The sequence below is a fragment of the Burkholderia cepacia GG4 genome, assembly GCF_000292915.1.
In the GTDB taxonomy this organism is placed as follows: Bacteria; Pseudomonadota; Gammaproteobacteria; order Burkholderiales; family Burkholderiaceae; genus Burkholderia; species Burkholderia cepacia_D.
Genome location: NC_018514.1, coordinates 1,774,525 through 1,889,867, shown reverse-complemented (window position 1 = coordinate 1,889,867; position 115,343 = coordinate 1,774,525). Strand labels below are relative to the sequence as shown.

At 66.6% G+C, this 115,343-nt stretch carries 94 protein-coding genes, 1 tRNA gene and 1 pseudogene (1 of these 96 running past the window's edge); 66 read left to right on the top strand and 30 right to left on the bottom strand.

Annotation, left to right across the window (positions count from 1 at the left end; all coding sequences use genetic code 11):
- Positions 1-68: 68 nt before the first annotated feature.
- From GEM_RS24080 to GEM_RS24045, 7 genes are all read left to right on the top strand, one after another.
- Positions 69-1,289 (top strand): NAD(P)/FAD-dependent oxidoreductase, encoded by a 1,221-nt coding sequence (locus tag GEM_RS24080; protein WP_014900013.1) that lies wholly within the window; start codon positions 69-71, stop codon positions 1,287-1,289.
- Positions 1,290-1,402: 113 nt separating this feature from the next.
- Positions 1,403-1,615, top strand: coding sequence for a 30S ribosomal protein S21 (rpsU, locus tag GEM_RS24075; protein ID WP_006751743.1), 213 nt, complete (start codon positions 1,403-1,405; stop codon positions 1,613-1,615).
- Between the two features lie 185 nt (positions 1,616-1,800).
- Complete coding sequence (locus GEM_RS24070) at positions 1,801-2,247, top strand: GatB/YqeY domain-containing protein (protein ID WP_014900012.1); 447 nt, start codon at positions 1,801-1,803, stop codon at positions 2,245-2,247.
- A gap of 72 nt (positions 2,248-2,319) precedes the next feature.
- Positions 2,320-4,194, top strand: a complete 1,875-nt coding sequence (gene dnaG, locus GEM_RS24065; protein WP_014900011.1) for a DNA primase — start codon at positions 2,320-2,322, stop codon at positions 4,192-4,194.
- A gap of 88 nt (positions 4,195-4,282) precedes the next feature.
- Positions 4,283-6,700, top strand: a complete 2,418-nt coding sequence (rpoD, locus tag GEM_RS24055) for an RNA polymerase sigma factor RpoD (protein WP_080599471.1) — start codon at positions 4,283-4,285, stop codon at positions 6,698-6,700.
- A 138-nt stretch (positions 6,701-6,838) separates the two neighbouring features.
- A tRNA-Ile gene (locus GEM_RS24050) sits at positions 6,839-6,917 on the top strand.
- A gap of 310 nt (positions 6,918-7,227) precedes the next feature.
- Entirely contained in the window at positions 7,228-8,778 is a 1,551-nt protein-coding gene (locus tag GEM_RS24045; protein WP_014900009.1) for a phospholipase D family protein, read from the top strand.
- 138 nt (positions 8,779-8,916) lie between these two features.
- On the opposite strand, the gene GEM_RS24040 is transcribed toward GEM_RS24045, so the two are convergent.
- The 10 genes from GEM_RS24040 to GEM_RS23995 all read right to left on the bottom strand — a co-directional run bounded on the left by GEM_RS24040 (position 8,917) and on the right by GEM_RS23995 (position 24,288).
- The gene (locus GEM_RS24040; protein WP_014900008.1) at positions 8,917-10,752 is read right to left on the bottom strand and encodes a S53 family peptidase; all 1,836 of its coding nucleotides are present in this window, start codon (positions 10,750-10,752) and stop codon (positions 8,917-8,919) included.
- A gap of 688 nt (positions 10,753-11,440) precedes the next feature.
- On the bottom strand, positions 11,441-12,694 hold the full coding sequence (locus GEM_RS24035) for a lipoprotein-releasing ABC transporter permease subunit (RefSeq protein WP_014900007.1): 1,254 nt from the start codon (positions 12,692-12,694) through the stop codon (positions 11,441-11,443).
- Positions 12,691-13,314, bottom strand: coding sequence for a hypothetical protein (locus GEM_RS24030; protein WP_014900006.1), 624 nt, complete (start codon positions 13,312-13,314; stop codon positions 12,691-12,693). The genes GEM_RS24035 and GEM_RS24030 overlap by 4 nt, the downstream gene beginning before the upstream one ends.
- The gene (locus GEM_RS24025; RefSeq protein WP_014900005.1) at positions 13,311-14,000 is read right to left on the bottom strand and encodes a response regulator; all 690 of its coding nucleotides are present in this window, start codon (positions 13,998-14,000) and stop codon (positions 13,311-13,313) included. Before GEM_RS24025 ends, GEM_RS24030 begins: the two co-directional genes overlap by 4 nt.
- Positions 13,997-15,442, bottom strand: a complete 1,446-nt coding sequence (locus GEM_RS24020) for an efflux transporter outer membrane subunit (RefSeq protein WP_014900004.1) — start codon at positions 15,440-15,442, stop codon at positions 13,997-13,999. The genes GEM_RS24025 and GEM_RS24020 overlap by 4 nt, the downstream gene beginning before the upstream one ends.
- 4 nt (positions 15,443-15,446) lie before the next feature.
- On the bottom strand, positions 15,447-18,590 hold the full coding sequence (locus GEM_RS24015; RefSeq protein ID WP_014900003.1) for a multidrug efflux RND transporter permease subunit: 3,144 nt from the start codon (positions 18,588-18,590) through the stop codon (positions 15,447-15,449).
- 18 nt (positions 18,591-18,608) lie between these two features.
- Positions 18,609-19,769 (bottom strand): efflux RND transporter periplasmic adaptor subunit, encoded by a 1,161-nt coding sequence (locus GEM_RS24010; protein ID WP_014900002.1) that lies wholly within the window; start codon positions 19,767-19,769, stop codon positions 18,609-18,611.
- A gap of 320 nt (positions 19,770-20,089) precedes the next feature.
- Positions 20,090-21,577, bottom strand: coding sequence for an efflux transporter outer membrane subunit (locus tag GEM_RS24005; protein ID WP_014900001.1), 1,488 nt, complete (start codon positions 21,575-21,577; stop codon positions 20,090-20,092).
- Between the two features lie 13 nt (positions 21,578-21,590).
- Positions 21,591-23,177, bottom strand: a complete 1,587-nt coding sequence (locus GEM_RS24000) for a DHA2 family efflux MFS transporter permease subunit (RefSeq protein WP_014900000.1) — start codon at positions 23,175-23,177, stop codon at positions 21,591-21,593.
- Positions 23,170-24,288 carry an HlyD family secretion protein gene (locus GEM_RS23995; RefSeq protein ID WP_014899999.1) on the bottom strand — a complete coding sequence of 373 codons (1,119 nt, stop codon included), beginning with the start codon at positions 24,286-24,288 and terminating at the stop codon, positions 23,170-23,172. Before GEM_RS23995 ends, GEM_RS24000 begins: the two co-directional genes overlap by 8 nt.
- A 92-nt stretch (positions 24,289-24,380) precedes the next feature.
- Here GEM_RS23995 and GEM_RS23990 point away from each other — a divergent pair, with 92 nt between their 5' ends.
- Positions 24,381-25,163, top strand: coding sequence for a CerR family C-terminal domain-containing protein (locus GEM_RS23990; protein WP_014899998.1), 783 nt, complete (start codon positions 24,381-24,383; stop codon positions 25,161-25,163).
- Positions 25,164-25,235: 72 nt separating this feature from the next.
- On the opposite strand, the gene GEM_RS23985 is transcribed toward GEM_RS23990, so the two are convergent.
- Both GEM_RS23985 and GEM_RS23980 read right to left on the bottom strand, forming a co-directional pair.
- The gene (locus GEM_RS23985; RefSeq protein WP_014899997.1) at positions 25,236-27,668 is read right to left on the bottom strand and encodes a mechanosensitive ion channel family protein; all 2,433 of its coding nucleotides are present in this window, start codon (positions 27,666-27,668) and stop codon (positions 25,236-25,238) included.
- Between the two features lie 350 nt (positions 27,669-28,018).
- Entirely contained in the window at positions 28,019-28,978 is a 960-nt protein-coding gene (locus GEM_RS23980) for an LLM class oxidoreductase (protein WP_014899996.1), read from the bottom strand.
- 1,147 nt (positions 28,979-30,125) lie between these two features.
- On the opposite strand from GEM_RS23980, the gene GEM_RS23975 reads away from it, so the two are divergent.
- The 4 genes from GEM_RS23975 (at position 30,126) to GEM_RS23960 (ending at position 33,720) form a co-directional block, all read left to right on the top strand.
- Positions 30,126-31,022, top strand: coding sequence for an NAD-dependent protein deacetylase (locus GEM_RS23975; protein WP_041490998.1), 897 nt, complete (start codon positions 30,126-30,128; stop codon positions 31,020-31,022).
- A complete protein-coding gene (locus GEM_RS23970) occupies positions 31,019-31,666 on the top strand; it encodes a DUF938 domain-containing protein (protein WP_014899994.1) in 648 nt (215 codons plus the stop codon). Before GEM_RS23975 ends, GEM_RS23970 begins: the two co-directional genes overlap by 4 nt.
- A gap of 97 nt (positions 31,667-31,763) precedes the next feature.
- Complete coding sequence (gene gndA / locus GEM_RS23965) at positions 31,764-33,176, top strand: NADP-dependent phosphogluconate dehydrogenase (protein ID WP_014899993.1); 1,413 nt, start codon at positions 31,764-31,766, stop codon at positions 33,174-33,176.
- 199 nt (positions 33,177-33,375) lie between these two features.
- Complete coding sequence (locus GEM_RS23960; protein ID WP_014899992.1) at positions 33,376-33,720, top strand: DUF4148 domain-containing protein; 345 nt, start codon at positions 33,376-33,378, stop codon at positions 33,718-33,720.
- Between the two features lie 115 nt (positions 33,721-33,835).
- Here GEM_RS23960 and GEM_RS23955 read toward each other — a convergent pair whose 3' ends face one another.
- Positions 33,836-34,156 carry a hypothetical protein gene (locus GEM_RS23955; RefSeq protein ID WP_014899991.1) on the bottom strand — a complete coding sequence of 107 codons (321 nt, stop codon included), beginning with the start codon at positions 34,154-34,156 and terminating at the stop codon, positions 33,836-33,838.
- A gap of 424 nt (positions 34,157-34,580) precedes the next feature.
- Between GEM_RS23955 and GEM_RS23950 the strand changes: the two genes are divergently transcribed.
- Positions 34,581-35,315, top strand: coding sequence for a peptidoglycan DD-metalloendopeptidase family protein (locus GEM_RS23950; RefSeq protein ID WP_014899990.1), 735 nt, complete (start codon positions 34,581-34,583; stop codon positions 35,313-35,315).
- Positions 35,316-35,375: 60 nt separating this feature from the next.
- Here the strand turns inward: GEM_RS23950 and GEM_RS23945 are convergent, their stop codons facing one another.
- Positions 35,376-36,014, bottom strand: a complete 639-nt coding sequence (locus GEM_RS23945; RefSeq protein ID WP_041490813.1) for a Pr6Pr family membrane protein — start codon at positions 36,012-36,014, stop codon at positions 35,376-35,378.
- A gap of 233 nt (positions 36,015-36,247) precedes the next feature.
- Here GEM_RS23945 and GEM_RS23940 point away from each other — a divergent pair, with 233 nt between their 5' ends.
- The 5 genes from GEM_RS23940 (at position 36,248) to GEM_RS23920 (ending at position 41,878) form a co-directional block, all read left to right on the top strand.
- Complete coding sequence (locus tag GEM_RS23940; protein WP_014899988.1) at positions 36,248-36,784, top strand: cytochrome b; 537 nt, start codon at positions 36,248-36,250, stop codon at positions 36,782-36,784.
- A gap of 158 nt (positions 36,785-36,942) precedes the next feature.
- Positions 36,943-37,311: a DUF2946 domain-containing protein gene (locus tag GEM_RS23935; RefSeq protein ID WP_014899987.1), complete on the top strand. Its 369-nt coding sequence runs from the start codon at positions 36,943-36,945 to the stop codon at positions 37,309-37,311.
- Positions 37,312-37,393: 82 nt separating this feature from the next.
- Positions 37,394-39,526 (top strand): TonB-dependent copper receptor, encoded by a 2,133-nt coding sequence (locus tag GEM_RS23930; RefSeq protein ID WP_041490812.1) that lies wholly within the window; start codon positions 37,394-37,396, stop codon positions 39,524-39,526.
- A gap of 219 nt (positions 39,527-39,745) precedes the next feature.
- A complete protein-coding gene (locus tag GEM_RS23925) occupies positions 39,746-40,840 on the top strand; it encodes a triacylglycerol lipase (RefSeq protein WP_014899985.1) in 1,095 nt (364 codons plus the stop codon).
- A gap of 3 nt (positions 40,841-40,843) precedes the next feature.
- On the top strand, positions 40,844-41,878 hold the full coding sequence (locus GEM_RS23920) for a lipase secretion chaperone (RefSeq protein WP_014899984.1): 1,035 nt from the start codon (positions 40,844-40,846) through the stop codon (positions 41,876-41,878).
- Positions 41,879-41,915: 37 nt separating this feature from the next.
- Here GEM_RS23920 and GEM_RS23915 read toward each other — a convergent pair whose 3' ends face one another.
- On the bottom strand, positions 41,916-43,442 hold the full coding sequence (locus GEM_RS23915) for a PLP-dependent aminotransferase family protein (RefSeq protein ID WP_014899983.1): 1,527 nt from the start codon (positions 43,440-43,442) through the stop codon (positions 41,916-41,918).
- A 187-nt stretch (positions 43,443-43,629) separates the two neighbouring features.
- Between GEM_RS23915 and GEM_RS23910 the strand changes: the two genes are divergently transcribed.
- The 5 genes from GEM_RS23910 (at position 43,630) to GEM_RS23890 (ending at position 49,752) form a co-directional block, all read left to right on the top strand.
- Complete coding sequence (locus GEM_RS23910; RefSeq protein WP_014899982.1) at positions 43,630-44,721, top strand: ABC transporter ATP-binding protein; 1,092 nt, start codon at positions 43,630-43,632, stop codon at positions 44,719-44,721.
- An 82-nt stretch (positions 44,722-44,803) separates the two neighbouring features.
- On the top strand, positions 44,804-45,850 hold the full coding sequence (locus tag GEM_RS23905; RefSeq protein ID WP_014899981.1) for an ABC transporter substrate-binding protein: 1,047 nt from the start codon (positions 44,804-44,806) through the stop codon (positions 45,848-45,850).
- Positions 45,851-45,952: 102 nt separating this feature from the next.
- A complete protein-coding gene (locus GEM_RS23900; RefSeq protein WP_039319379.1) occupies positions 45,953-47,209 on the top strand; it encodes an ABC transporter permease in 1,257 nt (418 codons plus the stop codon).
- A 37-nt stretch (positions 47,210-47,246) separates the two neighbouring features.
- Positions 47,247-48,083 carry an ABC transporter permease gene (locus GEM_RS23895; RefSeq protein ID WP_041490811.1) on the top strand — a complete coding sequence of 279 codons (837 nt, stop codon included), beginning with the start codon at positions 47,247-47,249 and terminating at the stop codon, positions 48,081-48,083.
- A 250-nt stretch (positions 48,084-48,333) separates the two neighbouring features.
- The gene (locus tag GEM_RS23890; protein ID WP_014899978.1) at positions 48,334-49,752 is read left to right on the top strand and encodes an MFS transporter; all 1,419 of its coding nucleotides are present in this window, start codon (positions 48,334-48,336) and stop codon (positions 49,750-49,752) included.
- An 83-nt stretch (positions 49,753-49,835) separates the two neighbouring features.
- Here GEM_RS23890 and GEM_RS23885 read toward each other — a convergent pair whose 3' ends face one another.
- Positions 49,836-51,581: a S53 family peptidase gene (locus GEM_RS23885; RefSeq protein WP_014899977.1), complete on the bottom strand. Its 1,746-nt coding sequence runs from the start codon at positions 51,579-51,581 to the stop codon at positions 49,836-49,838.
- 704 nt (positions 51,582-52,285) lie between these two features.
- On the opposite strand from GEM_RS23885, the gene GEM_RS23880 reads away from it, so the two are divergent.
- Genes GEM_RS23880 through GEM_RS23870 form a run of 3 tightly spaced genes read left to right on the top strand, consistent with a single transcriptional unit; the run spans position 52,286 to position 53,477 of the window.
- Positions 52,286-52,609 carry an ArsR/SmtB family transcription factor gene (locus tag GEM_RS23880; RefSeq protein ID WP_014899976.1) on the top strand — a complete coding sequence of 108 codons (324 nt, stop codon included), beginning with the start codon at positions 52,286-52,288 and terminating at the stop codon, positions 52,607-52,609.
- Positions 52,609-53,040: an SRPBCC family protein gene (locus GEM_RS23875; protein ID WP_014899975.1), complete on the top strand. Its 432-nt coding sequence runs from the start codon at positions 52,609-52,611 to the stop codon at positions 53,038-53,040. The genes GEM_RS23880 and GEM_RS23875 overlap by 1 nt, the downstream gene beginning before the upstream one ends.
- On the top strand, positions 53,037-53,477 hold the full coding sequence (locus tag GEM_RS23870) for a DUF1801 domain-containing protein (protein ID WP_014899974.1): 441 nt from the start codon (positions 53,037-53,039) through the stop codon (positions 53,475-53,477). The genes GEM_RS23875 and GEM_RS23870 overlap by 4 nt, the downstream gene beginning before the upstream one ends.
- A gap of 168 nt (positions 53,478-53,645) precedes the next feature.
- Here GEM_RS23870 and acnA read toward each other — a convergent pair whose 3' ends face one another.
- The 5 genes from acnA to GEM_RS23845 all read right to left on the bottom strand — a co-directional run bounded on the left by acnA (position 53,646) and on the right by GEM_RS23845 (position 60,808).
- Positions 53,646-56,366 (bottom strand): aconitate hydratase AcnA, encoded by a 2,721-nt coding sequence (acnA, locus tag GEM_RS23865; RefSeq protein ID WP_014899973.1) that lies wholly within the window; start codon positions 56,364-56,366, stop codon positions 53,646-53,648.
- A 52-nt stretch (positions 56,367-56,418) separates the two neighbouring features.
- Positions 56,419-57,870 carry a bifunctional 2-methylcitrate dehydratase/aconitate hydratase gene (locus tag GEM_RS23860; RefSeq protein ID WP_014899972.1) on the bottom strand — a complete coding sequence of 484 codons (1,452 nt, stop codon included), beginning with the start codon at positions 57,868-57,870 and terminating at the stop codon, positions 56,419-56,421.
- A 22-nt stretch (positions 57,871-57,892) separates the two neighbouring features.
- Positions 57,893-58,402, bottom strand: a complete 510-nt coding sequence (locus tag GEM_RS23855) for a hypothetical protein (protein WP_014899971.1) — start codon at positions 58,400-58,402, stop codon at positions 57,893-57,895.
- A 223-nt stretch (positions 58,403-58,625) separates the two neighbouring features.
- Positions 58,626-59,630 carry an HpcH/HpaI aldolase/citrate lyase family protein gene (locus GEM_RS23850; protein ID WP_041490809.1) on the bottom strand — a complete coding sequence of 335 codons (1,005 nt, stop codon included), beginning with the start codon at positions 59,628-59,630 and terminating at the stop codon, positions 58,626-58,628.
- Between the two features lie 191 nt (positions 59,631-59,821).
- Positions 59,822-60,808 carry a malate dehydrogenase gene (locus GEM_RS23845; protein ID WP_014899969.1) on the bottom strand — a complete coding sequence of 329 codons (987 nt, stop codon included), beginning with the start codon at positions 60,806-60,808 and terminating at the stop codon, positions 59,822-59,824.
- Between the two features lie 289 nt (positions 60,809-61,097).
- On the opposite strand from GEM_RS23845, the gene GEM_RS23840 reads away from it, so the two are divergent.
- The 10 genes from GEM_RS23840 to GEM_RS23795 all read left to right on the top strand — a co-directional run bounded on the left by GEM_RS23840 (position 61,098) and on the right by GEM_RS23795 (position 70,309).
- Positions 61,098-61,922, top strand: a complete 825-nt coding sequence (locus GEM_RS23840) for a GntR family transcriptional regulator (protein WP_080599470.1) — start codon at positions 61,098-61,100, stop codon at positions 61,920-61,922.
- 170 nt (positions 61,923-62,092) lie between these two features.
- On the top strand, positions 62,093-62,509 hold the full coding sequence (gene sdhC / locus GEM_RS23835; protein WP_014899967.1) for a succinate dehydrogenase, cytochrome b556 subunit: 417 nt from the start codon (positions 62,093-62,095) through the stop codon (positions 62,507-62,509).
- A gap of 4 nt (positions 62,510-62,513) precedes the next feature.
- Complete coding sequence (sdhD, locus tag GEM_RS23830; RefSeq protein WP_006399546.1) at positions 62,514-62,882, top strand: succinate dehydrogenase, hydrophobic membrane anchor protein; 369 nt, start codon at positions 62,514-62,516, stop codon at positions 62,880-62,882.
- Between the two features lie 3 nt (positions 62,883-62,885).
- On the top strand, positions 62,886-64,661 hold the full coding sequence (gene sdhA, locus GEM_RS23825; protein WP_014899966.1) for a succinate dehydrogenase flavoprotein subunit: 1,776 nt from the start codon (positions 62,886-62,888) through the stop codon (positions 64,659-64,661).
- 21 nt (positions 64,662-64,682) lie between these two features.
- Positions 64,683-65,384, top strand: a complete 702-nt coding sequence (locus tag GEM_RS23820; RefSeq protein WP_006399548.1) for a succinate dehydrogenase iron-sulfur subunit — start codon at positions 64,683-64,685, stop codon at positions 65,382-65,384.
- 6 nt (positions 65,385-65,390) lie between these two features.
- Positions 65,391-65,663 carry a succinate dehydrogenase assembly factor 2 gene (locus tag GEM_RS23815; RefSeq protein ID WP_014899965.1) on the top strand — a complete coding sequence of 91 codons (273 nt, stop codon included), beginning with the start codon at positions 65,391-65,393 and terminating at the stop codon, positions 65,661-65,663.
- 53 nt (positions 65,664-65,716) lie between these two features.
- Positions 65,717-67,018, top strand: coding sequence for a citrate synthase (gene gltA / locus GEM_RS23810; RefSeq protein ID WP_014899964.1), 1,302 nt, complete (start codon positions 65,717-65,719; stop codon positions 67,016-67,018).
- Between the two features lie 296 nt (positions 67,019-67,314).
- The gene (locus GEM_RS23805; protein ID WP_014899963.1) at positions 67,315-68,073 is read left to right on the top strand and encodes a dimethylarginine dimethylaminohydrolase family protein; all 759 of its coding nucleotides are present in this window, start codon (positions 67,315-67,317) and stop codon (positions 68,071-68,073) included.
- 100 nt (positions 68,074-68,173) lie between these two features.
- A complete protein-coding gene (locus tag GEM_RS23800) occupies positions 68,174-68,638 on the top strand; it encodes an Lrp/AsnC family transcriptional regulator (protein WP_014899962.1) in 465 nt (154 codons plus the stop codon).
- A 138-nt stretch (positions 68,639-68,776) separates the two neighbouring features.
- Complete coding sequence (locus GEM_RS23795) at positions 68,777-70,309, top strand: amino acid permease (protein WP_014899961.1); 1,533 nt, start codon at positions 68,777-68,779, stop codon at positions 70,307-70,309.
- A gap of 110 nt (positions 70,310-70,419) precedes the next feature.
- Here GEM_RS23795 and GEM_RS23790 read toward each other — a convergent pair whose 3' ends face one another.
- Complete coding sequence (locus GEM_RS23790) at positions 70,420-71,145, bottom strand: glutathione S-transferase family protein (RefSeq protein ID WP_014899960.1); 726 nt, start codon at positions 71,143-71,145, stop codon at positions 70,420-70,422.
- 434 nt (positions 71,146-71,579) lie between these two features.
- Between GEM_RS23790 and leuC the strand changes: the two genes are divergently transcribed.
- The 18 genes from leuC to GEM_RS23700 all read left to right on the top strand — a co-directional run bounded on the left by leuC (position 71,580) and on the right by GEM_RS23700 (position 90,313).
- Positions 71,580-72,989 carry a 3-isopropylmalate dehydratase large subunit gene (gene leuC / locus GEM_RS23785; RefSeq protein ID WP_014899959.1) on the top strand — a complete coding sequence of 470 codons (1,410 nt, stop codon included), beginning with the start codon at positions 71,580-71,582 and terminating at the stop codon, positions 72,987-72,989.
- 3 nt (positions 72,990-72,992) lie between these two features.
- Positions 72,993-73,139, top strand: a complete 147-nt coding sequence (locus GEM_RS23780) for an entericidin A/B family lipoprotein (protein ID WP_039319030.1) — start codon at positions 72,993-72,995, stop codon at positions 73,137-73,139.
- 65 nt (positions 73,140-73,204) lie between these two features.
- Positions 73,205-73,855: a 3-isopropylmalate dehydratase small subunit gene (leuD, locus tag GEM_RS23775; protein WP_014899958.1), complete on the top strand. Its 651-nt coding sequence runs from the start codon at positions 73,205-73,207 to the stop codon at positions 73,853-73,855.
- A gap of 75 nt (positions 73,856-73,930) precedes the next feature.
- Positions 73,931-74,998: a 3-isopropylmalate dehydrogenase gene (gene leuB / locus GEM_RS23770; RefSeq protein ID WP_014899957.1), complete on the top strand. Its 1,068-nt coding sequence runs from the start codon at positions 73,931-73,933 to the stop codon at positions 74,996-74,998.
- A gap of 120 nt (positions 74,999-75,118) precedes the next feature.
- Positions 75,119-75,238, top strand: coding sequence for a hypothetical protein (locus tag GEM_RS32340; protein ID WP_039319027.1), 120 nt, complete (start codon positions 75,119-75,121; stop codon positions 75,236-75,238).
- 82 nt (positions 75,239-75,320) lie between these two features.
- Entirely contained in the window at positions 75,321-76,442 is a 1,122-nt protein-coding gene (gene asd / locus GEM_RS23760) for an aspartate-semialdehyde dehydrogenase (RefSeq protein ID WP_014899956.1), read from the top strand.
- A gap of 586 nt (positions 76,443-77,028) precedes the next feature.
- Positions 77,029-79,074 (top strand): FimV/HubP family polar landmark protein, encoded by a 2,046-nt coding sequence (locus GEM_RS23755; RefSeq protein WP_014899955.1) that lies wholly within the window; start codon positions 77,029-77,031, stop codon positions 79,072-79,074.
- Positions 79,074-79,886 carry a tRNA pseudouridine(38-40) synthase TruA gene (gene truA, locus GEM_RS23750; protein WP_014899954.1) on the top strand — a complete coding sequence of 271 codons (813 nt, stop codon included), beginning with the start codon at positions 79,074-79,076 and terminating at the stop codon, positions 79,884-79,886. Before GEM_RS23755 ends, truA begins: the two co-directional genes overlap by 1 nt.
- Positions 79,883-80,584 (top strand): phosphoribosylanthranilate isomerase, encoded by a 702-nt coding sequence (locus GEM_RS23745; protein ID WP_014899953.1) that lies wholly within the window; start codon positions 79,883-79,885, stop codon positions 80,582-80,584. The genes truA and GEM_RS23745 overlap by 4 nt, the downstream gene beginning before the upstream one ends.
- Before the next feature lie 55 nt (positions 80,585-80,639).
- Positions 80,640-81,833: a tryptophan synthase subunit beta gene (trpB, locus tag GEM_RS23740; protein WP_014899952.1), complete on the top strand. Its 1,194-nt coding sequence runs from the start codon at positions 80,640-80,642 to the stop codon at positions 81,831-81,833.
- 9 nt (positions 81,834-81,842) lie between these two features.
- Complete coding sequence (locus tag GEM_RS23735) at positions 81,843-82,694, top strand: DNA-methyltransferase (protein WP_014899951.1); 852 nt, start codon at positions 81,843-81,845, stop codon at positions 82,692-82,694.
- Between the two features lie 41 nt (positions 82,695-82,735).
- Positions 82,736-83,554: a tryptophan synthase subunit alpha gene (gene trpA, locus GEM_RS23730; RefSeq protein WP_014899950.1), complete on the top strand. Its 819-nt coding sequence runs from the start codon at positions 82,736-82,738 to the stop codon at positions 83,552-83,554.
- 64 nt (positions 83,555-83,618) lie between these two features.
- Complete coding sequence (gene accD, locus GEM_RS23725) at positions 83,619-84,491, top strand: acetyl-CoA carboxylase, carboxyltransferase subunit beta (protein WP_014899949.1); 873 nt, start codon at positions 83,619-83,621, stop codon at positions 84,489-84,491.
- A 100-nt stretch (positions 84,492-84,591) separates the two neighbouring features.
- Positions 84,592-85,902: a bifunctional tetrahydrofolate synthase/dihydrofolate synthase gene (gene folC, locus GEM_RS23720; RefSeq protein WP_014899948.1), complete on the top strand. Its 1,311-nt coding sequence runs from the start codon at positions 84,592-84,594 to the stop codon at positions 85,900-85,902.
- A 29-nt stretch (positions 85,903-85,931) separates the two neighbouring features.
- Positions 85,932-86,783, top strand: coding sequence for an SPOR domain-containing protein (locus GEM_RS23715; RefSeq protein WP_014899947.1), 852 nt, complete (start codon positions 85,932-85,934; stop codon positions 86,781-86,783).
- A 6-nt stretch (positions 86,784-86,789) separates the two neighbouring features.
- Positions 86,790-87,284, top strand: a complete 495-nt coding sequence (locus tag GEM_RS23710) for a CvpA family protein (protein ID WP_014899946.1) — start codon at positions 86,790-86,792, stop codon at positions 87,282-87,284.
- A 52-nt stretch (positions 87,285-87,336) separates the two neighbouring features.
- On the top strand, positions 87,337-88,869 hold the full coding sequence (purF, locus tag GEM_RS23705) for an amidophosphoribosyltransferase (RefSeq protein WP_014899945.1): 1,533 nt from the start codon (positions 87,337-87,339) through the stop codon (positions 88,867-88,869).
- Positions 88,870-89,122: 253 nt separating this feature from the next.
- Positions 89,123-90,313, top strand: coding sequence for an O-succinylhomoserine sulfhydrylase (locus tag GEM_RS23700; protein WP_014899944.1), 1,191 nt, complete (start codon positions 89,123-89,125; stop codon positions 90,311-90,313).
- Positions 90,314-90,421: 108 nt separating this feature from the next.
- Here GEM_RS23700 and GEM_RS23695 read toward each other — a convergent pair whose 3' ends face one another.
- From GEM_RS23695 to GEM_RS23685, 3 genes are read right to left on the bottom strand one after another with little or no spacing between them, the layout of a single operon-like run.
- Entirely contained in the window at positions 90,422-91,393 is a 972-nt protein-coding gene (locus GEM_RS23695; protein ID WP_014899943.1) for an NAD-dependent epimerase/dehydratase family protein, read from the bottom strand.
- A complete protein-coding gene (gene gmd, locus GEM_RS23690; RefSeq protein WP_014899942.1) occupies positions 91,380-92,426 on the bottom strand; it encodes a GDP-mannose 4,6-dehydratase in 1,047 nt (348 codons plus the stop codon). Before gmd ends, GEM_RS23695 begins: the two co-directional genes overlap by 14 nt.
- Before the next feature lie 35 nt (positions 92,427-92,461).
- Positions 92,462-93,526, bottom strand: a complete 1,065-nt coding sequence (locus GEM_RS23685) for an acyltransferase family protein (RefSeq protein WP_014899941.1) — start codon at positions 93,524-93,526, stop codon at positions 92,462-92,464.
- Between the two features lie 185 nt (positions 93,527-93,711).
- Here GEM_RS23685 and GEM_RS31530 point away from each other — a divergent pair, with 185 nt between their 5' ends.
- From GEM_RS31530 to GEM_RS23670, 4 genes are all read left to right on the top strand, one after another.
- The gene (locus GEM_RS31530; RefSeq protein ID WP_148283887.1) at positions 93,712-93,915 is read left to right on the top strand and encodes a hypothetical protein; all 204 of its coding nucleotides are present in this window, start codon (positions 93,712-93,714) and stop codon (positions 93,913-93,915) included.
- A 105-nt stretch (positions 93,916-94,020) separates the two neighbouring features.
- Entirely contained in the window at positions 94,021-96,213 is a 2,193-nt protein-coding gene (locus GEM_RS23680; protein WP_041490808.1) for a hypothetical protein, read from the top strand.
- Between the two features lie 19 nt (positions 96,214-96,232).
- Entirely contained in the window at positions 96,233-97,699 is a 1,467-nt protein-coding gene (locus tag GEM_RS23675; RefSeq protein WP_014899939.1) for a flippase, read from the top strand.
- Entirely contained in the window at positions 97,696-100,161 is a 2,466-nt protein-coding gene (locus GEM_RS23670; RefSeq protein WP_014899938.1) for a glycosyltransferase family 4 protein, read from the top strand. The genes GEM_RS23675 and GEM_RS23670 overlap by 4 nt, the downstream gene beginning before the upstream one ends.
- A gap of 427 nt (positions 100,162-100,588) precedes the next feature.
- Here GEM_RS23670 and GEM_RS23665 read toward each other — a convergent pair whose 3' ends face one another.
- A complete protein-coding gene (locus GEM_RS23665; RefSeq protein WP_014899937.1) occupies positions 100,589-101,764 on the bottom strand; it encodes an acyltransferase family protein in 1,176 nt (391 codons plus the stop codon).
- 214 nt (positions 101,765-101,978) lie between these two features.
- Here GEM_RS23665 and GEM_RS31960 point away from each other — a divergent pair, with 214 nt between their 5' ends.
- Together GEM_RS31960 and galU are read left to right on the top strand one after the other, a co-directional pair.
- Positions 101,979-102,122, top strand: coding sequence for a hypothetical protein (locus tag GEM_RS31960; protein ID WP_006479318.1), 144 nt, complete (start codon positions 101,979-101,981; stop codon positions 102,120-102,122).
- A 228-nt stretch (positions 102,123-102,350) separates the two neighbouring features.
- Positions 102,351-103,238, top strand: a complete 888-nt coding sequence (gene galU / locus GEM_RS23660) for a UTP--glucose-1-phosphate uridylyltransferase GalU (protein WP_014899936.1) — start codon at positions 102,351-102,353, stop codon at positions 103,236-103,238.
- 527 nt (positions 103,239-103,765) lie between these two features.
- On the opposite strand, the gene GEM_RS23655 is transcribed toward galU, so the two are convergent.
- The gene (locus GEM_RS23655) at positions 103,766-104,884 is read right to left on the bottom strand and encodes an acyltransferase family protein (RefSeq protein WP_014899935.1); all 1,119 of its coding nucleotides are present in this window, start codon (positions 104,882-104,884) and stop codon (positions 103,766-103,768) included.
- 258 nt (positions 104,885-105,142) lie between these two features.
- Here GEM_RS23655 and GEM_RS23650 point away from each other — a divergent pair, with 258 nt between their 5' ends.
- Together GEM_RS23650 and GEM_RS23645 are read left to right on the top strand one after the other, a co-directional pair.
- Positions 105,143-105,592, top strand: coding sequence for an HU family DNA-binding protein (locus tag GEM_RS23650; RefSeq protein WP_011548077.1), 450 nt, complete (start codon positions 105,143-105,145; stop codon positions 105,590-105,592).
- Between the two features lie 255 nt (positions 105,593-105,847).
- Positions 105,848-106,650: pseudogene (locus GEM_RS23645) on the top strand (aminoglycoside adenylyltransferase family protein).
- A gap of 145 nt (positions 106,651-106,795) precedes the next feature.
- Here the strand turns inward: GEM_RS23645 and GEM_RS23640 are convergent.
- From GEM_RS23640 to GEM_RS23630, 3 genes are all read right to left on the bottom strand, one after another.
- Positions 106,796-107,269: a VOC family protein gene (locus tag GEM_RS23640; protein WP_014899933.1), complete on the bottom strand. Its 474-nt coding sequence runs from the start codon at positions 107,267-107,269 to the stop codon at positions 106,796-106,798.
- 492 nt (positions 107,270-107,761) lie between these two features.
- A complete protein-coding gene (locus tag GEM_RS23635; RefSeq protein WP_014899932.1) occupies positions 107,762-108,922 on the bottom strand; it encodes a porin in 1,161 nt (386 codons plus the stop codon).
- Between the two features lie 429 nt (positions 108,923-109,351).
- Complete coding sequence (locus GEM_RS23630; RefSeq protein WP_014899931.1) at positions 109,352-110,284, bottom strand: YihY/virulence factor BrkB family protein; 933 nt, start codon at positions 110,282-110,284, stop codon at positions 109,352-109,354.
- 140 nt (positions 110,285-110,424) lie between these two features.
- On the opposite strand from GEM_RS23630, the gene fdnG reads away from it, so the two are divergent.
- The 4 genes from fdnG to fdhE form a co-directional block, all read left to right on the top strand.
- Complete coding sequence (gene fdnG, locus GEM_RS23620) at positions 110,425-113,496, top strand: formate dehydrogenase-N subunit alpha (RefSeq protein ID WP_080599468.1); 3,072 nt, start codon at positions 110,425-110,427, stop codon at positions 113,494-113,496.
- A gap of 10 nt (positions 113,497-113,506) precedes the next feature.
- Entirely contained in the window at positions 113,507-114,421 is a 915-nt protein-coding gene (gene fdxH / locus GEM_RS23615) for a formate dehydrogenase subunit beta (protein ID WP_014899928.1), read from the top strand.
- Positions 114,418-115,044: a formate dehydrogenase subunit gamma gene (locus tag GEM_RS23610; protein WP_014899927.1), complete on the top strand. Its 627-nt coding sequence runs from the start codon at positions 114,418-114,420 to the stop codon at positions 115,042-115,044. The genes fdxH and GEM_RS23610 overlap by 4 nt, the downstream gene beginning before the upstream one ends.
- 107 nt (positions 115,045-115,151) lie before the next feature.
- Positions 115,152-115,343: the start of a formate dehydrogenase accessory protein FdhE gene (gene fdhE, locus GEM_RS23605; protein WP_014899926.1), read on the top strand. The gene runs 750 nt beyond the window's last position; the window shows 192 of its 942 coding nt (coding positions 1-192); it begins with the start codon at positions 115,152-115,154; its stop codon lies beyond the right edge, outside the window.

Below are 115,343 nucleotides of genomic sequence, written 5' to 3'. Positions count from 1 at the left end.
TAGCAGGCGAGGGCAGGCCGCCGCTGCGGGTGGCCCGGGCCCGGAGCCGGACAGGTACAATCCGCGCCATGGAAACTTACGACATCGCCGTGATCGGCGCGGGCGCCGCCGGGATGATGAGCGCCGCGGTCGCCGGGCAACTCGGCCGCCGCGTGGTGCTGATCGATCACGCGCCGCGGCTCGCCGAGAAAATCCGCATCTCGGGCGGCGGCCGCTGCAACTTCACGAATCTCTACGCCGGGCCGGACAACTACCTGTCGTCGAATCCCCATTTCGCGCGCTCGGCGCTCGCGCGCTATACGCCGCGCGACTTCCTCGGGCTGCTCAAGCGCCATCACGTGACCTGGCACGAAAAGCACAAGGGCCAGCTCTTTTGCGACCACGGCAGCGACGCGATCATCGACATGCTGAAGGGCGAATGCGACACCGGCGGCATCGCATGGCGCCGGCCGGTGGTCGTCGACGCGGTGCGCCACGCGCCGGCCGACGGCTTCACGCTCGACACGCAGCAGGCGGGGCCGATCCGCGCGCGCGCACTGATCGTCGCGACGGGCGGCCTGTCGATCCCGAAGATCGGTGCCACCGACTTCGGCTACCGGCTCGCGAAGCAGTTCGGCCACAAGCTCGTCGATACGCGCCCCGCGCTCGTGCCGCTCACGTTCGCGCGGCAGGACTGGGCGCCGTTCGCGGCGCTGTCCGGCGTGTCGCTCGAAGTGCGCGTGTCGACCGGCGACAAGAAGCGCGGTGGCGAATTCGTCGAGGATCTGCTGCTGACCCATCGCGGCTTGTCGGGGCCCGGGATCCTGCAGATCTCCAGCTACTGGCAGTCCGGCGACCCGATCCGCATCGACCTGCTGCCGCAGCGCGATGTGGTGGCCGAGCTGCTCGACGCGAAGCGCACGTCGAAGCGCCAGGTCGGCTCGTTGCTTGCGGACTGGGTACCGTCGCGCCTCGCGCACGCATGGCTCGACACGCACCGCGTCGCGGCCGATGCGCGGCTCGCGGACCTGCCCGACAAGACGCTGCGCCAGATTGGCGATGCACTGTCCGGTTGGACGCTGACGCCGAACGGCACCGAAGGCTACAAGAAGGCCGAGGTCACGAAGGGGGGCGTCGACACGCGTGAGCTGTCGTCGGCGACGATGATGAGCGCGCGGGTGCCGGGGCTGTTCTTCGTCGGCGAGGCGGTGGACGTGACCGGCTGGCTCGGCGGCTACAACTTCCAGTGGGCGTGGGCGTCCGGCACGGCGGCCGGCCAGGCGGCGGCGGAGTTCTCGCGCGGCCCGTGACACGTGAGAGGCCGGCGCAGGCCCGTCGTTGACGGGAACCGGCCCTTATGTCTTCGTGCGGCGCTCTGCTATACTCGTTAATCTTCCCTGCAAACCTTTATTCGTGTCGGATCATGACGATCATTCGCGTTAAAGAAAACGAGCCGTTCGAAGTCGCCATGCGTCGCTTCAAGCGCACGATCGAGAAGAACGGTCTGCTGACCGAGCTTCGTGCGCGGGAGTTTTTCGAGAAGCCGACCGCCGAGCGCAAGCGCAAGAAGGCCGCTGCAGTGAAGCGTCACTACAAGCGGATTCGCAGCCAGACGCTGCCGAAGAAGCTGTACTGAAAGATTGAGCGCCGCGCGGTTCAGTGAGCGGCGCACCGGCGACCTCCGCACGATCGGTTGCGAACAGGGTCCGCGAGTCGCCGATGCCGGATTCGAGCAACCCGCTTGAGACATAGTCCCAAGCGGGTTTTTGTGTTGACGTCCGTTCGCGGGCGTCGAAGTCACGTTTCCATCCCGGGTGCAAGATGAGTTTGAAAGAGCAGATCAGCGAAGACATGAAGGCCGCGATGCGCGCGAAGGACAGCGAGCGTCTGGCGACGATTCGCCTGCTGATGGCAGCGATCAAGCAGCGCGAAGTCGATGATCGGGTGACCCTCGACGACGCGGGCATCACGGCCGTGATCGACAAGATGATCAAGCAGCGCAAGGACTCGATCAGCCAGTTCCAGGCCGCCGGCCGCGACGATCTCGTCGCGAAGGAACAAGCCGAACTGAACGTGCTGGGCGGCTACATGCCCGCGCAGCTGTCGGACGCCGAAGTGGCCGCCGAAGTCCAGGCCGCGATCGCGGCAACGGGTGCAGCCGGCCCGCAGGACATGGGCAAGGTGATGGGCGTGCTGAAGGGCAAGCTCGCCGGCCGTGCCGACATGACGGCCGTTTCCGCGCAGGTCAAGACCGCGCTTTCGAAGTAACTCCCGCCTCCCGGCGCGTCGCATGCGCGTGCGCCGGGGTGTCGTATTGTCTTTTTTTCGTTCGATCCCACGGTGATTCCGCATTCGTTCCTGCAGGATTTGCTGAACCGCGTCGATATCGTCGACGTGGTGGGCCGGTACGTGCAGCTCAAGAAGGGCGGCGCCAACTTCATGGGGTTGTGCCCGTTCCATAACGAGAAGAGCCCGTCGTTTACCGTCAGCCCGACCAAGCAGTTCTATCACTGCTTCGGCTGTGGCGCGCACGGCACGGCGATCGGCTTCCTGATGGAACACGCGGGGCTCACGTTCCCGGAAGCGGTGCAGGAGCTCGCGCAATCGGTCGGGCTGACCGTGCCGCACGAACCGTCGATGCGCGGCGGGGGTGGAGGCGGCGGGGGCGGGGATTATCCGGCGCCCGTGTCGAAATCGGTCGCGACCGCGCTGTCCGACGTGATGTCCGCGGCGTGCGACTACTACCGCAAGCAATTGCGCGGTGCGACCGTCGCGATCCAGTACCTGAAAAACCGGGGCCTGACCGGCGAGATCGCCGCACGCTTCGGGCTCGGCTATGCGCCGGACGGCTGGCAGAACCTCGAAACCGCGTTCCCCGACTACCGCGACGAGTCGCTGGTCGAGTCGGGGCTCGTGATCGTCAGCGAGAAGACCGACGCGCAAGGCGTCGCGCGACGCTACGACCGGTTCCGCGAACGGATCATGTTCCCGATCCGCAACGTGAAGGGGCAGGTGATCGGGTTCGGGGGGCGCGTGCTCGGCAGCGGCGAGCCGAAGTACCTGAATTCGCCCGAAACGCCGCTGTTCAACAAGGGCAGCGAACTGTACGGGCTGTTCGAGGCACGCCTCGCGATTCGCGAGCGCAAGTACGTGCTGGTCGTCGAGGGCTACATGGACGTCGTCGCGCTCGCGCAGCTCGGGTTCCCGAACGCGGTCGCGACGCTCGGCACGGCGTGCACGCCGATCCACGTGCAGAAGCTGCTGCGCCAGACCGACACGGTCATTTTCAGCTTCGACGGCGACTCGGCCGGCCGGCGCGCGGCACGCCGCGCGCTCGAGGCGTGCCTGCCGCATGCGGCGGACAACCGGACGATCCGATTCCTGTTCCTGCCGTCCGAGCACGATCCGGACAGCTTCGTGCGCGAATTCGGCGCGGACGCATTCTCCGAGCAGGTCGAGCGTGCGATGCCGCTGTCGCAATTTCTGTTGAACGAAGCAATTGCCGGCAAGGCGCTCGACCAGCCGGAAGGCCGCGCGAAAGCGCTGTTCGACGCGAAGCCGCTGTTGCAGGCACTGCCGGCGAATGCGTTGCGCGCGCAGATCATGCACATGTTTGCCGACCGACTCGATATCCCGTTCGAGGAAGTCGCGGGGCTGTCCGACGTCGATACGCGGATCGCGGCGCCGCCTCGCCAGGCGCCCGCGCGCAGCGAGCGGCGGCGCGTGACGGACAGCGAAAAGCGTGCGTTGCGCACGCTGGTGATGCATCCGCGGATCGCGTCGCAGCTCGACGACGAGCAGCTTGCGACCCTGCGCGCGCTGCCGCGCATCGGCGAGCTGTTCGCCGAAGTCGTCGACCATGCGCGTGCGCTGGGCGATGGCGCGGAGTTCCGGCTGCTGTCGGATGTCCTGCGGACGTCCTCGAATGGAGCGACTTACGAGGAAATCTTCCGCGAAATTCTGGACTATGATGAAAACGTCCGCGACTTGCTGTTACAGAATCCGGAAGACGAGACGGTGCCCGAGCGGCAGCGTGAGCAGGAACGGATTGCGGGAGAGGAACTGCAGGCGGCGGTGCTCAAGATGCGCTATGACGCTTGCTGCGACCGGCTCGACAGGCTGGCGCGGCAATCCACCTTCACACCCGAGGAATTAGCCGAATTGACGGAATTGAACCAGCAGCGAACCGACATGAAGCGTCGGCTCGGGCTGTAGGCGGCCGGGGCGCCAAGAGAGGGCTCCCCAGCGTGCTATAATATAAGGTTTCCAGCGGTTTGTTTTCTAAGCAGAGGCGAGAATCGCGATGGCAAAGACGACAGGCGGAAAGAAAGCAACAGGCAAGGGCTCGACGGAGCCGACCACGAAGGTCACAGCGGCCAAGTCTGCTTCTTCCACCAGGACAACGTCTTCAGTCACGTCAGCCCCTGCAGGAAAGAAAACCGCGGCCGGCACCGCTCAGGCTGCGCCGGCGCCGGCAGCCAGAACACGGGCTGCCGCCAGACCCGACTCCGGGCCGGCCAAGCCGGTGGAGAAGCGGGGAAGTGCGAAAAGCGCAAGGGACACGACTGCCGCCGCGGACGAAACGGCAGTACGTACTACTCATGCACCCACGGTTCAACCGGCTGTCGTCCAGCAGCCGCGAGTCGATATAGCCGGTACGGCGAACTCCATGACCAAAAAGCTGAACGAAGTATCCGTCGATGACGACGCAAATCAGAGCGACGAGCAGCCTGCAGCCGCGGCTGCTCCGGGCAAATCCAAGGTGCGCGATCGTCGCGCCAAGGAAAAGGCGCTGCTGAAGGAAGCGTTCGCGACGAGCACGCCGGGCACGGCCGAGGAGCTCGAAGAGCGCCGCGTGAAACTGCGCGCGCTGATCAAGCTCGGCAAGGAGCGCGGCTTCCTCACGTATGCCGAAATCAACGACCACCTGCCGGACAACTTCACCGAGACCGAAGCCCTCGAAGGCATCATCGGCACGTTCAACGACATGGGCGTGGCGGTTTACGAGCAGGCGCCGGACGCGGAAACGCTGCTCTTGAACGACAACGCGCCGGCCGCGTCGTCGGACGATGAAGTCGAGGAAGAAGCGGAAGTCGCGCTGTCGACCGTCGATTCGGAATTCGGCCGCACGACCGATCCGGTCCGGATGTACATGCGCGAGATGGGCACGGTCGAGCTGCTCACGCGCGAAGGCGAAATCGAGATCGCGAAGCGGATCGAGGACGGCCTGCGCCACATGGTGATGGCGATTTCCGCATGCCCGACGACGATCGCGGACATCCTCGCGATGGCCGAACGCGTCGCGAACGAAGAGATCCGCGTCGACGAACTCGTCGACGGCCTGCTCGATCCGAATGCTTCGGACTCCGCCGACACCGACGGCTTCTCCGCGAAGGAAGCGGAAGCCATCGAGAACGAGGACGAGGAAGCCGAAGAGGAAGAGGAAGAAGAGGAAGAGGAGGAGGACGACGGTGCCGCGCAGGCGTCGGCCAACGCCGCCCAGCTCGAAGCCCTCAAGCGTGCGTCGCTCGACAAGTTCTCGCAGATCAGCGAGTGGTTCGACAAGATGCGCCGCGCGTTCGAGAAGGAAGGCTACAAGTCGAAGTCCTACCTGAAGGCGCAGGAAACGATCCAGACCGAGCTGATGACGATCCGCTTCACCGCGCGTACCGTCGAGCGTCTGTGCGACACGTTGCGTGCGCAAGTGGACGAAGTGCGTCAGGTCGAGCGTCAGATCCTGCACATCGTCGTCGACAAGTGCGGCATGCCGCGTTCGGAATTCATCGCGCGCTTCCCGGGCAGCGAGACGGATCTCGACTGGGCCGAGAAGGTCACGGCCGAAGGCCATGCGTACAGCGCGGTCCTGACGCGTAACGTTCCGGCGATCCGCGAACAGCAGCAGCGTCTGATCGACCTGCAGGCGCGCGTCGTGCTGCCGCTGAAGGACCTGAAGGAAACCAACCGCCAGATGGCGGCCGGCGAACTGAAGGCGCGCCAGGCGAAGCGTGAAATGACCGAGGCGAACCTGCGTCTCGTGATCTCGATCGCGAAGAAGTACACGAACCGCGGCCTGCAGTTCCTCGACCTGATCCAGGAAGGCAACATCGGCCTGATGAAGGCGGTGGACAAGTTCGAATACCGTCGCGGCTACAAGTTCTCGACCTATGCGACGTGGTGGATTCGCCAGGCCATCACGCGTTCGATCGCGGACCAGGCGCGTACGATCCGTATTCCGGTTCACATGATCGAAACGATCAACAAGATGAACCGCATCTCGCGGCAGATCCTGCAGGAAACCGGTCTCGAGCCGGATCCGGCAACGCTCGCCGAGAAGATGGAGATGCCGGAAGACAAGATCCGCAAGATCATGAAGATCGCGAAGGAGCCGATCTCGATGGAAACGCCGATCGGTGACGACGACGATTCCCATCTCGGCGACTTCATCGAGGACAACAACACGGTCGCGCCGGCGGATGCCGCGCTGCATGCAAGCATGCGCGACGTCGTGAAGGACGTGCTCGATTCGCTGACGCCGCGCGAGGCGAAGGTGCTGCGGATGCGCTTCGGCATCGAGATGAGCACCGATCACACGCTCGAGGAAGTCGGCAAGCAGTTCGACGTCACGCGTGAGCGGATCCGTCAGATCGAGGCCAAGGCGCTGCGCAAGCTGCGTCACCCGAGCCGTTCCGACAAGCTGAAGTCGTTCCTCGAAGGGAACTGATTTCCAGCGTCTCACTTGCGAACGCCGCCGGTATCCGCGTGATGCCGGTGGCGTTTGTCCTCTTTAGCGTCTTTGTTGTTACAATGCCGGCCCGGCTTCGTTGCCGGGGCGGCGTGTAGCACGTCTTGCTTCTCATCTGGGCCCCTAGCTCATGCTTGGTTAGAGCAGCGAACTCATAATTCGTTGGTGCCGGGTTCGACTCCCGGGGGGCCCACCAGATTCGCTTCCAGGGTTATTCGGGGAAGACGCGAAACCCGCGATGCCGCAAGGCTTCGCGGGTTTTTCTTTTGCGCGCCGCCTGAATGTGTCGATCGTGTTGAATGCGTTCACGTCGGCGTCGCGTGTCGTATCGCCGCCACCGGGGAAATACGGAAAGCGTGCCGTCCCGATCTCAATCGAAGTATGCTGTAGCGCGACCGACGCGCCCGCTATCCATCGAGTGCGCGAACCGCAGCCAAGCGCCGCGCACTATCCGGCAGCCAGAACAAACACAAACCGACTTCGCCCGACAGTGGGGGGCGGCCATCATGATCATGCTGCGTTCGTGGGGTGCGATTCTGTCGTTGCTGATGCTTGCCGCGTGCGCCAGCCTGCCGCCGCAGGCCGGCCGCACGCCGACGCACGCATTCACCGATACCGACAACACGCGCCTCGGCATCGCGTTCCGCCAGCAGGCCGCCGCCCATCCGGGGCAGGACGCGTTTCATCTGCTGCGCGATCCGGTCGACGCACTCGATGCGCGCGTGCTGCTCGCCGATCGCGCGGACCGCTCGCTGGACCTGCAGTACTACATCTGGCACGACGACCTGACCGGACACGAGCTCGCGGATGCGATCATCCGTGCGGCCGATCGCGGGGTCCGCGTGCGCGCGCTGCTCGACGATCTCGGCACGAACGCGGACGACCGCAAGCTGCTCGAGATCAGTTCGCATCCGAACATCGAGATCCGGCTGTTCAATCCGGTCGCGACGCGCCACTTCAAGAAGATCGGCACCGTGCTCGAGTTCTCGCGCGTCAACCGGCGCATGCACAACAAGGCGATGATCGCGGACAACCAGGCGGCGATCGTCGGCGGCCGCAATATCGGCGACGAGTACTTCGGCGCGTCGTCGATGCTGGAGTTCGGCGATCTCGACGTGGTCGTGCACGGCCCCGTCGTGAACGACATCTCGACCGAATTCGATACGTTCTGGAATTCGCCGTATGCGTATCCGGTCGATGCGCTGGTCGGGCACGACGCGGCGCCGGGCGGCCTCGACCGGGAGCGCGAACGGCTGCGCGACTACCTGCGGGCCATGGAGGACAATCCTTACGTGCTCGAGGCGCGGCAAAGGCTCGACCAGATCGTGCACGGGCAGGGCACCGAGCTGTCGTGGGGGCAGGCGACGGTCCTGTACGACGATCCGGCGAAGATCTCGCGCTCGCCGAAGGACCCCGACGGGCACCTGATGCCGCAGTTGCGCGCACTCGCGCTGCGGCCCGAGCAGGAACTGCTGATCGTGTCGCCGTACTTCGTGCCGGGCAAGGACATGGTCGAACGGCTGCGTGCGCTCACGGCGCGCGGCGTGCGCGTGACGATCCTGACCAACTCGCTCGCATCGACCGACGTGGCGGCCGTGCATGCCGGCTACCGGCACTATCGGCGCGATCTGGTGGAAGCCGGCGTGCGGCTTTACGAGCGGCGGCCGTCCGGCGACAAGAGCATCTCGAAACAGATCATCATCGGTTCGTCGCGTGCGTCGCTGCACGCGAAGACGTATGTGTTCGATCGCAAGAGCATCTTCATCGGCTCGATGAACCTCGATCCGCGCTCGCTGAGGCTCAACACCGAGATCGGCGTCTACTGCGAGAGTCCGGCGATTGCGTCCGAAGTCGCGACGGATCTGGCGTCACGGCTCGATCGAATCGCGTGGCGTGTCGAATCGAGAACCGATCCCGCCGGCAAAGGGCAATTGAAATGGCTTCAGACCGATGCGGACGGGAAGGTGACCGAGCTCGATCACGAACCGGAAGTGTCGGCGGCACGGCGGATGGAAGTCTGGTTTCTCGGGCTGTTTCCGATCGAGTCGCAGCTGTGATCTCGCTCGCCCGCGACAACCGCGGGCGGCGGGTGCGGACGCGCAGCATCGATCCGGGCGCGACGTGCGCACGGCCGCGTACACGGTTCCGGGCGTGCACCACGCGCCGCGCCCGGAACCGCACTGCTCATCGCGCGATCAGCGCGCGAAATCCGACGTGCTCTGGATGAACGTGTTCAGCTTCGAGATGTTCACGCTGCCGAAGCCCGTGGTCGCGTCCCAGCCGGCCTTCGCCTTGTAGCCGTAAGTGCCGCTGCCGTTGTTGCCGGACGTGACATCGTGCAGCAGCGCCGCGTTGGCCGGGAAGTACTTGTAGATGCTCGATGCCGGGAAGCCCAACGCGTTGTTGTTGGCCGATTGCAGCCGTGCCCAGATGCCGGTGAAGATCGGCGCGGCGAGGCTCGTGCCGCCTTCGTTGTTCAGGTAGCCCGAACCCCACAGCGTGTCGGACGTCTGGCCGTTCACCACGAGGATCGCGCCGGTGCGCAGGTCGGCGTCGAAGCCGACGTCCGGCAGCGCGCGCTTGGTCGACCCGGTGAGGCTCGACGATTGCCACGACGGCGCGGCTTCGTACTTGCTGTAGCCGCCGCCAGTCGACCATACGGTGCCGGGCTGCCAGCCCGGATCGTTCCAGACGATTTCGCTGTTGTACGCGTTGGTCGACGTATTGGTGAACAGCGTCGTGCCGCCCACCGCGATCACGTACGGCGACGTCGCGGGCTCGCTCACCGTGTAGGTCGAGCGCGACGGCGTGCCGCTCGCGCATTCGTACGCGCCATGGTCGCCGGCCGACACGGAGAAGGTCTGCCCTTGCGCGACGGCCTGCTTGAAGATGGTGTCGTCGGTCGCCTGCGAGCCGGTGCTGTACGCGGACGATTCGCATACGCCGAGCGACACGTTGATGACCTTCGCGACGTTGTCGCTGACTGCCTTGTTGTACGCGGCGGTGATCGCCGTGAGCGTCATCGACGGCGCCACGTAGAACACGACCTGCTTCACGCGGCCGCCGGCAGCGCCGACGATCGACTGGCTGTCGAGGTTCCATTCGACGGTGCCGGATGTGTCGGTGTACGAACTGCCTGACGGACCCGTCTGCACGACGCTGCTGCTGATCGCGCCGAGGCCGTTGCTCGCGGCGAACGTGTTCAGGTCGCTGACCGTTTGCGACAGGTCGCCTTCGGAGATGATACCGACCGTGGTCTGCGAGGCCGTCGGCGTACCGTCGCCGCCATAGAGCGACGAGAATTCCGTCGGGTTGTGCGGCACCGCTGACGCACCCGCGGGAATCGTCAGGTTGCTGGTGTTGCCTTGCGGCTTGCTGCCTGCGCCGGTATGCATGAGCTCGACGTTCTGCAGACCCAGCACCGCGCCGACGATGCCGCTGATCGCGTTCGGCACCTGCGCGGCATCGGTGTTCGCATAGACGCTGCGGCCGTTGCGCGTGAAGCGTTTGAGCGTCGTGCGGAACGCCGACTTGATCGTTGCCGCGGTGCCGGAGGCGGACACCAGCAGGCGGTTCGGCGCGACCACGATGTTGACGAAGCCGGCCTTGCTCAGGTGCGCGACGACGGACGCGACCTGCTGGTCGGTCGGCGCGTACTGCGCGGCGAACTGCGCCGGCGTCAGGAACTGCTTGTAGTGCGGCGAGCCGGGCGTATGCAGATCATGCAGGTACTGGTCGAGTTGCGCTTCACTGCGCAGGTTCAGCCCGAGCACGATGTCGACCGATTCGCCGGGCGCCATCTCGGTTGCAGCCGCGGCAGCGGCGGCCGTGCTTGCCGCCGGCGCGCCGGCGGTGCTGCTGCTTTCGCCCTGCTGGACGAGCGGCAGGAATCCCTTGGTGCGCGTTTCGGTCCAGCCGGCGGCCGGTGCGGCATGGACGGCCGTCATGCCGAACGAAGCGGCTGCCGCGGCGGCGAAGGCGAGCTTGACGATGCGAATGTGCTTTTGTTTCTTGTCTGCAACCTGATTCATTTGAATTACCCCTCCGGTTGAACATCGAACGGCACGAACAACAACGGTCGACAGCGGCGCGGATCGTGCGCCGCTGAAATCCGCTGCGCTCGCGCGGATGGCGTGGGCGCAGCGGGGCCTTTCGCCCGATCCGGAAAGATGGTGTTGCTCCGGGGGCGAAATGCTGGAATGCTCGGTAACGGGGGCGCTGCGCCGCGATGCAGCGGCGCCAGCAGGCCTGACGCAGGCGGGATGGCTAGAGCAATAGTTTCGGTATCCTGCTCATTCGGTTCGGTCCTTCGGCCCGCTGCCGGACGGCAGCTGCCCAATGAAATGCATCGGGATGTTGCATGCGCCAACGGAAGAAGATGCGGTCAGCGGCGAGAACTTCGGTGCGGCGGAAGCGAACTGCGTCGAGCAGAATCGATTGCGTGGTTTGCAATTCGTCAGATTACTTGCATCGGACGGTATCAAGAACGAAAGTTCGATGTCAAACTTTTTCTGATTATATGAAACAAAATTAAATCGAATGGGCTGAAATGATTTTGAAAAAAATGGCGGTATTTTGTAATTTTCAAGGCCGTCACTGGATGCAATGGCGGCTCGGCACGTCGGATAATTGACGATTTCGTTCGCAATGAGCGAATGGTCGTGGAGGAAACATTCGAGTCGCAGGCACCAACCGCACCAACCGCACCGGTCGCTGCGGTCACGCGTCGCGCAGCGCGGCCGCAGGTTGGATGCGCGCGCCTCGCCAGCTCGGATACAGCGTCGCCAGCGACGACATGACGAACGAAACGAGCGCCACCTCGATCACGTCGGCCGCGACGAGCTTCGACGGAAGTTCGTTCAGGAAGTAGACGGACGGCGTCAGGAACCGGATGCCGAGCGCGTGTTCGATCAGCGGCAGCAGCCACGGGATGCTCGATGCGATCGCGCCGCCGAGTGCCACGCCCGTCATCGTCCCGACCAGCCCGATCGTCATGCCCTGGATCATGAAGATTTTCATGATCGCGCCCGGCGGCGCGCCGAGCGTGCGCAGGATTGCGATATCGCCGTGCTTCTGCGTGACGGTCATCACGAGCGACGACACGAGGTTGAATGCCGCGACCGCGATGATGAGCATCAGGATCAGGAACAGCATGCGCTTCTGCAACTGCTCGGCGATGAACCAGGCTCGGTTGTGTTGCGTCCAGTCGCGGATGTACAGGTTGCCCGACAGCGCGCGCGACAGCTGCAACGCGACCGCCGGCGCCTGCTCCATGTGTTCGATGCGCAGTCGCACGCCGGTCGGCGCGCGGAGATGGAACAGCGACTGCGCGTCGCTGATGTGAATGAAGGCAAGCGCGCTGTCGTACTGGAAGTGTCCTGATTCGAACGTGCCGACGACGCGGAACTGCCGGAACTGCGGTATCGGGTCATGCGTCGAGCTCGACCCTGACGGCGCGAAAAACGTCAGCCGGTCGCCGGTCTGCACGTTCAGGCTCGCGGTGAGGGCAGTGCCGAGCACGATGCCGAGTTCGCCGGGAACCAGCGCATCGAGGCGGAGGCTTCCGAGGTTCGTCGCGATGCTCGACACCTGCGGCTCGAGGCGCGGATCGATGCCGCGCAGCGCGACGCCCGTGACCTTGCCGCCGTGCGTGAGCAGCGCCTGCGCATCGACATAAGGGGCGGCACCCGTCACCGACGGATCGCGCCGCGCTTCGGTCGCGGTCTGCCGCCAGTCCGGCATGCTGCCGGTCGGCGAATAGATCTCGATGTGCGACAGGACCGACAGCATCCGGTCCCGCACTTCGCTGCGGAACCCGTTCATGACCGACAGCACGATGATCAGCGCGGCGACACCGAGCGCGATGCCGGCCATCGACGCGGCGGCGACGAACGAAACGAAGCCGCTGCCGGTCGCGCGTTTGCCGGCAGACGCATAGCGCAGTCCGATCTGCCATTCGTACGGAAATTTCAACGGCGCTCCTGTGGCCGACGCTCGAGCTTCAGTGTGTCGTGCCGTTCGACGGCCTGCAGGTTGTCGACGAACCGGAAGAGGTCGTCGACACGGTGCAGCAGACGTTCGTCCGATGCGTCGCCGGCTGCGGATGCGAGGCGCTTGATTTCGTCCAGCCGGGCTTCGAGGTCCGCGAGCGGGACGTGTGCAATGTGCTCCGCGTCGGTGGGCGAGGGTATGGTATTAACGGCGGTCGTATGTCGCAGCCGGATGGTCATGGCATTGAAGTCCTCGATGAATTGCGACATCGCTCTCGGGCAACCGTCGCGGGAAACCCCGCTCACCGCAACATCGCCGGCGACGATCCGCCCGGCGGTGTACGCGGCCGAGTCGAGCGCGTCGAGCGTTCGGCGAATCAGCCGGCACAGATCGACGGCCGCCGCCAGGAGTCCGAACAATAGCAGCGTTGCAAGCACCGGGTAGGTGAATGCGTCGTGGTGCATTCCGTCGCGCGGCAGTTCTGCCGGATGGCGCAACGCGTCGACGATCGACATGCCGAGGCCGGCAGCCAGCACGACGACGAGCGCGAGCAGCGCGATCGCCAGCCCGATTGGCCGGCTCGGCGTCGGCGGCCCGTTCACTGCGTCCCCCGCAACCGGTAGCCGACCCCGCGCATCACTTCGGGCATGCCGGGCGCGCCGGCCTGTTCGAGTTTCTTGCGCAGCCGGCTGATGTGGCTGTCGACCGTGCGTTCGAGTGCGCTTACGTCGGCCATGCAGGCGTCGAGCAGTTCGCCGCGCGTGAATACACGGCTCGGCGAGCGCGCCATGTGCGCGAGCAGCCGGAATTCCGTGAGCGTCAGCGCGATCTGTACGTCGGCGGATGCCGTGCGCACGCGGGCGAGATAGCTGTCGGTGTCGATCTCCAGTTTGCCGACCTGCAGCATGCGTGCGGCCGATGGCGTGCGTGCGCGTCGCAGGATCGCGCGCAGGCGTGCGACCACCCCGGCCGGGTCGAACGGCTTCACGATGAAGTCGTCCGCGCCGGCGCCCAGCGCCTGCAGCCTGTCGATGTCCCGGTCGAACGCGGTGACGACGACGACCGGCGTATTGCAGCGCCGCCGCAGTTCGGCGAGCACGTCCCAGCCGCTCCTGCCCGGCAGCTTGACGTCGAGCAGGATCAGGTCGGGCTCCAGGTGCGGCTGCACGTCGAGCACGGCCTGCCCGTTGCCGACGCGGTAGGTGCGAAAGCCGTCGTGCTTCAGGTACGCGTCGAGGATGTCCGAGATGTCGGGCTCGTCCTCGGCAATCAGGATCAGCGCGCTCATCGTTGCAGCGCCACGTTGGTCGACGGTGGGACGTCGGTGTCCGTCAGCCCGCCGCCGAGTGCCTTGTAGAGCGCGACGGCATTGGCCAGTTCGCTGCGGCGCAGGTCGAGCAAAGCCTGCCGCGCCGAATACAGCTGGCGCTGCGAATCCAGCAATTCCAGCCGCCCCTCGACGCCCGCGCGGTAGCGCAGGTTCGACAGATCGGTGCGGCGCTCGGCCGATGCGACCACGCGCGTCTGCGCTTCGATCTGCCGGCCGAAGGTTTCGCGTCCGGCGATGCCGTCGGCGACTTCGCGGAACGCGGTCTGGATCGAGCGCTCGTACTCGGCGACGGCACTCGACTTGCGCACTTCCGCGAGACGCAGCTCCGAACGGAGCCGCCCGCCCTGGAAGATCGGGACGGTGACCTGCGGCGCGAAGCTCCATACGTTCTGACCGCCGGCGAACAGGCTGCCCATCGCTGGGCTGAGGAAACCGATCGACGACGTCAGCGACAGCCGCGGAAAGAACGCCGCGCGTGCCGCGCCGATGTCGGCATTGGCCGCGACCAGGTTCTGCTCGGCCTGCTGGAGGTCCGGCCGGCGGAACAGCAACTCCGACGGCAGGCCGGCCGGCAGTTGCGTCATCACCGGCTGCTGCTCGAGCGGCAGCGGGTCCGGCAGATCCTTCGGCGGCTCGCTGCCGAGCAGCAGGCGCAGCGCATTGCGTGCCTGCTCGACGGCGCGCGTGCGCGCTTCGAGATCGGCGGTCGCGCTCGCGACCTGGCCTTCGGCCTGCGCGATGTCGACGCCGCTCGCCTGATGCGCTTCCTTCAGGCGGCGAGCGAGATCGAGCGACTGCTGCCAGTCGCCGAGCGTGCGCTCGGCAAGCTGGCGCTGTTCCTGCGCGAGACGCTCCGCGAAGTACGCGTCCGCGACCGCGCCGACGAGCGAGATCTGCACCGCGCGGCGGCCGTGATCGGTCGCGAGGTAGCGGGCGAACGCCGCATCCGACAGCGACTTCACGCGGCCGAACAGATCGATCTCGAACGCGCTGATGCCGACGTTCACGCCGTACTGGTTCTGCGTCGATTCGAGCAGCGGCGGATTCGACTGCGGGTCGGCAGCGGTGCGCTGGCGAGTGAAGCTGGCGCCTGCGTCGATCGACGGCAGGCGCGCCGAGCGCTGGATGCCGTACTGCGCTTCGGCGGCCTCGACGTTCAGCGAGGCCAGCCGCAGGTCGCGGTTGTTCTGCAGCGCGACCTCGATCAGGCGCTGCAGGCGGCGGTCGCCGAACATCGTGCGCCAGCCGAGATCGGCCGCGTTCGCGTGCAGGTCGGCGGCAGCGGCGGCCGTATAGGCGGTCGGCACCGGCATCGCGGGTTTTACCAGCGCCGGCGTCAGCGAACAGGCCGACAACGCGAGGGCGGCGGAAACCGCAGCGGAAAGAATCAGCAATCGCATGGCATCAACCTTGTTGTTCGTTATGCAGAGCGTTGGGCTTCCGGCGAGTTGCACGCCATGCCCCGATGCGTTCCTGGATGCTCATCACGAACACGAAGAACACCGGGACGAAGAAAATGGCCAGCACCGTGGCGGTCACCATGCCGCCGAACACGCCGGTGCCGATCGCGTGCTGCGTTTCGGCGCTCGCGCCGGTCGCGATCATCAGCGGCACCACGCCGAGGCCGAACGCGAGCGACGTCATCAGGATCGGGCGCAGGCGCAGCTTCGACGCTTCCACGGCCGCCTCGATCAATCCCTTGCCTTCCTCGCGCAACTGCTTCGCGAATTCGACGATCAGGATCGCGTTCTTCGCGGACAGGCCGATCACGGTGATCATCCCGACCTTGAAGAACACGTCGTTCGGCAAGCCGCGCAGCAGCACCGCGCCGATCGCGCCGAGCAGGCCGAGCGGCACCACCAGCATCACCGACAGCGGAATCGACCAGCTTTCGTACAGCGCGGCCAGCACCAGGAACACGACGATCATCGACAGCACCATCAGCATCGGCGCCTGCGACGCCGACTGGCGTTCCTGCAGCGACTGGCCGGTCCACTCGACCGCGAAGCCGGGCGGCAGCTGCGCGGCGAGACGTTCCATCTCGGCCATCGCCGCGCCGCTCGACTGGCCGGGCGCCGCGTTGCCGGAGATGCGCGCGGACGGGTAGCCCTTGAAGCGCACCATTTGCAGCGGCGTGTCGGTCCACACGGGGCGCACGACTTCGGAAAGCGGCACCATGCCGCCGGCCGCGTTGCGCACGTACAGCTTCATCACGTTGTCGATCTGCATGCGCGCCGGCGCATCGGCCTGGATGATCACCTGCTGCATGCGGCCCGCGTTCGGGAAGTCGTTCACGTAGGTCGAACCCATCGCGGTCGACAGCGTGTCGCTGAGCGTCGTGAACGAGACGCCGAGCGCCTGCGCCTTCGCGCGGTCGATCTCGAGTCGAATGCTCGCGCCGGCCGGCAGGCTGTCCGGGTACACGCCGGTCACGATCCTGCTTTGCGCGGCGAGTTCGAGCAGCTTCGCTTCAGCCGCTTTGAGTGCCGCATTGCCTTGATTCGCGCGATCTTCCAGACGCATCGAGAAGCCCGAGCTGTTGCCTAGTTCGTCGATCGCCGGCGGCAGCAAGCTCATCACCATGCCTTCGGTCACACCGGCCATCGCCTGCTGGGCCAGCATGCCTTCCTCGATGGTCGACGAGCCGCCGCGGTTCTTCCAGTCCTTCATCACGGACCAGTTGATCGCCGCGTTCGAACCTTGCCCGGAGAAGCCGTAGCCGATCACGGAAATACTCGACTGGATTGCCGGACGCGAAGCAAGATGCTTCTCCAGCGTTTTGACCACGTCATGCGTACGCTCGGCGGTAGCGTCTGCGGGCAGCAGAAAGCTGGTGATGAAGTAGCCTTGGTCCTCGTCCGGCAGGAACGACGACGGCAGGCTGCGGAAGCCGAACACGAGCGCGCCCGAGATCGCGACGAACACCAGCATCACGCGGCCCGTGCGGCCGACCAGGCGGCCGACGCGCGTTTCGTACCACGCCGTCAGGCGCTCGAAGCGGCGGTTGAACCAGCCGAAGAAGCCGCGCTTCTCGTGATGGCCCGGCTCGACCGGCTTGAGCATCGTCGCGCACAGGGCGGGCGTGAGCGTCAGCGCGAGCAATGCGGAGAACAGGATCGACACGGCCATCGACAGCGTGAACTGCTTGTAGATCACGCCGACCGAGCCGCTTGCCATCGCCATCGGGAGGAACACCGCGGTGAGCACCAGCGTGATGCCGATGATCGCGCCGGTGATTTCCTTCATCGCCTTCGACGTCGCGTCCTTCGGCGACAGGCCTTCCTCGGCCATCAGGCGTTCGACGTTCTCGACGACGACGATCGCATCGTCGACGATGATGCCGATCGCGAGCACCATGCCGAACATCGTCAGCACGTTGATCGAGAAGCCGGTGAGCAGCATCACCGAGAACGTGCCGAGCATCGCGACCGGCGCGACGATGGCCGGGATCAGCGTGTAGCGCACGTTCTGCAGGAACAGGTACATCACGAGGAACACGAGCACCATCGCCTCGAACAGCGTGGCGATCACCTTCTCGATCGAGATCTTCACGAACGGCGACGTGTCGAGCGGAATCGAGTAGGTCATGCCAGACGGCATCGACTTGCTCAGTTCGGCCATGCGCGCACGGATCGCGTCCGCGGTCTTCACCGCGTTGGCGCCCGGCGCGAGCTGCACGCCGGCGAGGGTGGCCGGCTTGTTGTTCTCGCGGCTCACGAACATGTAGTTCTGCGAGCCGAGCTCGACGCGCGCGACGTCGCCGAGTACGACCTTCGAGCCGTCTGCGTTCGCGCGCAGTACGACCTTCGCGAACGCTTCCGGCGTCGTGAGCTGGCCCTGCGCGGTAAGCGGCACGGTCACGCGCTGGCCCGGCAGCGCGGGCAGCGCACCGAGGCTGCCCGGCGCGATCTGCACGTTCTGCTGGCCGATCGCGGTCGTCAGGTCGCTCATCGACAGGCCGAAATTGATCAGCTTCTGCGGATCGACCCAAATGCGCATCGCGCGTTCGGAGCCGAACTGCAGCACGCGCCCGACGCCATCGATTCGCCGCAGCTCCTCGGAAACGCTGCGCGCCATGTAGTCGGCGAGTGCACCTTCGTCGAAGCGGCCGTTGTCGGAGCGCAGGCCGATCAGCATCAGGAAGCCGGATGACGCGGATTCGACGATCAGCCCGTTCTGGCGCACGGCCGCGGGCAGGCGCGGCTCGACGGACTTGATCTTGTTCTGCACGTCGACCTGCGCCATCTCCGGATTGGTGCCGGGCTTGAACGTCACGGTGATCTGCGCGGAGCCGGACGTATCGGCCGACGATTCGAAGTACAGCAGGTTCTTGACGCCAGACAGTTCGCGCTCGACGAGGCTCAGCACGCCGTCGTTCATCGTCTGCGGCGTGGCGCCCGGGTAGTTCGCGGTGATCGTGACGGACGGCGGCGCGACCGACGGGTAGCGCGCGACCGGCAGTTGCGGGATCGCGAGCAGCCCCATCAGGATGATGAAGAGGGCGATCACCCACGCAAAGACCGGGCGGCGGATAAAGAATTCAGCCATGACTGGAGGCTCCGTGACTCAGTGCGCCGACGCGGTCGTGGCCGCGTCGGGCGACGTCCAGTCGGTCGCGGTCGCGGCCGCGCCGTCGGTCAGGCGTTCCATCCCTTCGACGACGATCTTCTGGCCGGCCTGCAGGCCCGACTTGATGCGATAGCTGCGGTTCGTCAGCTCGCCGATCTCGACGGCCCTCAGGTGCGCGGTGCCCTTCGCGTCGAGCACCCACACCTGCGGCTTGCCGCCGGCGTGCACGACGGCTTGCTGCGGCACCGTCACGGCGTTCGCGTAGTGCGCACGCGGAATGCGGGCACGCACGTACATGCCCGGCAGCAGTTGGCGCTTCGGGTTGTCGACCAGCACGCGCAGCAGCACGTCGCCGGTGCCCGGATCGACGTTGACGCCCGAGAACAGCATGCGGCCCTTCACGTCGTAGCGTGTGTCGTCGTCGCGCAGCAGGTCGACCGGCAGGCCGTTGCTGTCCGACGCTTGCGGCTGCGCCGCGAGCGCACCGCGCAACGCGTCGAGCGACGCGGCCGGCTGGCGCACGTCCACGTAGACCTGGTCGATCTGCTGGATGCGCGCCATCGGCTGGCTGTCGCTGCTCGACACCAGTGCGCCTTCGGTCACGAGCGCCTGGTCGATGCGGCCGGCGATCGGCGCTTCCACGGTCGCGAATTTCAGGTCGAGCTGGCGGCGCGCGAGCGTCGCGCGGGCCTGCGCGACGTCGGCGGCGGCCTGGTCGCGTTGCGAAACGGCGTCGTCGTACACCTGGCGGCTGATCGCGTCGGCTTCGACGAGCGGCTTGAAGCGTGCCGTCTGCACCTTTGCGCGTTCGAGCGCGGCCTGTGCGCGCTGCAGCGATGCGGCGGCCGTGTCCATGTCGGCCTTGAACGGCGCCGGATTGATCTGGAACAACGGCTGGCCGGTGCGCACCTCGGTGCCTTGCTCGAACAGCCGGCGTTGCACGATGCCGCTGACCTGCGGCCGGATTTCAGCGATCCGCACGGCCGCGACGCGGCCCGGCAGATCCTCGGTCACGTCGAGGCGGGCGGCGCCCAGCGTCAGCGCTGCGACCGGGGTAGCCGGGGTGGCGGCCTGCTGCTGGGCAGGCCCGCAGCCCGACAGCAGCGCCGCCATCAGCGTACAGGCGGCGCCGTAACGCCATCGTTGTTGATTCTTCATTGCGACTCCAGGAAGCGCAGGCAGCCCACTGCCTGCTTTGACGGACTGGAGTGTGAGGCGCGTAGTTGGCGTCTTTTGTGCGGAAGGATGGAGATTCGATGGAGACGACGAAAGGGCCTGAAAGTCAGGTGGAATCGCCGGGGGGCGGGGCAGGACGGCGCGGGATGGTTTTGTCTGACGAACCGATGCGGATGGCGTCGCGATCGGCCCGTCGTTCGACAGCGTGCGCGGCGGCACGCGCGGCGGTGTCGGGGCGGGGTATCAGCCCTTTTTCTGAATGACGGAGGGGCGCGAGCGCGCCGTGGACGGTCGGCCGCGCGTCAACCCGGGTTCGTCTGCCACCCGAGCCCGAGGCTCTTCTGCAGCGACACGTAATCCTTGATCAGCTCGGCCTGCCCGGCGATCACGTTTTGCTGCGCGGCCAGCGCTTCGCGCTGCGTATCGAGCAGATCGATCATCGACGCGACGCCCGCGCGATAGCGCTGATCCATCAGCGTGGCCGAATGCGTGGCCGACGTCTGCACCTTGGCGAGCGCGACAACGTGTTCGCGCTGGTGCCCGTAGCGCTGCAACGCCGTGTTCGCGTCCTGCAACGCGCCGAGCACGGCCTTCTGGTAGTTCGCTTCCGCTTCGTCGCGCGCCGCTTCAGCGGCACGCACTGCGCCGCGCGTGCGGCCGAAATCGAGAATGTTCCATTGCAGGTACGGTGCGCCGACCCACGTGAAGTTCTGCTTGCGGAACAGGTGGCCCGGATTCGTCGCGCTGAACCCGAGATCGCCGAGCAGCGTCACCTTCGGGAAATAATCGGCGACATGCTCGCCGATCTGCGCGTTGCTGGACGCGAGCCGGCGCTCGGCCGCGCGGATGTCGGGGCGCTGCTTCAGCAGCGCGCCCGGATCGCCGATCTGCACGCTGCCGGGTAGCGTCGGCAGCGGCGTGCCCGGTGCCGACAGCGCGGCGTCGAGCGCACCCGGAGCGCGCCCGGTCAGGATGGCCAGCCGGTCGAGCGATTCCGTCACCTGCGCATCGAGCGGGATCAGCGACGCGCGCGTGTTCTCGACCTGCGTCGTCAGGCGCTCGATGTCCGCATCGGCCGCGGCGCCGCGCGCGCGGCGCTGTTGCGCGAGGTCGAGCATCTGCTGTTGCAGGTCGGCCGTGCGTTGCGACAGCGCGAGCCGCTGCTGCTGGTCGCGCAGGTCGACGTATGCGGTTGCGACTTCGGCCGCGATCGATACCTGTGTGTCGGCGAGATCGGCGTCGACCGCCTCCGCCTGCGCGGACGCGGCTTCGACCGCACGGCGCGTGCCGCCGAACAGGTCGATTTCCCAGGTGGCGTCGAAGCCGGCCGAATAGAGCTGCAGCGGCCCCGAGCCGCCCAGCGACGGCGACGATCCACCCGGCTGGTTCGAGCTGCTCGACGGCAGCAGCGAGCCGAGCGCACTGACGTCCGGTTCGCGCATGCGGATCGCGGCGACGGTGGCCGACGATTTCGGCAGCTGCGCCGCACGCTGTTGCGAGAGCTGTGCGCGCGAGGCGCGCAACCGTGCCTGCGCGGCGTGCAGATCGGGGTTGTGCGCGAGCGCGGCGGCGATCAGATCGTCGAGCTGGCGATCGTTCAGTGCCTGCCACCACGCGCTCGGCGCGGGGGCGGCGGTGTCGACGCCGGATGCCGGTGCACGCACGAAGGTCGGCGCGCCGGGCGCAGCGGGCGCGCCGCGGTAGTCGGGGCCGACGGTGCAGCCGGCGAGCAGGCAGGCGGCTGCGCACAGTGTGAGCGCAGGGCGGTGGGGCAGGGAAAAGGGCTTCATCGCGTAAGACGGTTCAATGGCCGGATGACATCGGCTGCGGGCCGCGCGGCGTCTTCAGCAGCAGCGCGAGCGGCACGCACGCAAGCAGCGCGAGGCCCAGCAGGTAGAAGGTTTCGGAATAGGTCATCACGATGGCCTGGACCTGGATCTGCTGCGCGAGCTGGCCGAGCGCGCGCAGATTCGAATACGCGAGGTCGCCCGTATGGGCGAACCAGTTCGCCGCATAGGCCGACAGCCGTTCCTGCCCGATCAGCGAATTGGCGGTCACCGATTCGCGCAGCGCGGCCGCATGGAAGGTCGTGCGCCGGTCGATCACGGTGCCGATGATCGCGAGCCCGATCGAGCCGCCGAGGTTGCGCGCCATGTTGTAGAGCCCGGCCGCGTCGCCCGAGTCTTCGCGCGCGACGGCCGCCATCGACGCCTGGTTAAGCGGCATCATCGCGAGCATCTGCGCGACGCCGCGGATCAGTTGCGACCACACGAAATCGTGGCCGACGCTCTGAGCGGTCAGGCTGATGTCGAGCATGCAGCTCAGGCAGAACAGCAGCAGCCCGGAGATGACGAGGATGCGGAAGTCGACCTTGCCGAGCAGGCGCGGCAGGATCGGCATCACGAGAAACGCGGGCAGGCCCGACAGCAGCATGATCGCGCCGGCCTGTTCCGCGTTGTAGCCCGCGACGATCGCGAGGAACTGCGGCAGCAGGTACGACACGCCGTACAGCCCGGCGCCCACCGCGGACACGATCACGATCACGCTCGCGTAGCGCGGATTGCGCATCAGCGACAGGCGCATGATCGGCCGCTTCGCGAAGCGCTGCGACAGCGCGATCAGGATCATCCCGGCGAGCGACACGCAGCTCAGCGTGACGATCAGCTGCGACTCGAACCAGCGTTCGCGCTGCCCTTCCTCGAGCACGACGGTCAGCGAGCTCAGCCCGATCGCGAGGCCCGCGATCCCGAGCCAGTCCGCGTTGAAGAAGGTGTTCCATTGCGGCCGGTCCGACGGCAGCCCGAACACCAGCAGCGCCATCAGCAGCAGGCACACCGGCAGGTTCAGGAAGAAGCACCAGCTCCAGCTCACGTTCTCCGCGAGCCAGCCGCCCAGCACCGGGCCGAACAGCGGGCCGAGCAGTACGATCAGTCCGAACAGCGTCATCCCGACCGGCAGCTGCGACAGCGGCAGCCGCGTGCGGATGATGGTTTGCGCGGTCGGGATCAGCGCGCCGCCCGTGAAGCCCTGTCCGATGCGCCCGGCGATCATCATCGCGAGCGAATTCGACCAGCCGCACATCATCGAGAACGCGATGAACAGCGCGGCGTTCGTCAGCAGGAAATTGCGCAGCCCGAACACGCGCGTGAGCCACGCGGCGAGCGGGATCATCACGATTTCCGACATCAGGTAGCCGGTCGAGATCCAGGTGCCCTCGGTGCCGGTCGCGCCGATTTCGCCCTGGATCTGCGGTAGCGCGGAGTTCGTGATCGAGATGTCGAGCGTCGCCATCAGCGCACCGAGTGCGCCGGCGGCGACCGCGATCCAGTCGGTCACGCTCGCGCGGCCTTCGTGCGGCGGCGCGGGCGGGGTGGCGGCGGTATCAGCCATGGCGCTTCTCGTTACCGGCCGAACGCGTGTCGACGTCGACGGTCACGGACAGCCCCGGCAACAGCATGCGTTGCGCGCGCACATTCGCGGCGAGGCGGATGCGCACCGGCACGCGCTGCACGATCTTCGTGAAGTTGCCGGTCGCGTTCTCGGGCGGCAGCAGCGCGAATTGCGCGCCGGTGCCGGGCGCGAAGCTGTCGACCGTGCCGGTGAGCCTGTCGTCCGGCAGCGCGTCGACGTGCAGCTCGACGGGCTGGCCGATGCGCATCCGGCCGATCTGCGTTTCCTTGAAGTTCGCGACGAGGTAGATCGCGTCCACCGGCACGACGGTCAGCAGGCGCGTGCCGGGCTGCACGTACTGGCCGACGCGCACCGTGCGGTCGCCGACCCGGCCGTCGAGCGTGCTGCGCACGATCGTGTTGTCGAGGTCGAGTTGCGCCTGCGCAGCGCTGGCCTGCGCGGCTTCGAGCTGCGCGCGTGCCTGTTGAAGCTGCGCGGTGAACGACGCGATCTGGGTGCGGGCGGCAGTGATCGACGCATTGTTCGCGGCGAGCGTGCCGGCTGCCTGGTCGCGCGTGCTCTTCAGGTCGGCGACGCGCTCGTGCGTCTCGGCGCCGGTCGCCGCGAGCGGTGCGTAGCGCGCATATTCGTCGTTCGCGTGCCGTGCGTTGATCTGCGACACCTTCGCCTGCGCTTCGGCCTGCTCGAGGTTCGCGCGCTGCTGGCTGATGTCGGCTTGCGCGCGGGCGATGTCGGCGCGGCGCGCGTCGACGGTGGCATTCGATTGCGCGAACGCCACCTGGTACTGGCGGACGTCGAGCCGCACGAGCGGATCGCCGGCCTTGACGGCCTGGTTGTCGCGCACGTACACGTCGGTCACGTAGCCTGCGACCTTCGGCGCGGCGCTCATGTTGTCGGCCTGCAGGTACGCGTCGTTGGTGCTTTCGATGAAGCGCTCGACTGTCCACCAGCGGCCGAGCCATGCGGCGGCGCCGATCGCCGCGACCACGACAACGGCGATCGCGATGCGCCGCTTCGCGCTGCTGTTGCGGGGCGATATTGCGGTTTCCTGACGATTTGCTTTCGAAGGCGGGTCTTGCAGCGTCGACATGCGGGTATCCGATTTATTCCGAACGGAATAATTATTCCAGTTGCTAAAATTGTGTCAAGTAGAATGTCGATCGATCGAATAACGAGGAACGCATGAACGAAGCGAAGAAGCTGCGTCGCACATCGACGGGCGGCTACGCGCGCGGCGACGAGACGCGCCAGCGGATCATCGAGGCGGCGATCGAGCTGTTCGGCGAACGCGGGTTCGCGGGCGCATCGACGCGCGACATTGCCGCGAAGGCCGGGGTGAACGCGCCGGCGCTGCAGTACTACTTCGAGAACAAGGAAGGCGTTTACCGCGCGAGCGTGGAGACGATCGCGGAACTGGGCTGGGAAGTGTTCCGCCCGGCGGTCGAGCATGCGCGGGCGATGCTCGCCGCGGATGCGGACGTCGACGTGCTGATCGATGCGTTCATCGGCATCATGCGTGCGCTCGCCGACCGGATGTTCACGGTGCCGAAGACGATGAACCAGCGGATGTTCTTCGCACGCGAGCAGGGCGGGCAGGAACCCGAGAGCGCGAGCGAAATCCTCATGACGCGCATGCGCAAGCCGCTCAACGATGTGAACGCCGAACTGATCGGACGGATCTCCGGCCGGCCGGCCGACGATCCCGTCACGCGGCTGCGCGCGCTGAGCCTGTTCGGGCAGTTGACGGTGTTCCACATCGCGCAGCGCTCGGCGCTGCAGTTGCTCGAATGGGACGAATTCGACGATGAAGGCGCCGCGCTGGTGATCGCGACGGTTGCCGAGCAGACGCGGGTGCTGCTCGAGCAATGGCATGCGGAGCGCGGCACGGACGCCGGCGCCAGGGCTGCCGTGCCGAAGACCGCATCGAAGCGTGTTCAGCACGCGAAGAAGCCCGCGGCGCGTTGAACGCGCGTATCAGCCGGCCGGTGGTTCGGGCGTGGCGTGAGCGCGGCTGCCGGCCGACCGGCGCACGCTCCGTCAGTCCGGCGTGCGTGCCGGTGCAGCGGAAGGCGGCGGCTCGGCGGCCGTGCCGGCGGCATTGCCGTCGTCATCGGGAGCGACGGGGTGTGCACCTTTGTCATACGCGACGAGGCTGCGCTGCGGATTCGCGATCCGGATCCCGCGCTCGCGGAACATTACCGCGATCCGCCGGTTGAATTCGCGCTGCACGCCCCAGCGCGACGAGTCCTTGCATTGCATCTGTCCGGCCAGCGCGACCGCCGCGCCGTCGACCTGGTCGATCCCCCAGTAGCTGAAGTCCGACAGGATGCCATCCTTATAGTTCGGGTCGTCGCGCAATGCGGCGCCGATTTCCTTCAACGTCGCGATCGCGAGATCGATGTCCTGGCCGTACGCGATGCTGACCTTGACGGCCGCATTGCCGAGCCCGCGGTTCGTGTTGTTGACGGTCGTCACCGAGCTGAACGGGATCGTGTACAGCGACCCGTCACCCGCGCGCAGGCGCACCGTGCGGATCGACAGGTATTCGACGGTGCCGGATACGCCGGCGAGCGTGACCCAGTCGCCCACCTGCATCGCGTTTTCCATCAGCAGGAAGATTCCGGTGATGAAGTCCTGCACGAGCTTCTGCGAGCCGAAGCCGAGCGCGACGCCGAAGATGCTGGCGCCGGCGAGCAGCGGGCCGACGTTTACGCCGATTTCGCTGAGACCCGTCAGCACGACGACGAGCGCGATCATGATGAACAGCAGCGAGCGCAGCATCGGCAGCAGCGTGCGCAGCCGCGCCGCGCGCGCCAGGTTGCCTTCGCGGGTCCACTGCTGCAGGCGTCGCTCGATCGCGATGTTCGCGGCTTCCCACACGATCAGCGCGACCACCGCCGCGATCGCGATCGTGATCAGCGCGGACGCGAGCCGATGACCGATCGTGCCGGTCCCGAATGCGTGGAAGATCGGCACGCCCCAGATCTGCAGCAGCAGTGCGACGGTCACGACGGCGATCACCGCGGACACGATCTGGCGCAGCAGCGGATAGTAGCGGTAGGCGTGGAGATGGACGAGCGTGTGATCGTCGTCGCGGCGCTGGAACAGCCGCGCGAGCGCGCCGAACACGACGATCGACACCATCCGCATGCCGATCATCACGGCGAGCGACCGGCCGCCTAGCGTGATCAGCACGCGATAGCCGTTGTGGACGTCGAGCGCCCACACGAACCACAACGCCATCACGACGAACACCGCCACGGGCGCCCATGCGTCGGCGAGGGCATTGCCGATCATCGCGAAGGTCGGCCGGTCGGCGCCGGCCGCACGGATGCGCGCGGCGACCGGTTCGCGGCAGCGCAGGATCAGCGCCGAGATCATCAAGTGCCCGACGAGCGCGACGGCCTTCAGCAGCGCGACGTGGCCGGCGTCGCTGAGGCCCAGGCTAGCGGCGATCTCGACCGCGGCCGTGCAGGCGCCGACGACGATCACGATCCGCGAAATCGAGCGCTGCGCGAACGCGGCCCACGCGTCGCCGATGTGCAGCAACCGCAATTGCCGCGCATCGGGCTGGAAGAACAGCCGGCTGACGATCGTCACGAGGCGGCTGATCACGTAGATGTCGATCAGCGATTCGAGCGCGGCTTCGATCGGCGTATCGGCTTCGGCGAGGACCGACATCGTCAGGCTCGCGACGCCGACGAACACGAGCAGCGGCACCGACCGCAGCGTCAGGTCGACCAGCGCGCGCGGCATCCGGCGCAGCAGTGTGGTGTGGCGCCGCGCGTGGCCGCGGCCTTGCGACGACGGCTGGCGAGTGTCGGGCGCGTCGGCCGGGCCGTCGGGTTCCGGCGCCGGCGCGGTGTCGTCGTCGGGCGCCGGCGGCTCGTCGTCCGCCTGACGCGACGATTCGGTCCGGCGGGCGGTCAGGGCGGTCAGCGCGCGCCGCAGCAGGCGCCGCGCGAACCATTCGACGACGAGCGCGGGTACGAGCACGGCGACGATGACCCAGATCGAGTGCGCGAGGTCCGCGCGCTCGTCGGCGCGCACCATTCGGTCGTGCCACCAGCTACCGACCGAGCCGACATCGAGCAGCGAGCGCAGCGATTCGTTCAGTGCGCCGCCGATCTGGCCTGCCCAGCGCGACCCTTGCCGCACGAGCATCGACGCGAGTCCGTTCGATGTGAGCGCGGCCGGGGCAGCAGCCGACGCGGCACTGGCCGGGGCCGCTGCGCTGGCGGGGAGTGCGGGCGTGGTCAGCACGCCGACTGCCGCGATCGCACGCAAGGTCGTCTCCACCTGTTCGCGCTCGCGCGGATTCTGCAGCACCGAAAGGGCTTGCTGCGCCTGTTGCGGCGTCAGCGCGGGCACGGCGCCGGATGCGGCCGATGCGGCGGCAGGGGCAGGGGCGGCCGCGTGGGCGGTCGATACGACGGCGGCGAACAGCCAGCCGAGCAGGAAATGTCGCATGGGGAGGCGTGCGGGCGCGCGTCGAAGCGTGGCCCGCCGGTCTGGACGATGGACGGAAGTTAACATGATCGCGACCGGAGCCGAATAGTTCCGTCGACGAATATTCGAATCGTGCATGCGGCCGGTGGTGCGGGCGTTTGCGGCTGCCGGGCGGTGCGCATGACAGGGCGAGCGTCGGGGCGGGTGGTCGGCAGCCTGCGATTGGCCCGGTCGTACCGGCACGCTACGTCACGTAGCGACGCGTCGAGGCTTGGCGGCAGCGCGGCCGGGAATGGAACGTGCTCGGCGCCGGCCATTGCGATGGAAGCCTCAGGTGGCGTCGCATACTACGAATTCGGATTCCTGAGGAATCATGCCTGCTCGTCGTGAAAGACCGGCAGCACGTGTTCCGCGATTTCCTCGATGATCTCGCGCACCGCCCGGTCGGAGCCGGGATTCAGCGTCACGTGATGCGTGCCGGCCGCCTGCATGTCGTGCAGGATGTCGATCAGCGCGCGCCGTCCGGTGGCGTAGCCGAGCGACAGCGCAGTGGCCGGCGCATCGCGATTCGCGTCGAGATCGAGTCGCATCGACACGCCGAACGCGCGAAATGCCGGTTGCGGGAGTCGCTCGACGGCCGCCCGCCACATCGAATGACGGGCGCGCTGCGTGTCCGGATCGCGGTGGTATGTCATCCAGCCGATCGCGTTCCGTGCGATCCAGTCGACGCTCTGTCCGCCGGAGCCGACCGCGAGCATCGGCACGGCGGCGGTGTCGCGCGGCAGCAGCGTGAAGTCGGGCGCGTCGGGCGGCGTCTCGTCGGGCAGCACGCGCGACGGCACGCCGAGCGCGGCCGCGACGACCTCCCAGTGCTGGCGATAGCGGTCGCGCCGCGTTTCCGCGTCGACGCCGAACGCGGCATATTCGGGCGGCCGGTCGCCCGAGCCGAGCCCGAGGACGAAGCGGCCGCCGGACAGCGTCGCGACCGACAGCGCGCCTTTCGCGATATGCAGCGGATGACGCAGCGGCAGCACGATCGCGCCGCTGGCAAGCACGATCCGGCGGGTGCGCGACGCGAGCGCGCCGAGCAGGACCCACGGATCGAGATGGCCGACCGGGTCGGGATAGTCGGCGCTGTTCAGCGGCACGTCGCGAATCCACAGTGCACGAAACCCGAGCGCATCGGCGAGCGCCGCGAGTTCGAGCTGCTCGTTGAAATCGGCGACGGTATTGCCGCTGCGAAGCAGCGGCAACGTCAGGCCGATCGACAGCCGGCCGGCCGAGAAGACGCGAGGCGCGACATCGGGGCGGTCGGAGGCGGGCAGGGTCATGTCGATTCCTCGAAGACGGGGCGAAGCGGATACGCGCCGGTTCGTGCAAGTGCCGGCGACGGGCCGGTGCGCTTGCCACGCACGGAATACCGTGCCCGAATGCTAACGTGTTTGCGCGAAGCTTGCGGCGCGCGGGCTGCTGATCGGGCAGGGCCGCGCGCATGGTCGCGATGCGTGTTCGATCACACATACGTAGTTCTGGTTTGGTATTTGCAAGCAAGTCGTCGGTCGTCTGAAGGCGAAAACGCAGCGCTGCGACACACGTACCATTCCTGCAACATCGCCGACCGGCCGGTCGTCGTCGATCGGGTACGCCGTTTCCCGTCGTTTCACTTTCGAAACATTCACGCCTTTCCTTCACCGCGCGATTCGGGTCAGGGCCATTTCACCGCCCCGCGGGGCCTTGCGCCGCGACGCATGGTGCGCTCCTTGCATATCTGTACGGGCCGTGAGCGCGATCGCGGGCGCAGTAGGGCCCGGCGCTCGCTTCAGTGGGTCGGACGCATCGAAGACGGGGACAAGAGAATGAAAACAGACCGAATCGCAACATGTCATGTTGCAAACCTGAATCGCCGACCTGCCCGGATATTCGCTTCGCCGTTGATTGCGGCGACCTGACCGCGCGGCTTTCCGTTCCATCCGAACAAATCGGGTTCGTTCCGGGCGACGTGCACGCGCGACGCACGAGGCCGACAGGTGCCGTTTGGCCGTCGAGGATGAACCGCAGGTGTACGCAGATGGACGAGCATGACTTCCGGATCTTGATGCCGCCGCGCGAAACGCAAGCGCCGTACGCGACGCCTGCGTCTGCGCGCCGCATAGGCAGGCCCGGGCAGGAGCGGACGGGCATGCCGGCAGTGCGGCAATGCGCGCGTCATCAGGGAACCGATCACGTAGTTCAGGAGATAGCTCCGCCGGCTGCATTGCGGCGGATGCGACGACATTGTGCTGTCAGTTGATCCACTACCCCGATGGATCAATTGTTGAAGCGCCCATCGCCACTTGGTCGATGGGCGTCTTTTTTTGTGCGCCGGTCTTGATGCGCGCGGCGTCGGCCGGATCGCGCGGCGTTCGGTATCATGTGCTGGCGCGCTGGCCAGCCCGTGCGGGCGCACGGCCTGCCGGCACGCCCGATCACGCCGCCAACATGAACGATACCGCCTTGCACGACCCCTCATCCGCCGACATCGATCCGGCCGCGCTCGACGCGCTGCACACGTTCGTCGAGCGCCATCCGCGGCTGCTCGTGCTGACCGGCGCGGGCATCAGCACCGATTCCGGCATTCCCGGCTATCGCGACCGCAACGGTCAGTGGATGCGGTCGCCGCCGATCCAGCTCCACGAATTCCTCGGTTCCGACGCGGCGCGCCGGCGCTACTGGGCGCGCAGCATGATCGGCTGGCCCGTCGTCGGCCGCGCGCAGCCGAACCGCTCGCACGTCGCGCTCGCGCGGCTCGGCGGCACCGGCCGGATCGAGCGCCTCGTCACGCAGAACGTCGACGGGCTGCACCAGCGCGCGGGCAGCGACGACGTAATCGAGCTGCACGGCGGCATTAGCGGCGTCACGTGCCTCGACTGCGGCGCGCACCATGCGCGCGCGACGATCCAGACCGTGCTCGAAGCGGACAACCCCGAACTGCTCGGCGCGCAGGCGGAGCCGGCCGCCGACGGCGACGCGCATCTCGAATGGGGCGCGCTCGACACATTCCGCATTCCGGCCTGCCCGGCATGCGGCGGGCTGCTGAAGCCGGCCGTCGTGTTCTTCGGCGAGAACGTGCCGCGCGAACGCGTGGCGCTGGCGTCGCAGGCGCTCGACGCGGCCGATGCGCTGCTCGTCGTCGGCTCGTCGCTGATGGTGTATTCCGGCTACCGCTTCTGCGTCTGGGCGCAGGCGCAGCACAAGCCGGTCGCCGCGCTGAACCTCGGCCACACGCGCGCCGATCCGATGCTGACGCTGAAGGTCGAGGCGCGTTGCGCGCCCGCGCTCGATGCGCTGAATGCGCGGCTGGGCGTCGCCGGCAGCGCAACGGAGCAGGCATCGTGACCGGGCCGACGTCGTCATCCGATCCGTCGGCGCGGCTGTCGGCGCCGGCGGCCGAGCGCAATCGCGAGCCGATCCTCGACGTGCTGCGTCGCGTGCTGCCCGCGAGCGGCAGCGTGCTCGAGATCGCGAGCGGCACGGGGCAGCATGCGGTCCATTTCGCGCAGGCGCTGCCGGGGCTGCGCTGGCAGCCGAGCGACCCCGACGCGCAGGCGCGTCGTTCGATCGCCGCTTGGGTTGCGCATGCTGGCCTCGCGAACCTGGACGAGCCGCTGGCGTTCGACGTGCGCGATGCCGCGTGGCCATGGCCGGCCTCCGCACTCGACGCGATCGTCTGCATCAACATGATTCACATCTCGCCGTGGGCCTGCACCGACGCGCTGTTCGCCGGCGCGTCGCGCGTGCTGCGCCCGGGCGGCATCCTGTTCCTGTACGGTCCGTATCGCCGCGCAGGCCGGCATACGGCGCCGTCGAACGAAGCGTTCGACCAGCAGTTGCGCAGCCGCGATCCGTCGTGGGGCGTGCGCGACCTCGAGGCCGTCGTCGCGCTGGGCCTCGACCGCGGGCTCGACTGCATCGAGGTCGTCGAGATGCCGGCCAACAACCTGAGCGTCGTGTTCCGGCGCCTGCCGCACGCGGAGCAATGACACGCAAGCGCGCATCGCGGCCGGGTTTCCACTATCCTTTCGCCTGTGCGCGCGGCCCGGCTCGGGTCGCGCCCCGTTTTTTCCGGAGAATTGAATAATGGGCAAACAAGCAATCGGTGTGATCGGGCTCGCGGTGATGGGCCGCAATCTCGCACTCAATATCGAGAGCCGCGGTTACGCGGTGTCGGTGTACAACCGCAGCCGCGAGAAAACCGACGAACTGATCGCCGAATTCCCCGGCCGCAATCTGGTGCCGACCCATACGCTCGAGGAATTCGTCGCGTCGCTCGAAACGCCGCGCCGGATCCTGATGATGGTGAAGGCCGGCGAAGCGACCGATGCGACGATCGCATCGCTCAAGCCGCTGCTCGAGAAGGGCGACGTGCTGATCGACGGCGGCAATACGCACTTCACCGACACGATCCGCCGCAACCAGGAGCTCGCGCAATCGGGCCTGCACTTCATCGGCACCGGCGTGTCGGGCGGCGAGGAGGGTGCGCTGCGCGGTCCGTCGATCATGCCCGGCGGCCAGCGCGACGCGTACGACCTGGTCGAGCCGATCCTCAAGCAGATCGCCGCGAAGGCGCCGTCGGACGACGAGCCGTGCGTCGCGTACATGGGGCCGGACGGTGCGGGCCACTACGTGAAGATGGTCCACAACGGGATCGAATACGGCGACATGCAACTGATCGCCGAGAGCTACGCGGTGCTGAAGGACGTCGCGGGCCTGAGCAACGACGAACTCGGCGCGGTGTACACCGAGTGGAACCAGGGCGAACTCGACAGCTACCTGATGGAGATCACGTCGAAGATCTTCGGCAAGAAGGATGACGAGACCGGCAAGCACCTCGTCGACGTGATCCTCGATCGCGCCGCGCAGAAGGGCACCGGCAAGTGGACGAGCCAGAACGCGCTGGATCTGGGCGTGCCGCTGCCGCTCATCACCGAGTCGGTGTTCGCGCGCGTGCTGTCGTCGCTGAAGACCGAGCGCGTCGCGGCCAGCAAGATCCTGTCGGGTCCGGCAGCCGCACCGTTCGACGGCGACCGCGCCGCCTTCATCGAAGCTGTGCGCCGCGCGCTGTACCTGAGCAAGGTGATCTCGTACGCACAGGGCTTCGCACAGTTGCGCACGGCATCCGAAGAGTACGGCTGGAATCTCGATCTCGGGACGATCGCGAAGATCTTCCGCGCGGGTTGCATCATCCGCGCGCGCTTCCTGCAGAAGATCACGGACGCGTACGCGAAGGATGCAGCGCTCGCGAACCTGCTGCTGGATCCGTACTTCAAGGACATCGCCGCGAATTATCAGGCATCGCTGCGCGACGTCGTGGTGGCCGCGGTGAAGGCAGGCGTGCCGGTGCCGGCGTTCGCGTCGGCGGTCGCGTACTTCGACAGCTACCGTTCCGAGCGGCTGCCGGCGAACCTGGTGCAGGCGCAGCGAGACTTCTTCGGCGCGCACACGTTCGAACGTACCGACAAGCCGGGTAGCTTCCACGCGAACTGGTCGTAACCGGCCCGAGGGCGGCATTGTTGCGAAATTCTATTCTTTGAGTAGGGTTTTAGGTTCCCGGATCCCGGAATTGTTGGCTCCGAGGAAACAGTGTTTTCGTTCTTTCATGGTTTTCCCTAAGTGCTCTCGGGACTAAACTTTGTTCAATCGCTGCAGACATGGTGTGTGCGGCGGAGCAAAAAAATCCCGGAGGTAAATCATGAAATCGCTGATCGCAACGTTCGCTGCAGCTGCCGTCCTCGCCGTTCCCGCCGTGTCGTTCGCCCAACAGAACGCGCCCGTTACCCGCGCGCAGGTGAAGGCCGAACTGGCCGCGCTGCAACAGGCCGGCTATAAGCTGGGCAGCGACCGTACGGACTATCCGGCGGGCATCCAGGCAGCCGAAGCCCGTGTGAACCCGCAACAGAACGTCGCCACTGCCGATACGACCGGCTACGGCGCACAACCGGCCGCTCAGCAAGAGTCGGGCGCGCCGGCAGCCGCCAAGACCGGCTGGCAGGTCAAGCGCGTGTCGGATGGCGCACCGATCTACAAGGGTCGTTAATCGTCGTCGATCGACGGGCCGCATGAGCGGCCTGATCCGACCCCGCGCAGCACACGCAGCCCGTCGTTCCGCATCACGGAACGACGGGCTGTTTTCATTGGTGGCTCCGCTTGCGTCAGTGCAGCGGCCGGTGGCCGCGGCCGATGTCCCTGAACAGCGCTTCGCGCGGCTCCAGCGCCTGCAGCCACGTTTCGTCGTAGCCGCTCAGCGTGTCGAGCGCGTCGCGCAGCCGCTCGATCGCGAGCACCGGCAGCTCGACGCTGTGGCGGGTCGCGCCGCTCAGGTGCGCGATGCTCGCGAGCTGGACGAGCGCGTCGGCGGCTTCGGCGACGTCCGTCGCGAACAGCAGGTGCCGGTTGAGCAATTCGACGAGGCCGCTGGAACCGGCGAAATCCTCGGCGTTGATTTGCACGGACAGAAACGTCGCGTTGTTCATGATCATCTCCTCGTTGTCGCCGGATCTTGTGGGGCATCTCCGAGTATAGGAGGCGACCGGGCGGGGCGGCGGTCGCCGGCGCGAGATGGATGGCGTGGCGAAGGCCGGGGCGGCACGGCCCCTCGGCAGGCCGCCGAACGGCCCGCGCGGCGCGGCTTGCAAGCGGTCGCCACGCGCGCGGCAGGCCGCAAGATTGTCACCGGGTCGGGCGCCTGTCGCGGTCCTGACCGCGACAAATGGTATCTTTGACGATCGGGACGATGTGAAAAAAGGGCCGGAGAGCCCGTTCGCGTCGACGTTCCGCTGTGGAAACTGACGGCCGCGAGAGCGGTCGGATACTGGTTGGTCCGGCCGTTCGGCCGGACATCGTGCGTCGCACGCCGGAGGGCGGCGGGCGGCGCAACGACGCAAATCCGGAGGACCCTTGAGAAAAAATATCCCGATCCACGCTTCCCTGGCGCGCTGGATGCCGCAGGCGGCGTTCGCCGTCGCGGCCGCCGCGCTGGCGGGCTGTACGATGACGCCGTGGACCGACAGCTGGCAACCGGTGCGTCAGTCGACGCCGGCGTCGGTCGCCACGCCGGGCGTGATCGCCGGCTACTACCGCGTGAATCCCGGCGACACGCTCGCGGGTGTCGCCGCCGCCTACGGGCAGCGCGTGCAGGACGTGGCCAGCTGGAACCACATGTCGCCCAACGACGGCCTGTCGCCCGGCCAGGTGCTGCGCGTCGCGCCGCCGCCGGCCGCGACGTCGCTCGGGCAGCCGCCCGCCGCGGTCGCGCAACCCGGCTCGCTCGCATGGCCGGCCACGGGCATCGTCGCGGCGCCGTTTGCAACCGGCAAGACGCGCGGCATCGTGATCGCTGCCTCGGGGCCCGACCATTCGGTGCGGGCCGCGGCCAACGGGCGGGTGGTCTACGCCGGGTCGGGCGTCAAGGCGTACGGTCCGCTCGTGATCCTGAAGCACGACAACGGGCTGATCACGGCCTACGGACACAACGGCAAGCTGCTCGTCAACGAAGGCGACGCGGTGCGCGCAGGCCAGCCGGTCGCCGAGATGGGCACCGACGCGAGCGGTCGTGCGACGTTCGAGTTCGAAGTCCGGCAGAACGGCAAGGTCGTCGATCCGATGAACTTCCTGCCGCGCAACGGCGGCTGACGGGCCGCGTCACGACGTGTGCGCCGCGCGGCGCACACGCTCCCGCTCCCGCTCCCGCCTTCATCCTTCCCTGACCTCCGCGCTGGCAGACTGCCGCGCATGATTGCCGAGCCAGCGAACACCGAGTGCGAGCCCTGCCGCGCCGAGCGCGATCAGCGAGCACTGGATGGCGACCGGCAGGTAGCCGTGCGGCCGCGGATCGACGAACGGATACGGATACCAGTTCTCCAGTGCGCCGCGCACGAGCGTATAGCCGAGATAGACGAACGGAAAGCCGAGCCACGCGAACACGCTGCGCCGCGGGATCGGCGAGCGCGGCTCCACATACAGCCAGTCGCACAGCATCACGAGCGGCACGATCCGGTGCAGTACCCAGTTGTTGAATGCCGGCGTGACGTGGCGCAGCGCATCGAGCCGGGCGAGTAGCAGCTCGTAGACGATCGCGGTGATCAGCACGTACAGCACGGCGGCACCGCGCATCGATTCGTAACGGGCCGAGCCGGTGCGCGTGACGCGCCACAGCCCCGCGGCGAGCATGGCCGCCGCGTAGAGGCTGCTCAGTTGAGTGAAGTAGCTGAGGTAGTTGCCGAGGTGAAAGCTGGGCAGATGCCAGTAGCCGGCGACGCTGTGCAACGTGGTGGACACGGCGAGCAACGCGGCGATCAGCCGGTAGGCCGCAACGAAGAACGCTTTGCTCATGATGCCCGCGCGACGTCGCATCAAAGCTCCATCGTGCCACAGCGGTCCATGTGTGCGATGCGGATTTTCCATATGACGGCATCGCGGGCGCGGGTGGCGTCGATTCTTCGGATATTTGATGCCGTCGGGCAACAGCGGTCGCGCGTGCGGCTACAATCGGGGCAGCCGCCGGGGACAGGCCAGCCGCGGCGTGCGCCTGCCCCGCATACAACACGAGAAACACGAGACGAAGCATGAGAAACATCCTTGCGAAACAGACGCGCTACAGCTCGCCGGCGATCTTCTTCCACTGGGCCATCTTCCTGCTGGTGGCGCTGGCCTACCTGGCCATCGAGATTCGCGGGCCGAAAGGCAGCGATAGTCGCGTGTTCTGGATGAACGTGCACCTGCTGGCGGGCACGTTCGTGCTGGTGCTGTCGGTGTTGCGCGTGTTGTGGCGGATGCTCGGTCGCGTGCCGGCACCCATTCCGCAGGCGACGCTGCTGAAGTGGCTGTCGAAGCTCGCGCATTTCGCGCTGTACGTATTCATCCTCGCGCAGCCGCTGCTCGGCATCATGATGGTCAACATGGGCGGCAAGCCCGTGTCGCTCGACTGGATCGGCGTGTCGTTCACGCTGTTCGGCCCCGACAAGGCGCTGCGGCCGACGATCAAGGAAGCGCACGAGCTGATCGGCAACGCGTTCTACTTCGTGATCGGCCTGCATGCGCTGGCCGCGCTCTACCACCATTTCATCCGCCGCGACGACGTGCTGCGGCGCATGGCGCCGTGATCGCCGAGCGCTGAAGCCGCGCAGCAGCCCCGGGGGCGCATGGTTGTGTTGACAACCATGCGCCCCCGGGCAGTTTACCGCCGTGCGCAGCTGGTCATCGCAGCGAAGATTCGGTAATATCCCGGCTGCTTTTACATTCTGCTTACGCATCGCCGCGCATGCTGCACCGACATCGTCACCTGACCGCCTGGCTGGGCGTGCTCGCGATCTGGTTCGCGATCGCGGCGCCGCTGGTGTCGCAGTGGCGTATCGCGCAGGCGGCTGTCCCCGACTCAATCGTCTGCAGTGCAGATCATGGCGCGCACCGAGCGTCCGATGCGGGCCGCGCGCACGATCACGCGCTGCATCTCGATGCCTGCGGCTATTGCGGCTTCTTCGCGCACAATCCTGCGATCGGTGCCCCGGCCGCCGCGTCGTTCGCCCTCATCACCGTCGTTGCCGTTTCCGCGACCGCGCCGCATGCCGTCGCGGTGCACGCCGACCGCTATCCGCGCGCGTACCCGCGCGAACCGCCCGAGCACGCCTGACGCGCTGCTTCCGTTCTTTCCATCGCCGATATCCGTGTGGCCTGTCGAGGCCACGTGGAGGGCGTCACTCGGGCTTTCGATCATGACCATTTTCTCCTTGCGCGCGCCGAGGGCGGCGCGACATTCCCGTGCGCGGCGCGTGCCGCGGATGCTGACACTCACCGTTCCCGCGCTGGCCGTCAGTGCAATGACCGCGGCGGCGGCCGCGGCCGAAACCGCGCGTGCGGCAGGCGCCCCGGCCGACGACGTGGCCGCGCTGCTGCCGCCCGTCGAGGTCGTCGCGTCGCCGCTGTCGACACCGCTCGTCGTCGTCACGGATCCGAAGGCACCGCGCCAGCCGCTGCCCGCCAGCGACGGCGCGGATTACCTGAAGACGATCCCCGGCTTCACGTCGATCCGCAGCGGCGGCACGAACGGCGACCCCGTGCTGCGCGGGATGTTCGGTTCGCGCTTGAACATCCTGGCGAACGGAATGCCGACGCTCGGCGCATGCCCGAACCGGATGGATGCGCCGACGTCGTACATCGCGCCGGAAAGCTATGACAAGGTCACGGTCGTGAAGGGCCCGCAGACCGTGCTGTACGGACCCGGCGCATCGGCCGGCACCGTATTGTTCGAGCGCGTGACGCCGCGCTTCGAGCGTCCGGGCATGCGTTTCGACGGCAGCCTGGTCGGTGGATCGTTCGGCCGCAATGACCAGAACATCGACCTGACGGCCGGCACGCCCGACGTCTACGGCCGCGTGACCGCGAACCACGCGCATTCGCAGGACTACAAGGACGGCAACGGCAACACGGTGCCGTCGCAGTGGGACAAGTGGAACGCCGACGCGGCGCTCGGCTGGACCCCCGACGACCACACGCGCGTCGAGCTGACTGCTGGCACTGGCGACGGTTATGCGCGCTACGCGGGCCGCGGGATGGACGGTGCGCACTTCCGCCGCGAGACAGTCGGGCTGTCGTTCGACAAGCGGCACCTCGGCGATGTGCTGGACCGGATCGAGGCACGTGTGTACTACAACGAAGCCGATCACGTGATGGACAACTACACGTTGCGGCAGCCCGACCCGACCAGCAGCATGCCGATGCGGATGGCGGCCGACGTGCGGCGCCGCACCGCCGGTGCGCGCGCGGCCGCGACGTTCCGTTTCGGCGACGACTTCAAGCTCGTGACCGGTGTCGACGCGCAATCGAACCGGCTCGATTCGCGCTCGTCGATGGGGCAGCAGAACTACCGCGACCAGCCGTGGGACGCGCAGGCGACGATGTGGAACTCGGGCGTGTTCGGCGAGCTGACGTGGTATGCGAGCGACGTGTCACGCGTGATCGGCGGCGCGCGCGTCGACTATGCGAGCGCGCGCGACAAGCGCGCGATGAAGAGCGGGATGATGATGAGCAAGCCGAACCCGACCTTCGACGACGATCGCTCGCGCGTGTTGCCGAGCGGCTTCGTGCGCTACGAGCGCGATCTCGCGTCGCTGCCGGTCACGTGGTACGCGGGGATCGGTCATGCGGAACGTTATCCCGACTACTGGGAACTGTTCTCCGCGACGCGTGGGCCGGCCGGTTCGGTCAACGCGTTCTCGGCGGTGCAGCCGGAGAAGACCACGCAGATCGATATCGGCGCGCAGTACAAGAGCGACCGGTTCGATGCATGGGTGTCGGCGTACGCGGGGTATGTGCAGGACTTCATCCTGTTCAATTACGCGGCCGGCATGATGGGCCCGACCACGCAGGCGACCAACGTCAACGCGCAGATCATGGGCGGCGAAGGGGGCGTGTCGTGGCGGCCGGTTGCGCCGCTGCGCGTCGAGACGTCGCTCGCGTATGCGTGGGGGCGCAACGTGGCAAGTGGCGATCCGCTGCCGCAGATGCCGCCGCTCGAGGCACGCATCGGGCTCGAATACACGCGCGGCGCATGGTCGGCCGGCGGCCTGTGGCGGATCGTTGCGCCGCAGCATCGTTATGCAGTGAACGAGGGCAACGTGGTCGGCAAGGACTTCGGCCCGAGCGCCGGATTCGGCGTGCTGTCGCTGCATACGCAATACAACGTCGGCAAGACCGTGCAGATCTCGATCGGCGTCGACAACGTGCTGAACAAGGCCTACACCGAGCACCTGAACCTCGCCGGCAACGCGGGCTTCGGTTATCCGGCGAACGCACCGGTGATGGAACCGGGCCGGACCGCATGGGTGCGCGTGAGCGCGAAGCTGTAGCGCACGGTGCGTGTGCATTGCAGCATGCGCGCGTGTGAAGGCGGCCCCGCCCGAACGGGCGGGGCGCGTCAACCGATTAGAGAACCGTATCTAGTCAGGGCGCACACGTTCGCAACTCGTGATTCACTCCCGCATTCGACGCACACGGTGCGCGCGATGCAGCGTGCGTGTCGATCCGGTGTCATTCGCACCGGCAGCACAATAATCAGGAGAACATGCATGGCCAGATCGATGCGTTCCAGGGTAATGGCGGGGGCAGTGGCATGTGCGATGAGCGTCGCACCGTTCGCGGGGACGACCGCGCTGATGACGCTCGCGACGACACACTCGGCGATGGCGGCGACCGCGCCCGCCGACAACTACGCGGCGACGCGTTATCCGATCATCCTCGTGCACGGGCTCACGGGCACCGACAAGTACGCCGGCGTGCTCGAGTACTGGTACGGAATCCAGGAGGATCTGCAGCAGCATGGCGCGACCGTCTACGTCGCGAACCTGTCGGGCTTCCAGAGCGACGACGGCCCGAACGGGCGCGGCGAACAGCTGCTCGCCTACGTGAAGACGGTACTCGCCGCGACGGGGGCGACCAAGGTCAATCTCGTCGGCCACAGCCAGGGCGGGCTGACGTCGCGTTATGTCGCGGCCGTCGCGCCCGATCTCGTCGCGTCGGTGACGACGATCGGCACGCCGCATCGCGGCTCCGAGTTCGCGGACTTCGTGCAGAGCGTGCTCGCGTACGATCCGACCGGACTGTCGTCGACGGTGATCGCGGCGTTCGTCAATGTGTTCGGAATCCTGACGAGCAGCAGTCACAACACGAACCAGGACGCGCTCGCATCGCTGAAGACGCTGACGACCGCGCAGGCGGCGACCTACAACCAGAACTATCCGAGCGCGGGCCTGGGTGCACCGGGAAGCTGCCAGACCGGCGCACCGACGGAAACGGTCGGCGGCAACACGCATCTGCTGTATTCGTGGGCCGGCACGGCGATCCAGCCGACGCTTTCGCTGTTCGGCGTGACGGGTGCGCAGGACACGAGCACCATTCCGCTCGTCGATCCCGCAAACGCCCTCGATCCGTCGACGCTCGCGCTGTTCGGCACCGGCACGGTGATGATCAACCGCGGGTCGGGCCAGAACGACGGGCTCGTGTCGAAGTGCAGCGCGCTGTACGGCAAGGTGCTGAGCACGAGCTACAAGTGGAACCACATCGACGAGATCAACCAGCTGCTCGGCGTGCGCGGCGCGTATGCGGAAGATCCGGTCGCGGTGATCCGCACGCATGCGAACCGGCTGCAGCTCGCGGGCGTGTAATCGATGACGGCTCGTGAAGGGCGCGCGCCGCTGGCGCGGCGCGCAGCGGTCTACGGTGTCGTGGGGCTGGCGGCGATCGCCGGCGTCGCGATGTGGAGCGGGGCGGGATGGCATCGCGGGTCGGGTGCCGCCGGTGACGCAACGGACGTGGCAGCGGCGGGCGGCGTGCCGGCCGCGGCACCGCAGGCCGCCGTGCCGGCGAGTGCGGGCCTGCCGCCGTCGCTGGCCGGTTCCAGCGCGCCGCGGCTGCCGCTCGATGCCGGTGGCCATCTCGCGAAGTCGCGCGCGGTACGCGATTTCTTCGACTATTGCCTGACCGCTCAGAGCGACCTGAGCGCGGCCGCGCTCGATGCGTTCGTCGTGCGCGAGATCGCCGCGCAGCTCGACGGTACGGCTGCGCAGGCCGAGGCGCTCGACGTGTGGCACCGCTATCGCGCGTATCTCGACGCACTCGCGAAACTGCGCGATGCCGGCGCGGTCGACAAGTCCGACCTGGGCGCGTTGCAGCTCGCACTCGATCAGCGCGCGTCCATCGCGTACCGCACGCTCGGCGACTGGAGCCAGCCGTTCTTCGGTGCGGAGCAGTGGCGGCAGCGCTACGACCTCGCACGGCTGAAGATCACTCAGGATCGCTCATTGACCGATGCACAGAAGGCCGAGCGGCTCGCGGCGCTGGAGCAGCAGATGCCGGCCGACGAACGGGCGGCGCAGCAGCGGATCGACCGGCAGCGTGCCGCGATCGACCAGATCGCGCAATTGCAGAAGAGCGGGGCGACACCCGATGCGATGCGCGCGCAGCTGACGCAGACGCTCGGCCCCGACGCTGCGGCGCGCGTCGCGCAGATGCAGCAGGATGACGCATCGTGGCAGAGCCGCTATGCGGACTACGCGGCACAGCGTGCGCAGATCGAATCGGCCGGGTTGTCGCCGCAGGACCGCGATACGCAGATCGCCGCACTGCGGCAACGCGTGTTCACGAAGCCCGGCGAAGCCGTGCGCGCGGCATCGCTCGATCGCGCGGCCGGCAGCGCGCAATGACGCGGGCGTCGCCGCGTGCGGGCGGTCTCGTGCGGCCCTATGCGGCGCGTGTGATGTCGTGCGGCAGATGCTGCTCGATGGTATCGGCAAGCGTGTCGAACGCGGGGCCGATGCCTTCGTGCGCGACGCATGCATAGCCGAGCAGCAGGCCCTGCCGCGCGGTGTCGAGGCTGCTGTAGTAGCTGGTAAGCGGACGGACGATCACGCCCGCATCGAACGCGCTCTGCGTGACCGCGCGATCGTCGCACGTGTCGGGCAGCCCGAGCACCAGATGCAGGCCGGCCTCGTCACCCATCACGGGCAGCGCATCGCCGAAGCGCGCACGGATCGCATCGATCAGCAATTGCCGGCGCTCGCCGTACAGCGTGCGCATCCGCCTGACGTGCGAAGTCAGGTGTCCGTCCATGATGAATTCGGCGAGTACGGCCTGCTGCATCAGCTGGCCCTCGCGGTACAGCTCCGACAACCCGGTGCGGAACGTGTCGACCAGATGCTCGGGCACGACCATGTAGCCCATCCGCAGGCCCGGGAACAGCATCTTGCCGAGGCTGCCGACGTAGATCACGCGGCCGCCGTCGTCGAGCCCCTGCAGCGACGCGAGCGGGCGGCTGCCGTAGCGGAACTCGCTGTCGTAGTCGTCCTCGATGATCCAGCAGCGGTGCTGACGCGCGTACTCGAGCAGCATCCGGCGGCGCGCGAGGCTCATCACCATCCCGAGCGGATACTGATGCGATGGCGTGACGAGCACGAGCCGCGGCGGATGCTGCATGTCGCTCGCGCGCGGATCGAGCCCTTCCTGGTCGACCGGCACCGGCGCGAGCGTGAGGCCGGTTGCCTGCAGCACGCTGCGCACGCCCCAGTAGCACGGCTCCTCGACCCACGCGCGATCGCCGATGTCGGACAGCAGCCGCACCGCGAGGTCGATCGACTGGTGGATACCGGTCGTGATGATCACCTGGTCCGGCGTGCATTTGACCGAGCGCGCGACGCGCAGGTAGTCGGCGAGCGCACGGCGCAGCGGCCGGTAGCCGCCGCCCGGCGCGTAGGTCAGCAGTTCGGGATTCGCTTCCTTCCACAAGCGCGCCTGCAGGCGGCTCCATGTGCGGCTCGGGAATTCCGACACGTCCGGCACGCCCGGCATGAACGCACCCCACTGGCGTCGCGACACGCCCGCGTGCTCGATCAACTGCCGGCCGCGCATCGACAGGCCGCCTTGCGCGTCCGGCAGCGGCGTCGCACCGGCGCCGGACGACGGCACCGCCGCCGCGCCCGGCGCGTGGATCGCGGCGGCGTCCGGTCGCGTATCGGCCACGTAGGTGCCGCTGCCGGTCGTCGTCAGCACGTAGCCTTCGGCCGTCAGCTGGTCGTACACGTGCAGCACGGTATTGCGTGCAATCGACAGGTCGGCCGCGAGCGTGCGCGAACTCGGCAGTTTTGTGCCTGGCCCCAATTCCCCGGTGAGGATGGCTTGCTGCATCTGTTGCAGCAGTTGCCGGTACATCGGCTCGGACGAGCTGCGGTCGAGACGGGCGGAGAGCCAGTCGGCGAGGATCACGGTATCCAAAGTGGTCCTACTAGGAATATTGAAATGGTTCCCTAGTATAGAACCGTGCGCACCGTATAGTGGGTCCATCTCACAAGAAAGCGCCGGGCCGCCCCACGTTTTCTTGACCCCCTCGGGGGGCCTGGCGCGCAGCGACAGGTTTGGGGGCATTCATAAACGTTTGTCGCGCAGCAAGGGGACAGCCACGATGAAGTCCGATGATGTGATCGTCAGCTTTCGCGGCGTGCGGAAGACCTACGACGGCGAGACGCTGGTCGTCAAATCGCTCGACCTCGACATCCACCGAGGGGAATTCCTGACGCTGCTCGGGCCGTCGGGCTCGGGCAAGACCACCTGCCTGATGATGCTGGCGGGTTTCGAATTCCCGACGGGCGGCGAGATCCGCCTCGACGGCGAGTTGCTGAACACCGTGCCGCCGCACAAGCGCAACATCGGCATGGTGTTCCAGAACTACGCGCTGTTTCCGCACCTGACGGTCGAGCAGAACGTCGCGTATCCGCTGACGGTGCGCAAGCTGTCGGTGGCCGAGCGCACGGAGCGCGTCGCGCACGCGCTGAAGATGGTGCAGATGGAACGCTTCGCGAAGCGCTATCCGGCGCAGTTGTCGGGCGGCCAGCAGCAGCGCATCGCGCTCGCGCGCGCACTCGTGTTCGAGCCGAAGCTGGTGCTGATGGACGAGCCGCTCGGCGCGCTCGACAAGCAGTTGCGCGAGCACATGCAGTACGAACTGAAGGCGCTGCACGAGAAGCTCGGCGTGACCTTCGTCTATGTGACGCACGACCAGGGCGAGGCGTTGACGATGTCCGATCGCGTCGCCGTGTTCGACAAGGGCATCGTGCAGCAGCTCGATACCGTCGACCGCCTGTACGAATCGCCGTGCAACGAATTCGTCGCGAACTTCATTGGCGACAGCAACCGGCTGCGCGGCACCATCGCGCGCGTCGACGGCGAATTCTGCGAATTCCGGCTCGACGACGGCACGCAGCTCGTCGGCCGCCGCATCGGCGACGCGGCCGAAGGCGCGCCAGCCGTCGCCTGCATCCGCCCCGAACGCATGAGCCTCGCGAACGGGCATGCAAACGGCACCGCGAACCGCGTGACCGGCGAGGCGCGCAGCCTCATCTATTTCGGCGATCACGTGCGCATGCGCTGCGCGCTGCCGGGCCAGGATGAATGCTTCGTGAAGGTGCCGCTCGGCACGGGCGCGCTCGACGCGTTCTCGCCCGGCGCGCCGGTATCGCTCGCATTCGCGCCCGAGCACCTGCGCGTGTTCACCTGATTGATCCGGGGTTTTCCCGATTTTCCGCAGCACGTCGTCAACAACAACTGACTACTTCCACCACGAGAGCAGAGGAACCACCATGAACGGAGCAAGCTCTACCGCGCGTCGCACCGCGCTCGCACTGGCGCTCGCCGTCGTCGGCGCATCGGCCACGGCGGCCGAACTCACGGTCGTCAACTTCGGCGGCGCGAACGGCGACGCGCAGAAGGCCGCATTCAACCAGCCGTTCGAGAAGGCGACCGGCAACAAGGTCACGGCCGTCGAGTACAACGGCGAGCAGGCGAAAGTGAAGGCGATGGTCGAGGCGAAGCACGTCAACTGGGACGTGGTGGAAGTCGAATCGGGCGACCTGAACCGCGGTTGCGACGAAGGGCTGTACGAGAAGCTCGACTGGTCGAAGATCGCGAAGAAGTCCGACCTGATTCCGGAATCGCCGCAGGTGTGCGGCGTCGGCTTCTTCGTGTGGTCGACCGCGCTGTCGTACAACGCGGACAAGCTGAAGACCGCGCCGACCGGCTGGGCCGATTTCTGGGACGTGAAGAAATTCCCCGGCAAGCGCGGGATGCGCAAGGGCGCGCGCTACAACCTCGAGTTCGCGCTGATGGCCGACGGCGTCGCGACCAAGGACGTGTACAAGGTGCTCGGCACGAAGGCCGGCCAGGACCGCGCGTTCAAGAAGCTCGACGAGCTGAAGCCGTACATCCAGTGGTGGGAAGCGGGCGCGCAGCCGCCGCAGTTCCTGGTGGCCGGCGACGTCGTGATGTCGACCGCGTACAACGGCCGCATCGACGCCGCGCAGAAGGAAGGCAAGAACCTGAAGGTCGTGTGGAACGGCAGCATCTACGACCTCGACTACTGGGCGATTCCGAAGGGCTCGCCGAACAAGGCGCTCGCCGAGCAGTACATCGCGTACACGCTGACGCCGAAGCCGCAGCAGGGCTATGCGCAGCACATCGCGTACGGTCCCGCGAACGTCGCGGCGATCAAGTCGCTCGACGCGAAGACGCTCGCGAACCTGCCGAACTCGCCGGCCAACGGCAAGAACGCGGTACTGGAGGACATCGGCTTCTGGACCGACCACAGCGACGAGCTCGAGCAGCGCTTCGCCGCGTGGGCGACGAAGTAACAGCCGTTCAGGTGTCCTGATGCAACCGGCCGCGCGGCGCGCTTGACGCGTCGCGCGGCATTCCGCCGGATCGAGCCCGGCCGGAGAGAACCGTTGAACACGATGACGATCGCTCCTTCCTCGCCGTCGACAGCCGCGCTCAAGCGCGAGCTGAAGGCCGCCGAGGCCCGCAAGCGCACGATGGCGCTGCTGTTGATCGCGCCGCTCGCGATCTTCCTGCTGCTCATCTTCGTCGTGCCGATCGGCACGCTGCTCACGCGCGCGGTGCAGAACCCCGAGATCGCGACCGCGTTGCCGAACACGATCGCCGCGCTGTCGGGCTGGGACCGCAAGGCACCGCCAGCCGATGCCGCCTATGTCGCGCTCGCGGCCGACATGACGAAGGTGGCCGACAGCGAGGCGATGGGTGCGCTGGCACGGCGCCTGAACACCGAGATTCCCGGCTATCGCTCGCTCGTCGCGAAGACGGCGCGCGCGATGCCGCTGAAGGGCGACAACGACGCGGTGCTGACGCCCGCGCAGACGCGCGAGAAAATCATCGACCTCGATTCGCGTTGGGGCGACGCCGCGTACTGGCAGGCGATCGCGAAGAACGGCAGCCAGCTGTCGCCGTTCTACCTGCTCGCTGCGCTCGACCACAAGCAGGACGGTTTTGGCCAGATCGTGCAGGCCGATCCCGACCAGTCGATCTATCTAGCGATCTTCGGCCGCACGTTCGTGATCGGCGTCGCGGTCACGCTGTTCGCGCTGCTGCTCGGCTATCCGCTCGCGTACTGGATTTCGACGCTGTCGGAGCGCCGCGCGAACCTCGTGATGATCCTCGTGCTGATTCCGTTCTGGACCTCGGTACTGGTGCGCGTCGCCGCGTGGATCGTGCTGCTGCAGAGCGAAGGGCTCATCAACACGGCGCTGATCGGCAGCGGGCTGATCTCGCATCCGCTGACGCTGCTGTTCAACCGCGTCGGCGTGTACATCTCGATGACGCACATCCTGCTGCCGTTCATGATCCTGCCGCTCTACAGCGTGATGAAGTCGATCCCGCCGACCTACCAGCGCGCGGCCGTGTCGCTCGGCAGCCATCCGTTCGCCGCGTTCTGGCGCGTGTACGTGCCGCAGACCTATCCGGGCGTCGGTGCGGGGGCGCTGCTCGTGTTCATCCTCGCGATCGGCTACTACATCACGCCTGCGCTGCTCGGCGGCCCGAACGACCAGATGGTCAGCTACTACGTCGCGTACTTCACGAACGTGACGATCAACTGGGGCATGGCGTGCGCGCTCGGCGGGCTGCTGCTCGCGGCGACGCTGGTGCTGTATGCGGTGTACGGGCGCTTCACGCGCACGAACGTGAGCCTCGGCTGAGCGCCGGGCACAGGAAAACAGGAAGGGGATGCCGACCATGAAACTCGCCAGGCCGCTGTTCGCGCCGCACATGTCGTTCGTCGAGCGCGCGTGGTATGTCGCGCTGCGCGTGCTCGTCGTGCTGACGCTGCTGTACCTGATCCTGCCGGTGCTCGCGATCGTGCCGCTGTCGTTTTCGTCGAGCACGTTCCTCGTCTATCCGATCCCGGGTTTCTCGACGCGCTGGTACGAGAACCTGATCGCGTCGGACGAGTGGCGGATGGCCGCGAAGAACAGCTTCATCGTCGCGCCGTCGGCGACCATCGTCGCGACCGTGCTCGGCACGCTCGCCGCGATCGGCCTCACGAAGGCGGACTTTCGCGGCAAGGGGCTCCTGATGGCGGTGCTGTTGTCGCCGATGATCGTGCCGGTCGTCGTGGTCGGCGTCGGCATGTACCTGTTCTTCGCGCCGCTCGGGCTCGCGAATACCTACACGGGGCTGATCGCCGCGCACGCGGCGCTCGGCGTGCCGTTCGTCGTGACGACGGTGGCCGCGACGCTGCAGGGCTTCAACCAGAACCTGGTGCGCGCGAGCCTGTCGCTCGGCGCGAATCCCGTCACGACGTTCTTCCGCGTGACGCTGCCGGTGATCGCGCCGGGCGTGATGTCGGGCGCGCTGTTCGCGTTCGCGACGTCGTTCGACGAGGTCGTCGTCACGCTGTTCCTCGCGGGCGCCGACCAGACGACGCTGCCGCGCCAGATGTTCACGGGTATCCGCGAGAACATCAGCCCGACGATCGCCGCGCTCGCGACGATCCTGATCATTTTCTCGACGAGCCTGCTGCTCGCGCTCGAATGGCTGCGCGGCCGCAACGCGCGGCGCGCAGTGTCGTGACGGCGGGGCGGGCGCCGTTCGGCCCGCTGCCCGACCATTGATCGTTGCGTATTCAACGATGGCGCGCACTCGACGCGGCGCGCCAAAGCTTTCGTTTTGCTGACTGACGACGCGCTTGCCTGCAGGTTCGATGCGGCTCTGCAACAATACGGCTCGCGGTGCCGCGCGTTCCGTTGCTGTTGCACGGAGCCGCCGTTGCCGCACCGCTCAATCCGCGACGCCGCGCGTCGCTCGTCAGCCGAGCCTCATCTTGTCCGAATTCGCTTCCCCCGCCGGCGCCCGGGAGCCGGCCGTCAACTGGCGCGCGATGTCCGCCGTGCTGCTGGCCGTCGCGCTCGCGACGCTCGACACCGCGATCGCGAACACGGCGCTGCCCGCGATCGCCACCGACCTGCACGCGTCGCCGGCCGCGTCGGTGTGGATCATCAACGCATACCAGCTCGCGATGGTCGCCACGCTGCTGCCGTTCGCGTCGCTTGGCGACATCGTCGGCCACAAGCGCGTGTATGTCTCGGGCCTCGCGGTGTTTACGCTCGCCTCGCTGGGCTGTTCGCTCGCCGCGACGCTGCCGCAGCTGACGGCGGCGCGGATCGTGCAGGGCTTCGGCGCGAGCGCGATCATGAGCGTGAACGTCGCGCTGATCCGCAACCTGTTTCCCGCGCACCGGCTCGGGCGCGGCGTCGGCTTCAACGCGCTCGTCGTCGGTGTGTCGTTCGCGATCGGGCCGACGATCGCATCGCTGATCCTGTCCGTTGCTGCCTGGCCCTGGCTGTTCGCGGTGAACGTGCCGCTCGGCGTGATCGCGCTCGCGGTGGCGATTCCGTCGCTGCCGCAGACGGCGCGCGGCAAGCATGCGTTCGATCCGCTTGCCGCGCTGTTCAACGTGATCACGTTCGCGTCGCTGATCTTCGCGCTCGGTGAATTCGCGCAGCGCGGGCCGCTGTCCATCGTGCTCGCGGCCGCCGCCGTCGCGCTCGCGTTCGGTTGGCTGCTGATCCGCCGCCAGGCCGGACACCCGGCGCCGATGTTGCCGGTCGACCTGTTCCGCCGGCCCGTGTTTACGCTGTCCGCGCTGACGGCCGTGTGCGCGTTCGCCGCACAGGGCCTGGCGTTCGTGTCGCTGCCGTTCTACTTCGAGACCGTCCTGCATCGCAGCGCGGTCGAGACGGGGTTCCTGATGACGCCGTGGTCGGCGATCGTCGCGCTGGCCGCGCCGATCGCGGGCCGGCTGTCCGATCGTTATCCGCCCGGGTTGCTCGGCGCGATCGGGCTCGCGTTGCTGAGCGCGGGGATGGTGTCGCTCGCGGCATTGCCGACGGCGCCGAACGTAGTCGACATCGGCTGGCGGATGATGCTGTGCGGCGCGGGCTTCGGTTTCTTCCAGTCGCCGAACCTGAAGGCGCTGATGTCGAGCGCGCCGCCCGAACGCAGCGGCGGCGCAAGCGGGATCATCGCGACCGCGCGGCTGATCGGGCAGGCGACCGGCGCGGCGCTCGTCGCGCTGTCGTTCGGGATCGCGGGGCGTCACGGCCCGACGCTCGCGCTGATGCTCGGCGCCGGCTTTGCCGGTGCCGCGAGCGTGGCGAGCGGGCTGCGACTCTTCGCGCCATCGCATCGGGCTGGGGCGCCGGCCGTGGCGGCGCCGGTGAAGGAGCGCGCGACGGAGTAGGGTTCCGTGCGAGCCCGCGGCCCGCGAGTGTGTCGGCGCGGCGCGCGGCGAACGACTGCCACGCGCCGTCCTTCCCGTTACGCTCAGAAGCCGCCGGTCTGGATCAGCTTGTTGAGGTTCGCGATGTTCAGGCTGCCGAAGCCCGTCGTCAGATCCCGGCCGGTGCCCGCGTTGTAGCCATACCCTTGATAGCCGTTGTTCCCCGACACGACGTCATAGCGCACGAGTGACGGGTTTGACGGGATATCCGCATAGAACTTGCCGGCCGGGAAGCCGAGGGTCGTGCCGTTCGCCGCGAGCAGGCGCGCCCAGAAGCCGGTGAAGATCGGTGCAGCGAGGCTCGTGCCGCCGATCTGCTGCAACTGGCCGTAGTTGTAGATGTACGCGCCCGTGCTTTGCGCGGCGTCGAACGACACATCGGGCAACTGACGATTGCTGCCCGATTGCCACGCCGGCGCCGGCAGGACCGTGCTGACGCCGCCGCCCGTCGCCCACAGCTTGCCGTTGGCGTCGAGGCCTTCGTTCCATACCGTCTCGTTCGAGAACGCGCCCGCCGACGTGGTGTACAGCGTCGTGCCGCCGATCGCGAGCACGTGCGGCGACGCGGCCGGCCACGACACCGTGTAGTTCGCGCCGTCCGGATAGCCGCGGTTGTTGCACTCGTATACGCCTTCGTCGCCGGACGACACCGAGAACGTCTGGCCTTGCGCGGCGGCCGTCGTGAAGATCTGCTCCTCGGCGTCGATCGTGCCGTCTGCGTTCGCGTCGGTCTCGCACCAGCCGAGCGACACGTTGATCACCTTCGCGGTGTTGTCCGACACCGCGCGGTTGAACGCCAGTGTGAGGCCCGTGTTGCCGGCGGCGTTGAGGTCCGCCATGTAGAACACGAGCTTGCCGACCTGGCCGCCGGCCGAGCCGACGATCGACTGGCTGTCGAGGTCCCATTCGCCCTGGCCGTCCTGGTCGTCGCTGTAGCTGCCGGTCGTGCCGGTGCCGTTGGTCTTGACGGTCTGCGTCGAGACCGTGCCGTAGCCGTTGCTCGACGTGAACTGCTTCAGGTCCTGCAGCGTCTGCGACACGCCGCCGATCGTGATGATGCCGACGCTCACGCCGGCCGCGGTCGGCACGCCGGTCGCGTTGTAGAGGCCCGGGAATTCCTTCGGATAGTGGCCGGTGGCCGTGCCGGCCGCGAGTGCCTGCGCCTTCGCGACGTTGCCGATGCGCAGCATCGGCCGTGCGCGCGCGACGTTCTGCAGCCCGAGCACCGAGCCGACGACGTCACCGAGCGCGCGCGGCACCTGCGCGGTGGAGGCGTTCGCGAAGCCCGGGCGGCCTGCGTACTGGAAGTGCACGAGCGACGTGTTGAACGCGCTCTTCACCGTGCCGGCCGTGCCGCGCGCGGATACCAGCAGCCGGTTCGGCGCGACTTCGATGTTCACGAAGCCGTTCTTGCGCAGATAGTCGACGACCGACTTCACCTGCGCGTCGGTCGGCGCGTAGCTGGCGAGGAACTGCTCGTGCGTGAGGTACTGGCGGTAATGCGCATTGCCGGGCCGGTTCACGTCGTGCGCGAGCTGCTTGAGCTGCGCGGCGTTGCGCAGCTTCAGGCTGACGACGACGTCGGCCGTTTCGCCGGCCGCGAGTTCGAGCGACGGCGCCGCGCTGCGCGCCATCAACTGCGGGCCGGTCAGAAAGGCCTTCGTGTGGGTGTCGACCCAGTCCGTCGTCGCATGCGCCGCGCCGGCGGCGACCATGAGCGGCCACGCGCACGCGCACGCGAGGCGGCGGGGCGACGGAAGGGGAAGGGAAAACCAGGCGTTCCTTTTCATCGGGAGTCCTTTTTAGGAGAGACGACGTTGCTGGAACCCCCGGCCCTTGTGGGGCCGCGAGCGGTGTCGAGCGTAGGGCGTCGGTGCCGTTCAGGTAGCTGCCAGTTTCCATAGCTGTCAGTTCTGACATCGGCGTGCTCGCGCGCATGTGCTGCGTCGTTCGTGCATGCAGCAGCGCGCCCCCGGCACAGGGAACCGGTTCGCCGCGCGACCGCGCGACGGTCGACGACGTTTGCACGCACGACTCGTTCGTTGCGGTATCGGAATGCGCGCGATTGCGGAGCGAATCGCCGCGCGAGCGCGTCGCGGGCGATCGGGCGTGGACGCGTCGCGCGTCGCACTATGTGGTCAGGCGCCGCCACGGCGTCGGCGCGACGACGCCCCGGATGCGCGGATGCACAAAAACGGGGCCAGTCGATCGCGAGCGTTTCCCGAACTGTGGAACAGCGCGTTGCCGAGTCTTGCAGCGTGCTTTCGGTTCGCGGATCGGGTGAGCGGATTAGAGGGAATGCTCGAATTCGGGCGGCGACTCGGACTCGAAGCGCTCCCGATGGCCGTCGCAGGCAGTTTCGCCGCCGGGCGGCCCGTCACGAGGAACGCGGCATGCGGCAGGATCGGACGACGACATGCGCGAAATTCCTCCTTGACGCGCGCCGGTCCGCCGCTATCCTTGGATTCATAACCATAGGGTTATTGATTCAACCATGCAAAACGCTCACGACATGCTGTTCAGGACGCTTGCCGATCCGACGCGCCGCGCGCTCTTCGAGCGGCTGTGCGAAGAGGGTGAGCTGACGGTTGCCGCGCTGACGGCGCATGCAGGCGTGTCGCAGCCGGCGGTATCGAAGCATCTGGGTGTACTGAAGCAGGCCGGGCTCGTGAGCGACCGTCACGAAGGCCGGCAGACGCACTACAGCGCGCAGCCGCAGGCGCTGACGCCGTTGCTCGACTGGACCAGCCAGATGGCCGGCTTCTGGCAGAACCGGTTCGATGCCCTCGAAGATCTGCTAAAGAGGATGGATCAGTAATGAACCAGGCCACCACCGAAACGCGTACCGTCGTCGTCGAACGGGAACTGTCGCATCCGCCGGAGAAGATCTGGCGCGCGCTCACGCAACCGCACCTGATCGAGGCGTGGCTGATGAAGAGCGATTTCGAACCCGTCGCGGGCCGCGCGTTCAGCTTTCGCGCGGACTGGGGTGCGGTCGACTGCACGGTGCTGACGATCGAGCCACAGCGCGCGCTGTCCTATACGTGGGCAGCCTGCGGCCTCGAAAGCGTCGTCACGTGGACGCTCACGCCGACGCCGCGTGGCACGCTGCTGCGGATGGAGCAGGCCGGCTTCCGCACCGATCAGGAGCAGGCGTACCGCGGTGCGCAGCACGGGTGGGCGCGGTTCTTCGAGTCGCTCGAACGGGTGCTGGCGCGTCCCGACGAAGAGCAGGAGGCCCGGGCATGAGCGCATCGGACCTGGAACCGTCGGCCCGCATCGACGCGCTGATCGCGGGGATCGCCGACTGGCGCGGCAAGACATTCGCGGAACTGCGCGAGACGATCCTCGCCGCTGAAGACGGCATCGTCGAGGAATGGAAATGGATGGGCAGCCCCGTGTGGTCGTGCGACGGGATGATCGCGGTCGCGAACGCGCACAAGGGCAAGGTGAAGTTGACCTTCATGCACGGCGCGAAGCTGCCCGATCCCGACCAGTTGTTCAACGACGGTCTCAATGGCAACGCGCGGCGTGCGATCGATTTCTTCGAGGGCGACCGGATCGACAAGCGGGCGTTGAAGCGCCTCGTGCGCGCGGCGATCGAATACAACCGCACGCATTTGAAGAAGAACGCGCGATCAGGTTCCGGCGCGGGCGCGAAGGCGCGAAGTAGCAAGGCGGCGTGACGCGCGAGCCGGATGCCGGCGGGTGACGTCCCGCGAAAGCGGGGCGCCGCCGTGCGATCGGCGCTACGACACCCGCGATGAACCAAAAAAAAGCCCGACACGAGGTCGGGCATCCAAATCGGCCGCAACCGCCGCGAGGCGGCTGCGGCACCTGCAAAAGCAGGACGCTTACGCTGCGAGCAGCGAGCGCAGCACGAACGGCAGGATACCGCCGTGCTTGTAGTAGTCGACTTCGATCGGCGTATCGATACGCAGCAGCACCGGCACGCGTTGCGTTTCGCCGTTCTTGCGGTTGATCACGAGCGTGACGTCCTGCTGCGGCTTGAAGTCGTCGCCGAGGCCTTCGATGTCGTAGGTCTCTTCGCCGGTGATGCCGAGCGACTGAATGCTGTCCGCGCCCTTGAACTGCAGCGGCAGCACGCCCATGCCGACCAGGTTCGAGCGATGGATCCGCTCGAAGCTGCGTGCGATCACGGCCTTCACGCCGAGCAGCTGCGTGCCCTTCGCGGCCCAGTCGCGCGACGAGCCCGTGCCGTACTCTTCGCCCGCGAACACGACGGTCGGCGTGTCGGCTGCAACGTACTGCATGGCCGCGTCGTAAATCGACTGCTGTTCGCCGCTCGGCTGGTGAATCGTCAGGCCGCCTTCGACGCGTGTGCCGTCTGCCTTCGCCGGGATCATCAGGTTCTTGATCCGGACGTTCGCGAACGTGCCGCGCATCATCACGTCGTGGTTGCCGCGGCGCGAGCCGTAGCTGTTGAAGTCGGCCTTCTGCACGCCGTTTTCCTTCAGCCACTTGCCTGCCGGCGAGTCTTCCTTGATCGAGCCTGCCGGGCTGATGTGGTCGGTCGTGACCGAGTCACCGAAGATGCCCAGTGCGCGCGCGCCCTTGACGGTCGGGATCGACGCAGCCGGTTCCATCGAGAAGTCGTTGCCGAAGAACGGCGGCTCCGCGATGTAGGTCGACTTCGGCCAGTCGTAGACCTCGCCCGTTTCGCCCTCGATCTTGCTCCAGAGGTCGCCCTTCTTGGTCAGTTTCGCGTAGTTTTCCTCGAACTTCTTCGGGTCCAGCGCGAACTTGAGCAGTGCGTGGATTTCTTCGCTCGTCGGCCAGATGTCGCCGAGGTAGATGTCGCGGCCGCCCTTGCCCTGGCCGACCGGCTCGGTCATCAGGTCGCGCGTGATGTTGCCGGCGATCGCGTATGCGACGACGAGCGGCGGCGACGCGAGGAAGTTCGCGCGGATGTTCGGGTGGATACGCGCTTCGAAGTTACGGTTGCCCGACAGCACGGCTGCCGCGACGATGTCGTTCTTCGTGATCGCTTCGTTCAGTTCCGGCGTCAGGTCGCCTGCGTTGCCGATACAGGTCGTGCAGCCGTACGCCGCGAGTTCGAAGCCGAGCTTCGACAGGTAGGGCAGCAGGCCCGTCTTCGTCAGGTACTCGGTGACGATGCGCGATCCCGGCGCGAGCGAGGTCTTGATCTTCGGGTCGACCGTGAGGCCGGCCTCGACCGCCTTCTTCGCGAGCAGGCCGGCAGCCAGCAGCACGCTCGGGTTCGACGTGTTCGTGCACGACGTGATCGCGGCGATCAGCACGTCGCCGTTCTTCACGTCGACGTCGTTGCTCGTCGTGTACTGCGTGCCCAGGTCTTCAGCCTTCTTCGCGAAGCCGTTTTCCGCGACCGGCTTCGAGAACAGGTCGGTGAACGTCGACTTGACGTTGCCGATCTCGATGCGGTCCTGCGGGCGCTTCGGGCCGGCCAGCGACGGGGCGACCGTTGCCAGGTCGAGCGTCACCGTCTTCGTGTAGTCGATGTCGCCGGCCTTCGGAATGCCGAACAGCTTCTGTGCCTTGAAGTAGTTCTCGAATGCGGCGATCTCCGCCTTCGTGCGGCCCGTGCCTTCGAAGTAGTCGATGGTCTTTTCGTCGACCGGGAAGAAGCCCATCGTCGCGCCGTATTCCGGCGCCATGTTGCCGATCGTCGCGCGGTCCGGCAGCGACAGCGACTTCGTGCCTGCGCCGAAGAACTCGACGAACTTGCCGACGACCTTTTCCTTGCGCAGCATTTCGGTGATCGTCAGCACCAGGTCGGTGGCCGTCACGCCTTCGCGCAGCTTGCCCTTCAGCTCGACGCCGACGACGTCCGGCGTCAGGAAGTACACCGGCTGGCCGAGCATGCCGGCTTCAGCCTCGATGCCGCCCACGCCCCAGCCGACCACGCCGATGCCGTTGATCATCGTCGTGTGGCTGTCCGTGCCGACCAGGGTGTCCGGGTAGTACACGGTGTCGCCGCCGTCCGCCTTCTTGTGGTGGACACCGCGCGCGAGATACTCGAGGTTCACCTGGTGGACGATGCCCACGCCCGGCGGCACGACCTTGAACGTGTCGAATGCCTGCATGCCCCACTTCATGAACTGGTAGCGCTCGTTGTTGCGCTGGAATTCCAGTTTCATGTTCAGGTCGAGCGCGTCCTTCTGGCGGAAGTAGTCGATCTGGACCGAGTGGTCGACGACGAGATCGACCGGGACCAGCGGTTCGATCTTCTTCGGGTTCTTGCCCGAACGCTCCGCGACGCCGCGCATGGCCGCGATGTCGGCGAGCAGCGGCACACCCGTGAAGTCCTGCAGCACGACGCGCGACACCACGAACGGAATCTCGTCGACGCGCTTCGCGGTCGGCTTCCAGTTCGCGAGCTGCTCGATGTGTTCTTCGGTGATCTTCTTGCCGTCGTAGTTGCGCAGCACGGACTCGAGCACGATACGGATCGACACCGGCAGGCGCTCGATCTTCGTCTTCAGTTCCTTGCCGAGCTGCGGCAGCGAGTAGAACTTGCCTTTGCCGGAACCGCTGTCGAATTCCTTGAGGGTCTTGTGGAGATTGTGGGCCATGGTGATTTTCCTGGGTTTAAGGCTAGGAAACAAAGAGTCCTGTAGATGACGGCTATATCACATACAAGTCGACGTACTCATCGACCGGCATCGCTTCGAGCTTTGCCTGGTCCAGCGACACGTCGAGAATCGCTTGTTGCTGCTTTGCCGGGAAGCGGCGGGCAAGGTTGGTCCGGAACTTCCCGACCAGGAGCGGGATGCCGTCCGCACGGCGTCGCTGATGGCCGATCGGGTATTCGACCGCTACTTCGGCAAGCTTCGATCCGTCCGCGAATTCGATCGTCAGCGCATTCGCGATCGATCGTTTGGCCGGGTCATGGTAATCCTTCGTGAACTGCGGATCCTCGACGCACACGGTTTTCGCGCGCAGCGCGTCGATGCGGGGATCGGCGGCGACCGAATCTTCATAGTCGGCCGCGGTCAGCCGGCCGAACAGCAGCGGCACGGCGACCATGTACTTTATGCAGTGGTCGCGGTCGGCCGGATTGGCGAGCGGGCCCTGCTTGTCGATGATGCGGATCGCGGCCGCATGCGTGCGGATCGTGATCCGGCTGATCTCGTCGGTGGTGCGGCCCGCCGCGGCGAGCTGCGCGTGCAGCTGCAGTGCGGCCTCGGCGGCCGTCTGCGCATGGAATTCGGCGGGGAACGAAATCTTGAACAGCACGTTCTCCATCACGTACGTGCCGTACGGGCGCTGGAAGCGGAACGGCTGCCCGTCGAACAGCACGTCGTAGAAACCCCAGGTTTTCGCGGTGAGCGCCGACGGGTAGCCCATCTCGCCGGTTTTCGCGATCAGCGCGAGGCGCACCGCGCGGGACGTCGCGTCGCCGGCCGCCCACGACTTGCGCGAACCGGTGTTCGGCGCGTGGCGGTAGGTGCGCAGCGCCTGGCCGTCGACGAACGCGTTGGACACCGCGTTGATCAGCTCGTCGCGTGTGAGCCCCAGCAGGCGGCCGACGACGGCCGTCGAGGCGACCTTCACGAGCAGCACGTGGTCGAGCCCGACCGCGTTGAACGAATTTTCGAGTGCGAGACAGCCCTGGATCTCGTGGGCCTGGATCATCGCGACGAGCACGTCGCGCATGGCAAGCGGCTTCCTGCCGGCCGCGACGGCCGTGCGGGACAGCCAGTCGGCCGTCGCCAGGATCCCGCCGAGGTTGTCGGACGGATGACCCCATTCGGCGGCGAGCCAGGTGTCGTTGAAGTCCAGCCAGCGGATCATCGCGCCAATGTCGAAAGCGGCCTGGACGGGATCGAGCTGGAAGGACGTGCCGGGCACCTTCGCGCCGTTCGGCACGATCGTGCCGGGCACGACGGGGCCGAGCAGCTTGGTGCAGGCAGGGTAGGACAGCGCCTCGAGCCCACATCCGAGCGTGTCGATCAGGCAATGACGCGCCGTCTCCAGCGCGAGCGCGCTGTCGATGCCGGGGTTCAGCACGTAGTCGACGATATCGACGAGCACCGTATCCGGAGCGGGGCGGACGTTGGAGACCGGGGCGGACATCGAGGGGCCTGGGAGAACGCGCTTAGTTCGTTACCGGCTTCAGCTCGTTCGATTGCGTCGGCGCTGCGCCGCCTTGCGCCATTTCCGGCGTCACGCACTCGTCGGCGAGACGTTCGCCGCCGTTCGCATCGCTGAACAGCATCGCCTTGCTCGGGATGACGACCAGCTTGAAGCCGTTGGCCGGATCGTAGAACGTGTCGGCGCCCGTCGTCGTGGCCTGGCGCGGCAGCTTGTAGTTCTTCTTCGCCCAGTGAACCGTGACCAGCTGGTCGCGCTTCATGTCGCCGGCGAGGTCGAACGACAGGCCGTCCTTGCACGCCCACTTGACTGCGCCGTCCGGCACCGGATCGACCTTGGCCGCGGCACGTGCCTGTGCCTTCTTGCTGCGCGGAATGATGCGCTTGGCCGGCGCCGGGCGCTTGGCCGTCTTCTTCGCAGTCGTCGCCGTATCCTGGGCAAACGCGCTCGGTGCCGACACCAGCATCGTGGCGGACAACGCGCCGATGGCGGTAGCGATCAGGAGTTTCTTCATGGAGTCAGAACCTTTCGAAAATCAGTTGACAAGGGCCGGCAGCCGAAGCTGCTGGCCGGTTTGAAACTGCACGCGCCCCGGAAGCGCGCAGCGGCCGCTATTTTCACCTATTTGGACGCGCATATTTCAGGTTTTCAGGCTCCGTTACGTTTTTTGTCGTTTCGCAAACCTATCGCGGGTTTGCGCTCCCGGAATTCGATGAAATGCGTGTGTCGGCGCGCGCTCACTGCGCGTCTCCGGCGGCCGGGCCGAACAGCGGCGCGGCCTCGGCCGGCACCGGCTGGCCGGTCGCCCGCGCGCGGCGCAGCACCGACCAGTAATAGCGGTAGCTCGCACGGTCGTGCAGCGTATCGCCGTGGCGCGTCGGGCCCCAGTCGGCGGCCTGCGCGGCCAGCAGGATCTCGGCGGCCAGCGCAACCTCGTCGGTGCGCGGCGCGAATGCGTCGACGATCGGGCGGATCTGCGCGGGGTGGATGCTCCACATCCGCGTGAACGCGAACTCGTCGCGCGCGCGGCGCGCGTCGCCGGCGACGACGCCCATGTCGCGCACTTCGGTCGTCACGTTGTGCGACGGCGTCTTGCCGTGCGCGTGGCACGCCGCGGCGATTTCCAGCTTCGCGCGGCGCGCCAGCGGGTGGTCGAACTGGCCCGGCGAGCGCATCGCTGCATCGGGAATGGCGCCGTGATGCGCGGATACGAAGTCCATCAGCCCGAAGCTCAGCGTCCCGACCAGCGGCAGCGCGGCGAGGGCGGCCGCCTGCGCGAGCGCGCCGTGCGTCTCGACCAGCACGTCGACCGGGATCGGCTGCGCGAGGCCGAGCTCGCGGCGGGTGCCTTCGATGAACGCGACCATCTCGGCCGCGTCGGCGGCGCTCGCGACCTTCGGCAGCGTCAGGTAGGCCGGCGCGCGCGCGGCGCGCAGCACGATGCGCACGTCGTCGCGCCAGTGGGGATGGGAAAAGTCGTGGATGCGGACGCCGACCCGCCCGAAGCGGTTCTCGGCGCTGCCGAGGAACTCGGCGACGAGCTGCGCGTGCGCCGCTTCCTGGCCGATGGCCGCGCCGTCCTCGCAGTCGAGCGTGATGTCGAATACGGGGCCGAGTTCGGCCTGGAGCGCGAGCGACTTGCGGATCAGCTTCTCGCTGCCCGCGTAGTGATCGCAGCAGGGCAGGATCGCGGGCGGGGACGCCCCGTCGTACAGCACTTGTGCAGGAGTGAGCGCGGACATCTCTTCTACGTCAAGGAGGCGGATCAACGTGGAGAAAATCGGATTCGGGCGCGTTCTGGGCCGGCGCGGGGCGCCTGTGGCGGCAAAACGTGCGCGGATCGGATCGGGCGGCGGCGCCGGCTGCATGCCGGCCCCGCCGCCTGTGCCTTGACCGTGCCGCCCGGGGGCGGCACGGTCACGCGATTTGCTGCTTAGTTCTTCAGCAGGTGGGCGACGCCATCGCGCTCTTCGAGCAGCTCGGCCAGCGTGCCGTCCATCTTCTCGCGCGAGAACGCGTCGATTTCCAGGCCTTCGATGCGCTTGTACTCGCCGTTTTCGCACACGACCGGCACGCCGTAGATGATGTCTTCGGGGATGCCGTACGAGCCGTCCGACGGGATGCCCATCGTGACCCACTTGCCGTTCGTGCCGAGGACCCAGTCACGCACGTGGTCGATCGCCGCGTTGGCTGCCGACGCTGCCGACGACAGGCCGCGCGCTTCGATGATCGCCGCGCCGCGCTTGCCGACGGTCGGGATGAACGTGTCGCGGTTCCACACGTCGTCGTTGATCAGCTTCAGCAGCGATTCGCCTTCGACGGTCGCGAAACGGAAGTCGGGGTACATCGTCGGCGAGTGGTTGCCCCACACGGCGAGCTTCTCGATCGATGCGACCGGCTTGCCCGACTTGGCCGCGAGCTGCGACAGCGCGCGGTTGTGGTCGAGGCGCAGCATGGCCGTGAAGTTCTTCTTCGGCAGGTCCGGCGCCGACTTCATCGCGATGTACGCGTTCGTGTTCGCCGGGTTGCCGACGACCAGCACCTTGACGTCGCGGCTCGCGACTTCGTTCAGCGCAGCGCCCTGGACCGTGAAGATCTCGGCGTTCGCCGACAGCAGGTCCTTGCGCTCCATGCCCTTCGAGCGCGGACGTGCACCGACCAGCAGCGCGACGTCTGCATCCTTGAATGCAACCTTCGGATCGTCGGTGATCACGACGCCCGCGAGCAGCGGGAACGCGCAATCGTCGAGTTCCATCACGACGCCTTTGACGGCGGCTTGGGCTTGCGGGAGGTCGAGCAGTTGCAGGATGACCGGCTGGTCCTTGCCGAGCAGGTCGCCGTTCGCGATGCGGAACAGCAGGGAGTAAGCGATTTGACCTGCGGCGCCGGTGACGGCAACGCGCTTTGCGGGCTTAGCCATTGAAAATCTCCAGGACGGGTGAAGCGGTGGACGCTAGGCAAAACGCCATTCTATGCGCGTTACGCGTAGCGTTGCATTGAAGCAGGGCGGAGGACTCGCGAAAGGCAGACGCGGTGAACCTGGAGACGGCCGTGGCACGTAGCCGGGGACGCGTATTTGCACCCGCGAACCCTTGCTCGACCCGGAGTGTAGGAGCCGGCGGGCCCAAAGTCAAACGGTATCATATGTCTTATATAAGACAGATGTTTTGCGGAATTTGAGTGGACGGAAAAGCGCGGTTTGTGATGAAATGCGCGCCATGACATCGAACCAGGCGAACAACGCGAATCAGAACGGCGCAGGCGGCCCAGGGCAGCCGGGCGCGGGTGATTCCGTGCCGACGCCTGTCGCTTCTCCGTCGCCGACCTTTAGTCCGTTATACCAGCAGATCAAGTCATTGATCACGCAAAGTCTCGAATCCGGTGAATGGAAGCCGGGCGAGATCATTCCGAGCGAAGTGGAGCTTGCGGCCCGTTACAAGGTCAGCCAGGGCACCGTTCGCAAGGCGATCGACGAGCTGGCCGCCGAAAACCTCGTGGTCCGGCGGCAGGGCAAGGGTACTTTTGTTGCAACGCACAACGAGGATCGCGCGCAGTTCCGCTTCCTGCGGCTTCTGGCCGACGACGGTGCCGAGCACCCGCACGTGAGCCGCCTGCTCGAATGCCGGCGCCTGCGCGCGCCGGCCGAGATCGCGCGGCAGCTCGACCTGAAGCCGGCCGATCCGGTCGTGCAGGTGCGTCGCCTGCTGGAGTTCGAGAAGGAGGTGACGGTGCTCGACGAGATCTGGCTGCCGGGCGCGATGTTCCGCGGCCTTACGTTCGAGCGGCTGAGCGAGTACAAGGGGCCGCTCTACGCGATGTTCGAGACGGAGTTCGGCACGCGGATGATCCGCGCGACGGAAAAGATTCGCGCGGTGGCGGCGGAGCCGGCGGTGGCCGACCTGCTGCACGTGCCGGCAGGATTTCCATTGCTGTCGGTCGAGCGCGTGTCCTATACATACGGAGACCGGCCTGTGGAAGTGCGGCGCGGCTGGTATGTCACAACCGGGTATTACTATCAGAATGACTTGAGCTGACGACGTATCGGCACAAGCAGCGTGCATGCGCGTTTTCCACGCTCGCGTAGCACGTTTCGGGCCGCCTTTATTCTCGTTCGCGTAACGATCCAGAGCAGACTTTCGCTGCAGCGCGATATAAAAAGGCGCTAAAATTGCGGATTAGTGTGACAACATAGTAGGGGTCTAGCATGACTGACGCAGTAAGAAAGCCGAGGCCGGAATACCGGAACATCGGATTCGGCGATATCACGATGAAATATCGCATGCCGCTGGCGGCGATATTGTCGATTCTCCATCGAATCAGCGGCGCGCTGCTGTTCCTGTTCCTGCCGTTCGTGCTGTTCCTCTTCGATCAGAGCCTCACCTCCGAGCTCAGCTTCGAAGTCTTCAAGGCTTTCCTCTCCAACATCATCGTCAAGCTGATCGTCCTCGCGTTGTCCTGGGCGTTCCTCCACCATTTCTGCGCCGGCATTCGCCACCTGCTGATGGACGTCAACCACGACGCCGTCACGAAGGAAGGCGGCAAGCGGACGGCAGTCGTCGTCTTTGTCGTCTCGATCGCCCTGACGATCGCCATGGCACTCAAACTGTTCGGAGCATTCTAAGAAAATGGCAGCCAATAACCGAATCGGCTCGAAGCGTCTCGTCGTCGGCGCTCACTACGGCCTGCGCGACTGGCTCGCGCAGCGCGTCACCGCCACGATCATGGCGGTCTACACGGTCATTCTGCTCGTCCTGTTCTTCGGCGCGCATGACTTCTCGTACGAAGGCTGGGCGTCGATCTTCTCCGCGCAATGGATGAAGCTCGCGACCTTCGTGACGCTGCTTTCCCTCTTCTACCACGCATGGGTCGGCGTGCGCGACATCTGGATGGACTACGTGAAGCCCGTCGGTGTGCGCCTGCTGCTGCAATCGCTGACCATCGTCTGGCTGCTCGCATGTGCGGGCTACGCCGCGCAGATTCTCTGGAGAGTGTAAAGAATGGCTGCAATCAAAACTTCCCTGCCGCGCCGCAAGTTCGACGTGGTGATCGTCGGCGCGGGTGGCTCGGGCTTGCGCGCAGCGCTGCAACTGTCGCGCGCGGGCCTGTCGGTCGGCGTGCTGTCGAAGGTGTTCCCGACCCGTTCGCACACGGTGGCCGCACAGGGCGGCATCGGCGCGTCGCTCGGCAACATGAGCGAAGACAACTGGCACTTCCACTTCTACGACACGATCAAGGGTTCCGACTGGCTCGGCGACCAGGACGCGATCGAGTTCATGTGCCGTGAAGCGCCGAACGTCGTGTACGAACTCGAACACTTCGGCATGCCGTTCGACCGTAACGCGGACGGCACGATCTACCAGCGTCCGTTCGGTGGCCACACGGCGAACTACGGCGAGAAGCCGGTCCAGCGCGCTTGCGCGGCCGCCGACCGTACCGGTCACGCGCTGCTGCACACGCTGTACCAGCAAAACGTCGAAGCGAAGACGCAGTTCTTCGTCGAATGGATGGCACTCGACCTGATCCGCGACGCGGAAGGCGACGTGCTCGGCGTGACGGCCCTCGAGATGGAGACGGGTGACGTCTACATCATGGAAGGCAAGACGACGCTGTTCGCGACGGGCGGCGCAGGCCGGATCTTCGCGGCATCGACGAACGCGTTCATCAACACCGGCGACGGCCTCGGCATGGCTGCCCGCTCGGGCATCGCGCTGCAGGACATGGAGTTCTGGCAGTTCCACCCGACCGGCGTGGCCGGCGCGGGCGTGCTGATCACCGAAGGCGTGCGCGGCGAAGGCGGTATCCTGCGCAACGCGAACGGCGAGCGCTTCATGGAACGCTATGCACCGACGCTGAAGGATCTGGCGCCGCGTGACTTCGTGTCGCGTTCGATGGACCAGGAAATCAAGGAAGGTCGCGGTGTCGGTCCGAACAAGGACCACGTGCTGCTCGACCTGTCGCACATCGGCGCCGAGACGATCATGAAGCGTCTGCCGTCGATCCGCGAAATCGCGCTGAAGTTCGCGAACGTCGACGCGATCAAGGAACCGATCCCGGTCGTCCCGACGATCCACTACCAGATGGGCGGCATCCCGACCAACATCCATGGTCAGGTCGTCGGCACGTCGCGCGGTCACAAGGATCCCGTCAACGGCTTCTACGCAGTGGGCGAGTGCTCGTGCGTGTCCGTGCACGGCGCGAACCGCCTCGGCACGAACTCGCTGCTGGACCTCGTGGTGTTCGGCCGTGCGGCCGGCAACCACATCGTCGAGCACGTGAAGAACCAGAAGGAACACAAGCCGCTGCCGGCCGACGCAGGCGAATTCTCGCTGGCGCGCCTGGCGAAGCTCGAGAAGTCGAGCTCGGGCGAGTACACGCAGGACGTCGCGAATGACATCCGTTCGACGATGCAGAAGCACGCAGGCGTGTTCCGCACGTCGAAACTGCTGAAGGAAGGTGTCGACGAGATGGCCGGCCTGAAGGCCCGCGTGGAAAACATCCACCTGAAGGACAAGTCGAAGGTGTTCAACACCGCGCGCGTCGAAGCGCTCGAGCTGGAGAACCTGATCGAAGTCGCCCGCGCGACGATGGTGTCGGCGGAAGCGCGCAAGGAAAGCCGCGGCGCACACGCGCACAGCGACTACGAACACCGCGACGACGACAACTGGCTGCGCCACACGCTGTGGTACAGCGAAGGCGATCGCCTCGACTACAAGCCGGTTCAAATGAAGCCGCTGACGGTCGAATCCGTGCCGCCGAAGCCGCGCACGTTCTAAGCCGAGTCAAAGGAATCCGAAATGGCAAAACGCATTTTTGAAGTCTACCGCTACGATCCGGACAAGGACGCGGCGCCGCGCATGCAGACGTACGAGCTCGAGATCAAGCATGAGCGCATGCTGCTCGACGCACTGGTCAAGCTGAAGGCACTGGACGAGACGCTGTCGTTCCGCCGTTCGTGCCGTGAAGGCGTGTGCGGTTCGGACGCGATGAACATCAACGGCAAGAACGGTCTCGCGTGCCTGACGAACCTGAACGACCTGCCGCAGAAGATCGTGCTGCGTCCGCTGCCGGGCCTGCCCGTCGTGCGCGACCTGATCGTCGACATGACGCACTTCTTCAACCAGTATCACTCGATCAAGCCGTACCTGATCAACGACGCGCCGCCGCCGGAGAAGGAACGCCTCCAGTCGCCGGAAGAACGCGACGAGCTCGACGGCGTGTACGAGTGCATTCTGTGCGCGAGCTGCTCGACGTCGTGCCCGAGCTTCTGGTGGAACCCGGACAAGTTCGTCGGCCCGGCCGGCCTGCTGCAGGCTTACCGCTTCATCGCGGATAGCCGCGACACCGCCACCGGCGAGCGTCTCGACAACCTGGAAGACCCGTACCGTCTGTTCCGTTGCCACACGATCATGAACTGCGTCGACGTTTGCCCGAAGGGCCTGAACCCGACGAAGGCGATCGGCAAGATCAAGGAACTGATGGTTCGCCGCGCGGTTTAAAGTTTGATGAGCGACGAATCGCATCAATCCGACCCGCACCGTCGCGCGCGCCTCCGCTGGCGCGCGCGGCGGGGTCTGCTGGAAAACGACATCATTTTCGAGCGTTTCTTCAGCAGATACGAGCATGACCTCACCGATGCAGACGTAGGCGCGTTGTCGCGCCTGCTCGATCTGAGCGACAACGACCTGATGGACTTGCTCCTCGCGCGCAAGGAACCAGAGGGCGACCTAAACAGCCCGGATATCCACCGGCTGTTGGAGATGCTGCGCAACGTGTAACGCGTTACGCCCGTTATCGAATCCCGTTTCTTTATTTCGATTGAGGATGTGCCATGACTCCGTCTGATGTTAAAGCCACGCTATCGTTCAGCGACAACTCGCCGAGCGTCGAACTGCCGATCTACAAGGGCACGATGGGCCCGGACGTAATCGACATCCGCAAGCTGTACGGCCAGACCGGCAAGTTCACGTATGACCCGGGCTTCATGTCGACGGCAGCTTGTAATTCGGCGATCACGTACATCGACGGCGACAAGGGCGAACTGCTGTACCGCGGCTACCCGATCGACAACCTCGCGCAAAACGCCGACTTCCTCGAAAGCTGCTACCTGCTGCTGAAGGGTGAACTGCCGAACGCAGCGCAGAAGAAGGAATTCGTCGACACCGTCACGAAGCACACGATGGTGCACGAGCAGATGCACTTCTTCTTCCGTGGCTTCCGCCGCGATGCGCACCCGATGGCGATCCTGGTCGCTGCAGTCGGCGCGCTGTCCGCGTTCTACCACGACTCGCTCGACATCAACGACCCGCGTCACCGCGAAGTGTCGGCGATCCGCATGATCGCAAAGCTGCCGACGCTCGTCGCGATGGCGTACAAGTACAGCATCGGCCAGCCGTTCGTGTATCCGAAGAACTCGCTGTCGTACAGCGCGAACTTCATGCACATGATGTTCTCGAACCCGTGCGAAGAGTACAAGGTCAACGACGTGCTCGTCCGCGCACTCGACCGTATCCTGATCCTGCACGCTGATCACGAGCAGAACGCATCGACGTCGACGGTCCGCCTGGCTGGCTCGTCGGGCGCGAACCCGTTCGCCTGTATCGCAGCAGGTATCGCATGTCTGTGGGGCCCGGCGCACGGTGGTGCGAACGAAGCCGCGCTGAACATGCTCGAGCAGATCGGTTCGCCGGACAACATCCCCGAATTCATCAAGCAGGTGAAGGACAAGAATTCGGGCGTGAAGCTGATGGGCTTCGGTCACCGCGTGTACAAGAACTACGACCCGCGTGCGAAGCTGATGCGCGAAACGTGCTACGAAGTGCTGAACGAACTGGGCCTGCACGACGACCCGCTGTTCAAGCTCGCGATGCAGCTCGAGAAGATCGCGCTGGAAGACGAATACTTCGTGTCGCGCAAGCTGTACCCGAACGTCGACTTCTACTCGGGTATCGTCCAGCGCGCGCTGGGCATCCCGACGTCGATGTTCACGTGTATCTTCGCGATGGCACGTACGGTCGGCTGGATCGCACAGTGGAACGAAATGATCGCCGATCCCGAGCAGAAGATCGGTCGTCCGCGTCAGCTGTTCATCGGCGACACGCCGCGCGAAGCGAAGCCGATCAACGCACGTTAAGTCGTGCGCGGCGCGAACGGCCGTCAGGCCGCTCGCGTCCGGCAATCGCAACGCCTCGACACCCCGACGGGTCATCCCGCCGGGGTGTTTTCATTGGCGCGTCCGAAACGGCCGTGCGCGCCGCTGCCGCTGGCCGTCTGCCGAATCCGCTGCGGCCCGCCTGCAATTCGACGCGATCGGCTGCGGGCGCCCGCGAAATCGACGCGAATTGCGCAATTTGGCTTCCGATAATGGTCCGGACACAACGCAGCTGCCCCGTGCGCCGCACGGGGGGCAGCGTGACCATGGAGGAGTCGATGCAATTCACGCAAGCGATCGTTCGCCGTCCCGCGCCGTCCTGTGGCGCGGGTCTCACCACCGCCACGCTCGGCGCGCCCGACTACGACAAGACGCTCACGCAGTTCCACGCGTACTGCGACGCGCTGCGCGGGCTCGGCGTCGAGCTGACCGAGCTGCCGCCGCTGGAGGCGTTCCCCGATTCGCACTTCGTCGAGGACGTCGCGGTCGTCACGCCTGAATTTGCGGTGATCACGCGCCCCGGCGCGCCCGCGCGGCGCGGCGAGACGGTGCACATCGAAGCGGCGCTCGGCGCGCATCGCGACCTGCTGCCGATGCAGGACGGCCGTCTCGACGGCGGCGACGTGATGCAGGTCGGCAAGCGCTTCTACATCGGCCTGACGGGCCGCACGGACGCCGAAGGCATCGCCGCGTTCGAGTCGCTGGTGTCGCGCTACGGCTACGCGGTCGTCGCGGTGCCGGTCGGCGCCGGCCTGCACCTGAAGTCGGTCGTCAACGCGCTCGGCGACGACACGCTGCTCGTGACCGAGGCGCTGGCCGCGCATCCGGCGTTCGCCGACTATCGCCGGATCGCGATCTCGGCCGCCGATGAATATGCGGGCAACACGCTGCGTGTGAACGGTACGCTGATCACGCCGGCCGGCTATCCGCGCGTGCACGACGCGATTCAGTCGCTCGGGCTGCCGCTGCACGTGATCGACACGAGTGAATTCCGCAAGATGGACGGCGGCCTGACGTGCCTGTCGCTGCGGTTCTAGCCGATTGGCGCGCGGCCGCTTCGGCCGGATAATGTGGCCCCGCGCGGAACGGGAGGAAACCCGCCGCGCACCTGCCACGACCCGACCGGAGCGAACGCGGATGACCGACAAGAAGATGCAGCTCGACAAGATCGATCTCCGGATCCTCGACATCCTGCGCACCGACGGACGGATTTCGTACCGGAAGCTGTCGGAGCTCGTGAACCTCACGCCGCGCCCGTGCCAGGCGCGCGTGGAACGGCTCGAGGCGCTCGGCGTGATCGAAGGCTACCGCGCCGTCATCAAGGCGCCGCGCGCGACCAAGCCGATCGTCGTGATCGCGCAGATCGTGCTGGCCGATCACGGGCGTTCGCAGGCACCGTTCGAGGACGAGATGCGGAACAACCCGGCGGTGCTCGATTGCTGGCTCGTCAGCGGCACGTTCGATTTTCTCGTGCGGCTCGCGTGCGAGGATCTCGACGAATACCGGCGGATCGCGAACGTGTGGCTCGAAAGCCCGCGGTTCCGGATCGAGAAGATCGTGACGACGGCCGAGTTGCAGGCGATCAAGCGCAGCGTCGTCTGACGTGGCAGTGCGCGTCCGGGCCGGCGGCATCGGACGCGCGGCCGGTCGGGCAGGGCCGGTTTCGATGCGAATAACCGGGTCGATCGATTGGTATTCCGAATCAATCTGGTCGACCCGATTCCAATCAGGGTGAACACTATGGATGCTTTGCAAGCGGCAGCGCAGACGGCCGCGCCGTCCGGGACGGTGCTCAAACGCCGGCTGCAGAGCCGCCACATCGCGATGATCGCGATCGGCGGCTCGATCGGCACGGGGTTGTTCGTCGCCTCGGGCGCGTCGGTCGCGCAGGCGGGGCCGGGCGGCGCGATCGCCGCGTATATTGCGATCGGGCTGATGGTCTACTTCGTCGTCACCGGGCTCGGCGAGATGGCCGCACTGATGCCGGTGTCGGGTTCGTTCGCGGTTTACGGCGAGAAGTACGTCGACGAAGGCTTCGGCGTTGCGCTCGGCTGGACCTACTGGTACAGCTGGGCCGTGACGATCGCGATCGAGCTGGTCGCCGGACAGATCGTGATGCGTTACTGGTTTCCCGCGGTACCGGGCGTGTGGTGGGGCGCCGGGTTCCTGGTGCTGATCTTCCTGCTGAACACGTTGTCGGTGCGCGGCTTCGGCGAATCCGAATACTGGTTCTCGCTGATCAAGGTCGTCACCGTGATCGCGTTCATCGCGGCGGGCTTGCTGATCGCGGCCGGCCTGCTCGGCAACGGGCAACCGGTCGGCTGGCGCAACTTCAGGACCGGCGACGCACCGTTCGTCGGCGGCGTGCACGCGATGATGAGCGTCGCGCTGATCGCGGGATTCTCGTTTCTCGGCACCGAGCTGGTCGGAATCACGGCCGGTGAATCGGAAAACCCGCGCAAGACGATCCCGCGCGCGGTGAAGCAGATCTTCTGGCGGATCATGCTGTTCTACGTGCTCGCGATCTTCGTGATCGGCCTGCTGGTGCCGTACACCGATCCGAACCTGCTGAAGAGCGACGTGACCGACATCGGCGTGAGCCCGTTCACGCTCGTGTTCAGCCATGCGGGTTTCCCGCTCGCCGCCGGCGCGATGAATCTGGTGATCCTGACGGCCGTGCTGTCGGCCGGCAATTCCGGCACGTATGCGGCCACGCGGATGCTGTACAACCTCGCGGCCGAAGGGCGTGCGCCTGCGATGTTCGCGACGCTGTCGCCGGGCGGCGTGCCGCGCAACGCGCTGTACGCGACGATGGCGGTGGGCGGGCTGTGCTTCCTGACTTCGCTGACCAACAACCAGCGCATCTACCTGTGGCTGCTCAATACGGTTGGCATCACGGGCTTCATCGCATGGCTCGGCATCGCGGTCTGCCACTACCGGTTCCGCAAGGGCTTTCTGAAGCAGGGCTACCGGCTCGACCAATTGCCGTATCGCGCGAAGTGGTTTCCGTTCGGGCCGCTGTTCGCGATCGCGATCTGCATCGTGATCTCGCTCGGGCAGGATTACCAGGCGTTTTTCGCGGCCCGTATCGACTGGATGGAAGTGCTGTCGATCTATGTGTGGATTCCGCTGTTCGTCGCGATCTGGTGGGCGTATCGCCGCGTGCGCAAGAGCCGGCTCGTGCGGTACGACGAGATGGATATCGGTCCGTGGCTGACGCGGTCGGTCGAGGCCGTCGACGCCGCGGCGACGCAGCACGGGCAGCCGCGCTGAGCAGCGGGCGGTGACGGCGTGGCGCTCGACGGTCGTGTTCCGGCGCGAGGCGGATGGCCTGATCGTATGGCGTCACCTGCACGAGACGCCGGTGGGCGCTTGAATCAACGCTACTTGTCCAGCTCCGGATAGTGGCGGAAGATCCCCATGTCGTTGAACGGAATGCGGCGCTCCGATTCGAGGTAGCGCCTGACAGGCGGGTGCTGGGCGACGCGGTCGTGCAGGCCGACGAGCCCGGCGACCTTGCGCTCCGCGCGCTTCATCGCCTTCGGAAACGCGTAGCGCAGGCCTTCGATCAGCTGGAACATCGACAGGTCCGCATAGCTGAGCGCGCTGCCGGCGATAAACCCGCCTTTGTGCGGATTCTGCTCGAGTACGCGATCGAAATAGCCGAGGAACTTCGGCAGCCGGTTTTCGAGGAAGTCGGCCGCGCGCTCGGCGGCCTCCGCCTTCTGGTCCTCGTAATACAGGCCGCTGCCGATTGGATGGTGCGTGTCGTGGATTTCGGTGACGAAATCGGCGACGGTCAGCTGGATTTGATGCACCCACAGTCGCCCGGCTTCGTCGTCGGGTGCGAGCCCGAGCCGCGCGCCGAGAAACAGCAGGATGTTCGCGGTCTGCCCGACGACCACGTCGCCGGCCTTCAAAAACGGCGGCGCCAACGGCACGCATTCGGCCTTCGTGCTGTCCATCATCCGCATCATCGCCGGCACGCCCATGCCCCGCCCCGATTCGCGCGCGACGTCGACATAGTCGGCCTCGGCCGCCTCGAGCGCGAGCCGCACATATTCGCCGCGGCCCTGGATCTCCGGCCAGTAATAGAGTTCGTATCGCATGCTGCGCTCCTGTCCGGTCGATGCGTCGGTGTGGTCCGCATCGTGATGGCGGGGAGGGCGGCCATGCACCGCCCGTGGCGAATAGACAGTCTAGGAGATCGTGCCGGAAGTGCCGCGCGCGTCGCGCTCGCCGCCTTCGGGACCGTAGAAGAACACCCAGGTCGAGAAGTCGTCGGAGAAGCTGACGAAGCGGTGCGCCGCGCCGCGTGTTCTTTCACAACGGCCACCTCCAGACGCTGAAGGGCGCGACCGTGTTCATCGCCGTTCCCTTCGTGCCCCCGTTTGCCGGGTAATGCCGATACAGGTATTGACACTACCAGCCAAACCACTGTTTTTAATGGGTTTTTTCTCGTCCGGCCTGCGCCGCGACGCGTTCTGCGTGGCATAATCGATCGCATCCGCAAGGCTTGTAGTCACAACGACCCCGCATACCCATGGCACAGACTCTCTACGACAAACTGTGGAATACCCACGTCGTCCACACCGAGGACGACGGCACGACACTGCTCTATATCGACCGTCAGCTGCTGCACGAAGTCACGAGCCCGCAGGCGTTCGAGGGGCTGAACGTCGCGCACCGCCCGGTGTGGCGCATCAGCGCGAACCTGGCCGTGTCGGACCACAACGTCCCGACCACGGATCGCAGCCACGGCATCGCCGATCCGGTCTCGAAGCTGCAGGTCGACACGCTCGACGCGAACTGCGACGCGTTCGGCATCACGCAGTTCAAGATGAACGACGTGCGCCAGGGCATCGTGCACATCATCGGGCCGGAGCAGGGCGCGACGCTGCCGGGCATGACGATCGTGTGCGGCGATTCGCACACGTCGACGCACGGCGCGTTCGGCGCGCTCGCGCACGGCATCGGCACGTCGGAAGTCGAGCACGTGCTCGCGACGCAAACCTTGCTGCAGAAAAAGAGCAAGAACATGCTCGTGAAGGTCGAGGGTGCACTGCCGCGCGGCTGTACCGCGAAGGACATCGTGCTCGCGATCATCGGCAAGATCGGCACGGCAGGCGGCACGGGCTACGCGATCGAATTCGGCGGCTCGACGATCCGCGCGCTGACGATGGAAGGCCGGATGACCGTCTGCAACATGGCGATCGAAGCCGGTGCGCGTGCGGGCATGGTCGCCGTCGACGATACGACGATCGACTACCTGAAGGGCCGTCCGTTCGTGCCGAGCGGCGCGGAATGGAACCAGGCCGTCGAGTACTGGCGCGAGTTCAAGTCCGACGAAGGCGCGCAGTTCGACCGCGTCGTCGAGCTGAACGCGGCCGAGATCGTCCCGCAGGTCACGTGGGGCACGTCGCCGGAAATGGTCACGTCGATCGACGGTCGCGTGCCCGATCCCGAGCGCGAGAAGGATCCGGTCAAGCGTGACGCGATGGAACGCGCGCTGGCCTACATGGCGCTCGAACCGAACACGCCGATCGAGTCGATCAAGGTCGACAAGATCTTCATCGGTTCGTGCACGAACGCACGCATCGAGGACATCCGCGCGGCCGCGTATGTCGTGAAGAAGCTGAACCGTCGCATCGCGTCGAACGTGCGGCTCGCGATGGTCGTGCCGGGTTCGGGCCTCGTGAAGGCGCAGGCCGAGCGTGAAGGCCTCGACAAGGTGTTCACGGATGCGGGCTTCGAATGGCGCGAGCCGGGCTGCTCGATGTGCCTCGCGATGAACGCCGACCGGCTCGATCCGGGCGAGCGCTGTGCATCGACGTCGAACCGCAACTTCGAGGGCCGGCAGGGCGCGGGCGGTCGCACGCACCTGGTGAGCCCCGCGATGGCGGCGGCGGCGGCGATCGAAGGCCATTTCGTCGACATTCGCCAGCTGGGGTAACGCGTGACGGCATCGAAGCTCATCGCGCGGCTGGTGGCCGCGCTGGCGCTCGCAGGGCTGGGCTTCGGCCTGGCGGGCTGCAATACCGTCCGAGGCTTCGGCGAGGACGTCAATGCCGCCGGCAACGCGCTCCAGCGCGCCGCGGACTGACGCCCGCCGAGAATTTGTCGATGTGCGCCGGCTGAATGCCGGCCCTTCAACCGGATAGACGGATCATGGAAAAATTCAATGTGCATACCGGCGTCGTGGCGCCGCTCGATCGCGAGAACGTCGACACCGACGCGATCATCCCGAAGCAGTTCCTGAAGTCGATCAAGCGCACGGGCTTCGGTCCGAACGCGTTCGACGAATGGCGTTACCTCGACCATGGCGAGCCGGGCCAGGACAACTCGAAGCGCCCGCTGAACCCGGACTTCGTGCTGAACCAGCCGCGCTACCAGGGCGCATCGGTGCTGCTGGCACGCAAGAACTTCGGCTGCGGCAGCTCGCGCGAGCACGCACCGTGGGCGCTGCAGCAGTACGGCTTCCGCGCGATCATCGCGCCGAGCTTCGCCGACATCTTCTTCAACAACTGCTACAAGAACGGGCTGCTGCCGATCGTGCTGACCGAGCAGCAGGTCGATCACCTGTTCAACGACACGTATGCGTTCAACGGCTATCAGCTGACGATCGACCTCGACGCGCAGGTCGTGCGCGCGGGCGATGGCCGCGAATACGCGTTCGACATCACCGCGTTCCGCAAGTACTGCCTGCTGAACGGTTTCGACGACATCGGCCTGACGCTGCGTCACGCCGACAAGATCCGCCAGTTCGAAGCCGAGCGGCTCGCGAAGCAGCCGTGGCTCAACAACAAGCTGGTCGGCTGAGATTGCCTTCGGGCGGGCACGCATGACGCGTGCTCGCCGACCTGCCACCAACACCTACCCAGTCAGGAATAACGCATGAAGATTGCAGTGCTGCCCGGCGACGGCATCGGTCCGGAAATCGTCAACGAAGCGGTCAAGGTGCTGAACGCCCTCGACGAGAAGTTCGAACTCGAGCAGGCGCCGGTCGGCGGCGCGGGCTACGAGGCGAGCGGTCATCCGCTGCCGGACGCGACGCTTGCGCTCGCGAAGGAAGCAGACGCGATCCTGTTCGGCGCGGTCGGCGACTGGAAGTACGACTCGCTCGAGCGCGCGCTGCGCCCCGAGCAGGCGATCCTCGGGCTGCGCAAGCATCTCGAGCTGTTCGCGAACTTCCGTCCGGCGATCTGCTATCCGCAGCTCGTCGATGCGTCGCCGCTGAAGCCGGAGCTCGTCGCGGGCCTCGACATCCTGATCGTGCGCGAACTGAACGGCGACATCTACTTCGGCCAGCCGCGCGGCGTGCGCGCGGCGCCGGACGGCCCGTTCGCCGGCGCGCGCGAAGGCTTCGACACGATGCGCTACTCGGAACCGGAAGTGCGCCGCATCGCGCACGTCGCGTTCCAGGCCGCGCAAAAGCGCGCGAAGAAGCTGCTGTCGGTTGACAAGTCGAACGTGCTCGAAACGTCGCAGTTCTGGCGCGACATCATGATCGACGTGTCGAAGGAATACGCGGACGTCGAGCTGTCGCACATGTATGTCGACAACGCGGCGATGCAGCTCGCGAAGGCGCCGAAGCAGTTCGACGTGATCGTGACCGGCAACATGTTCGGTGACATCCTGTCGGATGAAGCGTCGATGCTGACGGGCTCGATCGGCATGCTGCCGTCGGCCTCGCTCGACAAGAACAACAAGGGTCTGTACGAGCCGTCGCACGGTTCGGCGCCGGACATCGCGGGCAAGGGCATCGCGAACCCGCTGGCGACGATCCTGTCGGCCGCGATGCTGCTGCGCTATTCGCTGAATCGCGCGGAGCAGGCCGATCGCATCGAGCGCGCGGTGAAAACGGTGCTCGAACAAGGCTATCGCACGGGCGACATCGCGACGCCGGGCTGCAAGCAGGTCGGCACGGCGGCGATGGGCGACGCAGTCGTCGCCGCGCTGTAACACGCACGGCAAGGCAGTACGGCAGTAAATGTAGAAAAGGGCGCGAGCAGGCCGCGAAATCGGCCGGTTCGCGCGCGGTTGGCCGTTGTGCGGGCAACCGGCTTTGTGTAGACTCGAACGATGGCGCTGATTTCCCTGATCTCCCCGGTCTTGAAACTCCACGGCAACACTGCCCGTGCGGGTACGCGCGCCATCGTCATCACGAAAACCATTACCACGAAAACGATCATTAAACGCTGATCGTCCGTCGTGCCCGCCTGTTTCCCCGCGCGGTCACGCCGGGGGCGGAAATGGCGGGGAAGCTCCATTCAAAGGGTTAGTCATGAACGTAGGTCTCGTAGGTTGGCGCGGCATGGTCGGCAGCGTGCTGATGCAGCGCATGCAGGAAGAAGGTGATTTCGACCTGATCGAGCCGGTGTTTTTCAGCACCAGCAACACGGGCGGCAAGGCGCCGTCGTTCGCGAAAAACGAGACTACGCTCAAGGACGCGACCAACGTCGACGAGCTGAAGAAGTGCGACGTGATCATCACGTGCCAGGGCGGCGACTACACGAACGAAGTGTTCCCGAAGTTGCGCGCGGCCGGCTGGAACGGCTACTGGATCGACGCGGCCTCGTCGCTGCGGATGAAGGACGACGCGGTCATCATCCTCGATCCGGTCAACCTCGACGTGATCAAGGACGCGCTCGTCAAGGGCACGAAGAACTTCGTCGGCGGCAACTGCACGGTCAGCCTGATGCTGATGGCGCTCGGCGGCCTGTTCCGCGAGAACCTCGTCGACTGGATGACGGCGATGACCTACCAGGCCGCATCGGGCGCAGGCGCGCAGAACATGCGCGAACTGCTGTCGCAGATGGGCGCGCTGCACGGCGCGGTGCAGGAACAACTGGCCGATCCGGCTTCCGCGATCCTCGACATCGACCGCCGCGTGCTCGCCACGATGAACAGCGATGCGATGCCGACGAGCCACTTCGGCGTGCCGCTCGCCGGCTCGCTGATTCCGTGGATCGACAAGGATCTCGGCAACGGGATGTCGAAGGAAGAGTGGAAGGGCGGCGCGGAAACCAACAAGATCCTCGGCAAGCCGGCAATGGGCGAGCCGGGTTCGATCCCGGTCGACGGCCTGTGCGTGCGGATCGGCGCGATGCGCTGCCACTCGCAGGCGCTGACGATCAAGCTGAAGAAGGACGTGCCGCTCGACGAGATCAACGGCATCCTCGCGTCGGCAAACGACTGGGTGAAGGTCGTGCCGAACGAGCGTGAAGCATCGATGCGCGACCTGTCGCCGGCGAAGATCACCGGCACGCTGACCGTGCCGGTTGGCCGTCTGCGCAAGCTCGCGATGGGCGGCGAATACCTGTCGGCGTTCACGGTCGGCGACCAGCTGCTGTGGGGTGCGGCCGAGCCGCTGCGCCGCATGCTGCGCATCCTGCTCGACAAGTAAGCATCGGGCCGCACCGCGCGCTGTCGGCGCGCGCAGCGATACGCCTGCTTGCCCCTCGCGGGGCGGCAGGCGTTTTTTATTGGTCGCCCGGGTGGGGATGGCCGGGCGACGGGGTGGTTGTCGCGAACCGGCGCTGGGCGGGCGAGAAGGCTCCGGCTACTTGCGCGGCCATGGCTTGCCCGGATCGAATCCGGTGACACGCGCAGACGATGCGATGCGCAGCGCACGAGCGCCGATTCATTCCCGGCGGCGTGTTCTGGTCGCGATTTTCATCAATCGATGCCCCGTTTTTGATAATACTGCCGCGTGCGATTCATGATGCCGATCGGCGCGACAGTCGCGCGATCCGCCCGCCGGCAGCCCGGCACGGTCGCCGGTTGCGTCGCTGCACGGGCATGGCCGGCCACGATCGCCGGCGACGAATTCGGCCCGAACCCGATCGTGTGAAGTAAACTACGCGGTTACGACGCGCAGAGGCGCCGAAAGCGTCGCGTTCTGCGCGACGCTTTTGCATTTCTGCGGCGACTTTATTGACGCTTCCCTACGCGAATCCGAGCCGCGCCCGCGCGCGGCGATAGAGCCTACGATGTCCCGAATTTCCTTGTTTCCGCGTCTGTCCCGTCTGTCGCGCGCCGTGCGTGGTGCGCTGGCGATCCTGGCGCTCGGCGCGGCCGCATCGGCCTGGGCGGCCGGTGCCGGCGAACTGCCGGCATCCGCCACAGGCGGCCCCGCTCCGCTTGCCGTTACGGTCCAGCCGGGCCAGTCGTTGAACGATCTCGCGAAAGCAGCCACGCAGTCGCACGACCCGGGTGTGCTCGCGCGCGCTGGCCGCGCACTGTTCGACGCCAATCCGCAGGCGTTCATGAAGCGCGACCCGAACCGCCTGAAGCCCGGCGTGACGCTGACGGTGCCCGCGCTCGACGCGACGGGCGCGGCACTCGTGCCGGCCGGAGCGTCCGCAGCATCCGGTACATCAGCCGCTGCCGCGGCGGTCGCCGCGCCCGGCGCGTCCGTGGCCGCGCAGCATGGTGCGTCCGCGCCGCATCCGGGGTCGGCCGTGCAAACCGGGCCGGCCGCATCGGTCACGCATCCGGCAGCCGTGAGCGGCGCGAGCGCAGCGGCGGCGGCAGGTGCGTCCGCTTCGACCGGTGCGTCGGGCGCGCATGGTGCGTCGCCGGTCGCGACCGTTCAGCCGGTGGCGCCGGGTGCCGGCGACAGCGGGCCGCACGAATGGAGTGGCGCGATCCAGTCCGCCCCGTCGTCCGCGAGCGAGGCTGCTGCGCAGCCCGCACCGGGCGGTCTGGTGCAGGGCGGGCACGCACCGTCCGCTGCGGCATCCGTCGTGGGCGCGTCGCAGCCGCGGCCGTCGAGCCTGCAGCAATTACTGGCACTGCAGAACCGCGTGCTGATGGAACTGCAGAAGCACGGGATCGGCAAGCCTGCCGCGACCGGCAACATGACACCCGCACCGGCAGCGACACCCGCCGCCCCGCGCCCGGCCGCGCCCGACGCAGTTGCATCTGCCGCCGCGTCGTCGGCCGCGAGCGAAGCGGCGTCCGGCGTGGTCGCCAGCGCGGTGCAGCCGGCATCGGCGCCTGTGCAGTCGGCCGTGCCCGTCACGGCGACGCCGCCCGCGCGCGGTTCCGATCAGATCGACTGGCGCCCGGCCGCAGCGGCCGGCGCGGCCGTGGTGGTTCTCGCGGCCGGGTTCGCGTGGCGCAAGCGCCGGAAAGCGCGGCCTGCCGATGCGGTTGCGTCTGAGTCTGCTGATGCGGCGGCGGCCGATGCCGGCGCATCGTCGTCGTCCGTCGAGCCGTTGCCGCCGATCCTGCCCGAGACGCAGGTTGCCCGAGACGCGGCCGCCGACGTGAGTCTCGTCGCGGCCATCGCGGCAGCGGCAGAGACGGTCGATACGCGCGATGCCGATGCGTCGTCGTCGCCGGAAGCGGTGAAGCCGCACGACGATCAAGCGGAAGCGCCGTCCGCGCACGCCGCGTTGGAGCGCGACTCGGCGCCGGTGCCACACGACTCGGCGCCCGTCGCGGCAACGGCCGCCGGCGAGCCGGTCGAAGCGCCTGCTGCAACCGATGCCCAGCACGCGGTGCTGATGCAGAACGCGATCAGCGCGCTCAACAGCCTCGACATGCCGCTGCCGCCGCGTATCGCGGACGAGTCTGCCGCGCGGGAAGGGCAGGCCGAAAGCGGGCAAATCGCAACTAACGGTCAATTCGCACCGCGCCGGCCGGTCGGCGCAAGCTATCTGCCCCCGGAACACCCGGCCGACCATGACGACGAGTTCGACTGGGACTCGGACGCGGCAACGCCGGCGACTCACGCGGGCGGTTCGTCTGGGCTGTCGTCGCTGCCGCCGCTCGGCGGTGCGCAGTTCGGCGCGTTGAAGCTGGATTTCGATCTCGACCTGCCTGCCACGCCGGATGCCGTGTTGCCCGCGCTGACGCCGGCCGAGCTCGTGCGCATTGCGCGCAACAAGCTGGATCTCGCGTCCGAGTATGTCGAGCTGGGCGACCTGTCCGGCGCGCGCACGCTGCTGCAGGAAGTGGTCGACGCGAACGACGCCGCGACGCGCGACGATGCGCGTGCGCTGCTCGCGAAACTGGCGGAACAGGCGTGATGCGAATCGCGCTGGGGGTTCAGTACGACGGCGCCGCGTTCTGCGGCTGGCAGGCGCAGCCGCACGGCAAGACCGTGCAGGACGCGCTCGAGCACGCGCTCGGCGAATTCGCGTGCGTGCCGCTGCACACCACGGTTGCGGGACGGACCGACACGGGCGTGCACGGGCTCGGGCAGGTCGTGCACTTCGACACCGACCTCGACCGCGAGGATTTCTCGTGGGTGCGCGGCACCAACGCGTTCTTGCCGTCGACCGTGTCCGTGCAGTGGGCCAAGCCGATGCCGGACACGTTCCATGCGCGTTTCGCGGCGTTTGAGCGCACCTATTACTACGCGCTGTATGTGCACCCCGTGCGCTCGCCGATGCTGGCCGGGCGGGCGGGCTGGATCCACACGCCGCTCGACGACGACGCGATGCGTGCCGCCGCCGCGCACCTGATCGGCGAGCACGACTTCTCGTCGTTCCGGTCGTCGGAATGCCAGTCGAAGACGCCGGTCAAACACCTGTACCAGATCGACGTGCGGCGCGCGGGCCACTTTATTCATTTCCGCTTCCGCGCGAATGCGTTCCTGCACCATATGGTGCGCAACCTGATGGGCTGCCTCGTCGCGGTCGGGCGCGGCCGCTATCCGGCGGACTGGATCGTCGACGTGCTGGCCGGGCGCGATCGCAAGCTCGCCGCGCCCACGTTCATGGCCGACGGGCTGTATCTTGCCCATGTCGGCTACCCGGCGGAATTCGCCGTCCCGCCCGCGCAGCTCGGCAGCGTGCCGTGGAGCAGCGTCTGGGCCGACCTGGACCCACAACCATGACGGATCACGCCGTGTCTCCTTCGACCCCCGCCGCGGCCGGCCTCGCGCCGCGCACGCGCATCAAGCTGTGCGGCCTGTCGCGCCCCGAGGACGTGCTGCACGCGGCGGCGGTCGGCGCCGATGCGATCGGCCTCGTGTTCTACCCGAAGAGCCCGCGCGCGGTATCGATCGCGCAGGCGGCCGAGCTCGCAAGCCTTGCGCCGCCGTTCGTATCGGTGGTCGGACTGTTTGTGAACGCGACCGAAGCCGAGCTCGAAGCGGTCGTGCGCGACGTGCCGCTCACGGTGCTGCAATTCCATGGTGACGAGACGCCCGAGCAGTGCGAGGCGCTCGGCCGCGCGGCGCGCCTGCCGTGGTTGCGCGCGGTGCGCGTCGGCCCCTCGACGCAGCCGGCCGATTTGGTAGAATCAGCTCTTCATTATTCGAAAGCACGCGGCCTCCTGTACGACACCCTGGTGCCGGACTACGGCGGTAGCGGCAAGGTCTTCGATTGGTCTCTTATTCCCGCAGAGCTCGCGCATCGGGCCGTTTTGAGTGGTGGCTTGAACGCGCAAAACGTCGGTGATGCGATCCGCCAGTTGCGCCCGTTTGCTGTCGATGTCTCGAGCGGCATCGAAGTGGAGGGTGCGAAGGGCGTGAAGGATCACGCCCGGATGGCGGCGTTCGTACGCGCGGTGCGCGCAGCGGACGCCGAGTGATGCAAGAAGGTGCGGCCCCGACAGCGGGGCGCGCCGACCGATCGAGAGTGACACCATGTACAACCTTCCTGATGATCGCGGCCACTTCGGCCCGTATGGCGGCGTATTCGTCGCCGAGACGCTGATTCACGCGCTGGACGAACTGCGCACGGCGTATGAAAAATTCCGGAACGACCCCGATTTCGTCGCGGAATACGAGCGCGAACTGAAGTACTTCGTCGGCCGTCCGTCGCCGATCTATCACGCGCAGCGCTGGAGCGAGATGCTCGGCGGCGCGCAGATCTACCTGAAGCGCGAGGACCTGAACCACACCGGCGCGCACAAGATCAACAACGTGATCGGCCAGGCGCTGCTCGCGAAGCGGATGGGCAAGAAGCGCGTGATCGCCGAGACCGGCGCCGGCCAGCACGGCGTCGCGACGGCGACGATCTGCGCCCGCTTCGGGATGGAGTGCATCGTCTACATGGGCGCCGAGGACGTGCGCCGCCAGGCTGCGAACGTCTACCGGATGAAGCTGCTCGGCGCGACGGTCGTGCCGGTCGAATCGGGTTCGCGCACGCTGAAGGATGCGCTGAACGAAGCGATGCGCGACTGGGTCACGAACATCGAGAGCACGTTCTACATCATCGGCACGGTCGCGGGCCCGCACCCGTACCCGGCGATGGTGCGTGACTTCCAGCGCGTGATCGGCGACGAGTGCAAGGTGCAGATGCCTGAACTCGCCGGCCGTCAGCCGGACGCGGTGATTGCGTGCGTCGGCGGCGGCTCGAACGCGATGGGCATCTTCTATCCGTACATCGACGATGCGTCGGTGCAGCTGATCGGCGTCGAAGCGGCCGGCGACGGCCTCGACACCGGCCGTCACGCGGCGTCGCTGATCGCCGGCAGCCCCGGCGTGCTGCACGGCAACCGCACCTACCTGCTGCAGGACGACAACGGCCAGATCATCGAGACGCATTCGGTGTCGGCAGGCCTCGACTATCCGGGCGTCGGCCCCGAACACGCATGGCTGAAGGACAGCGGCCGCGCGCAATACGTGCCGATCACCGACGAGGAAGCGCTGAAGGCGTTCCACGACTGCTGCCGGATCGAGGGGATCATCCCCGCGCTCGAGTCGAGCCACGCGATCGCGTACGGCGTGAAGCTCGCGCCGACGTTGCCGAAGGACAAGATCCTGCTCGTCAACCTGTCGGGCCGCGGCGACAAGGACATGCACACGGTCGCCGAGCGATCGGGCCTCACGCTCTGACCCCGACCGATGCGTGACCTGATCGAACAGCCGGGCGGCGGCGCCGCGAGCGAAGCGGGGGCGGGGCAGCCTGCCGTCGCCGTGCCGTGCACACTGCCGTCCGGGATCGAACTGCACAACCGCGATTTCATGACCGAAGCCGCGCGCCTGCCGGATGCGTCGATCGACCTGATCGTCGCCGATCCGCCGTACGGGCTCGGCAAGGACTACGGCAACGACTCAGACAAGCGTTCGGGCGACGATTTCCTCGCGTGGACGCGCGAGTGGCTCGAGCTCGCGGTTCCGAAGCTGAAGCCGAGCGGGTCGATGTACATCTTCTGCACATGGCAGTACGCGCCGGAAATCTTCAGTTTCCTGAAGACGAAGCTCACGATGGTCAACGAGATCATCTGGGACCGGCGCGTGCCGAGCATGGGCGGCACGACGCGCCGTTTCACGTCGGTGCACGACAACATCGGCTTTTTCGCGGTTTCCAGGGCGTATTACTTCGATCTCGATCCGGTCCGCATCCCGTACGACGCCGATACGAAGAAGGCCCGCTCGCGCAAGCTGTTCGAAGGCAGCAAGTGGCTGGAGATGGGCTACAACCCGAAGGACGTCTGGTCGGTCTCGCGCCTGCATCGGCAGCACGCGGAGCGCGTCGATCATCCGACCCAGAAGCCGCTGGAAATCATTGAGCGGATGGTGCTCGCGAGCTGCCCGCCGGGCGGCCGCGTGCTCGATCCGTTCATGGGCAGCGGCACGACCGCGGTGGCCTGCGCACGGCAGGGGCGCGACTTCGTCGGCTACGAGATCAACGAAAGTTATTGCGCGATCGCGCACGAGCGCGTGAACGCGCTCGCCACGCCGGCGTGCGCGTGAGTCGCGCCGCCGCAGTGCCGATCGCATCAAGGAAAATTGCCATGTCCTCCCGTATCCAGCAGACCTTCGCCGCACTCGCCGAACAAGGCCGTAAGGGCCTGATCCCGTTCATCACGGCCGGCGATCCCGACCCCGCGAAGACCGTCGAGTTCATGCACGCGCTCGCCGAAGGCGGCGCCGACGTGATCGAGCTCGGCGTGCCGTTCTCGGACCCGATGGCCGACGGCCCGGTGATCCAGCGCTCGTCGGAGCGCGCGCTCGCGCGCGGCGTCACGCTGAAGAGCGTGCTCGCCGACGTGAAGCGCTTCCGCGAGACCGACCCGAAAACCCCCGTCGTGCTGATGGGCTATGCGAACCCGATCGAGCGCATGGGCGTCGACGCGTTCGCGACCGAAGCGCAGGCGGCCGGTGTCGACGGCGTGCTGGTCGTCGACTATCCGCCCGAAGAAGCGGGCGTGTTCGCCGAGAAAATGCGCGCCGCGCAGATCGATCCGATCTTCCTGCTCGCGCCGACGTCGACCGACGAACGCATCGCCGACGTGGGCAAGATCGCGAGCGGCTACGTGTATTACGTGTCGCTCAAGGGCGTGACCGGCGCCGGAAATCTGGATGTTTCGAGCATTGCGGGTAAAATCCCGGCCATCAAGTCGCGCGTGCCGGTTCCGGTGGGCGTCGGCTTCGGCATCCGCGACGCAGAAACGGCGCGCGCAGTGGCCGAAGTGTCGGACGCCGTCGTGATCGGCAGCCGCCTGGTGCAGCTGCTCGAGAGCGCCGCGCCGGAGGGTGCCGCCGCCGCGCTGAAGACTTTCATCGCCGAGCTGCGCGCCGCCCTGGACGGCGCCGGCAACACGGCGCGATAAACACAACACAGGAAGCGGGAACGGGCCGGTCGGCCCGCCCCGCCACGGAACAGGAAACCATACGATGAGCTGGCTCGACAAACTGTTGCCGCCGAAGATCAAGCAGACCGACCCGAAAAGCCGCAAGGGCATTCCGGAAGGCCTGTGGGTCAAGTGCCCGTCCTGCGAGGCCGTGCTGTACCGCAACGACGTGGACGCGAACCTGCACGTGTGCCCGAAGTGCGATCACCACATGCGCATCGGCGCGCGTGAACGCCTCGACGGGCTGCTCGATCCGGAAGGCCGCTATGAAATCGGCCAGGAAATCGTGCCGGTCGACACGCTGAAGTTCAAGGACAGCCGCAAGTATCCCGATCGTCTGAAGGAAGCAATGGACGAGACGGGCGAGACCGACGCGATGGTCGTGATGGGCGGTGCGATCCACACGCTGCCCGTCGTCGCGGCCTGCTTCGAGTTCTCGTTCATGGGCGGCTCGATGGGTTCGGTCGTCGGCGAGCGCTTCGCGCGCGGCGCGCAGAATGCGCTGGAGCAGCACGTGCCGTTCATCTGCTTCACGGCGTCGGGCGGCGCACGGATGCAGGAAAGCCTGTTGTCGCTGATGCAGATGGCGAAGACCACCGCGATGCTGACCAAGCTGGCCGAAGCCAAGCTGCCGTTCATCTCGGTGCTGACCGACCCGACGATGGGCGGTGTGTCGGCGAGCTTCGCGTTCCTTGGCGACGTCGTGATCGCCGAGCCGAAGGCGCTGATCGGCTTCGCCGGCCCGCGCGTGATCGAGCAGACGGTTCGCGAGAAGCTGCCGGAAGGTTTCCAGCGCGCCGAATTCCTGGTGAAGACGGGCGCGGTCGACATGATCGTCGACCGCCGCAAGATGCGCGACGAGATCGCGCAGCTGCTCGCGCTGCTGCAGCGACAGCCGGCCGACGCGCTGGCCTGATTGGCGCGACGTTGTGAACTGCGCGCGTCGCCCGGCTGAACCGCCGGGCGGCGCGTTTCGTTTTTTGGCGTAGTGGCGGTACCGATTCAGATTTGATCCGATGAGCACTTTTCCCACTCTCGACGCGTGGCTTTCGCATCTCGAACGCGCGCACCCGGTCGGCATCGACATGGGCCTCACCCGTATCGGGCAGGTCAAGGCGGCGCTGCAGCTCGAATTCGCGTGCCCCGTGATCACGGTCGGCGGCACGAACGGCAAAGGCTCGACCTGCGCGTTCCTCGAGGCGATCCTGGTTCATGCGGGCTACAAGGTCGGCTGCCACACGTCGCCGCACCTGCTCGAATTCAGCGAGCGCGCGCGCGTGAACGGGCAACAGGTCAGCGACGCCGAGCTGCTGCCGCACTTCGAAGCCGTCGAAGCCGCGCGCACGTCGCTGCCCGAGCCGGTCTCGCTCACGTACTTCGAATTCACGACGCTCGCGATCCTGCACCTGTTCGCGTCGCGCGGGCTCGACGCGGTGATCCTCGAAGTCGGCCTCGGCGGCCGGCTCGATGCGGTCAACATCATCGATACCGATTGCGCGATCGTCACGAGCATCGACATCGATCACACCGAATACCTCGGCGACACGCGCGAGAAGATCGCGTTCGAGAAGGCGGGGATCTTCCGCGCGGGCAAGCCGGCGATCTGCGGCGATCCCGCGGTGCCGAACACGCTGGTCGACCATGCCGCCGCGATCGGCGCCGACCTGTGGCTGGTCGGCCGCGATTTCCGCTATGAAGCGCAGCCGGGCGCGGAGCGCCAGCAATGGAGCTATCTCGGCCGCGACAAGCGTTATCCGGCGCTCGCGTATCCGGCGCTGCGCGGCGCGAATCAGCTGATCAATGCATCGGCCGCGCTGGCCGCGCTCGAGGCGCTGCGCCCGGTGCTGCCGGTGTCCGCGCAGGACATCCGGCTCGGGCTCGCGAACGTCGAGCTGCCCGGCCGCTTCCAGGTGCTGCCCGGCAAGCCGGCGATCGTGCTGGACGTCGCACATAACCCGCATGCGGCGGCCGTGCTCGAGCAGAACCTCGGCAACATGGGCTTCTTCCCGTACACCTACGCGGTGTTCGGCGCAATGCACGACAAGGACATCGACGGCGTGCTGCGGCACCTGAAGGGCGAGATCGACCACTGGTGCGTGACCGACCTGCCGCTGCCGCGCGCGGCGAGCGCGGAGCAACTCGAAGCCGCGCTGCGCAAGGCCGGCGTGGAGGAGGGGGCCGATTCGAGCGTGACCCGGTTCGCGTCGCCCGCCGAAGCATTTCGAGATGCACTAAAAAGAGCATCCGAGAATGATAGAATCGTGGTTTTCGGCAGTTTCCATACGGTGGCAGGTGTGATGGCCTACCGGAAATCGCAGCAACACTGACTGACGGGCAGTTTCGGACTCAGCCATTCATGGGAATTTTCTCGTTCGGCAAGAAAGACGACGACGCGCCCACCCGGCGCGGCGGTCGTACCGGGGCCTCCCGGAACGTGCGCACGGAGCGCACAGAACGCGTCGAGCGACGCACGCGCCGCACCGAGCGTCCGGAATCGGACGCACTGCTCCTCGATCCGACCCTTCCAGAAAAGCAACGCGCACGCCGGCGTCTCGTCGGCGCGATCGCGCTCGTCGTCGCCGCCGTGATCGTGCTGCCGATGGTGCTCGATTCGCACCCGAAGCCGGTCACCGACGATATCGCCATCGATATTCCGAACCGGCCCGCGCATCAGGCGGTCGCGCCGCGTGACGACGACGCGTCCGACGTGCAGGCTGGCGTCGCGCATGACGAACCGCCGGCGTCCGATGTCGCCGTGGCGGCCGTTCCGGCGCCCGTAGCGAAGGATGCGGCCAAGCCGGCCGCGAAGCCCGATGCGTCGACCTCGACGACCTCGACGACCACGGCAAGCGTGACGCCGCCGAAGCCCGCAGCGAAGCCGGCTGCCCCCGCGGCGAAGCCGGTTGCGCCGAAGCCGGCGCCGGCGGTGGTCGCGAATGCCGACGCCGCGACCGACAGCGGCGACGCATCGTCGCCGGCATCGCCGGCCGGTGCGCGCTTCGCGGTGCAGCTCGGTTCGTTCAAGGACGACACGACGGCGCGTTCGTGGGCCACCAAGTTGAAATCGGCGGGCGTGCCCGCATATGTCGAGCACAGCAAGCAGGCTGACGGCAGCACGGCTACACTGCTGCGTGCCGGCCCGTTCGCGGATCGTGCGGCGGCATCCGCCGCGATCGCGAAGGTTCGCGAAGCCGGACTCACGCAGTAACGTGCGATGCTGACGGCTTTCGACTACGCTGTATTGGCGGTGATCGCGTTGTCTGCGCTACGTGGCGCGTGGCGCGGCTTCGTCTCCGAGATTTTCGGGCTGATCGGCTGGATCGCGGCGGTCGTGATCGCGGCCCGCTTTGTCGGACTGGTCGTGCCTTACATTCCGGCGAACTGGCCGGGCGGCGCGCTGACACAGTGGGTGATCGCGTTCGCGTTGATCGTGATCGGCGTCGTGTTCGTCGCGGGCGTTGCGAACGCGCTGTTGTCGCGGATCGCGCAGGCGACGGGCCTCGGCGGGGTCGATCGCTCGCTGGGCATGATGTTCGGGCTGGTCCGCGGCTGCGTGCTGGTGGTGCTGCTGGTCGCGGCGGCCGGGCTGACCGAATTGCCCAAACAGGAATTCTGGCGCAATGCGCTATTGCGTCCTTTCGCCGAGCAGGGCGTGCACGAGCTGAAGCAGCTCCTGCCCGACGGCATGGCCCAGTACGTGCGCGTTTGACGACGCGAGCCGGGCAGGACGGAACCGATTTTGTCATCTTGAAGGACATGCCATGTGCGGCATCGTAGGTGTTATCTCCCAATCCCCGGTCAATCAGCTGATCTATGACAGCCTGCTGCTGCTGCAGCATCGCGGTCAGGACGCAGCGGGCATCGCGACGGCGGACGGCAGCAATTTCCACATGTACAAGGCGAACGGCATGGTGCGCGACGTGTTCCGCACGCGCAACATGCGCAGCCTGCCCGGCACCTACGGCATCGGCCAGGTCCGCTATCCGACGGCCGGCTCGGCGTCGAACGAAGCCGAGGCGCAGCCGTTCTACGTGAACGCGCCGTTCGGGATCATCCTCGCGCACAACGGCAACCTGACGAACTGGGAGCAGCTGAAGGACGAGATGTTCCGGATCGATCGCCGGCACCTCAATACCAACTCCGACAGCGAAGTGCTGCTCAACGTGCTCGCGCACGAGTTGCAGCTGTCGACGACGGGCCTCGAGCTCGATCCGGCCGCGGTGTTCAAGGCCGTCGCCGGCGCGCATCGCCGCCTGCAGGGCTCGTACGCGATCGTGTCGCTGATTGCCGGTTACGGCCTGCTCGCGTTCCGCGATCCGTTCGGCATCCGCCCGCTCTGCATCGGCAAGCTCGAGACCGAACACGGCACCGAATGGATGGTCACGTCGGAGTCGGTGGCGGTCGAAGGCATCGGTTTCGAATTCGTGCGCGACTTGCAGCCGGGCGAAGCGATCTTCATCGACAAGGCCGGCAACTTCCACAGCCAGCAGTGCGCGGAGAACCCGACGCTGAATCCGTGCATGTTCGAATACGTGTATCTCGCGCGTCCGGACTCGTGCCTCGACGGCGTGCCCGTCTACAACGTGCGCCTGCGCATGGGCGACTACCTCGCCGAGAAGATCAAGCGCGAGCTGCCGAACGTGCCGATCGACGTCGTGATGCCGATTCCCGATTCGTCGCGCCCGGCCGCGATGCAGGTCGCCGCGAAGCTCGGCGTCGAGTATCGCGAAGGCTTCTTCAAGAACCGCTACGTCGGCCGCACGTTCATCATGCCGGGCCAGGCGGTGCGCAAGAAGTCGGTGCGCCAGAAGCTCAATGCGATGAGCATCGAGTTCAAGGACAAGCACGTGCTGATCGTCGACGACTCGATCGTGCGCGGCACGACCTCGCACGAGATCGTCCAGATGGCGCGCGATGCGGGCGCGAAGTCGGTGATCTTCGCGTCGGCGGCGCCGCCCGTGAAGTTCCCGAACGTGTACGGCATCGACATGCCGACGCGCGGCGAGCTGGTTGCACACGGCCGCACCGACGAGGAAGTCGCGAAGATCATCGGCGCCGACCACCTGATCTATCAGGACGTCGACGACCTGCGCCGCGCGGTGCGCGACATCAACCCGAAGCTCGAGGGCTTCGAGGCGTCGTGCTTCGACGGCAACTACATCACCGGCGCCGTGACGCCCGAGTATCTCGACGCGATCGAGCGCGCACGCCTCGCACCGGCGTCGCAGGCCGATCGCGACGCGGCCAGCGACACCGCCGTGTCGCAGATGAACCTGCAGTTGTCGGTCGAGTAATGCCGGCGCACGCTTCGAATGAAGCGTGATAGGATGTGGCCTTGCGTCGATTTGATTCAGCTTGCGGACGCGGGGCGACTTCCCAAAACAGCTAAAGCGAAGGCCGGCGGCAGCCGGCCCGAGTCGATCGCTGTCGTATGTCGTACCGCACCGAAGCCCGCTGATGCCGACGCATAGCGGGCTTTTTGTTTTTTGGCCTGGTTTTGATCTGGCCTGCGCAACGCGCGTGGCCATCGGATACGGAAAACGGAACATGGACGACTCCCTCAACTTCGACACGCTTGCCGTGCGCGCAGGCACGCTGCGCAGCGACTTCAACGAGCACTCGGAAGCGCTGTTCCTCACGTCGAGTTTCTGCTTCTCGAGCGCGGCCGACGCGGCCGAGCGCTTCGCGAACTCGGAAGACTACTTCACCTATTCGCGCTTCACGAACCCGACCGTCACCATGTTCCAGGAGCGTCTCGCGGCGCTCGAGGGCGGCGAGGCCTGTATTGCGACGGCGTCGGGGATGGCCGCGATCATGTCGGTCGTGATGTCCGCACTGCAGGCCGGCGACCACCTCGTCAGCTCGCGCAGCCTGTTCGGCTCGACGCTCGGGATGTTCTCGCAGATCTTCAGCAAGTTCGGGATCACGACGACCTTCGTCGACCCGACCGACCTGAACGCATGGCAGGAAGCCGTGCGGCCGGAAACGAAGATGTTCTTCCTCGAGACGCCGTCGAACCCGCTGACCGAACTCGCCGACATCGAGGCGATCGGCAAGATCGCGAAGGCCGCGAACGCGCTGTTCGTCGTCGACAACTGTTTCTGCAGCCCGGTACTGCAGCAGCCGCTGAAGCTCGGCGCGGATGTCGTGATGCACTCGGCGACGAAATTCCTCGACGGGCAGGGCCGCGTGCTTGGCGGCGCACTGGTCGGCTCGAAGGAATTCATCATGGGCAAGGTGTTCCCGTTCGTGCGTAGCGCAGGCCCGACGCTGTCCGCGTTCAACGCGTGGGTGCTGCTGAAGGGGATGGAGACGCTGTCGCTGCGCGTCGAGAAGCAGTCGGCGAACGCGCTGGAAATCGCGCGCTGGCTCGATTCGCATCCGGCCGTCGCGCGCGTGTTTCATCCGGGCCTCGAATCGCACCCGCAGCACGAACTCGCGAAGCGTCAGCAGAAGGCGGGCGGGGCGATCGTGTCGTTCGAGCTGAAGGGCGACACGCCCGAACAGCAGCGCGAGAACGCGTGGCGCGTGATCGACAACACGAAGCTGATCTCGATCACCGGCAACCTCGGCGACACGCGTACGACCATTACGCATCCGGCGACCACCACGCACGGCCGCATCACGCCGGAAGCGCGCGCGGCAGCGGGGATCAGCGAAGGGCTGATCCGCTTGTCGGTCGGCCTGGAGGATGCGGGCGACCTGCGCAAGGATCTCGCGCGCGGGCTGGAGGGCTGAGCGCGGCACGTCACGCAGGTCGTGACGTGATCCGACGTGACGATGGACGAAGGGCCGTTCGCGCAAGCGAACGGCCCTTCGTGTTTTGTACCCGTGAATTCGCCGGGCTTACGCCGTGCGATGTCCGTTCGCGTGCGTGTCGTTGCGCATCGCGTCGACCATCCACCGTAGCGTGTCGTCGAGCGGCGTGACGGGCAAATCGCCCACCGCGCGCCGCAGCTTGTCGCGCGACCCGGAGAGGCTTTTCACTTCGTTGTGCCGAACGAAGCGCGGATCGATCGTCACGTCGATCACGTAACCGGCGATGCGCGACAGCATCGCCAGCACTTCCTTCAGCGAATACGCGCGCTCCGAGCAGACGTTGAACGTCTCGCCGGCCGGCGCGGTTTCGAGCAGCTTCAGGTAGGCGGCCGTCACGTCGCGCACGTCGGAGAAGTCGCGGCTCACGTCGAGATTGCCGAGCGAGATGCGCGGCGCGTTGCGCGCAAAGTGCGACACGAGCTTCGGCAGCAGATAGGCGTCGCCCTGGCCGACGCCCGTGTAGTTGAACGGCCGCGCGATCACGATCGGCAACCGGTCGGCCCACAGCTTCGCCGCGTACTCCATCGCCAGCTTGCTGACCGCGTAGTCGTTCGCGGGCGCCGGTGCGACGGTCTCGTCGAGCACGCCGGCCGTCGAATTGCCGTAGATGTTCGCGCTGCTGGCGAGCAGTACTGCCGACGGGCGGCGCTCGAGGCCCGCGAGCGCGGCCAGCAGGTTGCGCGTGCCGACGATGTTGACCGCGTAGGCCTGCGACGGCTCGTCGTGCGCGACGTGCGCGCGCGCGGCGAGATGCACGACCGCATCGGGGCGCGCATCGGCGGCTGCCGCACGCATCGCGTTCGCATCGAGCAGGTCGACCGGCAGCAACGTGCAGTTCGCGAGCGCCGGATCGTCGGGCCGCGGCGCGCCGGGCGCCATGGTGCCCCACACATCGTAGCCGGCCGCGTGCAGGCGCTGTGCCATGTAGCGGCCGGTGAAGCCCGTCAGGCCCGTGACGAACGCACGGCGCGACGGGCGGCCGGCTTCAGAACGTGTCATGGTGACGATTCCGCGTCAGGTCCGCCTCGACCATCATCTGGCAAAGCTGCTCGAGCGTGGTTTCCGGCGCCCAGCCGAGTTTGCTCTTGGCCTTGTCCGCGCAGCCGATCAGCAGGTCGACTTCGGCGGGGCGGTAGAACTTCGGGTTCACTTCGACGAGCACGTTGCCGTTCGATGCGTCGATGCCGCGTTCCTGCTCGCCCTTGCCGGTCCATTCGATCTGGAAGCCGGCGGCCGCGAACGCCATCCGCACGAAGTCGCGCACGGTCTCGGTGCGGTTGGTGGCGAGGACGTAGGTGTCGGGCTCGTCGACCTGCAGCATCCGCCACATCCCTTCGACGTATTCGAGCGCGAAGCCCCAGTCGCGCTTCGCGTCCAGGTTGCCGAGCTCGAGCCTGGTCGCCTTGCCGAGCTTGATCTTCGCGACGGTGTCGGTGATCTTGCGGGTGACGAACTCGCGGCCGCGCAGCGGCGATTCGTGGTTGAACAGGATCCCGCTGCAGCCGAACAGGTCGTAAGACTCGCGGTAGTTCACGGTCATCCAGTGCGCGTACAGCTTCGCGACGCCGTACGGGCTGCGCGGGTAGAACGCGGTCGTTTCCGTCTGCGGGATCGACTGCACCTTGCCGAACATCTCGGACGTCGACGCCTGGTAGAAGCGCGTCTTCGGGCTCACGACGCGGATTGCCTCGAGCAGGTTCAGCGGGCCGATGCCCGTCACTTCGGCGGTCGTCGCCGGCTGGTCGAACGACACGCCGACGAAGCTCTGCGCGGCCAGGTTGTACAGCTCGTCGGGCTGCGTGCGTTCGAGCAGCCGCAGGCTCGAGCCGGCGTCCGTCAGGTCGTGCTCGACGAGCGAGAGGTTCGGGTGCGTGTCGACGCCGAGCTCGGCGATGCGCCAGAAGTTGACCGAGCTGGTGCGGCGGTAGGTGCCCGTGACTTCGTAGCCCTTGTCGAGCAGCAGCTTGGTCAGGTAGGCGCCATCCTGCCCGGTGATCCCCGTGATGATGGCCTTCTTGCGAGTTTGGCTCATGGCAATGTCCTGGTCGAAACGATGGATTGAGAAATTCAGGCGGTCGTGCGCGCGGCGGCCGGCAACGTGCTGCGCGCGGGGCCGCGCGTCAGGCGTCGTTCGAAGCCGTACCAGCTCAGGGTGGCGTACGCGAGCGTGATCGCGAGTGCGAGCGCGGCCGTGACGAAGCGGTTCAGGTGCAGCGGCCACAGCGCGTACAGCACGCTCAGGTGGATCAGGTAGACGGTGTAGCTGACGGTGCCCACGTAGACGAGCAGCGGATTCGTCAGCACGCGCTGCACGAGGCCGCGTCCGCGCAGCGCGATCACGACGATCGACGTGCACAGCAGCAGCGAGATGCTGTAGAGCGCGGCGTTCGACAGCGGCGTGTTCGCCGCGCGGAAACGCGGGAACGACAGGTGTAGCCAGCCGAGGATCGCGAGCGACACCAGCGCGCCGACGATCGCGAGCGGGTAGAACGGCTCCAGCGCGCGCCGGTCGCGACGCAGCACGATCGCGAGCAGCGCGCCCGCGGCCAGCAGGTCCATCCGGAACGGCGTCAGGTAGTAGATCGGCCAGAACGAATCGAACCATGGCGTCGCGATCGCGCGCAGCACGGGAGCGGCGACGATCAGCGCGGCGGCGATCCACAGCAGCACGCGCTCCGAACACCACAGCACGACGAACGGCCAGAAGATGTAGAACTGCTCCTCGACCGCGAGCGACCACAGCACGTTCAGGCTGTCGTGGCCGATGCTGCCGAGCGACAGCCCGATGTTGGTCGAGAAGAACGCGAACCACGGCCAGTGCGGCAGCCAGCTCGCGCCGAACAGCAGCATCGACACGACCAGCAGCAGCACGTACGGCGGCAGGATCCGGCGCACGCGGCGCGCGTAGAAGTGGCTGAAGTACGACTGCCCGCGCGCCTTGCGATCGAGCAGGATGCCGGTGATCAGCAGGCCGCTCAGCACGAAGAACAGGTCGACGCCCATCCACAGCGGTGCTTTCAGCGCGTGTTGCAGGAACACCGCGCCGACGGCGATCGCGCGCAGCCCGTCGAGCTGCACGATGCGGCCGTGTTGCGGCGGGGCGAGGTCGGCGGTGCGCGAGATGACCGTCATCGCGCCACCCCTTTGCGACGCGCGGCCGATGCCGTGGCGCGCCGCGCATCCGATGCGTGAACGTAATGCATGCGTTTAAATGAAATATTGAATCGAAATCGATTCTAGGGAAAAGAAATCGGCAAAAAAACGCATGTCATTTATCCGCTTGAAAACCTTCAAATCCCGATCGTTTCAATCACGACATGAAAGGTTTGCAGGCCGGGCGCCGCGATGGGCGGGGTGGAGCGGCATTTTCTACGGATCGCCGCGTGAAAGGCGGTCGATATTGCCGCTTCGGCAGGTTTATTTCATGCCGTTCCGGCGCGATATTTCAGGCGGAAACATCCCCAAATATTTCCAAATTTCTTGTGATTATTTTTGCTTGTAACCTGCATCGCGACGTTTGAAACCCACACGCGACAGGTCATCCGGGCAGGCAATCCGCCACCACGGCGCCGGTCGCTTCCGCATCAAGTCTGGAGAGCGCATTGCGACGTCCGATTCTGATTGGCATGACGATATGCGCGGCGCTGACGGCGAGCGCCGCACCGGCTGAAACCGTGTTGCCCGCGACCACATCGTGGATCGGCAACACGTCCGGCTATGGCGACGGCAGCTGGACGCAGATCGACATCCGTGCGATCGCGGTGACGCCCGACGGCAAGGTGTATACGAATGCGCCGTGGGACGAGAGCGGCGCCGAGGCGAGCGTCTACCAGGACGGGAAGATGCTCGGCTTCGCCGGCGGCACGCACGGCTGGGGTAACCTCGGCGGCAACGCGGTCGCGGTGAACAGCAAGTACGCATACGTCGCGATCGGCGTCGGCAACGAGCGCGGCCACCTGCAGTCGCCCGGCATCTGGCCGGACAAGGGCAAGCAGTGGTTCGGCATCTCGCGGCGCACGATCGGCGACATGAAGCAGCCCGCGCCGTTCCGCGCGGCGCCGCAGGTCGCGCCCGGCGGGCGTGCCGATGCCGGCCGCGCGCGGATGGCCGCGAGCTTCATGATGGTCAACGAGGTGCCGGCCCCCGCACGTTCGGAAGTGGGCGAGGCGAAGGCGGAAGTGGGCGGCCTCGCGGCCGACGACAAGACGCTGTTCGCGACGAATCCGTCGCATGACGCGGTGGACGTGTACGACGCCGAGACGATGCAGAAGAAGGGCACGTGGAGCGAGCACGAGCCGGGCCGCATCGCGCTCGCCGGCGACGGCACGCTGTGGCTGCTCACCGATACGCTCAGCGGGCCCGCGCATCTCGTGCACGTGCGCGCGGACGGCCGCAAGCTCGACGACGCGCCCGCGTTGCCCGACGGCACCGAGGCGGTGGACGTGGCGGTCGACCCGAAAGGGCGCGTGCTGGTCGCGGACAACGGTCAACGCCAGCAGGTGCTGATTTTCTCGAAAGGCGGCAAGGGTTATGCGCCGTCCGGCACGCTCGGCGAGCGCGGCGGCATCTTCGCGGGCCCGGTGCCGGGCCGCCCGGGGCCGCAGCGCTTCAACGGGCTGACGGGCGTGGGCGTCGATCGCGCGGGCAACGTGTACGTGTCGATGAACGGCATCGGGCCGCGTCACGACACGATCGGCGCGGGGCTCGGCGCGGTGCTCGAAAGCTACACGCCCGAAGGCAAGCTGCGCTGGCAGGTGCAGGGGCTGCTGTTCGTCGACGGCGCGTGGCTCGATCCCGCGCGGCCGAACAGCGTGTACACGGGCAACAAGCGCTTCGAGCTCGATCTGTCGAAGCCGCCCGGCCAGGACTGGAAATACGCCGGCTTCCTGTCGAACCGCTTCAAGTATCCGGACGATCCCGTGTTCCACACGGACCAGTATCCCGGCATGCCGTTCGCGCGGCGCGTCGACGGCCGCACGTTCCTGTACCTGACCGACATGTATGCCGATCACCTGAAGATCTACCGCTTCGATGCGAAGCGCGACGGTGAGGTCGCGGTCCCGTCGGGCCTGATCGCGGGCCGCGCGCGGCCGGTCGACAAGGTGCCGAACAAGCCGCCGGGCGGCGACTGGATCTGGCGCGACGCGAACGGCAACGGCCGGCTCGACGAGGACGAGTTCACGACCAACACGACCGGCAAGGCGAAGGCGGGCGGCTGGGGCTGGTGGGTCGACACGAAGGGCGACATCTGGCGCACGAGCGACGTGCGCGGGATTCACCGTTTCAGCTACGGCGGTGTCGACAAGGCCGGCAACCCGATCTACTCGTACGACAAGGTCACCACCTATCCGATGCCGCAGCCGTTCACGCAGCTGCGCCGCGCGATCTACGAGCCGCAGACGGACACGCTGTACGTGACGGGCTACACGGCCGACGCGCCGCCGCAGCCGGGCATCAACAAGGAAGTCGGCCGCGTGCTGGTGCGCTTCGACAAGTGGTCGACCGGCTCGCCGGTGGTGCGCTACACGGTCGCGTTGCCGTGGCAGCTCGACGCGAAGCCGATCTTCGACCTGATCGGGATCACGGTCGAGGGCCGCTACATCTTCACGGTGGAGCCGGTCGGCAAGATCCACGTGTACGACAAGGAAACCGGCAAGGAAGTCGGCGTGATGAGTCCGGGCGCGGAGGTCGGCAAGGCGTCGGGCTGGGTCGACGTGCCGTTCGGCATCAGCGCGTTCCGGCGCGAGAACGGCGAATACCTGGTGTTCGTCGAGGAAGACGCACGCGGCAAGGTGCTCATGTACCGCTGGAAACCGTAACGGGCCCATGGGCTAAAGCATGGACAAAGGCATACTCAAGAACGTATCGATCAATTTCATCGGGCTGATCCTGCCGACCTTCGTGTCGCTGGTGACGGTGCCCGCGTATATCCACGCGCTGGGCGTCGAACGCTACGGTGTCGTCAGCCTGGTGTGGACGCTGATCGGCTATTTCGGGATCCTCGATCTCGGGATGAGCATGGCCGCGCAGAACCACATCTCGAAGGCGCTCGCGAGCGGCAACGACGACGAAAGCGCACGCGTGTTCTGGAGCGCGTTCTGGCTGAACCTCGGCACCGGCATCGTGGGCGGCTTGCTGATCTATTTCGGCGCGTTCGTCTACACCGCGTATTTCACGAAGGTGTCCGCGGCGATGCAGCACGAGGTGTATCTCGCGCTGCCGTGGCTCGCGCTCGCGATTCCGCTCGCGAACGTGTCGTGGGTGTTCGCCGGCGCGATCAACGGCGCCGAACGGTTCGGCGTGTTCAACACGAACCAGACGATCGGCACGTTCCTGTTCCAACTGCTGCCGCTCGGCGCCGCATGGTGGATCGCGCCGAACCTGCAGACCGTGCTCGCCGCGGCAGTCGTCGCGCGCCTGATCGCGGCGGTGATGCTCGGTCACGCGAGCATCAAAGTGCTCGGGATCCGGCGTATCGATCCGCCGCAGTGGGGTACCGCGAAAGGGCTGTTCAACTTCGGCGGCTGGATGCTGATCGCGAGCACCGCGAGCATGGTCGCCGACACGCTCGATCGTGTGATGCTCGGCGCCGGCATGGGCGCGAAGTTCGTCACCTACTACACGGTGCCGCAGAACCTCGTCACGCGGCTGAACATGCTGCCGAACGCGCTGGTGCGCACGCTGTTCCCGCGCCTGTCGGCGGTCGGCCGCGATCACGCCGACACGCTCGCGCGGCAGTCGCTCGAATTCCTGAACGGCGTGTTCACGCCGGTCGGCATCGTCGCGATCTTCGCGCTCGCGCCGTTCCTCACGCTGTGGGTCGGCGCCGATCTCGCCGCGCATTCCGCGCCGGTCGGCCGCGTGCTGGTGATCAGCGTGTGGCTCGTCGGCCAGGCGAGCGTCACGCGGATCCTGATCCAGTCGCAGGTCAACCCGGCGCGGGCGGCGTTCGCCGGGCTCATCGAGATGCCGTTCTTCGTCGGCGGCCTGTGGTTCGGCATTCACCACTTCGGACTGATCGGCGCGGCGGTGGTCGTCGCGACGCGTGCGCTGGTCGACTACGGCGTGCTGCTTTACCTGTCGGCGATCCGGATGCGCGCCATCGTGCTCGACATGCTCGCGCATCTCGCCTTCCTGCTCGCGAGCCTGTTTCTCGCGCAAGCGTGGTCGGGGCTCGGCGAGTCGATCGGCCTGTGCGCAATCGTGCTGGTGCTGAACCTTGCGTGGTCGCTCACGATGACGCCGGGGCTGCGCGCGCTCGTGCGCGACCTGTTCGTCCGTCTCAATGCGAGGAAAACGATATGAATCGCGATCTGGCGGAACACGCCATCCTGAACCTGGCCACCGCGGACGCCGCCGTGGCCGATGCCGGTGACGCCGCCGCGCTGCGCCGGTCCGAGCCGGCCGGGCGGGCAGGCGCACGCGATGCGTCGCGTCCGCTGCGCGTGGCGATCGTCCACGACTGGCTCGTGACCTACGCGGGCGCCGAGCGCGTGCTCGAGCAGCTCGTCGCGTGCTTTCCCGACGCGGACCTGTTCAGCCTCGTTGATTTTCTCGACGATCGCGCGTTCGTGCGCGGCAAGCCGGTGACGACCTCCTTCATCCAGAAGCTGCCGTTCGCACGTACCAAGTACCGCAGCTACCTGCCGCTGATGCCGCTCGCGATCGAGCAGCTCGACGTGTCGGAGTACGACCTCGTGATCTCCAGCAGCCATGCGGTCGCGAAAGGCGTGCTGACGGGGCCGGACCAGATGCACATCAGCTACGTGCATTCGCCGATCCGCTATGCGTGGGACCTGCAGCACCAGTATCTGGAACAGTCGAACCTGACGCACGGGCCGAAGTCGCTGCTCGCGCGGATGATCCTGCACTACATCCGCAACTGGGACACGCGTACCGCGAACGCGGTGGACGGCTTCGTCGCGAACTCCGCGTTCATCGCGCGGCGCATCCGCAAGGTCTACCACCGCGACGCGGCGGTGATCTTCCCGCCGGTCGACGTCGACGGCTTCTCGCTGAACGAGGTGAAGGACGATTTCTACCTGACCGCGTCGCGGATGGTGCCGTACAAGAAGATCGACCTGATCGTCGAAGCATTCTCGCGCACGCCCGAGCGCAAGCTCGTCGTGATCGGCGACGGCCCCGAGATGCAGAAGATTCGCGCGAAGGCCGGCTCGAACGTCGAGATCATGGGCTACCAGCCGTTCGCGGTGCTGCACGACCGGATGCGGCGTGCGAAAGCGTTCGTGTTCGCGGCCGAAGAGGATTTCGGGATCTCGGTCGTCGAGGCGCAGGCATGCGGCACGCCGGTGATCGCGTACGGCAAGGGCGGCGCGCTCGAAACCGTGCTCGAGCCGCGCTCGCATGCGAATCCGACCGGGCTGTTCTTCGACGAACAGACGCCGCACGCGATCGTCGCGGCGGTCGACGATTTCGAGCGCGCGCCGCAGCGCTTCACGCCGCACGCGTGCCGCGCGAACGCGGAGCGGTTCTCCGCCGATACGTTCCGCCGGCGTTTTCTCGACTATGTGGAAGCGGCGCTGCCCGGCTCGACCGAGCAGCGCGGTACGGCGGCGGCGCCGATGCCGGCCGCGCGCGGCCCGGCAACGCTCGTGCTCGACCAGAGCGGCGTGCTGGGCGGCGCCGAGCTGTCGCTGCTGGAGATCATGAAGCACATGCGCGCGAACGCCGACGTGCTGCTGTTCGACGACGGCCCGTTCCGCGCGGCGCTCGACGAGATCGGCGCGCGCGTCGACGTGCTCGACCAGGGCGCGCTCGCGGGCGTGCGCAAGCAGGGCGGCGTGTCGGCCGGCGCGTTGAGGCAGTTGTTCGCGCTCGTGCGCGACGTCGCGCGGCGCGCTCGCCGCGCCGAGGTGATCTACGCGAACACGCAGCGCGCGATGGTGGTCGCCGCGCTGGCCGGGCGGCTCGCGCGCAAGCCGGTGGTCTGGCACCTGCGCGATATCGTCAGCGACGATCATTTCGGCAGCAAGCAACTGATGGCGATCAAGTACTGCGCGCGGTTCGGCGTCACGCGCGTGATCGCGAACTCCGACGCGTCCGCGCAGGCGTTCCGCGCGCTGACGGGTTTCACGCCGCAGCATGTCGACGTCGTGTTCAACGGCATTTCGGCCGAACCGTTCGACGCGCTGGAACACACCAGCCAGGCTGCGCTGCGCGCGCGCTTCGGGTTGCCCGAGCACGCCTGGCTCGTCGGCTCGTTCAGCCGCCTTGCGCACTGGAAGGGGCAGCACCTGCTGCTGGAAGCCGCGGCGCGGCATCCCGACATGCACGTGGTGCTGGTCGGCGCGCCGCTGTTCGGCGAGGACGAATACGCGGCCCAGTTGCACGAGATCGCTGCGCGCCACGGCATGAACGAGCGCGTGCATTTCCTCGGGTTCCAGCGCGACGTGGCCGCGTGCATGATGGCGGTCGACGTCGTCGCGCACACGTCGATCACGCCCGAGCCGTTCGGGCGCGTGATCGTCGAGGGCATGCTCGCGCAGCGGCCGGTGGTCGCGGCACGCGCGGGCGGGGTCGTCGAGATCATCGAGGACGGCGAGAACGGGCTGCTCTGCGAGCCGGGCGACGCGGCCGCGCTGGCCGATGCGCTCGGCGCGCTGAAACACGACGCCGCGCTGCGCGAGCGGCTCGTCGCGAGCGGGCGCGCGACCGCGGTGCGCCGGTTCGGCACCGAGACCTATGTGGAGCGGGTCGAGAAGATCCTCGCGGATACGGCGAAGGCCGCGAAGGCAAAGCGGCAGTAGGCGACAGCCGGCGGCGGCCCGCGCAGCGGGTCGTCGTGAACCGGCGGGAAACCGGCCCTCATGCGGCGTTGTGCTGCATGGGGGTTTTGTCTTTTGGGCGGGGTGGACCCTGTCACGCGCCGGGCGTGGGTGGTCGGAGCAGAGCGAAGCGCTACAGCGCGTGCTTGAGCCGGGCCGCTGTCTGGACCGGAAGCGCGCGGGGCGCCGCGAGCGGCGCCGTGCGGTCATGCCGTGGGGCGGATGAGGTTGGGGCGAGGCGACGGTAGTGCAGCCGCCCGGACGGCCGTTACGCGCGGCTTGCACACCTCCGTGTGGCGTTCCTGCCATGCCCCGTCGCGCAGATGCATCCTCACGCCCGTTACGCCGATGAAAAAGCCCCCGCGCAGTCGGACGCTGCACGGGGGCCGGGAGAGCCGGAGCGGCGCGCTCAGGCGGCCTGTTCGGGCACCGGTGCGACGACGCGGGAAGGGCGAGCCGGCTTCAGGCTGGCCGCCCACGTCATCGCGGGGCGTTCGAACAGCCGGTAGAACACGTAGGCGACCGGAATCGCGGCGGCCATGAACGCGAACGACGGCCAGATCGACAGTTGCAGCTCGGAATGGAACAACACCGAACCGAGGCACACGAACAGCGGCAGGTGGATCAGGTACAGCGAGTAGCTGAAGTCACCGAACCAGCCGAGCACGCGCAGCAGCGGCGTCGGGCGCGGCGGGCAGGCGAGTGCGCGATACAGGAAGCAGGCGAAGCCGGCCGCCCACAGCTGGAACGCGCCGTACTGGCCGAAATGGAACGCGCCGCAGCCCGCCGCCAGCAGCGCGGCGGCGACGACGTACCACGCGCGCGACGGCACGGCGGCCGCGCCGCGCGCCGGCTGCGCGCGCACGTCGGCGATCCACGCGCCGACCGTCCAGGACAGCCAGTACGACGTGAAGAACTGCAGGTCGTGCCGTTCGAGCAGCCACGCCGACGCGACGTTGACGAGCGCGACGGCCGCCACGATGGCCGGCATCCCGATGCGCCGGCGCAGCGCGAACAGCAGCGGATAGATCACATAGAACTGCACTTCGAGCGACAGGGTCCACAACGCGCCGTTCGACCCGTACGTGTAGCCGGCGACGCCCTGCAGCGAGAACAGGTTTACGAGGAACGCAGTGATGCCGACATCGCGGATCTTGTGGCTGACCGGCGCGATCTGCAGGCTGACCGCGTCGAGCGCGAGCGTGAACAGCAACGCGGCGAGCAGCACCGGGTAGATGCGCGCGAAGCGGCGCGCCCAGAAGTTCGGCGCGTCGAGCCGGTACGCGGGGTTGGCCGCGAGCTTGAGCGCCGCGTTGCGATGGATGCAGTAGCCGCTGATCACGAAGAAGATCGGCACGCCGGCGGATCCCCACGCGAACGGGAAGGTCAGGTAGCCGGCGATTGCGCTCGGGTTGAGCGCATGACCGTAAGCGTGATGGAAGCTCTGCATGCCGACCCAGACGACCTGGCGGCAGTGGAAATAGGCGACGAGCAGCGCCGCGAACCCGCGCATCGCGTCGATCACGTGTTCCTTGTGGTCGGCGACGGGCGGCGCGGTCAAAGGCGATCCGCTGAAAGCTTGCATGCGATTCGATTCCTTGCGACGGATGAAGGGGATGGTCCAATCGTAATGCGCAAGAATTCGACCGAATGAATAAAAAAATCGTGGCGCGAAATAATGGCATTTCAGATGATGGGTTTTATTAAGCCATGAAAGCGGTTTCGCAGGTGCCAGAATTATTTGCCGATTTTTTTCTGATAGTTTGAAGCTCCAGTTGATTGATGCAAGGAGCGGCAAGATGGACATGCATTGGATCGCGAGTGCGGCAGTACTGCTGGTCATGGCCGTGCTGTCGGCGTACCGCGAGGCGCTGAAGAACGAGCCGATTCGCCCCGGTCTCGAGCGGGGCGGCGTCCCGTATATCGAGGAATTCGAATCGTAAGAATTTGTATCGGGAAAATCGGTAATTTGTTTCTGCTCGGGCACTCGGTTCGGCAATATCGACCGAATTTGCGGATTATCTATTTTCCGGAAACATGGGCAATCGGTTCATATCGAAAATGAGCGGAGTGGAATTGGCCGTACCGTCGATTCTCGATATGCCGTTCGGAAAACAATCGCGCCGGGTCGCAGGGCGACGCGGCGCAGTCAACGCAATCAGGATGCGAACATGTTGAAAGTCACCAAGGCCGTGTTCCCGGTCGCCGGTCTCGGCACGCGGTTCCTCCCGGCAACGAAGGCGAGCCCGAAGGAAATGCTGCCGGTCGTCGACAAGCCACTGATCCAGTACGCGGTCGAGGAGGCGATCAACGCCGGTATCACCGAGATGATCTTCGTGACCGGGCGCAGCAAGCGCGCGATCGAGGATCACTTCGACAAGTCGTACGAGATCGAGGCCGAACTCGAGGCGCGCGGCAAGGAAAAGCTGCTCGAGCTCGTGCGCGGCATCAAGCCGAGCCACGTGAACTGCTTCTACGTGCGCCAGCCGGAAGCGCTCGGCCTCGGTCACGCCGTGCTGTGCGCGGAAAAGCTCGTGCACGGCGAGCCGTTCGCGGTGATTCTTGCGGACGACCTGCTGCACGGCGAACAGCCGGTGCTCAAGCAGCTCGTGGACGTGTTCGACCACTATCACAGCTCGGTGATCGGGGTCGAGACGATTGCGCGCGAGGACAGCCGCTCGTACGGCGTCGTCGAAGGCCGGGAGTGGGAAGAGGACATCATCAAGTTGTCGGGCATCATCGAGAAGCCGGCGCCGGAAGACGCGCCGTCGAACCTCGGCGTGGTCGGCCGCTACGTGTTCATGCCGACGATCTTCGATCACCTGCGCCGGCTCAAGCCGGGCGCGGGCGGCGAACTGCAGCTTACCGACGCCGTCCAGTCGCTGCTCGCGAACGAACAGGTGCTTGCGTATCGCTATTTCGGCACGCGTTTCGATTGCGGCAGCAAGATCGGCTACCTCAAGGCGACCGTCGAGCTCGCGCTCCAGCATCCGGAAGTGAGCCGCGAATTCGAGGCGTACCTGCGTACCTGCCTGCCCGCGCTGGCTGCTGTCGCATAAGCAGCCGCGCAGCTCCGTTGTTTCAGGTGGTGGTTGTTCCGTTGGCCCCGGCTGCCTCGTGCGCCGGGGCTTTTTTGCGTGCGGGCGAGGTGTGGGGCGACGGCGGACGGGCGGCGGGCAAGCAGCTGCGCCGATGCCCGGCGGCCTCGAATCAGATCGAACGGGTGCGTTCGCGGCAATCCTGACGCATCGCCGTCGGGCCGTGGTTCGGTTTTCGGTATGCGGCGCGCAGTGCGCGAGTTGCCGTCGCGATGAAACCGGGGCCGACGTGCCCGCCGCGTGTGATCCGTTCGACGCTTGCGCGTGTGGCGATTCGCAAATGACGTCGACGTCGACGCCGCGCATCTGCGCCCCAGGGGTATTGCATCCGTCGATGCCGCGCATCTGTGCCCGAGGAGCGTTTCATCCGCCGACGCGAAGCGCGTTTCGGCGGCGACGGGGGCGCCGGCGCTGCACCGTTGCGGCGCCCGCCATCGCCGCCGCGCCGCGTGTGTTCCGGTTCCGTCGCTGGTGCGACGGTGTCCCGTTCAGCGCGGCGATGTCGTCGGCCGTGCGACGAAGTACCGCGTCAGCAGCGCGGCGATCGGCTTCTTGAAGTCGAGCAGGCGCCTTTCCAGATAGCGCCACGACAGATGTGCGAGCAGCACGGCGAGCGCGAACTGGAGCAGTTCGGGCAGTGCCTCCCGGACGATCGTCGGCATCGGCACGTGCGCGAACAGCGCAGGCAGTTTGCCGAAGTGTGCCGGAATCAGGTTGTGGAACAGGTAGAAACCGTAGCTGATGGTGCCGAGGTAGACGAGCGGCCCCCAGTCGAGCAGCGCGACGGCCGGGTGGTCGGGTTCACTGACGATCCACAGCATCAGCGCGCCGAGCGCCGCGGACAGGCCGAGATCCGCGAACCCCGCGGCGATGTCGGGCAGCCGCGTGAACGCGGGCAGCGCCAGGAAGAACACGACGCCGGCGGCACCGATCCAGCCCGGTGGAATGCGACGGACGACGGCCGGTCCGCGATCGGCGAGCGCCATCGCGCCGACGCCGCCGAGCGCGATCAGCGCGAAATTCCACGGTGAAAACGCGTAGATCAGGACCGGCGACGCATCGACCGCGTACAGCGCGAGATGCGCGAGCGCGCACAGCGCGACGGCCGCGACGCCGAGCGCGACGTGTCGCGCGGCGGGCACCGCGAGCAGCGTGAGCGGCGCAATCAGATAGAACTGCTGCTCAACCGCGAGGCTCCAGAAGTGTGACGTGGAGCCCGGCCAGCCGTCCTTGACGACGCCGATCCAGTAATTCGACAGGAACGTCGCGTGCCACGCGAGCCCGAGATTGACGCCGCGCTGGTAGAACAGCGCGTGCGCGATTGCGAGCGCGGCGAGCAGCAGGTAGTAGACGGGAAAGATCCGCAGCGCGCGCTTCGCGAGGAACAGCGCCAGCGCATGCCGGCGCGTCATCGTGCCGCGCTCGACCGCCTGACGGTTGCGATGCAGTTCGCCGACGATCAGGAATCCGCTGATGAAGAAAAACGTCCACACACCGAGCTTGCCTACGTCGACAGCGAGGACGTGGCCCTTGTGGGACAGGAAAACGAGAATGACGGCGATGGCTCGCAGGCCGTCGAGTCCTTTGACGTATCTGACTTCGCGCATGAAGGCATCCGGGGCACTGAGCGAGGTCAGTATAGGTGCGCAAATATCGAACGTAATTCGCGTTCGGACGTATACGTGAAGGCGTTTTTCGATGCTCGAGCGTCGGCGAAGTCGGTCGCGCGCAACAAAACCTGCGGGAAACCCCGCGAAAACGCATAAAAGTACTGCACGAAGCGTCACGGCGCTTGTAGAATCCGGCGTTGAAGCGCGCGCGTTGCACGCTTCGTGTATCCAACGACCACACCTGGTAGGAGAAACATGGCGACTTCCGCAAAAAAGGTGGCCAAGAAGGCTGCCGCACCGGCCACCAAGAAAGTGGCTGCCAAAAAGGCTGCGCCCGCGAAGAAAGTAGTGGCCAAGAAGGCTGTCGCAAAGGCAGCACCGGCCGCTCCGACGCCGCTGAAGGACAAGTTCACGAAGGCATCGCTCGCAACGCACATCGCTGAGCGCGCAGCTGTCGAAGTGAAGGCGGTCAAGGCAGTGCTCGTCGCACTCGAGAACGTCGTGCTGGGCTCGGTCCACAAGAAGGGCGCAGGCGAGTTCACGCTGCCGGGTCTGCTGAAGATCACGGCGCAAGTCGTGCCGGCGAAGAAGAAGCGCTTCGGCAAGGATCCGTTCACGGGCGAAGAGCGTTGGTTCCCGGCGAAGCCGGCCAGCGTGCGCGTGAAGGCACGTGCGCTGAAGAAGCTGAAGGACGCGGCTGCGTAATGCCGCGTAACGGCCGCCGAATGCATGTCGGCGGCCGTTGCGATGTCCGACGATCCCCGTTCGCGAAAGCGTGCGGGGTTTTTTATTGCGCTGCGCCAGGCGCGCGGCGGCGATGTCGTGAAGTGCGGCTGCGGCGTGACGCGATGCGCGTCCGGTGTTGCGCGCCGCATGTGTGGCAGCCGGATTGCCGCGTTCGCACCGGTGCGTCGTTTCGGATTGCAGCCCGCGGCGCATGTGCGATGCGGGGCTTGCGTCATGAACGCAGCGGTCGTTCCTGAAGCGATCGCCGAGCAGGTGAGCGCTGCGTGTGCTGCGATCGACCGGCATGTCGGCGCGACGCTGCACGCGATTCATCTGTTCGGTTCGGCGCTCGACGGTGGCCTGAAACCGCGCAGCGACATCGACCTGCCGGTGACCGTCGCGGTATCGCCCGGCGAACCGGCGCGGCGCGCGTTGATGTTCGACTTGCTGGATGTGTCGGCGCCGCCGGGTGGCGCGCAGCGCCTGCGTGCGCTGGAAGTCACCGTGGTCGTGCGCGGCGACGTGGTGCCGTGGCGTCATCCGGCGCGGCGCGAGCTGCAGTTCGGCGAGTGGCTGCGCCACGATCTGCGCGCGGGCCGCGTCGAGCCGCCGTGCGTCGATCACGATCGGGCGATTCTGTTGACCAAGGTGCCGCAGCACGACGTTGCACTGGCGGGCCGCGCGCGGCCGCGTGGTTCGAGCCGGTGTCTGCGCGCGACTTCGTCGCCGCGCTGCTCGCTACCGTCGCGCAGCGGGATGCCGAGCCGGACTGGCGCGGCGACGCATGCAACGTGGTGCTTGCGCTCGCCCGCATCCGGTACAGCGCCGCGACCGGCAGGATCGCGCCGAAGGATGTCGCGGTCACATGGGTGCTGGCGCGCGTGCCTGACGCGTACCGACCGATCGTGGCGGCTGAGCGTATCGTGCGTATCGTCTATCTGCGCGGTGAAGGCGACGACGCGATGCTGTGCGGCGAACCGGTCGCGGCGTTCGTTCGCTATGTGCGGTGGATCGTCGAAGCGATGCTGTCGGCGTAGCGGCGGGCGAGACGGCGCTCGTGATTGCATCGTGGCGCGACGCAATGTCGCCGTCGTGCGCCATGACGCCGATGGCCACGCGCGAATCGGCACACTTGCACAGGCTGCCCGCGCCGCGCGAAGCGCACGCAGCGCCGTGGCCGGGTCAACCCGCCGTGCCTGCGTACGCGGCCTTCAGCGCGGCGACGTCGAACTTCGTCATCTGCATCATCGCCGCGGCCACGCGCGCCGCCTTGACCTCGTCCCGGTCGGCCATCATCGGGATCAGTTCGTCCGGCACGATCTGCCACGAGACGCCGTAGCGGTCCCGCACCCAGCCGCAGCCGTCTGCGCTGCCGCCGTATTCGAGCAGCGCGCTCCAGTAGCGGTCCAGCTCGGCCTGGTCGCCGCAGTTGATCATCAGCGAGATCGCGTGATTGAACGTCTCGGTGCGCGGGTGGCTCATCGCGATGAACGGCTGCCCGAACAGCTCGAACTCAACCATCCGGGTGCCGCCGGTGCCGGACACCGCCGTGACGCGCACGACGCGCGAGTTCGGGAAAATGCCCGCATAGAAGGCCGCGGCTTCTTCGGCTTCCGTCGAGTACCAGAGGAACGGGGTGATCTTCTGAATCGTCATGGAACGTCTCCTGTCAGCTGTCGGTAGTGGGCCGGGCAATCCGCGCGCCGCCATCGATACGACGGATGACGGCGGCCGAAATCGACACGTCGAAGCATACGTTCTTCACATCGCGTGAGCAGGTCGGGGGTGCGGGAGTAACGTCGTCCGGCGTGGCGCGTGCGATGCCGAATCGGGTGGCGCGTGTGCGGGCTGGAACGCCGCGCATTCCGGGCGGCGCCAGCCGGGATGCGGCGCGCGTGCAGGGTTGTCTGCGGCCGGGGCCGGCGCAAGGTGTGCGCACCCCCTCGACGGGGCTTCCGGCGCGCCATGGGCGGCCCAGGAACCGCTGCCGGCCGGGTGCCGTACCCGTGGGTCCGGACCGTGTCCGTCGCCCGCCATGGCGGCGCGGGCGACGGACGAAAAAAAACCAGCCAGGGCCGAAGCCGATGACTGGTTTTGCAGTTCGGAGACATGGCGTCGGAGACGCCATGCACACCGGAAACGTACTTCTTAGAACTTGTGGCGCAGGCCGAGAGCAACCAGCTCTTGCGACTTCGTGCCGGCGATGCCGTACGAGCCGATCGAAGCTTGAGCTGCCGACGTCGTGCCATCTGCGTTCAGCTGCGTACCGCTTGCGTGCTGGTATGCGCCGACCAGGTAGATGTCCGTACGCTTCGACAGCGAGTAGTCGCCGCCCAGCGAAACCTGGTGGTACTTGGCGTCCGTGTTGCCGTTTGCCTTCGTGTACGAGTAGCCGAGGCCCAGCAGCAGCGGCGGCGTAACCTGGTACGTCACGAAGCCGCGGCCCGTGTTGTACTTCTGGGTCGCGCCGAAAGCCGAGAATGCGTCCGGCTTGTACTGTGCGTTGCTGTAGCCGAGGCCGACCGTCACCGGGCCGATTGCGTACTGACCTGCAACCTGTGCGATCGCGATCGACTTCGCCGTCACGTAACCCGCATTGATCGGGCCGTCGATGATGTTGTCCGACGTCGTCGAACCCCAGCCTGCACGGCCGACCGGCGTTGCCGGCGACGGGTTGGCTGCGTAGAAGTAGCCTGCAGCAACGCCAACCGGGCCGTTGTTGTAAGCCGCTGCGACCGACCACGTCTGGCCCGCGCCCGTCTTGCCTGCGACGCCGCCGAGGGCGTACATGCCTTCGACCTGGAAGCCTGCCCAGACCGGCGACGTGTACTTGATCGCGTTGCTGACGCGCAGCGAGTTGTCGTTGTTGTCGACGTCACCCGGCGTAGCGAACGTGCTGCCGAAGTAGTTGTCTGCCGTGACAGCCTGGACCAGGTCGACGAGCGGGTCGTACTGGCGGCCGAGCGTCAGCGTACCGTACTGGTTGCTCTCGAGGCCGACGTATGCCTGGCGACCGAACATGCGACCGCCCTGGTTCAGGTGGCCCGTGCCCGGATCAAAACCGTTTTCCAACTGGAAGATCGCCTTCAGGCCACCGCCGAGGTCTTCAGCACCCTTCAGGCCGAAGCGGCTGCCTTGCAGGTTGCCCGACAGCATTTGCCACGAATTGTTGCCTTGACCGTCATTGCCGTGAACGTAGGCAATCGACGTATCGATCACACCGTAAAGCGTCACGCTCGATTGAGCATGAGCAGCACCGGCAGCGCCCAGCAGGGCGAGCGAGAGGGTCGAGAGAGCGAGTTTCTTCATCGTTGAGTATCTCCACGCAAGTGATTCGTTATTTGTTGCGGATTGGAGAATAGCTCAGTGCAATACAGGCAAGAAAGCTTAAAAAATAAAGTGTCTCGAAAAGGTAACAGCTGAAAAAAGTGCATATATATCAAGCACATCAAGAACTGTTCCTGTTTTTGAAATAGTTGACAATTGCTGCGCTGCGATTGTTGCAGTGGCTGGCGCGTCCGGCAGCCACAGGGCGGATTTCGCCGGTTGGTGCATGGAAATCGGGGTGTGCAAACGTTTGCCGTTGCAGCGCGTGCTGCCGGACGATGCAAAGAACGCATCAACCCGGTGTGTGGGCGTGGCGGGTGGTGTGGTTGCGAAACGGCACGGAGTCGCGTACGGCGACAGTGCGCCGCGCACACTCGGCGCTCGGCTGCGTGCAAAGCAACGCGGTGGCAATCAGTTGCCGCGCGAGCGATCGGCGGTGCGATCCGCCGGCGCGGCCGTTACCGGTACGTTGCCGGTGCGGCGATGCGCATCGCCGCGTGCGGCTGCGAATTCCGCGCCGAGCAGCAGCACGGCCGCCGAGAAGTACAACCACATCAGCAGGACCGCGAACGATCCGGCCGCGCCGAACGCACTTGCGGTGCCCGCGTGCGCGAGGTACAGCGCGAACAGCTTCTTGCCGCCGGAGAACAGGATCGCGGACACGATCCCGCCGATCGTCGCGTCGCGCCATGCGACGCGCGCGTCGGGCAGGAACTTCATCAACGCGGCGAACGCGCCCGCGAGCACCGCGATGCCGACGAAGAACTGCAGCAGGTTGGTGATCGCGACGTAGGGTGAATTGCCCAGCAGCCAGGTACCGATGAACGTGATCGCGGTATCGAGCACGAGCGACACGATCAGCAGGAACGCAACGCCGAGCACGAGCCCGAACGAGACCAGCCGCACGCGCACGAGCCCGAGCATGCTCGACCAGCGGTTCTCGGTGCTCGGCCAGATCACGCTCAGCGCCGTGTTCAGCGATGCGAACGTGGCCGACGCGCCGAGCGCGAGAGCGGCGAACGAGATCAGCGTTGCGATGCCGCCGCGCTGGCCCGCGCGATGCGCGTTCTGCACGATCGTCTGGATGCTGGCCGCCGCATCGTTGCCGATCAACTGGTGTGCCTGCTCGAACACCTGGCCGCGTGCGGCGTCGTCGCCGTAGAACCAGCCGGCCACGGCGATCACCATCACGAGCGTCGGCGCGAGCGAGAACGCCGAGAAGAACGCGATGCTCGCGGCCATCGCCGAGCAGCGGTCGGAGGAGAAACGCTTGAATGCGTCGAGTGCCCAGTTGGCCTGCTGTTGCGCGAGGCGGGTGGCCTCGGAGGTGATCTGTCGTTTCATGACGGTTCGGTTGCGCGTTGAACGCGGGGCATCGGTGGATCAGACAAATCAGTATTGATCCGATGATTCGATCATAGTTGCTTGAACTGTCTATAATTCCTTTCAGTTGCACCCCACCCCACAAAAACGCCGAGACCATCATGCTACAAATGTCCCGGCGCCAGTTCCTGAAGGTGACGGCCACGTCGCTTGCCGGATCGAGTCTAGCCCTGATGGGCTTTTCTCCAACCGAAGCGCTCGCCGAAGTCCGACAGTACAAGCTGGCGCGCACCGTCGAAACGCGCAACACCTGTCCTTACTGTTCAGTGGGTTGCGGCGTCCTGATGTACAGCCTCGGTGACGGCGCGAAGAACGCGCAGCCGAGCATCATCCATATCGAAGGCGATCCCGACCATCCCGTCAATCGCGGCACGCTGTGCCCGAAGGGCGCGAGCCTGATCGACTTCATCCACAGCCCGAGCCGCCTGACGCATCCCGAATACCGGGCGCCGGGCTCGGACAAGTGGGAGCGCATCTCGTGGGGCGACGCGCTCGACCGGATCGCGAAGCTGATGAAGGCCGACCGCGACGCGAACTTCGTCGAGACGGCGGAAGACGGCGCGAAGGTCAACCGCTGGCTGACCACCGGCATGCTGGCCGCGTCGGCGGGCAGCAACGAGGTCGGCTACCTGACGCACAAGACGGTCCGCAGTCTCGGGATGCTCGCATTCGACAATCAGGCGCGTGTCTGACATGGCCCGACGGTGGCAGGTCTTGCCCCGACGTTTGGCCGTGGAGCGATGACGAACCATTGGGTCGACATCAAGAACGCGGACGTGATTCTCGTGATGGGCGGCAATGCAGCCGAGGCCCATCCGTGCGGTTTCAAGTGGGTAACGGAGGCGAAGGCGCACCGCAAGGCGCGGCTGATCGTCGTTGACCCGCGCTTTACGCGTACGGCCTCGGTGGCCGACTACTACGCGCCGATTCGCACCGGCACCGACATCGTCTTCCTGGGCGGCGTCATCAACTATCTGCTGACGAACGACAAGATCCAGCATGAGTACGTGAAGAACTACACGGACTTCTCGTTCATCGTGCGCGAGGATTTCGCGTTCAACGACGGCATCTATTCCGGCTACGACGCGGAGAAGCACGCGTACCCGGACAAATCGAGCTGGGACTACGAGCGCGGCGACGACGGCTTCGTGAAGGTCGACCCGACGCTGCAGCATCCGCGCTGCGTGTACAACCTGCTGAAGCAGCACTACGCGCGCTATACGCCGGACATGGTCCAGCAAACCTGCGGCACGCCGAAGGAGAAGTTCCTGAAGGTGTGCGAGATGCTTGCGACGACGGCCGTCCCCGGCCGCGCCGGCACGGTGCTGTACGCGCTCGGCTGGACCCACCATTCGATCGGCGCGCAGATCATCCGCACCGGCGCGATGGTGCAGCTGCTGCTGGGCAACATCGGCATCGCCGGCGGCGGGATGAACGCGCTGCGCGGCCACTCGAACATCCAGGGCTTGACCGACCTCGGGCTGATGTCGAACCTGCTGCCGGGCTACATGACGCTGCCGATGCAGTCCGAGCAGGATTTCGACGGCTACATCAAGCAGCGCGTGCAACTGCCGCTGCGACCGAACCAGCTGAGCTACTGGAAGAACTACAAGGCGTTCCACGTCAGCTTCATGAAGTCGTGGTGGGGCGATGCGGCGACCGCCGAGAACAACTGGGCCTACGACTACCTGCCGAAGCTGGACAAGCAGTACGACCTGCTGCAGACGATCGAGCTGATGAATGCCGGCAAGCTGAACGGCTACATCTGCCAGGGCTTCAACGCGCTCGCGGCGGCGCCGTCGAAGGTGAAAACGGCGGCAGGCCTCGCGAAGCTGAAGTGGCTCGTGATCATGGATCCGCTCGCGACCGAGACGTCCGAGTTCTGGAAGCATCACGGCGACTACAACGACGTCGATTCGTCGAAGATCCAGACCGAGGTGTTCCGCCTGCCGACCACGTGCTTTGCGGAGGAGAACGGCTCGCTCGTCAGTTCGAGCCGCGTGCTGCAATGGCACTGGAAGGGTGCGGAGCCGCCGGGCGAGGCGCGCAGCGATCTCGAGATCATGTCGGGGCTGTTCCTGCGCATGCGCAAGATGTACCAGACGGACGGCGGCAAGTATCCGGACCCGATCCTGAACCTGACCTGGCCGTACGCGAACCCGGAAAGCCCGACGCCCGAAGAGCTCGCGATGGAGTTCAACGGGCGTGCGCTCGCCGATTTGCCCGACCCGAAGGATCCGGCCAGGCCGCTCGTGAAGAAGGGCGAGCAGCTCGCCGCGTTCGCGCAGCTGAAGGACGACGGCACGACCGCGAGCGGCTGCTGGATCTTCTGCGGGGCGTGGACGCAGGCCGGCAACCAGATGGGGCGGCGCGACAACTCCGACCCGACCGGCATCGGCCAGACGCTGAACTGGGCGTGGGCATGGCCGGCGAACCGGCGGATCCTGTACAACCGCGCATCGTGTGACGTCAGCGGCAAGCCGTTCGACCCGACCCGCAAGCTGATCGGCTGGAACGGCAGCGCGTGGAAGGGCGTCGACATCCCGGACTTCAAGGCGGACGAACCGCCTGAGAACGGGATGGGGCCGTTCATCATGAACCCGGAAGGCGTCGCGCGCTTCTTCGCCCGCGCGGGGATGAACGAAGGCCCGTTCCCCGAGCACTACGAGCCGTTCGAGACACCGCTCGCGGCGAACCCGCTGCACCCTGATAACCCGCAGGCGCTGAACAACCCGGCCGCCCGCGTGTTCCCGGACGACCGCGCGTCGTTCGGCAAGGTGTCCGAGTTCCCGCACGTCGCGACGACGTACCGGCTGACCGAGCATTTCCACTACTGGACCAAGCATGCGCGGCTCAACTCGATCATCCAGCCCGAGCAATTCGTCGAGATCGGCGAAGACCTCGCGAAGGAAGTCGGCGTCGCGCATGGCGATCGCGTGAAGGTGTCGTCCAAGCGCGGCTACATCGTCGCGGTCGCGCTCGTCACGAAGCGGATCAAGCCGCTGACGATCGACGGCAAGAAGGTCCAGACGGTCGGCGTCCCGTTGCACTGGGGCTTCAAGGGTCTGACGAAGCCCGGCTATCTCGCCAATACCCTGACTCCGTCCGTAGGCGACGGCAACTCGTACACACCGGAATTCAAGTCGTTCCTGGTGAAGGTCGAAAAGGCGTAAGGGGGAAGAGATGGCATTGCAATCGCTGGATATCAAGCGCGTCTCGGCCACCACGACGCCGCCGCCCACGGCGCGCGAACCGGTGACCGGGAGCGTCGCGAAGCTGATCGACGTATCGAAGTGCATTGGCTGCAAGGCATGTCAGACGGCATGCATGGAGTGGAACGACCTGCGCGACGAAGTCGGCACCAACGTGGGCGTATACGACAACCCGGCCGACCTGTCGGAGCACTCGTGGACGGTGATGCGGTTCGCCGAATACGAGAACCCGGCCGGCGACCTCGAATGGCTGATCCGCAAGGACGGCTGCATGCACTGCGAGGATCCGGGCTGCCTGAAGGCGTGCCCGTCGCCGGGCGCGATCGTGCAGTACAACAACGGGATCGTCGATTTCCACGAGGAGAACTGCATCGGTTGCGGCTATTGCGTGACCGGCTGCCCGTTCAACGTCCCGCGGATCTCGAAGAAGGATCATCGCGCGTACAAGTGCACGCTCTGTTCCGACCGCGTCGCGGTCGGCCAGGAACCGGCCTGCGTGAAGACCTGCCCGACGGGCGCGATCGTGTTCGGCACCAAGGAGGACATGAAGCAGCACGCGGCCGAGCGGATCGAGGACCTGAAGGAACGCGGCTTCGAGCATGCGGGGCTGTATGACCCGCAGGGCGTCGGCGGCACGCACGTGATGTACGTGCTGCATCACGCGGACAAACCGTCGCTGTACCACGGGCTGCCCGACAATCCGTCGATCAGCCCGATGGTGAAGCTGTGGAAGGGGATCGCGAAGCCGCTCGCGGTCGCCGGCCTTGCGTTGACCGCGCTGGCCGGGTTCTTCCACTACACCCGGATCGGTCCGAACGAGGTCAGCGAAGACGAGGAAGCCGCCGCCCGCGACGAGGCGCGACGCATCAAGGAGGACGCAAAATGAAGCACGACGACCCCAACCTGATCGTCCGCTACACGCCGAACGAGCGTACGAACCACTGGATCACCGCGATCACGTTCGTGTTGCTCGCGCTGTCCGGGCTCGCGCTGTTCCATCCGTCGATGTTCTGGCTCACCGCGCTGTTCGGCGGCGGCCAGTGGACGCGGATCCTGCATCCGTTCGTCGGGCTCGTGATGTTCGTGTCGTTCGCGATTCTCGTGGTGCGCTTCTGGCATCACAACGCGCTCGACGCGGACGACCGTCAATGGCTGAAGCAGATCGGCGACGTGCTGACCAACCAGGAAGACAAGCTGCCGCCCGTCGGTCGATATAACGCCGGACAGAAGCTGCTATTCTTCACGTTGGTGGCGTGCCTGCTGCTGCTCCTGCTGTCGGGGATCGTGATCTGGCGGCGCTACTTCTCGTTCTACTTCCCGATCGGGGTGATCCGCGCGGCGGCCGTCGTGCATGCCGCGGCGGCTTTCGTGCTGATCGCGAGCATCATCGTGCACATTTACGCGGCGTTGTGGGTGAAAGGCTCGATCGGGGCGATGGTGCGCGGCACCGTCACGCTGGGCTGGGCCCGCAAGCATCACCCGAAGTGGTTCCGTGAAAGCGTGAAGTAACGCATCGGAGCGGGGCGGTACGCCGGTTGCGGCGTATCGTTCCGCCAACCGGCGGAATCGCCAGAAGCGCCGATTCGTCGGCGCTTGTTTTTTTGGATGACATATCTGTGACACAACGCATTCTCGAACCGACCGAGATCTCGGCGCTCGATCATTCGGCCATTCCGCGCTTTCGCCTGCCGGAGCGCAGCACCGCGTTCGCGGCGCGCGCCGCGCGGCTGCGCAAGCTCGCCGACCTGAACCCGATCAGCGGCTACCTGCGGCTGATGGCGACCGTCGCCGATGCACAGCACGCGACG

What these genes read in the sequence shown, in the direction of transcription:
- GEM_RS24080 (WP_014900013.1), top strand. Translation starts at nt 69, where the DNA reads ATGGAAACTTACGACATCGCCGTGATCGGCGCGGGCGCCGCCGGGATG.
- rpsU (WP_006751743.1), top strand. Translation starts at nt 1,403, where the DNA reads ATGACGATCATTCGCGTTAAAGAAAACGAGCCGTTCGAAGTCGCCATG.
- GEM_RS24070 (WP_014900012.1), top strand. Translation starts at nt 1,801, where the DNA reads ATGAGTTTGAAAGAGCAGATCAGCGAAGACATGAAGGCCGCGATGCGC.
- rpoD (WP_080599471.1), top strand. Translation starts at nt 4,283, where the DNA reads ATGGCAAAGACGACAGGCGGAAAGAAAGCAACAGGCAAGGGCTCGACG.
- GEM_RS24045 (WP_014900009.1), top strand. Translation starts at nt 7,228, where the DNA reads ATGATCATGCTGCGTTCGTGGGGTGCGATTCTGTCGTTGCTGATGCTT.
- GEM_RS24040 (WP_014900008.1), bottom strand. Translation starts at nt 10,752, where the DNA reads ATGAATCAGGTTGCAGACAAGAAACAAAAGCACATTCGCATCGTCAAG.
- GEM_RS24025 (WP_014900005.1), bottom strand. Translation starts at nt 14,000, where the DNA reads ATGAGCGCGCTGATCCTGATTGCCGAGGACGAGCCCGACATCTCGGAC.
- GEM_RS24020 (WP_014900004.1), bottom strand. Translation starts at nt 15,442, where the DNA reads ATGCGATTGCTGATTCTTTCCGCTGCGGTTTCCGCCGCCCTCGCGTTG.
- GEM_RS24015 (WP_014900003.1), bottom strand. Translation starts at nt 18,590, where the DNA reads ATGGCTGAATTCTTTATCCGCCGCCCGGTCTTTGCGTGGGTGATCGCC.
- GEM_RS24010 (WP_014900002.1), bottom strand. Translation starts at nt 19,769, where the DNA reads ATGAAGAATCAACAACGATGGCGTTACGGCGCCGCCTGTACGCTGATG.
- GEM_RS24005 (WP_014900001.1), bottom strand. Translation starts at nt 21,577, where the DNA reads ATGAAGCCCTTTTCCCTGCCCCACCGCCCTGCGCTCACACTGTGCGCA.
- GEM_RS24000 (WP_014900000.1), bottom strand. Translation starts at nt 23,177, where the DNA reads ATGGCTGATACCGCCGCCACCCCGCCCGCGCCGCCGCACGAAGGCCGC.
- GEM_RS23995 (WP_014899999.1), bottom strand. Translation starts at nt 24,288, where the DNA reads ATGTCGACGCTGCAAGACCCGCCTTCGAAAGCAAATCGTCAGGAAACC.
- GEM_RS23990 (WP_014899998.1), top strand. Translation starts at nt 24,381, where the DNA reads ATGAACGAAGCGAAGAAGCTGCGTCGCACATCGACGGGCGGCTACGCG.
- GEM_RS23985 (WP_014899997.1), bottom strand. Translation starts at nt 27,668, where the DNA reads ATGCGACATTTCCTGCTCGGCTGGCTGTTCGCCGCCGTCGTATCGACC.
- GEM_RS23980 (WP_014899996.1), bottom strand. Translation starts at nt 28,978, where the DNA reads ATGACCCTGCCCGCCTCCGACCGCCCCGATGTCGCGCCTCGCGTCTTC.
- GEM_RS23975 (WP_041490998.1), top strand. Translation starts at nt 30,126, where the DNA reads ATGAACGATACCGCCTTGCACGACCCCTCATCCGCCGACATCGATCCG.
- gndA (WP_014899993.1), top strand. Translation starts at nt 31,764, where the DNA reads ATGGGCAAACAAGCAATCGGTGTGATCGGGCTCGCGGTGATGGGCCGC.
- GEM_RS23960 (WP_014899992.1), top strand. Translation starts at nt 33,376, where the DNA reads ATGAAATCGCTGATCGCAACGTTCGCTGCAGCTGCCGTCCTCGCCGTT.
- GEM_RS23955 (WP_014899991.1), bottom strand. Translation starts at nt 34,156, where the DNA reads ATGAACAACGCGACGTTTCTGTCCGTGCAAATCAACGCCGAGGATTTC.
- GEM_RS23945 (WP_041490813.1), bottom strand. Translation starts at nt 36,014, where the DNA reads ATGAGCAAAGCGTTCTTCGTTGCGGCCTACCGGCTGATCGCCGCGTTG.
- GEM_RS23940 (WP_014899988.1), top strand. Translation starts at nt 36,248, where the DNA reads ATGAGAAACATCCTTGCGAAACAGACGCGCTACAGCTCGCCGGCGATC.
- GEM_RS23935 (WP_014899987.1), top strand. Translation starts at nt 36,943, where the DNA reads ATGCTGCACCGACATCGTCACCTGACCGCCTGGCTGGGCGTGCTCGCG.
- GEM_RS23930 (WP_041490812.1), top strand. Translation starts at nt 37,394, where the DNA reads ATGACCATTTTCTCCTTGCGCGCGCCGAGGGCGGCGCGACATTCCCGT.
- GEM_RS23925 (WP_014899985.1), top strand. Translation starts at nt 39,746, where the DNA reads ATGGCCAGATCGATGCGTTCCAGGGTAATGGCGGGGGCAGTGGCATGT.
- GEM_RS23920 (WP_014899984.1), top strand. Translation starts at nt 40,844, where the DNA reads ATGACGGCTCGTGAAGGGCGCGCGCCGCTGGCGCGGCGCGCAGCGGTC.
- GEM_RS23910 (WP_014899982.1), top strand. Translation starts at nt 43,630, where the DNA reads ATGAAGTCCGATGATGTGATCGTCAGCTTTCGCGGCGTGCGGAAGACC.
- GEM_RS23905 (WP_014899981.1), top strand. Translation starts at nt 44,804, where the DNA reads ATGAACGGAGCAAGCTCTACCGCGCGTCGCACCGCGCTCGCACTGGCG.
- GEM_RS23900 (WP_039319379.1), top strand. Translation starts at nt 45,953, where the DNA reads ATGACGATCGCTCCTTCCTCGCCGTCGACAGCCGCGCTCAAGCGCGAG.
- GEM_RS23895 (WP_041490811.1), top strand. Translation starts at nt 47,247, where the DNA reads ATGAAACTCGCCAGGCCGCTGTTCGCGCCGCACATGTCGTTCGTCGAG.
- GEM_RS23885 (WP_014899977.1), bottom strand. Translation starts at nt 51,581, where the DNA reads ATGAAAAGGAACGCCTGGTTTTCCCTTCCCCTTCCGTCGCCCCGCCGC.
- GEM_RS23880 (WP_014899976.1), top strand. Translation starts at nt 52,286, where the DNA reads ATGCAAAACGCTCACGACATGCTGTTCAGGACGCTTGCCGATCCGACG.
- GEM_RS23875 (WP_014899975.1), top strand. Translation starts at nt 52,609, where the DNA reads ATGAACCAGGCCACCACCGAAACGCGTACCGTCGTCGTCGAACGGGAA.
- GEM_RS23870 (WP_014899974.1), top strand. Translation starts at nt 53,037, where the DNA reads ATGAGCGCATCGGACCTGGAACCGTCGGCCCGCATCGACGCGCTGATC.
- acnA (WP_014899973.1), bottom strand. Translation starts at nt 56,366, where the DNA reads ATGGCCCACAATCTCCACAAGACCCTCAAGGAATTCGACAGCGGTTCC.
- GEM_RS23860 (WP_014899972.1), bottom strand. Translation starts at nt 57,870, where the DNA reads ATGTCCGCCCCGGTCTCCAACGTCCGCCCCGCTCCGGATACGGTGCTC.
- GEM_RS23855 (WP_014899971.1), bottom strand. Translation starts at nt 58,402, where the DNA reads ATGAAGAAACTCCTGATCGCTACCGCCATCGGCGCGTTGTCCGCCACG.
- GEM_RS23850 (WP_041490809.1), bottom strand. Translation starts at nt 59,630, where the DNA reads ATGTCCGCGCTCACTCCTGCACAAGTGCTGTACGACGGGGCGTCCCCG.
- GEM_RS23845 (WP_014899969.1), bottom strand. Translation starts at nt 60,808, where the DNA reads ATGGCTAAGCCCGCAAAGCGCGTTGCCGTCACCGGCGCCGCAGGTCAA.
- GEM_RS23840 (WP_080599470.1), top strand. Translation starts at nt 61,098, where the DNA reads ATGCGCGCCATGACATCGAACCAGGCGAACAACGCGAATCAGAACGGC.
- sdhC (WP_014899967.1), top strand. Translation starts at nt 62,093, where the DNA reads ATGACTGACGCAGTAAGAAAGCCGAGGCCGGAATACCGGAACATCGGA.
- sdhD (WP_006399546.1), top strand. Translation starts at nt 62,514, where the DNA reads ATGGCAGCCAATAACCGAATCGGCTCGAAGCGTCTCGTCGTCGGCGCT.
- sdhA (WP_014899966.1), top strand. Translation starts at nt 62,886, where the DNA reads ATGGCTGCAATCAAAACTTCCCTGCCGCGCCGCAAGTTCGACGTGGTG.
- GEM_RS23820 (WP_006399548.1), top strand. Translation starts at nt 64,683, where the DNA reads ATGGCAAAACGCATTTTTGAAGTCTACCGCTACGATCCGGACAAGGAC.
- GEM_RS23815 (WP_014899965.1), top strand. Translation starts at nt 65,391, where the DNA reads ATGAGCGACGAATCGCATCAATCCGACCCGCACCGTCGCGCGCGCCTC.
- gltA (WP_014899964.1), top strand. Translation starts at nt 65,717, where the DNA reads ATGACTCCGTCTGATGTTAAAGCCACGCTATCGTTCAGCGACAACTCG.
- GEM_RS23805 (WP_014899963.1), top strand. Translation starts at nt 67,315, where the DNA reads ATGCAATTCACGCAAGCGATCGTTCGCCGTCCCGCGCCGTCCTGTGGC.
- GEM_RS23800 (WP_014899962.1), top strand. Translation starts at nt 68,174, where the DNA reads ATGACCGACAAGAAGATGCAGCTCGACAAGATCGATCTCCGGATCCTC.
- GEM_RS23795 (WP_014899961.1), top strand. Translation starts at nt 68,777, where the DNA reads ATGGATGCTTTGCAAGCGGCAGCGCAGACGGCCGCGCCGTCCGGGACG.
- GEM_RS23790 (WP_014899960.1), bottom strand. Translation starts at nt 71,145, where the DNA reads ATGCGATACGAACTCTATTACTGGCCGGAGATCCAGGGCCGCGGCGAA.
- leuC (WP_014899959.1), top strand. Translation starts at nt 71,580, where the DNA reads ATGGCACAGACTCTCTACGACAAACTGTGGAATACCCACGTCGTCCAC.
- leuD (WP_014899958.1), top strand. Translation starts at nt 73,205, where the DNA reads ATGGAAAAATTCAATGTGCATACCGGCGTCGTGGCGCCGCTCGATCGC.
- leuB (WP_014899957.1), top strand. Translation starts at nt 73,931, where the DNA reads ATGAAGATTGCAGTGCTGCCCGGCGACGGCATCGGTCCGGAAATCGTC.
- GEM_RS32340 (WP_039319027.1), top strand. Translation starts at nt 75,119, where the DNA reads ATGGCGCTGATTTCCCTGATCTCCCCGGTCTTGAAACTCCACGGCAAC.
- asd (WP_014899956.1), top strand. Translation starts at nt 75,321, where the DNA reads ATGAACGTAGGTCTCGTAGGTTGGCGCGGCATGGTCGGCAGCGTGCTG.
- GEM_RS23755 (WP_014899955.1), top strand. Translation starts at nt 77,029, where the DNA reads ATGTCCCGAATTTCCTTGTTTCCGCGTCTGTCCCGTCTGTCGCGCGCC.
- truA (WP_014899954.1), top strand. Translation starts at nt 79,074, where the DNA reads ATGCGAATCGCGCTGGGGGTTCAGTACGACGGCGCCGCGTTCTGCGGC.
- GEM_RS23745 (WP_014899953.1), top strand. Translation starts at nt 79,883, where the DNA reads ATGACGGATCACGCCGTGTCTCCTTCGACCCCCGCCGCGGCCGGCCTC.
- trpB (WP_014899952.1), top strand. Translation starts at nt 80,640, where the DNA reads ATGTACAACCTTCCTGATGATCGCGGCCACTTCGGCCCGTATGGCGGC.
- GEM_RS23735 (WP_014899951.1), top strand. Translation starts at nt 81,843, where the DNA reads ATGCGTGACCTGATCGAACAGCCGGGCGGCGGCGCCGCGAGCGAAGCG.
- trpA (WP_014899950.1), top strand. Translation starts at nt 82,736, where the DNA reads ATGTCCTCCCGTATCCAGCAGACCTTCGCCGCACTCGCCGAACAAGGC.
- accD (WP_014899949.1), top strand. Translation starts at nt 83,619, where the DNA reads ATGAGCTGGCTCGACAAACTGTTGCCGCCGAAGATCAAGCAGACCGAC.
- folC (WP_014899948.1), top strand. Translation starts at nt 84,592, where the DNA reads ATGAGCACTTTTCCCACTCTCGACGCGTGGCTTTCGCATCTCGAACGC.
- GEM_RS23715 (WP_014899947.1), top strand. Translation starts at nt 85,932, where the DNA reads ATGGGAATTTTCTCGTTCGGCAAGAAAGACGACGACGCGCCCACCCGG.
- GEM_RS23710 (WP_014899946.1), top strand. Translation starts at nt 86,790, where the DNA reads ATGCTGACGGCTTTCGACTACGCTGTATTGGCGGTGATCGCGTTGTCT.
- purF (WP_014899945.1), top strand. Translation starts at nt 87,337, where the DNA reads ATGTGCGGCATCGTAGGTGTTATCTCCCAATCCCCGGTCAATCAGCTG.
- GEM_RS23700 (WP_014899944.1), top strand. Translation starts at nt 89,123, where the DNA reads ATGGACGACTCCCTCAACTTCGACACGCTTGCCGTGCGCGCAGGCACG.
- GEM_RS23695 (WP_014899943.1), bottom strand. Translation starts at nt 91,393, where the DNA reads ATGACACGTTCTGAAGCCGGCCGCCCGTCGCGCCGTGCGTTCGTCACG.
- gmd (WP_014899942.1), bottom strand. Translation starts at nt 92,426, where the DNA reads ATGAGCCAAACTCGCAAGAAGGCCATCATCACGGGGATCACCGGGCAG.
- GEM_RS23685 (WP_014899941.1), bottom strand. Translation starts at nt 93,526, where the DNA reads ATGACGGTCATCTCGCGCACCGCCGACCTCGCCCCGCCGCAACACGGC.
- GEM_RS31530 (WP_148283887.1), top strand. Translation starts at nt 93,712, where the DNA reads ATGAAAGGTTTGCAGGCCGGGCGCCGCGATGGGCGGGGTGGAGCGGCA.
- GEM_RS23680 (WP_041490808.1), top strand. Translation starts at nt 94,021, where the DNA reads ATGACGATATGCGCGGCGCTGACGGCGAGCGCCGCACCGGCTGAAACC.
- GEM_RS23675 (WP_014899939.1), top strand. Translation starts at nt 96,233, where the DNA reads ATGGACAAAGGCATACTCAAGAACGTATCGATCAATTTCATCGGGCTG.
- GEM_RS23670 (WP_014899938.1), top strand. Translation starts at nt 97,696, where the DNA reads ATGAATCGCGATCTGGCGGAACACGCCATCCTGAACCTGGCCACCGCG.
- GEM_RS23665 (WP_014899937.1), bottom strand. Translation starts at nt 101,764, where the DNA reads ATGCAAGCTTTCAGCGGATCGCCTTTGACCGCGCCGCCCGTCGCCGAC.
- GEM_RS31960 (WP_006479318.1), top strand. Translation starts at nt 101,979, where the DNA reads ATGGACATGCATTGGATCGCGAGTGCGGCAGTACTGCTGGTCATGGCC.
- galU (WP_014899936.1), top strand. Translation starts at nt 102,351, where the DNA reads ATGTTGAAAGTCACCAAGGCCGTGTTCCCGGTCGCCGGTCTCGGCACG.
- GEM_RS23655 (WP_014899935.1), bottom strand. Translation starts at nt 104,884, where the DNA reads ATGCGCGAAGTCAGATACGTCAAAGGACTCGACGGCCTGCGAGCCATC.
- GEM_RS23650 (WP_011548077.1), top strand. Translation starts at nt 105,143, where the DNA reads ATGGCGACTTCCGCAAAAAAGGTGGCCAAGAAGGCTGCCGCACCGGCC.
- GEM_RS23640 (WP_014899933.1), bottom strand. Translation starts at nt 107,269, where the DNA reads ATGACGATTCAGAAGATCACCCCGTTCCTCTGGTACTCGACGGAAGCC.
- GEM_RS23635 (WP_014899932.1), bottom strand. Translation starts at nt 108,922, where the DNA reads ATGAAGAAACTCGCTCTCTCGACCCTCTCGCTCGCCCTGCTGGGCGCT.
- GEM_RS23630 (WP_014899931.1), bottom strand. Translation starts at nt 110,284, where the DNA reads ATGAAACGACAGATCACCTCCGAGGCCACCCGCCTCGCGCAACAGCAG.
- fdxH (WP_014899928.1), top strand. Translation starts at nt 113,507, where the DNA reads ATGGCATTGCAATCGCTGGATATCAAGCGCGTCTCGGCCACCACGACG.
- GEM_RS23610 (WP_014899927.1), top strand. Translation starts at nt 114,418, where the DNA reads ATGAAGCACGACGACCCCAACCTGATCGTCCGCTACACGCCGAACGAG.